This is a genomic window from Paractinoplanes maris (assembly GCF_023544465.1).
Classification (GTDB): domain Bacteria; phylum Actinomycetota; class Actinomycetes; order Mycobacteriales; family Micromonosporaceae; genus Actinoplanes; species Actinoplanes maris.
Genome location: NZ_JALPVL010000014.1, coordinates 1 through 115,343, shown reverse-complemented (window position 1 = coordinate 115,343; position 115,343 = coordinate 1). Strand labels below are relative to the sequence as shown.

The 115,343-nt window shown below is 72.6% G+C and carries 98 protein-coding genes (1 of these 98 running past the window's edge); 47 read left to right on the top strand and 51 right to left on the bottom strand.

Going from position 1 to position 115,343, the window contains the following annotated elements; all coding sequences use genetic code 11:
- Positions 1–1,685 carry the 3' portion of a Z1 domain-containing protein gene (locus tag NAG42_RS45190; protein ID WP_250036412.1) on the top strand. It extends 1,294 nt beyond the left edge of the window, so the window shows 1,685 of its 2,979 coding nt (coding positions 1,295–2,979); its start codon lies beyond the left edge, outside the window; the stop codon is at positions 1,683–1,685.
- Positions 1,686–1,703: 18 nt separating this feature from the next.
- Here the strand turns inward: NAG42_RS45190 and NAG42_RS35390 are convergent, their stop codons facing one another.
- Entirely contained in the window at positions 1,704–2,291 is a 588-nt protein-coding gene (locus tag NAG42_RS35390) for a dihydrofolate reductase family protein (RefSeq protein ID WP_250036411.1), read from the bottom strand.
- Positions 2,292–2,320: 29 nt separating this feature from the next.
- Positions 2,321–3,238 carry a hydroxymethylglutaryl-CoA lyase gene (locus NAG42_RS35385; protein ID WP_250036410.1) on the bottom strand — a complete coding sequence of 306 codons (918 nt, stop codon included), beginning with the start codon at positions 3,236–3,238 and terminating at the stop codon, positions 2,321–2,323.
- A 91-nt stretch (positions 3,239–3,329) separates the two neighbouring features.
- Between NAG42_RS35385 and NAG42_RS35380 the strand changes: the two genes are divergently transcribed.
- From NAG42_RS35380 to NAG42_RS35355, 6 genes are all read left to right on the top strand, one after another.
- Entirely contained in the window at positions 3,330–3,971 is a 642-nt protein-coding gene (locus tag NAG42_RS35380) for a GntR family transcriptional regulator (RefSeq protein ID WP_250036409.1), read from the top strand.
- Complete coding sequence (locus tag NAG42_RS35375) at positions 3,968–5,161, top strand: CaiB/BaiF CoA transferase family protein (RefSeq protein ID WP_250036408.1); 1,194 nt, start codon at positions 3,968–3,970, stop codon at positions 5,159–5,161. Before NAG42_RS35380 ends, NAG42_RS35375 begins: the two co-directional genes overlap by 4 nt.
- An 8-nt stretch (positions 5,162–5,169) precedes the next feature.
- A complete protein-coding gene (locus tag NAG42_RS35370) occupies positions 5,170–7,215 on the top strand; it encodes a hydantoinase/oxoprolinase family protein (RefSeq protein WP_250036407.1) in 2,046 nt (681 codons plus the stop codon).
- Position 7,216: 1 nt separating this feature from the next.
- On the top strand, positions 7,217–9,088 hold the full coding sequence (locus NAG42_RS35365) for a hydantoinase B/oxoprolinase family protein (RefSeq protein ID WP_250036406.1): 1,872 nt from the start codon (positions 7,217–7,219) through the stop codon (positions 9,086–9,088).
- Positions 9,085–9,702 carry an isochorismatase family protein gene (locus tag NAG42_RS35360; RefSeq protein ID WP_250036405.1) on the top strand — a complete coding sequence of 206 codons (618 nt, stop codon included), beginning with the start codon at positions 9,085–9,087 and terminating at the stop codon, positions 9,700–9,702. Before NAG42_RS35365 ends, NAG42_RS35360 begins: the two co-directional genes overlap by 4 nt.
- A 64-nt stretch (positions 9,703–9,766) precedes the next feature.
- Positions 9,767–10,165 carry a protein kinase family protein gene (locus NAG42_RS35355; protein WP_250036404.1) on the top strand — a complete coding sequence of 133 codons (399 nt, stop codon included), beginning with the start codon at positions 9,767–9,769 and terminating at the stop codon, positions 10,163–10,165.
- Between the two features lie 4 nt (positions 10,166–10,169).
- Here the strand turns inward: NAG42_RS35355 and NAG42_RS35350 are convergent, their stop codons facing one another.
- From NAG42_RS35350 to NAG42_RS35330, 5 genes are all read right to left on the bottom strand, one after another.
- Positions 10,170–10,796: a P-loop nucleotide/nucleoside kinase family protein gene (locus NAG42_RS35350; RefSeq protein ID WP_250036403.1), complete on the bottom strand. Its 627-nt coding sequence runs from the start codon at positions 10,794–10,796 to the stop codon at positions 10,170–10,172.
- 27 nt (positions 10,797–10,823) lie between these two features.
- Positions 10,824–11,840, bottom strand: coding sequence for a sensor histidine kinase (locus tag NAG42_RS35345; RefSeq protein WP_250036402.1), 1,017 nt, complete (start codon positions 11,838–11,840; stop codon positions 10,824–10,826).
- A complete protein-coding gene (locus NAG42_RS35340; RefSeq protein WP_250036401.1) occupies positions 11,833–12,516 on the bottom strand; it encodes a response regulator transcription factor in 684 nt (227 codons plus the stop codon). Before NAG42_RS35340 ends, NAG42_RS35345 begins: the two co-directional genes overlap by 8 nt.
- Positions 12,517–12,579: 63 nt before the next feature.
- Positions 12,580–13,917 carry a hypothetical protein gene (locus NAG42_RS35335; protein ID WP_250036400.1) on the bottom strand — a complete coding sequence of 446 codons (1,338 nt, stop codon included), beginning with the start codon at positions 13,915–13,917 and terminating at the stop codon, positions 12,580–12,582.
- Positions 13,914–14,957: an NAD-dependent epimerase/dehydratase family protein gene (locus NAG42_RS35330; RefSeq protein ID WP_250036399.1), complete on the bottom strand. Its 1,044-nt coding sequence runs from the start codon at positions 14,955–14,957 to the stop codon at positions 13,914–13,916. The genes NAG42_RS35335 and NAG42_RS35330 overlap by 4 nt, the downstream gene beginning before the upstream one ends.
- Positions 14,958–15,101: 144 nt before the next feature.
- Here NAG42_RS35330 and NAG42_RS35325 point away from each other — a divergent pair, with 144 nt between their 5' ends.
- The 4 genes from NAG42_RS35325 to NAG42_RS35310 are packed head-to-tail and all read left to right on the top strand — an operon-like array spanning position 15,102 to position 18,230.
- Positions 15,102–15,761, top strand: a complete 660-nt coding sequence (locus NAG42_RS35325; RefSeq protein WP_250036398.1) for a glycosyltransferase family 2 protein — start codon at positions 15,102–15,104, stop codon at positions 15,759–15,761.
- On the top strand, positions 15,758–16,393 hold the full coding sequence (locus NAG42_RS35320) for a TIGR04282 family arsenosugar biosynthesis glycosyltransferase (RefSeq protein ID WP_250036397.1): 636 nt from the start codon (positions 15,758–15,760) through the stop codon (positions 16,391–16,393). The genes NAG42_RS35325 and NAG42_RS35320 overlap by 4 nt, the downstream gene beginning before the upstream one ends.
- On the top strand, positions 16,390–17,034 hold the full coding sequence (locus NAG42_RS35315; protein ID WP_250036396.1) for a methyltransferase domain-containing protein: 645 nt from the start codon (positions 16,390–16,392) through the stop codon (positions 17,032–17,034). Before NAG42_RS35320 ends, NAG42_RS35315 begins: the two co-directional genes overlap by 4 nt.
- Positions 17,007–18,230 carry a molybdopterin-dependent oxidoreductase gene (locus NAG42_RS35310; RefSeq protein ID WP_250036395.1) on the top strand — a complete coding sequence of 408 codons (1,224 nt, stop codon included), beginning with the start codon at positions 17,007–17,009 and terminating at the stop codon, positions 18,228–18,230. The genes NAG42_RS35315 and NAG42_RS35310 overlap by 28 nt, the downstream gene beginning before the upstream one ends.
- A 333-nt stretch (positions 18,231–18,563) precedes the next feature.
- Here the strand turns inward: NAG42_RS35310 and NAG42_RS35305 are convergent, their stop codons facing one another.
- From NAG42_RS35305 to NAG42_RS35295, 3 genes are read right to left on the bottom strand one after another with little or no spacing between them, the layout of a single operon-like run.
- Positions 18,564–19,268: an SDR family oxidoreductase gene (locus NAG42_RS35305; protein WP_250036394.1), complete on the bottom strand. Its 705-nt coding sequence runs from the start codon at positions 19,266–19,268 to the stop codon at positions 18,564–18,566.
- A gap of 31 nt (positions 19,269–19,299) precedes the next feature.
- Positions 19,300–20,271 carry an RNA polymerase subunit sigma-70 gene (locus tag NAG42_RS35300; protein WP_250036393.1) on the bottom strand — a complete coding sequence of 324 codons (972 nt, stop codon included), beginning with the start codon at positions 20,269–20,271 and terminating at the stop codon, positions 19,300–19,302.
- A 46-nt stretch (positions 20,272–20,317) separates the two neighbouring features.
- Positions 20,318–22,384: a putative bifunctional diguanylate cyclase/phosphodiesterase gene (locus NAG42_RS35295; RefSeq protein ID WP_250036392.1), complete on the bottom strand. Its 2,067-nt coding sequence runs from the start codon at positions 22,382–22,384 to the stop codon at positions 20,318–20,320.
- Here NAG42_RS35295 and NAG42_RS35290 point away from each other — a divergent pair.
- Entirely contained in the window at positions 22,305–23,054 is a 750-nt protein-coding gene (locus NAG42_RS35290; protein WP_308201230.1) for an LLM class flavin-dependent oxidoreductase, read from the top strand. The two genes, NAG42_RS35295 and NAG42_RS35290, sit on opposite strands and share 80 nt — an antisense overlap.
- 21 nt (positions 23,055–23,075) lie before the next feature.
- Positions 23,076–24,104: an alpha/beta hydrolase gene (locus NAG42_RS35285; protein WP_250036390.1), complete on the top strand. Its 1,029-nt coding sequence runs from the start codon at positions 23,076–23,078 to the stop codon at positions 24,102–24,104.
- A gap of 9 nt (positions 24,105–24,113) precedes the next feature.
- Here NAG42_RS35285 and NAG42_RS45185 read toward each other — a convergent pair whose 3' ends face one another.
- Positions 24,114–24,503, bottom strand: coding sequence for a cupin domain-containing protein (locus tag NAG42_RS45185; protein WP_250036389.1), 390 nt, complete (start codon positions 24,501–24,503; stop codon positions 24,114–24,116).
- Between the two features lie 11 nt (positions 24,504–24,514).
- Positions 24,515–24,958, bottom strand: coding sequence for an Lrp/AsnC family transcriptional regulator (locus NAG42_RS35275; RefSeq protein WP_250036388.1), 444 nt, complete (start codon positions 24,956–24,958; stop codon positions 24,515–24,517).
- A gap of 141 nt (positions 24,959–25,099) precedes the next feature.
- Here NAG42_RS35275 and NAG42_RS35270 point away from each other — a divergent pair, with 141 nt between their 5' ends.
- The 10 genes from NAG42_RS35270 to NAG42_RS35225 all read left to right on the top strand — a co-directional run bounded on the left by NAG42_RS35270 (position 25,100) and on the right by NAG42_RS35225 (position 36,239).
- Complete coding sequence (locus NAG42_RS35270; RefSeq protein ID WP_438872494.1) at positions 25,100–25,981, top strand: tryptophan 2,3-dioxygenase; 882 nt, start codon at positions 25,100–25,102, stop codon at positions 25,979–25,981.
- Positions 25,981–27,231: a kynureninase gene (kynU, locus tag NAG42_RS35265; RefSeq protein WP_250036387.1), complete on the top strand. Its 1,251-nt coding sequence runs from the start codon at positions 25,981–25,983 to the stop codon at positions 27,229–27,231. The genes NAG42_RS35270 and kynU overlap by 1 nt, the downstream gene beginning before the upstream one ends.
- Positions 27,228–28,538 carry an FAD-dependent oxidoreductase gene (locus tag NAG42_RS35260; RefSeq protein WP_250036386.1) on the top strand — a complete coding sequence of 437 codons (1,311 nt, stop codon included), beginning with the start codon at positions 27,228–27,230 and terminating at the stop codon, positions 28,536–28,538. The genes kynU and NAG42_RS35260 overlap by 4 nt, the downstream gene beginning before the upstream one ends.
- Positions 28,535–30,037 carry a 2-hydroxymuconic semialdehyde dehydrogenase gene (locus NAG42_RS35255; protein WP_250036385.1) on the top strand — a complete coding sequence of 501 codons (1,503 nt, stop codon included), beginning with the start codon at positions 28,535–28,537 and terminating at the stop codon, positions 30,035–30,037. Before NAG42_RS35260 ends, NAG42_RS35255 begins: the two co-directional genes overlap by 4 nt.
- Positions 30,034–30,732 (top strand): 2-keto-4-pentenoate hydratase, encoded by a 699-nt coding sequence (locus tag NAG42_RS35250; RefSeq protein ID WP_250036384.1) that lies wholly within the window; start codon positions 30,034–30,036, stop codon positions 30,730–30,732. The genes NAG42_RS35255 and NAG42_RS35250 overlap by 4 nt, the downstream gene beginning before the upstream one ends.
- On the top strand, positions 30,729–31,163 hold the full coding sequence (locus tag NAG42_RS35245) for a RidA family protein (protein WP_250036383.1): 435 nt from the start codon (positions 30,729–30,731) through the stop codon (positions 31,161–31,163). Before NAG42_RS35250 ends, NAG42_RS35245 begins: the two co-directional genes overlap by 4 nt.
- Complete coding sequence (locus NAG42_RS35240; protein WP_250036382.1) at positions 31,160–31,675, top strand: 3-hydroxyanthranilate 3,4-dioxygenase; 516 nt, start codon at positions 31,160–31,162, stop codon at positions 31,673–31,675. The genes NAG42_RS35245 and NAG42_RS35240 overlap by 4 nt, the downstream gene beginning before the upstream one ends.
- A gap of 3 nt (positions 31,676–31,678) precedes the next feature.
- Positions 31,679–32,674, top strand: coding sequence for an amidohydrolase family protein (locus tag NAG42_RS35235; RefSeq protein ID WP_250036381.1), 996 nt, complete (start codon positions 31,679–31,681; stop codon positions 32,672–32,674).
- Positions 32,675–32,710: 36 nt separating this feature from the next.
- On the top strand, positions 32,711–35,785 hold the full coding sequence (locus NAG42_RS35230; RefSeq protein ID WP_250036380.1) for an ATP-binding protein: 3,075 nt from the start codon (positions 32,711–32,713) through the stop codon (positions 35,783–35,785).
- Positions 35,786–35,855: 70 nt separating this feature from the next.
- The gene (locus NAG42_RS35225; RefSeq protein WP_250036379.1) at positions 35,856–36,239 is read left to right on the top strand and encodes a response regulator transcription factor; all 384 of its coding nucleotides are present in this window, start codon (positions 35,856–35,858) and stop codon (positions 36,237–36,239) included.
- Positions 36,240–36,501: 262 nt separating this feature from the next.
- Here the strand turns inward: NAG42_RS35225 and NAG42_RS35220 are convergent, their stop codons facing one another.
- The gene (locus NAG42_RS35220; RefSeq protein WP_250036378.1) at positions 36,502–38,034 is read right to left on the bottom strand and encodes a tetratricopeptide repeat protein; all 1,533 of its coding nucleotides are present in this window, start codon (positions 38,032–38,034) and stop codon (positions 36,502–36,504) included.
- Between the two features lie 558 nt (positions 38,035–38,592).
- Positions 38,593–39,561, bottom strand: coding sequence for a helix-turn-helix domain-containing protein (locus NAG42_RS35215; RefSeq protein ID WP_250036377.1), 969 nt, complete (start codon positions 39,559–39,561; stop codon positions 38,593–38,595).
- An 86-nt stretch (positions 39,562–39,647) separates the two neighbouring features.
- Between NAG42_RS35215 and NAG42_RS35210 the strand changes: the two genes are divergently transcribed.
- On the top strand, positions 39,648–40,889 hold the full coding sequence (locus NAG42_RS35210; RefSeq protein WP_250036376.1) for a cellulose-binding domain-containing protein: 1,242 nt from the start codon (positions 39,648–39,650) through the stop codon (positions 40,887–40,889).
- A 375-nt stretch (positions 40,890–41,264) separates the two neighbouring features.
- On the opposite strand, the gene NAG42_RS35205 is transcribed toward NAG42_RS35210, so the two are convergent.
- Entirely contained in the window at positions 41,265–41,837 is a 573-nt protein-coding gene (locus tag NAG42_RS35205; protein WP_250036375.1) for a CGNR zinc finger domain-containing protein, read from the bottom strand.
- Positions 41,838–41,922: 85 nt separating this feature from the next.
- Here NAG42_RS35205 and NAG42_RS35200 point away from each other — a divergent pair, with 85 nt between their 5' ends.
- Complete coding sequence (locus NAG42_RS35200) at positions 41,923–42,723, top strand: pyridoxamine 5'-phosphate oxidase family protein (protein WP_250036374.1); 801 nt, start codon at positions 41,923–41,925, stop codon at positions 42,721–42,723.
- Here the strand turns inward: NAG42_RS35200 and NAG42_RS45410 are convergent.
- The 4 genes from NAG42_RS45410 to NAG42_RS35185 form a co-directional block, all read right to left on the bottom strand.
- Positions 42,710–43,180, bottom strand: a complete 471-nt coding sequence (locus tag NAG42_RS45410) for a pentapeptide repeat-containing protein (RefSeq protein ID WP_369077120.1) — start codon at positions 43,178–43,180, stop codon at positions 42,710–42,712. The two genes, NAG42_RS35200 and NAG42_RS45410, sit on opposite strands and share 14 nt — an antisense overlap.
- A gap of 164 nt (positions 43,181–43,344) precedes the next feature.
- Positions 43,345–48,579: a diguanylate cyclase gene (locus NAG42_RS35195; protein ID WP_250036373.1), complete on the bottom strand. Its 5,235-nt coding sequence runs from the start codon at positions 48,577–48,579 to the stop codon at positions 43,345–43,347.
- A 144-nt stretch (positions 48,580–48,723) separates the two neighbouring features.
- A complete protein-coding gene (locus NAG42_RS35190; protein WP_250036372.1) occupies positions 48,724–50,244 on the bottom strand; it encodes a hypothetical protein in 1,521 nt (506 codons plus the stop codon).
- A 1-nt stretch (position 50,245) separates the two neighbouring features.
- Positions 50,246–52,306 (bottom strand): hypothetical protein, encoded by a 2,061-nt coding sequence (locus tag NAG42_RS35185; protein WP_250036371.1) that lies wholly within the window; start codon positions 52,304–52,306, stop codon positions 50,246–50,248.
- 159 nt (positions 52,307–52,465) lie between these two features.
- Between NAG42_RS35185 and NAG42_RS35180 the strand changes: the two genes are divergently transcribed.
- The gene (locus NAG42_RS35180) at positions 52,466–52,666 is read left to right on the top strand and encodes a hypothetical protein (RefSeq protein ID WP_250036370.1); all 201 of its coding nucleotides are present in this window, start codon (positions 52,466–52,468) and stop codon (positions 52,664–52,666) included.
- A 4-nt stretch (positions 52,667–52,670) separates the two neighbouring features.
- Here NAG42_RS35180 and NAG42_RS35175 read toward each other — a convergent pair whose 3' ends face one another.
- Positions 52,671–54,626 carry an elongation factor G gene (locus NAG42_RS35175; protein WP_250036369.1) on the bottom strand — a complete coding sequence of 652 codons (1,956 nt, stop codon included), beginning with the start codon at positions 54,624–54,626 and terminating at the stop codon, positions 52,671–52,673.
- A gap of 211 nt (positions 54,627–54,837) precedes the next feature.
- Here NAG42_RS35175 and NAG42_RS35170 point away from each other — a divergent pair, with 211 nt between their 5' ends.
- Entirely contained in the window at positions 54,838–57,114 is a 2,277-nt protein-coding gene (locus NAG42_RS35170; RefSeq protein ID WP_250036368.1) for a M4 family metallopeptidase, read from the top strand.
- Between the two features lie 46 nt (positions 57,115–57,160).
- On the opposite strand, the gene NAG42_RS35165 is transcribed toward NAG42_RS35170, so the two are convergent.
- From NAG42_RS35165 to NAG42_RS35155, 3 genes are all read right to left on the bottom strand, one after another.
- Positions 57,161–58,372: an alpha/beta hydrolase gene (locus tag NAG42_RS35165; protein ID WP_250036367.1), complete on the bottom strand. Its 1,212-nt coding sequence runs from the start codon at positions 58,370–58,372 to the stop codon at positions 57,161–57,163.
- Positions 58,373–58,442: 70 nt separating this feature from the next.
- Entirely contained in the window at positions 58,443–58,730 is a 288-nt protein-coding gene (locus tag NAG42_RS35160) for a hypothetical protein (protein ID WP_250036366.1), read from the bottom strand.
- Positions 58,731–59,006: 276 nt separating this feature from the next.
- Positions 59,007–59,885, bottom strand: a complete 879-nt coding sequence (locus NAG42_RS35155; RefSeq protein WP_250036365.1) for an RpnC/YadD family protein — start codon at positions 59,883–59,885, stop codon at positions 59,007–59,009.
- Positions 59,886–60,068: 183 nt separating this feature from the next.
- Here NAG42_RS35155 and NAG42_RS35150 point away from each other — a divergent pair, with 183 nt between their 5' ends.
- The gene (locus tag NAG42_RS35150; protein ID WP_250036364.1) at positions 60,069–60,866 is read left to right on the top strand and encodes a class I SAM-dependent methyltransferase; all 798 of its coding nucleotides are present in this window, start codon (positions 60,069–60,071) and stop codon (positions 60,864–60,866) included.
- Between the two features lie 59 nt (positions 60,867–60,925).
- On the opposite strand, the gene NAG42_RS35145 is transcribed toward NAG42_RS35150, so the two are convergent.
- The 5 genes from NAG42_RS35145 to NAG42_RS35125 form a co-directional block, all read right to left on the bottom strand.
- Positions 60,926–62,455, bottom strand: coding sequence for a M4 family metallopeptidase (locus NAG42_RS35145; RefSeq protein WP_250036363.1), 1,530 nt, complete (start codon positions 62,453–62,455; stop codon positions 60,926–60,928).
- Between the two features lie 109 nt (positions 62,456–62,564).
- The gene (gene rph, locus NAG42_RS35140; RefSeq protein WP_250036362.1) at positions 62,565–65,096 is read right to left on the bottom strand and encodes a rifamycin-inactivating phosphotransferase; all 2,532 of its coding nucleotides are present in this window, start codon (positions 65,094–65,096) and stop codon (positions 62,565–62,567) included.
- Between the two features lie 87 nt (positions 65,097–65,183).
- On the bottom strand, positions 65,184–66,632 hold the full coding sequence (locus NAG42_RS35135) for a glycoside hydrolase family 76 protein (protein ID WP_250036361.1): 1,449 nt from the start codon (positions 66,630–66,632) through the stop codon (positions 65,184–65,186).
- A gap of 94 nt (positions 66,633–66,726) precedes the next feature.
- A complete protein-coding gene (locus NAG42_RS35130; protein ID WP_250036360.1) occupies positions 66,727–67,386 on the bottom strand; it encodes a response regulator transcription factor in 660 nt (219 codons plus the stop codon).
- Complete coding sequence (locus NAG42_RS35125) at positions 67,383–68,399, bottom strand: sensor histidine kinase (protein ID WP_250036359.1); 1,017 nt, start codon at positions 68,397–68,399, stop codon at positions 67,383–67,385. The genes NAG42_RS35130 and NAG42_RS35125 overlap by 4 nt, the downstream gene beginning before the upstream one ends.
- 85 nt (positions 68,400–68,484) lie before the next feature.
- On the opposite strand from NAG42_RS35125, the gene NAG42_RS35120 reads away from it, so the two are divergent.
- Genes NAG42_RS35120 through NAG42_RS35085 form a run of 8 tightly spaced genes read left to right on the top strand, consistent with a single transcriptional unit; the run spans position 68,485 to position 79,437 of the window.
- The gene (locus tag NAG42_RS35120; RefSeq protein WP_250036358.1) at positions 68,485–69,201 is read left to right on the top strand and encodes an ABC transporter ATP-binding protein; all 717 of its coding nucleotides are present in this window, start codon (positions 68,485–68,487) and stop codon (positions 69,199–69,201) included.
- On the top strand, positions 69,198–70,682 hold the full coding sequence (locus tag NAG42_RS35115; RefSeq protein ID WP_250036357.1) for a DUF1349 domain-containing protein: 1,485 nt from the start codon (positions 69,198–69,200) through the stop codon (positions 70,680–70,682). The genes NAG42_RS35120 and NAG42_RS35115 overlap by 4 nt, the downstream gene beginning before the upstream one ends.
- The gene (locus tag NAG42_RS35110) at positions 70,679–71,377 is read left to right on the top strand and encodes an ABC transporter permease subunit (RefSeq protein WP_250036356.1); all 699 of its coding nucleotides are present in this window, start codon (positions 70,679–70,681) and stop codon (positions 71,375–71,377) included. Before NAG42_RS35115 ends, NAG42_RS35110 begins: the two co-directional genes overlap by 4 nt.
- A gap of 30 nt (positions 71,378–71,407) precedes the next feature.
- Entirely contained in the window at positions 71,408–72,475 is a 1,068-nt protein-coding gene (locus NAG42_RS35105; RefSeq protein ID WP_250036355.1) for a hypothetical protein, read from the top strand.
- A 54-nt stretch (positions 72,476–72,529) separates the two neighbouring features.
- Entirely contained in the window at positions 72,530–73,735 is a 1,206-nt protein-coding gene (locus NAG42_RS35100; RefSeq protein WP_250036354.1) for a helix-turn-helix domain-containing protein, read from the top strand.
- A 34-nt stretch (positions 73,736–73,769) separates the two neighbouring features.
- Positions 73,770–74,552 carry an indole-3-glycerol phosphate synthase TrpC gene (gene trpC, locus NAG42_RS35095; RefSeq protein ID WP_250036742.1) on the top strand — a complete coding sequence of 261 codons (783 nt, stop codon included), beginning with the start codon at positions 73,770–73,772 and terminating at the stop codon, positions 74,550–74,552.
- A gap of 8 nt (positions 74,553–74,560) precedes the next feature.
- Positions 74,561–76,780: a glycoside hydrolase family 95 protein gene (locus tag NAG42_RS35090; RefSeq protein WP_250036353.1), complete on the top strand. Its 2,220-nt coding sequence runs from the start codon at positions 74,561–74,563 to the stop codon at positions 76,778–76,780.
- A complete protein-coding gene (locus NAG42_RS35085) occupies positions 76,777–79,437 on the top strand; it encodes a glycoside hydrolase family 2 TIM barrel-domain containing protein (RefSeq protein WP_250036352.1) in 2,661 nt (886 codons plus the stop codon). The genes NAG42_RS35090 and NAG42_RS35085 overlap by 4 nt, the downstream gene beginning before the upstream one ends.
- 279 nt (positions 79,438–79,716) lie before the next feature.
- Here NAG42_RS35085 and NAG42_RS35080 read toward each other — a convergent pair whose 3' ends face one another.
- From NAG42_RS35080 to NAG42_RS35065, 4 genes are all read right to left on the bottom strand, one after another.
- Positions 79,717–81,078 carry a cellulase family glycosylhydrolase gene (locus tag NAG42_RS35080; RefSeq protein WP_250036351.1) on the bottom strand — a complete coding sequence of 454 codons (1,362 nt, stop codon included), beginning with the start codon at positions 81,076–81,078 and terminating at the stop codon, positions 79,717–79,719.
- Between the two features lie 156 nt (positions 81,079–81,234).
- Entirely contained in the window at positions 81,235–81,525 is a 291-nt protein-coding gene (locus tag NAG42_RS35075) for a hypothetical protein (RefSeq protein WP_250036350.1), read from the bottom strand.
- Positions 81,526–81,659: 134 nt separating this feature from the next.
- Positions 81,660–82,274 (bottom strand): LytR C-terminal domain-containing protein, encoded by a 615-nt coding sequence (locus tag NAG42_RS35070; RefSeq protein WP_250036349.1) that lies wholly within the window; start codon positions 82,272–82,274, stop codon positions 81,660–81,662.
- Entirely contained in the window at positions 82,255–82,773 is a 519-nt protein-coding gene (locus NAG42_RS35065; protein ID WP_250036348.1) for an RNA polymerase sigma factor, read from the bottom strand. The genes NAG42_RS35070 and NAG42_RS35065 overlap by 20 nt, the downstream gene beginning before the upstream one ends.
- An 85-nt stretch (positions 82,774–82,858) precedes the next feature.
- On the opposite strand from NAG42_RS35065, the gene NAG42_RS35060 reads away from it, so the two are divergent.
- A complete protein-coding gene (locus NAG42_RS35060; RefSeq protein ID WP_250036347.1) occupies positions 82,859–83,356 on the top strand; it encodes a hypothetical protein in 498 nt (165 codons plus the stop codon).
- On the opposite strand, the gene NAG42_RS35055 is transcribed toward NAG42_RS35060, so the two are convergent.
- Positions 83,345–83,968, bottom strand: a complete 624-nt coding sequence (locus NAG42_RS35055) for a TIGR03086 family metal-binding protein (protein ID WP_250036346.1) — start codon at positions 83,966–83,968, stop codon at positions 83,345–83,347. The two genes, NAG42_RS35060 and NAG42_RS35055, sit on opposite strands and share 12 nt — an antisense overlap.
- A 54-nt stretch (positions 83,969–84,022) precedes the next feature.
- Between NAG42_RS35055 and NAG42_RS35050 the strand changes: the two genes are divergently transcribed.
- Together NAG42_RS35050 and NAG42_RS35045 are read left to right on the top strand one after the other, a co-directional pair.
- Entirely contained in the window at positions 84,023–84,457 is a 435-nt protein-coding gene (locus NAG42_RS35050; protein ID WP_250036345.1) for a MarR family winged helix-turn-helix transcriptional regulator, read from the top strand.
- A gap of 169 nt (positions 84,458–84,626) precedes the next feature.
- A complete protein-coding gene (locus NAG42_RS35045) occupies positions 84,627–86,906 on the top strand; it encodes a choice-of-anchor L domain-containing protein (RefSeq protein ID WP_250036344.1) in 2,280 nt (759 codons plus the stop codon).
- Positions 86,907–86,966: 60 nt separating this feature from the next.
- Here NAG42_RS35045 and NAG42_RS35040 read toward each other — a convergent pair whose 3' ends face one another.
- Positions 86,967–87,716: an SDR family oxidoreductase gene (locus NAG42_RS35040; RefSeq protein ID WP_250036343.1), complete on the bottom strand. Its 750-nt coding sequence runs from the start codon at positions 87,714–87,716 to the stop codon at positions 86,967–86,969.
- An 87-nt stretch (positions 87,717–87,803) separates the two neighbouring features.
- Here NAG42_RS35040 and NAG42_RS35035 point away from each other — a divergent pair, with 87 nt between their 5' ends.
- Positions 87,804–88,331 (top strand): TetR/AcrR family transcriptional regulator, encoded by a 528-nt coding sequence (locus NAG42_RS35035; protein WP_250036342.1) that lies wholly within the window; start codon positions 87,804–87,806, stop codon positions 88,329–88,331.
- Here NAG42_RS35035 and NAG42_RS35030 read toward each other — a convergent pair.
- The 5 genes from NAG42_RS35030 to NAG42_RS35010 are packed head-to-tail and all read right to left on the bottom strand — an operon-like array spanning position 88,309 to position 93,912.
- Complete coding sequence (locus tag NAG42_RS35030) at positions 88,309–88,635, bottom strand: DUF4387 domain-containing protein (protein WP_250036341.1); 327 nt, start codon at positions 88,633–88,635, stop codon at positions 88,309–88,311. The genes NAG42_RS35035 and NAG42_RS35030 overlap by 23 nt on opposite strands.
- Positions 88,628–89,983, bottom strand: a complete 1,356-nt coding sequence (locus NAG42_RS35025; protein ID WP_250036340.1) for an acyclic terpene utilization AtuA family protein — start codon at positions 89,981–89,983, stop codon at positions 88,628–88,630. The genes NAG42_RS35030 and NAG42_RS35025 overlap by 8 nt, the downstream gene beginning before the upstream one ends.
- 7 nt (positions 89,984–89,990) lie before the next feature.
- Positions 89,991–91,610, bottom strand: coding sequence for an FAD-binding dehydrogenase (locus NAG42_RS35020; RefSeq protein WP_250036339.1), 1,620 nt, complete (start codon positions 91,608–91,610; stop codon positions 89,991–89,993).
- Positions 91,607–92,650: an NAD(P)-dependent oxidoreductase gene (locus NAG42_RS35015; RefSeq protein ID WP_250036338.1), complete on the bottom strand. Its 1,044-nt coding sequence runs from the start codon at positions 92,648–92,650 to the stop codon at positions 91,607–91,609. Before NAG42_RS35015 ends, NAG42_RS35020 begins: the two co-directional genes overlap by 4 nt.
- 11 nt (positions 92,651–92,661) lie before the next feature.
- Positions 92,662–93,912: an MFS transporter gene (locus NAG42_RS35010; RefSeq protein ID WP_250036337.1), complete on the bottom strand. Its 1,251-nt coding sequence runs from the start codon at positions 93,910–93,912 to the stop codon at positions 92,662–92,664.
- 96 nt (positions 93,913–94,008) lie between these two features.
- Here NAG42_RS35010 and NAG42_RS35005 point away from each other — a divergent pair, with 96 nt between their 5' ends.
- Genes NAG42_RS35005 through NAG42_RS45180 form a run of 3 tightly spaced genes read left to right on the top strand, consistent with a single transcriptional unit; the run spans position 94,009 to position 97,336 of the window.
- The gene (locus NAG42_RS35005; protein WP_250036336.1) at positions 94,009–94,698 is read left to right on the top strand and encodes a GntR family transcriptional regulator; all 690 of its coding nucleotides are present in this window, start codon (positions 94,009–94,011) and stop codon (positions 94,696–94,698) included.
- The gene (locus NAG42_RS35000) at positions 94,695–95,798 is read left to right on the top strand and encodes a tartrate dehydrogenase (RefSeq protein WP_250036335.1); all 1,104 of its coding nucleotides are present in this window, start codon (positions 94,695–94,697) and stop codon (positions 95,796–95,798) included. Before NAG42_RS35005 ends, NAG42_RS35000 begins: the two co-directional genes overlap by 4 nt.
- 29 nt (positions 95,799–95,827) lie before the next feature.
- Entirely contained in the window at positions 95,828–97,336 is a 1,509-nt protein-coding gene (locus NAG42_RS45180; RefSeq protein ID WP_250036334.1) for a GGDEF domain-containing protein, read from the top strand.
- A 21-nt stretch (positions 97,337–97,357) separates the two neighbouring features.
- Here the strand turns inward: NAG42_RS45180 and NAG42_RS34990 are convergent, their stop codons facing one another.
- Positions 97,358–98,179, bottom strand: coding sequence for an alpha/beta fold hydrolase (locus NAG42_RS34990; RefSeq protein WP_250036333.1), 822 nt, complete (start codon positions 98,177–98,179; stop codon positions 97,358–97,360).
- 229 nt (positions 98,180–98,408) lie between these two features.
- Positions 98,409–99,683, bottom strand: a complete 1,275-nt coding sequence (locus NAG42_RS34985) for an MFS transporter (RefSeq protein WP_250036332.1) — start codon at positions 99,681–99,683, stop codon at positions 98,409–98,411.
- A 106-nt stretch (positions 99,684–99,789) separates the two neighbouring features.
- Between NAG42_RS34985 and NAG42_RS34980 the strand changes: the two genes are divergently transcribed.
- Positions 99,790–100,434 (top strand): GntR family transcriptional regulator, encoded by a 645-nt coding sequence (locus NAG42_RS34980; protein ID WP_250036331.1) that lies wholly within the window; start codon positions 99,790–99,792, stop codon positions 100,432–100,434.
- A 209-nt stretch (positions 100,435–100,643) separates the two neighbouring features.
- Here NAG42_RS34980 and NAG42_RS34975 read toward each other — a convergent pair whose 3' ends face one another.
- From NAG42_RS34975 to NAG42_RS34930, 10 genes are all read right to left on the bottom strand, one after another.
- The gene (locus tag NAG42_RS34975) at positions 100,644–100,943 is read right to left on the bottom strand and encodes a S1 domain-containing protein (protein WP_250036330.1); all 300 of its coding nucleotides are present in this window, start codon (positions 100,941–100,943) and stop codon (positions 100,644–100,646) included.
- A gap of 109 nt (positions 100,944–101,052) precedes the next feature.
- On the bottom strand, positions 101,053–103,623 hold the full coding sequence (locus NAG42_RS34970; protein ID WP_250036329.1) for an ATP-binding protein: 2,571 nt from the start codon (positions 103,621–103,623) through the stop codon (positions 101,053–101,055).
- A gap of 27 nt (positions 103,624–103,650) precedes the next feature.
- Positions 103,651–104,055: a response regulator gene (locus NAG42_RS34965; protein WP_250036328.1), complete on the bottom strand. Its 405-nt coding sequence runs from the start codon at positions 104,053–104,055 to the stop codon at positions 103,651–103,653.
- A 113-nt stretch (positions 104,056–104,168) separates the two neighbouring features.
- Complete coding sequence (gene dhaK, locus NAG42_RS34960; RefSeq protein ID WP_250036327.1) at positions 104,169–105,164, bottom strand: dihydroxyacetone kinase subunit DhaK; 996 nt, start codon at positions 105,162–105,164, stop codon at positions 104,169–104,171.
- Positions 105,161–105,775, bottom strand: coding sequence for a dihydroxyacetone kinase subunit DhaL (gene dhaL, locus NAG42_RS34955; RefSeq protein ID WP_250036326.1), 615 nt, complete (start codon positions 105,773–105,775; stop codon positions 105,161–105,163). Before dhaL ends, dhaK begins: the two co-directional genes overlap by 4 nt.
- Positions 105,772–106,536 (bottom strand): HAD-IA family hydrolase, encoded by a 765-nt coding sequence (locus tag NAG42_RS34950; RefSeq protein WP_250036325.1) that lies wholly within the window; start codon positions 106,534–106,536, stop codon positions 105,772–105,774. The genes dhaL and NAG42_RS34950 overlap by 4 nt, the downstream gene beginning before the upstream one ends.
- Positions 106,533–107,393, bottom strand: coding sequence for a class II fructose-bisphosphate aldolase (locus tag NAG42_RS34945; RefSeq protein WP_250036324.1), 861 nt, complete (start codon positions 107,391–107,393; stop codon positions 106,533–106,535). Before NAG42_RS34945 ends, NAG42_RS34950 begins: the two co-directional genes overlap by 4 nt.
- 27 nt (positions 107,394–107,420) lie before the next feature.
- Complete coding sequence (locus NAG42_RS34940; protein WP_250036323.1) at positions 107,421–108,416, bottom strand: LuxR C-terminal-related transcriptional regulator; 996 nt, start codon at positions 108,414–108,416, stop codon at positions 107,421–107,423.
- Positions 108,417–108,447: 31 nt separating this feature from the next.
- Positions 108,448–109,092 (bottom strand): hypothetical protein, encoded by a 645-nt coding sequence (locus NAG42_RS34935; protein WP_250036322.1) that lies wholly within the window; start codon positions 109,090–109,092, stop codon positions 108,448–108,450.
- A gap of 149 nt (positions 109,093–109,241) precedes the next feature.
- On the bottom strand, positions 109,242–110,138 hold the full coding sequence (locus tag NAG42_RS34930; RefSeq protein WP_250036321.1) for a LysR family transcriptional regulator: 897 nt from the start codon (positions 110,136–110,138) through the stop codon (positions 109,242–109,244).
- 82 nt (positions 110,139–110,220) lie between these two features.
- On the opposite strand from NAG42_RS34930, the gene NAG42_RS34925 reads away from it, so the two are divergent.
- From NAG42_RS34925 to NAG42_RS45175, 3 genes are read left to right on the top strand one after another with little or no spacing between them, the layout of a single operon-like run.
- Positions 110,221–111,036: an SDR family NAD(P)-dependent oxidoreductase gene (locus NAG42_RS34925; protein WP_250036320.1), complete on the top strand. Its 816-nt coding sequence runs from the start codon at positions 110,221–110,223 to the stop codon at positions 111,034–111,036.
- A gap of 48 nt (positions 111,037–111,084) precedes the next feature.
- Positions 111,085–112,749 carry a DEAD/DEAH box helicase gene (locus NAG42_RS34920; protein WP_250036319.1) on the top strand — a complete coding sequence of 555 codons (1,665 nt, stop codon included), beginning with the start codon at positions 111,085–111,087 and terminating at the stop codon, positions 112,747–112,749.
- A gap of 59 nt (positions 112,750–112,808) precedes the next feature.
- On the top strand, positions 112,809–115,139 hold the full coding sequence (locus NAG42_RS45175; protein ID WP_250036318.1) for a putative bifunctional diguanylate cyclase/phosphodiesterase: 2,331 nt from the start codon (positions 112,809–112,811) through the stop codon (positions 115,137–115,139).
- Positions 115,140–115,343 lie beyond the last annotated feature (204 nt).

Genomic DNA, 115,343 nt, shown 5'->3' with positions numbered 1-115,343 from the left:
CCGAGCCGGCCGATTACATGGGCGTCCGCCACTTCCACGACGTCGAGTGGAACAGCGAGGATCCCAAGGACGACCCGGCCACCTCCAACGAAGTGGCCTACATCCGGCGGGTCGGGCCGCCGCCGGAGACCGCGGACGACCTGCCTCAGCGCGAGGCCGAGATGCTCGCCGCTCTCGACTCCTTCGTGCTGGCCGGCGCGATCAAAGTCTTCCGCGAGCAGGCCGGGGCCGCGCATTACCGGCACCACACGATGCTGGTCCACGAGACCGTGCGCAACGACGACCACGAGGAGATGGCGGAACTCGTCCTCGACGTGTGGAAGAAGGCGGATTACACCTCCGCGGCCTCGCTGGCCCGGCTGGAAGCTTTGTGGGAGTCCGATTACCGGCCGGTCTGCCGGGCCCGATCCGGCGGCTACCCGGTGCCCGGGTCGTTCGACGACCTGATCGGACCGATGGGCGAGGCCTACCGGCGGATCCGCGAGGTCCGGAACCCGGTGCTGATCGTGAACAGTGACGAGGTCGCACAGCGGAATCAGCAGGAGCTCGACTTCGACCGCAACAAGGTCTGGCGGATCCTGATCGGCGGAGCCAAGCTGAGCCGCGGGTTCACGGTCGAGGGCCTGACCATCTCGTTCTACACCCGCCGGGCTCTCCAGGGCGACACGCTCATGCAGGCCGGCCGCTGGTTCGGGTTCCGGCCGGGCTACCGCGACCTCGTCCGCCTCTACATCCGGCGGGATCCGGCCGGCACCCCCAAGCGGGTCGATCTCTACGAGGCGTTCGAAGGCCTGATGCGCGACGAGATGGCCCTGCGCGAGAGCCTCGCCGAGTACGAGTCGGTCGCCGAGGACGGCAGCGCGTCGGCGCTCGAACCGTGGCAGGTGCCGCCGATCGTCAGTCAGCACCTGCCCTACCTGAGGCCGGCGGCCCGCACCAAGATGTTCAACGCCGTCATCCGGACGGTCGGGGAGTCGGGCAGCCTCAAGGACCGTTATGGCGTACCGGCCCAGGACGACGACGAAGGCAAGCGGACGAACTACGACCTCATCGTCCCGCTCCTCGCCCGGGCCGGTCGGGAGAACTCGGCGCACTTCGTGTCCAGCCGCGGCCCCAAGGTCGAGGGAACCTTCGAGGCCAAGGTGCTGCCGGTCGAGGCGGATGCTTTCGTGCGAATGCTCGAGCAGTTGCGCTGGAACGAGGGGTACCGGGAGGTCATCGATCCGGTCGTCCGGTTCTACCGCCGCCTGCTCAACCAGGGGCGGCTCAACCAGGCGGTTGTGGTGTGGCCTCAGCTCAAGAACATGGCGACCTACGACTTCCCCGGTCTGGGCCCGGCCCAGGCGATCAACAAGAAACGGCGTAGCGACCGGCCGGACACGTTTCCGGGCAGCGACCCCAAGCACCGCAATGCGCTCAATCGTCTGGCCGGCTCGAAGAGCGGCGTCGCCGATGTGACTGCCGACGCCTTGTGCCTTGAGCACGGCAAACCGGCCGGTCTGCTGGTCTATCTGACCCTGGACCGTGAAGATCCGCTCCCGGCCGGGTCGCCGGTGTCCAAACATGATGTGGTCCCGCTGCTGTCACTGGTCGCACCGGCCGACTCGACTCCGAACGGCCGCTCGACCATCGAGTGGACGGTCAAGGGCGCCCAGGGCGAAGCCACCGTCGACCTCACTCCCTGACCGCCGGCGCCGGTGCGGTCACTCGGTCGCGACCTTGCCCTCGATGTCGCCGGCCGGGGTGTAGATGACTCGGATGACGCCGGTCGGGAAGAGCTCGGTCGTGGTCACCTTCAGGTGGTACGGGGTGTCGCCCTCGTCGAAGAGGCGGCGGCCCTTGCGGGCGGCCACCGGGTGGACGTAGAGGCGTAGTTCGTCGACCAGGCCGGCGGCCAGCAGTTGCTGGACCACCGAGATCGAGCCGGGGACGAGGATGCCGTTGACGGCGGGGTCGGACTTGAGGGTGGTGGCGGCGTCGAGCAGGTCGCCGTCGATCACCTCGGAGTGGCGCCAGGTGAACCGCTGGGGGCGGCGGGAGGCGACCACCTTGCGGATGTCGCCGAGCTGCTTGGCGAACGGGGCGTCCTCGCCGCCGGCGGCCTCGCGCTCGGGCCAGGCGCCGGCGAAGCTGTCGTAGGTCTCCCGGCCGATCAGCAGGACGTCGGCGGTGTCGTAGTCCTCGGCCACCGCGCGGCCCATGTTCTCGTCGAAATACGGGAAGTGCCAGTCGGGGTCGATCTCGGCTACGCCGTCGGCCGCGATGAACAAGGTCGAGATGATTTTCGCCATGCCTTCCAGACCGGGGGCGGCGGGGAAACTCATCGGCCCCCGGAGACGGAATCCGGGAGGGAACCGGGAAAGAGGCCGGCCCGGGCCAGTTGACCCGGGGCCTGGTGGCCGAGCAGCTCACCCAGGCGGGCAGCCAGCGGCAGCAGCGGCTCGATGTCGACGCCGGTGTCGAAGCCGCTGCGGTGCAACAGATACAGCAGGTCCTCGGTGGCGATGTTGCCGGTCGCGTCGGGGGCGAAGGGGCAGCCGCCGATGCCACCCGCGCTGCTGTCCAGGGCCACCGGCGCCGAGCCCGCCAGCTCGGCCGCGGCCAGCGCGTTGGCGTAGCCGGTGTTGCGGGTGTTGTGGAAGTGCCAGCGCAACGGGATGCCGAGATCGGCCACCGCGTGCAGGGCCCGGACCTGGGCCGGCACACCCACGCCGATCGTGTCGGCCAGGGCCAGCTCGTCGGGTCCCGCCTCGGCGCACGCCTCGATCACCGAGCGGACCCGGGACACCGGAACCTCGCCCTCGAACGGGCAGCCGAACGCTGCCGCCACGGTCACCGTCGTCCGCAGCCCGGCCTCGCGGGCCCGGCCGGCGATGCGGGACCAGGCCGCGATCGCCCCGGCGGTGGGGACGCCCTGATTGCGCTCGCTGAACGTGTCGGTCGCGACGACCACCACGTTGACCTCGTCCAGGCCGGCGGCGATGGCGCGGTCGAGCCCGCGCTCGTTGAGCACCAGCCCGATCCACGACACCGCCCCGCGCGGCAGCCCGGCCGCGACCGACTCGGCGTCGGCCATCTGCGGCACCCGCCGGGGGTGGGCGAAGCTGACCGCCTCGATGCGGCGGACCCCGCTCGCCACGAGCGTGCCGATCAGGGCCAGCTTGTCCGGGGTGGACACCAGGGCGCTCTCGTTCTGGAGCCCGTCGCGCGGGGCGACCTCGACGATCGAGACCGTCATTGCATACAATCCGACGTTTTCATGGAGCCACTCTTGCGGAAACACGGGGATCATGGCAAGGATTGCATGCAATCAACGGCAAGGAGGCCCGGTGCGACCAGCGGCGGAACAGGCGGCGCAGTCCCTGCGCGACGAGATCCTCTCCGGGGTGATCCCGTCCGGCACCCGGCTCGGCGAGGCCGAGCTGGCCGGGCGGCTGTCGGTGAGCCGCACGCCGATCCGCGAGGCGTTGTCCCGGCTCGCCGCCGAGGGCCTGGTCGAGATCCAGCCGCACCGGGGGGCCCGGGTCGCCACCTGGTCGGCCGAGCAGTTGCGGGAGATCTTCGAGCTCCGGCTGCGGCTCGAGCCCTATGCCGTACGCCAGGCCGTGCCCAACCTCGATGTGGAGCAGATCGCCGAGCTGGACGAGCTGGCCACCACGATGCTGCGGGCCGGGAAGCCGGGGCGCCACCAGGATCTGACCGTGATCGTCGAGCTGAACCGGCGGTTCCACGGCCTGTTCATCGACGCCGCCGGCTCCCCGCCGCTGGCCCAGGCGCTGCGCGGCGTCACCCACGCGGCCGTGGTCACTCAGAACTTCCACGACTACGCGCCGGACGCGCTGCTGCGCAGCCTGCACCACCACGTCGAGATGGTGGCCGCGGTCCGGGCCGGCGCCGGGGAGTGGGCCGAGGCGATCATGCGAGCCCACCTCTACAACGCTCGCGCCACGATGATGGGGGGACGCTCATGACCGGGCCGCTGGGAGATCTGCGGGTGGTCGAGTTCGGGCAGCTCCTGGCCGGGCCGTTCTGCGGGCAGCTGCTGGGCGACTTCGGCGCCGAGGTGGTCAAGGTGGAGGACCCGGGGCGCGGCGACCCGATGCGCCAGTGGGGCCGGGAGAAACCGCACGGCAAATCGCTGTGGTGGCCGGTGGTGGCGCGGAACAAGAAGTCGGTCACGTGTGATCTGCGGACACCCGAGGGTCAGGCCCTGATCCGGCAGCTGATCGACACGGCCGACATCGTGGTCGAGAACTTCCGGCCGGGCACGCTGGAGCGCTGGGGCATGGCCCCCGAGACGCTGTGGCAGACCAATCCGGGCCTGATCATCACCCGGGTCACCGGTTACGGCCAGGACGGCCCCTATGCGAGCCGGGCCGGGTTCGGCTCGATCGGCGAGGCCATGGGCGGGATCCGGTACGTCATGGGGGAGCCCGGCGGGCCGCCGGTGCGCGCGGGCATCTCGCTCGGTGATTCGCTCGCGGCCACGTACGCCTGCCTGGGCACGCTGGTGGCGGTGCACGCCCGCACCAGCACCGGGCGCGGTCAGATCGTCGACTCGGCGATCTACGAGGCCGTGCTGGCGATGATGGAGTCGCTGCTGCCCGAGTGGGCGGTGGCCGGCTATCAGCGCGAGCGCACCGGAGCCACCCTGCCCAACGTGTCGCCCAGCAACGTCTATCCGACCGGCGACGGCGACCTGATCCTGATCGCCGCCAACCAGGACACCGTGTTCGGCCGCCTGGCCACCGCGATGGGCCGGCCCGGGCTGGCCCAGGACCCGCGCTACGCCACACATTCCGCCCGCGGCGCCGCGATGGCCGAGCTCGACGGGCTGATCGCCGAGTGGACCTCGACGCTCGGCGCCGAGGCTCTGCTGGCCGTCCTGCACGAGAACGGCGTGCCGGCCGGGCGGATCTTCCGGGCCCGCGACATGTTCGCCGACCCCCACTTCGCGGCCCGCCAGGCGATCGTCTCGGTGCCGCACCCCGACTTCGGCGAACTGCCGATGCAGAACGCGACCCCGAAGCTGTCGGCCACCCCCGGTTCCGTGCGGACCGCCGGACCGGCTCTGGGCGAGCACAACGACGAGGTGTACGGCGGCCTGCTGGGCCTGGACGAAACGGAGCGCGCGCGCTTGCGCACAGCCAAAATCATTTAAGGAGAGCGATGTCATATCGGCTCGGTGTGGATGTGGGCGGCACGTTCACCGACGTGCTGCTGGTCGACGAGGATTCCGGAATCACCTGGCGGGCCAAGACCGCCTCGACGCCGAGCGATCAGTCCGTGGGCGTCCTGAACGGCATCGACAAGGTGTGCGCCGAGGCCGGCATCGACCGGGCCGAGGTGGCGCACGTGCTGCACGGCACCACCGTCGCGACCAACGCCATCCTGGAGGGCAAGGGCGCGACCGTCGGCCTGGTCACCACCAAGGGCTTCCGGCAGGTGCTGCAGATCGCCCGCTCGTTCGTGCCCGGCGGCCTGGCCGGCTGGATCATCTGGCCCAAGCCGGAGCCGCTGGCCGCGCTGGAGAACACCGTCGAGGTGCCCGAGCGGGTGGCCACCGACGGCACCGTCGTCACCGAGCTCGACGAGGAGGCGACCCGCGTCGCCCTGCGTAAGCTGCGCGGCAACGGGGTCGAGGCGCTCGCCGTCTCGCTGATCAACGCGTTCGCCAACGACGCCCACGAGCGCCGGATCGCCGAGCTGGCGGCCGAGGAGCTCCCCGGCGTCGAGGTGTCGCTGTCCAGCGTCGTGCTGCCCGAGATGCGGGAGTACGAGCGCGCGCTGACCACGGTGGCCAACGGCTACGTCCAGCCGCAGGTGGCCCGGTACGTCACCAACCTGACGGCCCAGCTGGCCGCCGAGGGTGTGCCGGCCGAGCTGTCGATCCTGCGCAGCGACGGCGGTCTGTCGGCGGCCGGCGCGGCGATCGCGGCCCCGGTCACGATGCTGCTCTCCGGCCCGGCCGGCGGCGTGACCGGCGCGGTCTGGGTCGCCGAGCAGTCCGGGCACACCGAGCTGCTGACCTTCGACATGGGCGGCACCTCGACCGATGTCGCGCTCGTGCAGAACGCGCAGGCCCGGATCGGGCGCGAGACCAAGGTCGGCGACCTCACGGTCCGGGCTTCCGCGGTCGACGTCCGCACGGTCGGCGCCGGTGGTGGGTCGATCGCCCACGTTCCGCAGCTGACCCGGGCGCTGCGCGTGGGGCCGCAGTCGGCCGGGGCGGAGCCGGGCCCCGCCGCGTACGGGAAAGGGGGAACCGAGCCCACGGTGACCGACGCCAACGTGGTGCTCGGCTATCTGCCGTCCACACTGGCCGGTGGCGAGATCACCCTGGACCGCGAGGCGGCCCGCACGGCGGTGCAGGCGGTCGCGGACGCGATGGGGCTGGAGAGCGCCGAGGCGGCCGCGGCCGGGATCATCGACATCGTCAACGAGAACATGCTCGGCGGGCTGCGGCTGGTCAGCGTGCAGCAGGGGTTCGACCCGCGGGACTTCGCGCTCGTCGCGTTCGGCGGGGCCGGGCCGTTGCACGCCAACGCGCTCGGGAAGCTGACCGGGGCGTGGCCGGTGATCGTGCCGCCGTCGCCCGGGGTGCTGTGCGCGCTCGGCGACGCGACGACCTCGGCCCGCGACGAGTCCGCGCGGACCGTGCTGCGCAAGCTGGGCGACCTGCCGGCCACCGAGTTCGCGTCGGTCTTCGGTGAGCTGGCCGAGGCCGCGGGCCGCCGCCTGGTCGAGCAGGGTGTGCCGGCCGACCGGCAGACCATCACCTATTCGGCCGACGTCCGGTTCGTCGGGCAGGGCAACGAGCTGCCGATCGCCTTCGACCTGGCGGACGGGCCCAAGGGGCTGGCCGCGAAGTTCGACGCCGAGCACGAGCGCCTGTTCTCGTTCACCCTGCCGGTCGACCACGAGCTGGTGAACGCGCGGGCGACCGTCACCGGGGACCGGCCCCGGGTCGCGCCGATCCGGCTGGACGCCGCCGGCAGCGCGGATCCGGAAAGCTCCGGGCACACCCGCGTCTACGTCGACGGCGAGTTCGTGGAGGCCGCGTTGTTCGACCGGCTCGGGCTGCGGGCGGGCCACGTGGTCACCGGCCCGGCCATCGTCACCGAGATGGACTCGACGACCCTCGTTTTGCCCGGCCACATCGCCACCACCGACCCCAGCGGCAGCCTGCTCATCACCCCGGCCAAGGAGGCCTGAGATGGCGACCCTCGTGGAGACGGCCACCGGGCCGATCACCCGCACCGACGTCGACCCGATCACCCTCGACCTGGTCGAGAACGGCCTGCGCAACGCCCGCTACGAGATGGACGAGGTGCTCTTCCGCACGGCGTTGTCGCCCGGCATCCGGGAGCAGCACGACGAGTTCCCGCTCATCGCCGACCCGGACGGCAAGATGGTGGTGGGCCAGTTCGGGCTTTCCATCCCCGATTTCCTGGCCGGGTTCGAGGGGGACATCCGCGAGGGCGACGTCCTGCTCACCTCCGACCCCTACTCGTGCGGCGCCGCGATCAGCCACGCCAACGACTGGCTGGTCGTCCTCCCGATCTTCGTCGACGGCCGGGTCGTCGGCTGGTCGTCGATGTTCGGGCACATGTCCGACGTCGGCGGCAAGACGCCGTCCTCGATGCCGACCGACGCCCGGACGATCTTCGAGGAGGGTGTGGTCATCCCGCCCTTCAAGCTCTACGCCGGCGGCCAGATCAACGAGGACGCGCTGCGCATCATCCTCAACCAGGTGCGGGTGCCCGACTGGAACAGGGCCGACCTCAACGGACTGGTCGCGGCCTGCCGGACGGCCGCCCGCCGGGTGCGGGAGATGTGCGCCCGGTTCGGCGTCGAGACCTACCTCTCGGCCCTGGACGCCCTGCTGCAGCGCAACTACGACGCGATGAAGACGTTGCTGCAAGTGGTGTTCGAGGAGGGCCGGACCCTCTCGTTCACCGACTACATCTGTGACGACGGCGTCGGCTACGGGCCGTACGAGTTGAAGTTGTCCCTGACCCGCACCGGCGAGCGTGTGCACCTGGACTTCAGCGGCTCGTCACCGCAGGCCATCGGCCCGGTCAACTACTACCTGAACGAGAACCTGGCCCGGATGTTCTTCGGGATCTACATGATCACCGTGGCCGATCCGCAGATCCTCTGGAACGACGGCTTCTATCCGCTGGTCGACGTGACGATCCCGGACGGCTCGTACTGGAAGCCCAAGCACCCGGCCGCGCTCAACGCCCGCAACCACGGCATCGGCCGGGTCTTCGACCTCTTCGGTGGCCTGCTCGGGCAGACCAACCCGGCGCTGCTCAACGCGGCCGGCTTCTCGTCGTCGCCGCATTTCATGTATTCCGGGAACTACTCCGGCGGCGACCGCAAGGGGGAGTGGTTCCAGCTCTACTCGATCGGGTTCGGCGGCATCCCGGGACGGCCGCTGGGCGACGGCCCCGACGGGCACTCGTTGTGGCCGAGCTTCGTCAACATCCCGTGCGAGTTCCTCGAGTCGTACTACCCGCTGCGTATCGAGCAGTGGGAGACGGTGGCCGACACCGGCGGTGCGGGGCTGCACCGCGGCGGCAACGGCGTCGATGTGGCCTACCGGTTCCTCGAACCGGGCACGATCGCCATCCACGACGACCGGTGGCTGATGTACCCGTGGGGCGTCAACGGCGGCGCGCCCGGGGCCCGGGGCACGAAGTGGCTCGACCGGGCCGACGGCTCGCACGAGGTGCTGCCCAGCAAGTGTCACGACGTGCCGGTGCGCCCGGGCGACGTGCTGCACTTCGTCACCTGGGGCGGCGGCGGGTGGGGCGACCCGCTCGAGCGGGACCCCGGCCTGGTCGCCCTGGAGGTCCGGCGCGGACTGGTCACGGCTGAGGGCGCCCGGTCGTACGGTGTGGTGGTGACCGGCGACGACGGGGTCGACGAGCCGGCGACCGAGGAACTCCGCCGCTCGATGCGGGCGGCCCGGCCCGGCGAGCTGCCCGTGTTCGACATGGGCGGCTCGATGGAGGACATCCTGGCCCGGTGCGAGGAGGAGACCGGTCTGCCCGCTCCGCGCAAGCCGGTGTGGACGTGACGGTGACCCCGTTCGGCGGCGCCCTCGGCTGGGGGCGCCGCCCGGCTCTGCTCCTGATCGACATGATGCGGGCCTACTTCACCCCGGGCAGCCCGTTCGACCTGGGCTCCCGGCAGTCGCTGGCGGGGTGCGCGGCTCTGCTCGCGGCGGCCCGGTCGGCCGGCATCCCGGTGCTGCACACCCGCGTACGCTTCTCGCCCGACCTCAGCGACGGCGGCCTCTTCGTGCGGAAGGTGCCCGCCCTGGCCGCCCTGGTCGACGGGGCCGAGGTCGCCGAGTTCGTGCCCGAGCTGATGCCCGCCCCCGGCGAGGTCGTGGTCACGAAGCAGTACGCGTCGGCCTTCTTCGGCACCTCGCTGGCGGCCACCCTGACCGCCCGTGGCGTCGACACCACGATCATCGGCGGCGTCTCCACCTCGGGGTGCGTGCGGGCCAGCGCCACCGACGCGTTGCAGCACGGTTTCCGGCCGGTGGTGGCGGCCGATGCCTGCGGCGACCGCACTCCCGAGGTGCACGACGCCAACCTCTTCGACCTGGGCGCGAAGTATGCCGATGTGGTCACGGTGGACGAGGTGCTCACCCGGCTCGGCGGGTGGGGTGAGGATACCGGCTAGCCGGTAGTGCGGTTGGGTGCTCGCAGCCACGACACGAGGCCCGGCGGCGACAATGCTCAGTGGTATGAGAGCTGTCTTGGACGCCCCGGTCACCCACCGGCTGATCGACACGATCCGCGAGGACGGCCCGTTGCCGATCGGCCGGGTCCGCGCCATCGCCGTCCAGCTCCTCGACGCGCTGGAGGCCCTGCACGAGTCCGGCGCCGTCCACGGCAACGTCCACCCCGGCACGGTCGAGCTGCACGCCGACGGCCGCGCCACGTTCCCGGTCACCACGGCCGGCCGATCCAGCGTGGCAACGCCGGCCGGTGACCTGATCTCGCTCGGCGCGACGCTGTTCGCGGCCACCGGCGGCCGGCCCGGCCCGATGCGCCCGGTCATCGAAGCCCTGCTGACCGCGAGCCCCGGCGACAGCTGGCCCATCGCCCGGCTCCGGGCCGCGTTCACGGGCCCAGCAGCGTGACGGCTCAGTCAGCAGCCCGCAGTTCTCCCGAGTGACCGATCAGCTCCCCGTTCAAGCTCTGCGCGAGGGAGGGCCAGAACCGCTGAGCCCAGTCGAACCAGCTCTCCTCCCCGGGCGGCGGGGAGGGCGGAGGCGAACCGGAGAGCTCGTCCGCGCCGGGGATCTCGAACTGCTCCCGCCAGGGGTCGAGTTCCGCCTCGGCCATGGGAAAGGTCTGCTCCGGCGTATGTTTCCAGCGGTCCTGGATCCGGTTCCACTGCACGTCGCGTTCCACCGGCAGGTACACGATCTCGCAGGTGGCTCCGACCGAAGCGGCCATCCAGCGCAAGGCGGAGCGTTCGTCGCGCGACCAGAATCCGAAGTCGAGAACGACGTTGAGCCGCAGGCGCAGGGTGTCGATGGCCAGGGCGACGAGTCTCCCCTCCAACAGCCACCGTTTGCCGCCGGGCTCTTGATGACGGTCTTGCCGGCCGAAGAGGGTGAGCGCCCACTCATCGGGGGTCAGCCGCAGGGCTCCCCGCTCGGCCGCCAGCTTCCGGGCTCGAAAGGTCTTCCCCGACCCGGGCAGACCTACCATCAAGAACAGAGTCGGGCCATGATCCGCCCGCGTATCTCTCTCCGCCTCGTTCATGTGCTCCATGGTGCCCGGCAACGGGCTTCAGGAGCGGCTGGGCAGGCGGACGACGAAACGGCAGCCGGAGCCCGTGTTCCCGACGCCGACCTGGCCGCCGTGCGCCTCGACCAGACCGCGGACGATGGCCAGGCCCAGCCCGCCGCCCGCGGTGCCGGCCGGGGCCGGGCTGCGGGCCCGCTCGCCGCGGAAGGCCACGTCGAACACCCGTGGCAGATCGGCCTCCGGGATCCCGCCGCAGGTGTCGGTGACCGCCAGCCAGGCGTCCCGGTCGTCGTGGCCGGCCTCGATGTGCACCGTGCCGTCCGGTGGGGTGTAACGCACCGAGTTGACCAGCAGGTTGGTCACCACCCGGCCGAGCTCCGGCTCGCTGCCCAGCACGACCGGCCAGCCGGACTCGGCCGCGACCAGCTGGATCCGCCGGTGGGCGGCCAGCGGCGCGGTGGCGGCGATGGCCTCGGAGACGACGTCGCCCAGCGGGACCTGGGCCAGGGCCAGCCGCAGCGCCCCCGCGTTGATGCGGGACAGTTCGAACAGGTCGTCCACCAGGTGGGTCATCCGGTCGGTCTCGATCCGGATCCGGCGGTGGTAATCCGCGACAGCGGCCGGTTCGGCCACGATGCCGTCCTCGAGGGCCTCGGCCATGGCCCGCAGCCCGGCCAACGGGGTGCGCAGGTCATGCGAGACCCAGGCCACCAGTTCCCGGCGTCCCGCCTCCAGCTGCCGTTCCCGCTTGCGGGCCTGCGCCGACCACATGGCCGCGGCGGCCAGCCGGCGGCCGAACGTGATGCCGACGGCCAGGCTGACCACGGCCGCCGCGAGCACGGTGAGCACGACGACCTGCAGGTCGTGGGCGGACAGGAACATGGCCTCGGCGACCGTGACGACCCCGGCCACGACGGCGGCGACCGTGACGACGAGCAGGACCCCGACGTGGACGGCGATCGACCGCCCACCGAGCCGGCGCAGCACCAGCAGTCCGACCGCGCCGACCACGGCACCGGCGCACAACGCGTAGACCGCGATCAGCAGCAGGTCAGTCATGGCCGGGCTCGTAGCGGTAGCCGACTCCCCAGGCGGTGACGATCCGCCGGGGCGCCGCCGGGTCCTGTTCGATCTTTTCGCGCAGCCGCCGGACGTGCACGGTGACGGTCGACTGGTCGCCGAACTGCCAGCCCCACACCTGTTCCAGCAGCTCGGCCCGGGACCAGGCGCGGGCCGGGTGGCGCAGCAGGAAGACCAGCAGGTCGAACTCGCGGACGGTCAGCGCCAGCGGCCGGTCACCGATCCGGGCCACCCGGCGCCCGGTGTCGGCGGTGAGCTCGCCGTCGCGCAGCAGGGCGGTCCCGGTCGTGGGTGGGCTGCGGCGCAGCACCGAGCGGACCCGCAGCACGAGCTCGCGCGGGGAGAACGGCTTGGTGACGTAGTCGTCGGCGCCGACCTCCAGACCGACCACCCGGTCGGCCTCGTCACCGAGGGCGGTCAGCATCACCACCGGCAGCTCGGGCAGCCGGTGCCGCAGCCGCCGGCACACCTCGAGGCCGTCCAGGCCGGGCATCATCAGGTCGAGTACCACCAGGTCGGGCCGGTCCTCGGCGACGGCGGCGAGGGCGGCCAGGCCGTCGGCGGCGAGGCGGACGCGGCAGCCGTCCTGTTCGAGATAGCGGCGGACGACGTCGCTGACGGTCGGGTCGTCGTCGACGACGAGCACGTGGGGCACAGCACGACGCTACCCAGGCGGGAGCGGATCGCGACGGCCCGGGACCTTTCAAGGTTCTTACGGTCACCAGGTGGTCAGCAGCAGATGGTTGATCAGCAGAGCCACCACGGCCTGGACGGCCAGCCAGAACCGCCGGTCGGGCGCCGGGATCAGACCCGCGCCGGCCATCAGCCAGACGGCGAACGGCAGCCAGATCCGTTCCACCTCGGCCTTGCTGTAGCCGGACAGGTCGGCGGCCAGGACGGTCAGCAGGGCGGCGGCGGGCAGCAGCACCGCCGGGCCGAGCCCGATCGGTCGCCGGGCCGCCCGCCGCAGGACCACCGCGGCGGCCGGCCCGGCGCAGACGGCCAGCAGGGCCAGGTCGGCCCAGACCCAGTACGCGTACGGGCGGACGCTCGCGATGCCCTGGTAATAGCGGATCGAGACCAGGTGGTAGCCGTCGAGCCACCAGAAACCGGCGAGGGTGAACGCCCCCACGACGGCCGCGACCCCGATCGTGGCCACGCTGAGGGGCAGCCGGGGGATCGGGCGCACCCGGGCCGCGAGGAGCACCACGGCCGCGGCGGGCACGGCCAGCAGGACCAAGCCGTACGACAGATAGAGGCACCCGCCCAGCAGCAGACCCGCACCGGCCGCGGCCACCACCCGGCGGCCGGTCAGCGCGACCGCGAGCAGAGCCAGCCCGCTCGCGGCGATCCCGGCGAACAGGCCGTCGGCCGAGGCCCCGATCCACACCGCGCCGGGAAACAGCACCAGGAACGGAACCGTGGCGCGGGCCGCGGCCTCGTCGCCCAGCACCCGTACGGTCACCGGCACGGCCACCGCGCACAGGGCGCCGCCGGCGACGCAGACGATCGCGGCCCAGCCGCCGCCACCGAGCCCGATCCGGTCGAGACCGGCGAAGACCAGCAGGGCACCCGGCGGATGCCCGGCGACGTGGGTGGTCCAGGAGTCGGGCTGGAAGTCGACGATGCGGCCCGCGAAGCCGCGCAGCAGGGCCGGCACGCCGGTGACCTCGCCGACCTCGCTGAGGTATTCGTGGCTGGTGGTGAGCCGGCCGGCCAGGCCACGCTGCCAGCCGTCGATCAGGGCGAGGGCCAGGATCCAGGCCACCGACGCGGCGTAGGCCACGGCGAGCAACCGGCGCCACGACAGGGTGGTCGCGAGCCGCGGGCCGTGCCAGACCACCAGCACTCCGACGGCCAGCGCGGCCGGGGTGCCGGGTCCGGCGTGGGGCAGCCAGCGGCCGGTGAACGGGGCCGAACTGGCGTGCACCGGATGCCCGGCCAGATAGAGCGCCGCCCCCACCAGAACGGCGAGCACCACCAGCGCCACGGACGCACCGGCGGCGACCAGGTCGGCGCGGCGCCCGGTGACCGGCGCGGTGCGCGTGCCGGTCACCGGCGCAGGGCTGCGTGGGCGAACTCGGCCATCCCGGCGGCCAGTGCGGTCGAGGCCGTGAAGCCCAGCTCGGCGGCGGACCGCGCCGGTGAGGCGACGATGTGCCGCACGTCGCCCAGGCGGAACTCGCCGGTCACCACCGGGCGCGGACCGTCGACGGCGCCGGCCAGTTCGGCTGCCATCTCGCCGACGGTCGCCGCCCGGCCGGAGGCCACGTTGAACGGGCGGAAGCCGGTGACCTCGGCGTCGAGGGCGGCCACGTTGGCCCGGGCCACATCGGACACGTGCACGAAGTCGCGCCGCTGACCGCCGTCCTCGAAGACCCGCGGCGCCCGGCCCGCCTCGAGCGACGACCGGAAGATGGCCGCGACCCCGCTGTACGGCGTGTCCTTCGGCATCCCCGGCCCGTACACGTTGTGGTAGCGCAGCGCGGCCACCGAACCGCCGGTCTGCCGGGCCCAGGCCGCGCTCAGATGCTCCTGGGCCAGCTTGGTGGCGGCGTAGACGCTGCGCGGGTCGAGCCGGGCGTCCTCGTCGACCAGATCGGGCGTCAGCTCGCTCCCGCAGAGGGGGCAGGCCGGCTCGAACCGCCGGGACGCCAGGGCGGACACCTCGCGGGCGGCGGGCCGCACCGGACCGTCCTGCGGACAGGTGTAGGCACCCTCGCCGTAGACCACCATCGAGCTCGCCAGCACGAGCCGGTGCACCCCCTGCCGGGCCATCCCGGCCAGCAGCACCGCCGTCCCGAGGTCGTTGCAGCCGACGTAGTCCGGCAGGTCGTTCAGATCCACCCCCAGGCCGACCATCGCCGCCTGATGCACGACCACGTCGATTCCCTGGAGCATGCCGGCCACGGTGGACGAGTCGCGGACGTCGCCGCGCACCAGCGGGGCGCCGTGCACGTCGCGGGGGAGCGGGCCGCGGTGCGCGGCCGGATGGGCGGAGTCGAGCACCCGCACCTCGTGCCCGGCGTCGAGCAGGGCCGCGGTCACGTGGGTGCCGATGAAACCGGCGCCGCCGGTCACGAGTACGTGGGTCACGCGACCGACCGTAGAGGCGGCCGGCCCCCGTTCCCGGGTCACCGGGCAGGACGTCAGCGGTTCGTAAGAACTGCCGGCGACGTAAGGAGGCGGTAATGCGGATCCGGGGTTCCGGCCGGTTCTCCGCGGCTACCTTCGGCGTCCATGACCGACGTAGTGCTGCCCTGCCTCAACGAGGCGCCCGCCCTGCCCTGGCTGCTCGGGCGGCTGCCCGACGGCTACCGGGCGATCGTGGCCGACAACGGCTCCACCGACGGCACAGCCGAGGTGGCCCGCAGTCTCGGCGCCCGCGTCGTGAGCGTGCCCAGCCCCGGTTACGGCGCGGCCGTGCACGCCGGGATCGTCGCGTCCGACCCCGATGACGGCCTGGTCTGCGTGATGGACGCCGACGGCTCCTTCGACCCGGCCGAGCTGCCGCGGCTGGCCGGCCCGGTGCGGACCGGCCCGGCCCGGCTCTGTGTGGCCCGCCGCCGGCCGACCACCCGCCGGGCCTGGCCGCCGCACGCCCGGCTCGGCAACGCCCTGCTGGCCCACCGGCTGCGCCGCACCACGGGACTGGACGTGCACGACATCGGCCCGATGCGCGCGGCCCGCCGCGACGACCTGTTGTCGCTCGGCCTGCGCGACCGCCGTTTCGGCTACCCGCTCGAACTGCTCATCGCAGCCGCCCGCGCCGGCTGGACGGTGACCGAGGTCGACGTCGCCTACCAACCCCGCGCCGAGGGCACGAGATCGAAGGTCAGCGGCACGGTCCGCGGCACCGCCCGCGCCATCCGGGACATGAGCGCGGTGCTGGCCCGATGAGCGCACAGATCGTGGTGCTGGCCAAGACCCCCGTGCCGGGCCGGGTCAAGACACGGCTCTGTCCACCGTGCACCCCCGAGCAGGCGGCCCGGATCGCCGCGGCGGCGCTCGGCGACACCCTCGACGCGGTCGGCGCGACACCGGCCGCCGCGCGGATCCTGGCCGTGGAGGGCGGGCTGGCCGCGCCGGCCGGCTGGGGCCGGGTGACCCAGCGCGGCGGCCCGCTCGGGGAGCGGCTGGCGTACGCCTACGCCGACACCGCGGTGCCCGGCCGGGCCAGCCTGCTGATCGGCATGGACACCCCGCAGGCAGGCCCCGCTCTGCTGGCCCGCGCGCTCGAGTGGCTCGCCGCGGACGACGTCGACGCCGTGCTCGGCCCGGCCGCGGACGGCGGCTGGTGGGCGCTGGGCCTGCGCGATCCCGCCCACGCCCAGGTCCTCCGCGACGTTCCGATGTCGACGCCCGCCACCGGTGCGCTGACCCGGGCCGCGCTCACCGCTCGCGGTCTGCGCATCGCGACCCTGCCCGTGCTCACCGATGTCGACACGATGACCGACGCGCACGCGGTCGCCGCGCTGTGCCCCCGCGGCAGCCGGTTCGCCGCCGCTGTCCCCGCCCTGGCCGTCGCATGACCGCGCTGGCCGTCTTCGACGCCGCCCTGACCCGCGCCGCGGCCGGATCGCCGGGCACCCTCACCGTCCGCCACGACAGCGGCGCCGAGCACGAGACCGACCCCGCTTCCTGGTGCCGCAGCCGGCTACCGGGCGACCGCGGCCTGCTCGACCGGTGCGCCGGGCCGACCCTCGACGTCGGCTGCGGCCCGGGCCGGCTCACCCACGCCCTCAACCGGCGCGGGCATCCGGCGCTGGGCATCGACATCAGCGCCGCCGCTGTCCGCCTGGCCCGGGCCCGCGGCGCCACCGCCCTGCGCCGCGACGTCTTCGGCGACCTGCCCGGGCACGGCCGGTGGCTGCACGTGCTGCTGGCCGACGGCAACATCGGCATCGGCGGCGACCCGGTGCGGCTGCTGCGCCGCTGCCGGGAGCTGCTCGCCCCGGACGGCCGGCTGCACGTCGAACTGGCCCGCCCGGGCACCCCCAGCTGGTCCGGCGCGGCCCGGCTGGCCGCCGACCGGGGCCCGGCCGGCGAGCCGTTCCGGTGGGCCGTGCTGGCCGCCGACCACCTGCCCGGCCCGGTTGCCGCGAGCAGTCTGCGGATCGTGAGCACCTGGACGGAGGCCGGCCGATGGTTCGCGACGCTGAGCCCGGCGTGATCCGGCGCGCACACGCGTGGATGAGCCGGCCGCTGCCGCCCCCGCCCGCGGTCCTGCGTCAGGGACCGTTCCGCCGGGGGGCCTTCGACACCCGCGGTCGTTCCCCCCGGCTGACCAGCCTGCTCGGGATCGCGCTGGGCGTCGCCTTCACGATCTGCTTCGCGACCGGCCTGATCAGCCATCTCATCCAGCACCCGCCGTTCTGGTTCGGCTGGCCGTCCCGGCCGGTCGGCCTCTATCGGGTCACCCAGGGCGTGCATGTGGCGACCGGCTTGGCGTCGGTGCCGCTGCTGGGCGCGAAGCTGTGGTCGGTCTATCCGCGTCTGTTCGCCTGGCCTCCCGTACGCGACCCGGCGAACGCGATCGAGCGGGCGAGCATCGCCGTGCTTGTCGCCGCCGCCCTGTTCCAGGTGATCAGCGGCGTCCTCAACGTCGCCCGCTGGTACACGCCGATGCCGTTCTTCTTCACCGCCGGCCATTACTGGGCGGCCTGGCTGGCCATCGGGGCCCTGCTGACCCACCTCGGCGTCAAGCTCCCGATCGTCCGGACGGCCCTGAGCCGGCGTACCCCGGACCACAGCGCGGCGGGGACGCTCAGCCGGCGCGGCCTGCTGGGCACCGTCGGCGTCGCGGCCGGGCTGATCACCGTGGCCACCGCCGGCCAGACCGTGGCCCCGCTCGGCCCGGTCTCCGTCCTGGCGCCGCGCCGGCCCGGGAGCGGACCGCAGGACCTGCCGGTCAACAAGACCGCCGGCGGGGCGGGGGTCCGTGACGCCATCCTCGACCCGGCCTATCGGCTGACCGTGGTCGGCCCGGCCCGCACCCAGACCCTGAGCCTGACCGATCTGGCCGGGCTGGCGCAGCACACCGTCGTCCTGCCGATCAGCTGCGTCGAAGGGTGGAGCGCGGTCGGCACCTGGACCGGTGTCCGGCTGCGCGATCTGGTGGCCCTGGCCGGCGCGGACCCGGACGACGCCGAGGCCTACGTCGAGTCGCTCGAGGCCCGCGGCCGCTACCGGACCACGACGGTGCCGCCGCCGCACATCCGTGACCCGTTCACGCTGCTGGCGCTGCGGCTCGGGGGCGAACCGCTGCATCCCGACCACGGCTACCCGGCCCGGCTCATCGCCCCCAACCGCCCCGGCGTGCTGCAGACCAAGTGGGTCGGCCGGATCACCGTGCGGAGCGCGTCGTGAGGGCCGTCCTGATCGCCGCCGGGGCGCTGGTGATGGCGTTCGCGGTGACCGGCGCGCTCACCGACCCCGACTTCAAGGGCGGCGCCCTGGTGTTCCTCGTCGGGGTGCTGGTCGCCCACGACGCCGTCCTGCTGCCGCTGACCATCGGGGCCGGCGCGCTGATCGGCCGCTTCGTCCCGCTGCGATCGCGCCCCCTGGTCCGCTCGGCGGCTCTGATCAGCCTGGCCGTCACGGTCGTCGCCCTCCCGCTGGTGCTGGGCCCCGGCACGGACTACGGCCGGGGCCTGCTCGAGGTCTACGGCGTCGTCTGGGCCGGGACCGGCGTGGTCCTGGTCATCCGGCGTGTTCGCGAAGGCCGTCGCCGTCGAGGAGATACGCGCCCGCGATCGCCGCTGCCGGATCCGCCACCAGCGCGATCACCTGGGCCCCCACCGACTCCGGGGCCGGCGCCCCGCTCACCCGCGCCCGGAACTCCTCCGCGGTGATGCCGGACGCCTGTGCGTACGCCCGGATGGCCGTCTCGCCGACGGTGGTGTGCGGCGTGATGCCGGGCAGCACGGTGGTCATGGTGATGCCCCGATCGCGACCCTGCGCCGCCGCGTAGCTCGTCATCAGCCGTACGGTGGCTTTGGCCCCCGCATAGCCGCCGCTCAGCGGCGAACCGCGCAGCTCGGCCGCGCTGCCGAAGACGACCACCCGCGAGCCCGGGTCGAGCGGCAGCTTGAGCGCCGCCCGCAGCCAGACGAAGGCGATCCGCACGTCGGCCTGCCAGTTGGCCGAAAAGGTCTCCCAGTTGTGCTCGGTCAGCGGCCGCATCGCCGGGGCCACCCCCGCCGTGACGATCAGCAGATCGGGTCGTGCCGCGGCGAGCACCTTCCCGGCGAACTCCTCGTCCGTGGCGTCGCCCTGTTCACCGTCGGCGCCGGCCAGATCGCGGGCGACGACGGTCACCCGCGCCCCGGCGTCGCGGGCGGCCCGGGCCACGCCGAATCCGAGGCCCCGGCTGCCGCCGACGACCACTGCCGATCGTCCTGTCATCGCTGTCACGGTTCCTCCTGAGGTTGTCGTGTCAGCGGGCAGACCCCGGTGGCCGGGCCGAATCACCGGCCGCGGCGAAACTCGGCAGCAGGTCCGGGTCCAGATAGATGTGGATGTGCCGGATCCCGTCGCCGGCCACGTCGAGGATCTGCAGGGCGTGCGCCGCGAACTCGCCGTCCGGCTCGCGGACATACATCGCGTAGGTCGGCTGCCCGTTGGCCCGGAGCGGAGCCTCCACCATGGCGAAGCGGCCCGGTTCGCGCAGCACGTGGGTGCCCAGGAAGCCGAGGACGGCGTCGCGGCCGGCGAACCAGGTCGCGTGCGGCGGCATCTCGAGGGTGACGTCCTCGCGCAGGACGGCGGCCAGCGCACCGACGTCGGCCGCCTGGAAGGCGTCCACGTACCGGTGCAGGCGGGCCCGCAGTTCGGCGCCACCGGGCTCGCTCATGGTCCGGGGGTCGGGCGCGCGGCGGGCGATCCGGTCGCGGGCCCGCCGCAGGGCGCTGTTGACCGCGATCGTGGTCGTGCCGAGCACCGTGGCGACCTCGTCGGCCGGCAGGTCGGCCACGTCGCGCAGAAGCAGCACGGCCCGCTGGGAGGCCGGCAGATGCTGCAGGGCCGCGACGAACGCCAGCCGCACGTCCTGCCGGGTGCCGGCCTCGTCGGCCGGGTCGACCGGCAGCGGCCCCAGCCACCGGGTCCGCGCGGGCGCCGCCCGAGCCGGAAGGGCCCAGTCCTGTTCGGGGCCGCCCAGACCGGACGGCAGCGCCCGCCGGCCGCGTTGCTCGATCAGGCGCAGGCAGACGTTGGTCGCGATCTGATGCAGCCAGGTCCGGGCCGACGCCCGCCCCTCGAAGCGCTCGAACCCGCGCCAGGCCCGCAGGAACGTCTCCTGCACCGCGTCCTCGGCGTCGGCCGACGACCCGAGCATCCGGTAGCAGTGCGCCAGAATCTCCCGCCGGAGCGGTCCGGTCGCCGCCGTGAACCCTGCCTCGTCCGCCACGCGCGCACCCCCTTGTGATCCTATGGATCCGCGGGGCCGCCGGAACTCACCGGTCGGCGCGGGCCGGGATCGGGGCGAGGGACGCGCTGAGCTGATCGGCCGGCATCGGGCGGGCGAAGTGGTAACCCTGCGCCCGCCGATAGCCCATGTCGGTCAGCAACCCGGCCTGCCCGGCCGTCTCCACCCCCTCGGCCACCGCCTCCACCCCCATGGCCTGGGCCAGCTGCAGGACGGCGCGGGCGATCGCGTCCCGCCCCGGCTCGGGGACGAACGAGCGGTCGAGCTTGATCTGGTCGACCGGGCAGTCGACCAGCAGGCTCAGCGTCGACGCGCCGGTGCCGAAGTCGTCGAGCGCGACCCGCACGCCCAGCTCGCGCACGGCCGCGAGGTTGGCCTGGGTGGCCCCGCCGCCGAGCGCGGTCGACTCGGTGATCTCCACGGTCAGGCACCCGGCGGGCAGTCCGGCGGCGGTCAGGGCGCCGCCCACCTCGGCGGCGAACCCGGGATCCAGAAGCTGGTGCGGGGACGCGTTCACCGACACCGTGCGGGGCGCGTCCGCACCCAGCTCGGCCCGCCACGCCGCGGCCTGCCGGACCGCCGCCCGCAGCACCCACCGGCCCAGCGGAACGATCAGCCCGGTCTCCTCGGCCGTCCCGATGAACTCGCCCGGGGCGAGCAGGCCCCGATCGGGGTGCTGCCACCGGATCAGCGCCTCGGCGCCGGCCACCTGTCCGCCGGGCAGGCTGACCACCGGCTGGAAGTGCAACACGAACTGGTGCTCGGCCACGGCCCGGCGCAGCTCGGTCTGGCGGCGGCTGCGCTCAGCCGCGCGCGACTCCATGCCTTGCACGTAGCGCTGGTGGCCGCCCTCGCCACGCGCCTTGGCCTCGTACATGGCGATGTCGGCGTGCCGCAGCAGGTCGGCCGGGTCGTCGCCGGCCATGCCCTCGGCCACCCCGAAGCTGGCCCGGACGCTGAGTAGCTGCCCGTCCGCCTCGATCGGGATCAGCAGCGCCTCGGCGATCCGGCGCAGCGCCCGGTCGACGTGCTCACGGCCCAGATCCTCGAACAGGACGGCGAACTCGTCGCCGCCGAGCCGGGCCACCATGTCGGCCGGCCGCACACTCATCCGCATCCGCTCGGCCACCGCCACGAGCAGCTCGTCGCCGACGTGGTGGCCCAGGGTGTCGTTCACGGTCTTGAAGTCGTCCAGGTCGATCAGCACCACGCTGAACCGGTGGTCCGGGCGCGGGTCCCCGGCGACCCGCGTGACGCGCTCGGTGAACAGCGTCCGGTTGGCCAGCCCGGTGAGCGCGTCGTGAGTGGCGTCGTGGCTGAGCCGGTCCTGGACCGTGCGCGTCTCGGTGATGTCCCGGCTGTTGGTCACCACGCCGCCCACACTGGGCTCGTGCAGGAAGTTGGCCCCGGTCGTCTCGAACCACCGCCACGAGCCGTCGGCGTGCCGATAACGGGCGTGCATGGTCACCGACGCTCCGGGAGCCCCGAGGATGCGCTGGAAGTCCCGGCGTACGGCGGGCAGGTCATCGGGGTGGGCCAGGCGCAGGATGTCCTGGCCGATGAGGTCGTCCGGGTCGAGACCGAGCACCCGGGTGACGGCGGAGCTGACGTAGCGGACGGTGGCGTCGGCCCCGGCGATCATGACGACGTCGGTGGAGTTCTGGACGAGCAGCCGGAAGCGGTCGACGAGCCGGTCGTTCTCCCGCAGCGCGAGCAGCTGCCGGGCGACCACCATGGCCGCCATGACCAGGGCGCCGGCCGCGATCACCGGGGCATCGCCCGCTCGCGTGAAGACCGTGGCGACCAGCAGGACTCCCACCGCGGCGACCGCGGCGTACGGGTAGAGGGTGTACCCACGCCGACGGCCCGCCGTCCCGGTCCGCCCGGCGCTCCGTTTCATGACCAGCCCGATGGCGGCCACGCCGCCGGCCAGGCAGCTGATCGTCGCCGCGGACTGGCCGAGCGAGGCCGTCCCGGCCTGGGCCGGCACGACGACCAGGTGCCAGGCGAACAGCGTGCCGGCCGCCAGCACCGTGCTGACGTCCAGGGCCGCGGTCACGCGCAGGAGTTGGCTGTCCCACGGCTTTTCCGGCATCGCCTACCTCGAGGTTCGCAGCTGTCATGACTTTCATCGGCGGCGGGGGAGCCGACTTGAGCGGCCCACCGGTTCTGACCGACCGAGTGAGCCGGGCACCACACTCCGGTCCGAGCAGCAGCGCCCCGAAGTGCCGCTGCTGCTCGGCGCCTGGGGCCCGCGGGGCGCGGCGCTGGCCGGCCGGATCGCCGGCGAGATCAAGGTGGGCGGCAGCGCGAACCCGGACATGGTGCCGGTGATGCGCGAACGCCTGCTGGTGGGCGCTTCCCGGATCGGGCGGGACGTGGCGGAGATCGGCGTCGTGCTCGGCGCGGTGACCGTGGTCGACACCGACGGCGAGGCGGCCCGGGCCAGGGCGCGCACCGAAGTGGCCATGTATCTGGCCGTGGTGGCCGAGCTCGATCCCACCGTCGCACTGCCCGACGGGCTGGTGGCCGAGGTCGGCCGGTTGGTCGACGCCGGCCGTGACGAGGAAGCCGGCACGCTGATCCCCGACGATGTGCTGGACCGGTTCGCCTTCTCCGGCACGCCGGAGCAGGTCGCGCGTCAGGCCCAGTCGCTGATCGACGCCGGTGTGCGGCGGGTCGAGTTCGGCACCCCGCACGGGCTCACCGATGATCGTGGTGTCGAGCTGCTCGGCACCGAAGTCCTGCCCCTGTTGTCCCGGTAGCCCCGTTAGGAGCGCACCCCGATGGACGTCCTGCTCGTTCTCGGCCCCGACCTGGTCGCCGACCGCGGCCTGCTCACCTCCCTCGCCGGCAGCACGGCCTGGGAGCTCGACGCCGGCCTGACCGTGGTGTCGTCGGTGACCGCCGCGGAACTGGCCGCGCACGACGGCCCGGCCGTGGTGGTGCCGGCCGACCCGGCGCTGATGGCCGCCGCCGGAGCCAACACCGTCTTCTACGACCTCACCGTGGCTGCCGATCCGGTATCACCGCAACACCTGCACGGCCGGGGGGTGTGGGGCCTGGCCTGGGCGATCAAGCATGCCGTGCACCGGCTGCGCGAGCCCGCCACCCGGGTCGCCTACGGCGAGCACCCGGAGCAGCGGGCCGATGAACGGATCCCGACCGGCGCACCGGCCGCCCCCGCCGGGGCGCCGGTCGGGATTCTCCTGCACGGTGGGTTCTGGCGCTCGATCTGGGCCGCCGACCTGATGGACGCGCTCGCCATCGACCTGACCGCGCGCGGCTGGACCAGCTGGAACCTCGAATACCGGCGTCCCGACCGGAACGGCTGGGCGGCCACCACGGCCGATCTGGCGGCCGGGGTCGCCGCGGCCCGCGAACGTCACCCGGGCGCGCCGATCGTGCTGTTCGGCCACTCGGCCGGCGGTCAGCTCGCCCTGCGCCTGGCCGCCGACGACCCGGACCTCGCGCTGGCCGTGTCCCTGGCCGGCGTGCTCGACCTCGGCGAGGGCCAGCGGCGGTTCCTGGGCGAGGGCGCGATCACGACCGCCCTCGGCGGGACACCGGACGAGGTGCCGGACGTCTACGCCGCGAGCGACCCGATGGCCCGGCTGCCGCTCGCCTCGCCGGCGCTGCTGGTGCAGGGCAGCGGCGACAGCCTCGACCTGGTCGACATCAACCGGCGGTTCGCCGCCGCCTCCGGGGTGCCACTGCTGGAGCAGGCGGGTGACCACTTCGACGTCATCGCGCCGGGCTCACCGATCTGGGCGGCCACCATGGCAGAGGTGGACCGGGTTATTTCACGTACGTGAACAGGTCCCTCAAGACAGCCGGGGGGTGACCACCGAGACCACGGTGGTCACCTGCTCGGTGTCGTTGTACATGCTGTGCGGCACCGAGGAGCGCAGGTGCACGCTGTCGCCCGGGCACAGCCGGTGCTCGACCCCGTCGACCTCGTAGAGCAGCTCACCCGAGATCACGTACGCGAATTCCTCGCCGGCGTGACCGTACGCCGTCTCCCACCGCCCGCCCGGCGCGATGTGCACCACCATGGGCTCGAGCACCAGACCGGCGCCACGGTCGGACAGCATGCGATAGGTCTGCTGGCCCGACACGTATTGCACAGCCGCGTTCTCGCCCCGGGTCAGCGTGAAGTGCCGGGGCATCGGCACCACGACCGGATCGGCCGGGGTGTCGAAGAAGTCGGCCACCGATGTCCTACCTAGAAGTCGGGTGGCGGCGCGATCGGCTGCCAGGTCAGCGGAGTGGACAGAATCATCGTGCTGGACGGCGCACCGTACCCACCCAACCGGTCGATGACCTCCTCGAACGCCTCCATCGAGGTGGTCGCGACCTTGAGCACCGAACACGTGTCGCCGGTCACCCGGTTGATCTCCAGCACCTCGGGCCAGGCAGGCACCTTGTCGTCGCGCAGCACGCAGGTCGGGCCGTAACACGACATCCGGATCAGCGCGAGCACCACCCGCCCGGTCCGGGCCAGGTCGACGTGGGCGTGATAGCCCGTGATCACCCCGGTCTCCTCCAGCCGGCGTACCCGTTCGGCCACAGCCGGCGGCGAGAGGTGCACCCGCCGCGAGAGCTCGCTGTAGGACAGGCGCGCGTCGTCCTGCAACTCGCGCAGCAGCGCCCAGTCCATCGCGTCCATCCGGCCACCTTCCGATCGTTAAGCGGTTCCGCAAATCTAGCCGCCGATCACCGGTTGCCGGAGGTCAGCGCCGTTGATCCGGCATTCCGACCGAGGCCCTCGCAGAGAAATCATGGACCGGTCAAGGGCGAGGAGAAGTCAGTGGAAACCGTGAATGCCGCGGCCGTGCGGCCGACCAACGCCGCGGAGCGTGACGAGCGTCGATCCCGCAACAACGGCGCACCCACCCTGGAGTTCGGGCATCGGGTGCCCTACGACGCCTACGTGCACGCCAGCACGCTGCACACGTTGCAGCGCACGCTCAGCGGCGACCCCGGCGAGATGTCGTTCCTCGTGGTCAGCCAGATCATGGAGCTGTACTTCAACCTGATCCGCCACGAGCTCGAGCTGGCCCGCGAGCACCTGCGCTCCGACCAGATCTGGCCGGCGCTGGCCCCGTTGAAGCGGACCGCGCTGCACCTTGAGGGCCTGAACGCGGCCTGGCAGACCCTGCGCTGGATGACCCCGGCCGATTTCAACAAGTTCCGCGACCTGCTGGGCGAGGGCTCGGGCTTCCAGTCGGCCATGTATCGCCAGGTCGAGTTCCTGCTCGGGCTGCGCACCCGGTCGCTGATCCGCCCGTTCAAGGGCACCCCGGAACACGACGAGCTGACCGCGGCCCTGCACCGGCCTAGTCTGTGGGACGAGGTGATCGCGCTGCTCGCCCGGCAGGGCCACGACCTCAAGCCCGAGCTGCTGGACCGCGACGTGGCCGACGAGCACCAGGCCGACCCGTCGGTCTCCGACGCGTGGGTGCGCATCTATCGTGATCCCGGCCCGGACAACCACCTCAGGCTGCTGGGCGAGGCGCTGACCGAGGTCGCCGACCGGTTCGGCGACTGGCGCTATCTGCACCTCAAGGCGGTGCAGCGGACAATGGGGGCCAAGAGCGGCTCGGGCGGGTCGAACGGCTTGACCTTCCTGCAGCGCAGCATGGCCCGGCCGGTCTTCCCGGAGCTGTGGACCTCGCGGACGGAGATGTGATGGAGCGCGATCAGCAGGATCCGGGTCACCGGCACCTGTTCCATGTCCCGCCGGCCGAGGGCGGTGACCACCCGGAGGTGGCGTATTTCGCCGGCAACTCGCTCGGCCTGCAGCCCCGGGCGACCCGGGTCGAGCTGAACGAGGACCTCGACGACTGGGCCCGGCTCGGCGTCGAGGGGCATCTGGACGCGGCCCGGCCCTGGCTGCCCTACCACGAGCTGCTCACCCAGCCCGCGGCCCGGCTGGTCGGCGCCCTGCCCTCCGAGGTCGTGGTGATGAACTCGCTCACCGTCGACCTGCACCTGCTGATGGTGTCGTTCTACCGCCCGGCCGGCGACCGCACCCGGATCGTCATCGAGGACGCGGCGTTCCCCTCCGACAGCTACGCCGTCCGCAGCCAGGCCCGGTTCCACGGCCTCGACCCCGGCACCGCGGTCGTCCGGCTGCGGCCGCGCGACGGCGAGGACACGCTGCGCACCGAGGACGTCGTGGCGTTCCTCGACAAGGAGGGCGACACGGTGGCGCTGCTGATGCTGGGCGGCGTCAACTACCTCACCGGTGAGGTGATGGACATGCCGGCCATCACGGCGGCGGGCAGGAAAGCCGGCGCTGTCGTCGGCTGGGATCTCGCGCACGCCGCGGGCAACGTTCCGCTCAGCCTGCACGAGTGGGGCGCCGACTTCGCCGCCTGGTGCTCGTACAAATACCTGAACTCGGGGCCGGGTGCCCTGGCCGGGGTGTTCGTCCACGAGCGCCACCACGGATCCCCGCTGCCCAGATTCGAGGGCTGGTGGAGCACCGAGGCGGCCACCCGCTTCGAGATGACCCCCGAGTCGCGGCCGCCGCGCAGCGCCGACGCCTGGCAGGTCTCCAACCCGCCGATCCTCGCGATGGGCCCGGTCCGCACGTCGCTGCGCATCTTCGACGAGGTCGGGATGCCCGCGCTGCGCGAGCGCAGCCTGCGCCTGACCACCTATCTGCGCGAGCTGCTGGACGAGGTGGTGGCCACCCGGCCGCTGTCGGTCATCACGCCGCGGGAGCCCGAGCGGCACGGCTGTCAGCTCTCGGTCCGGCTGCACGAGGGCAACGCGGGCGCGCTGACCAAGCGGCTGCGCTTCGAGTACGGCGTGATCGCCGACGCGCGTCAGCCGGATGTCGTGCGGTTCGCGCCGGTGCCGCTGTATTCGACCTATCAGGACTGCCGGCGGGCCGCCGAGGCGCTGGCCGCCTGTGTTGAGGAGACCAAGTGACACACATCGCGGTCGTCGGCGCCGGGCTCTGCGGCAGCCTGCTCGCCTGCTACCTGGGCCGCCGGGGCTACACCGTCGACGTCTACGAGCGCCGCCCCGACCCGCGGGTCACCGGGGCCGAGCGCGGGCGCTCGATCAACCTGGCCCTCTCCGAGCGCGGCCTCGACGCGCTGCGCCGGATCGGTCTCGACGAGCAGGTGCTCAAGGACGCGCTCCCGATGCGGGGCCGGATGGTGCACCCGCTGGGCGGCGGGACGAACTTCCAGCCGTACAGCATCTCGGGCGACCGGGCGATCAACTCGATCGGCCGCGGCACGCTCAACGACGCGCTGCTCGACGCGGCGGGCGAGACCGACGGCGTCACCCTCCACTTCGACCACCCGCTCACCTCGCTCGACCCCGAGACCGGCACGCTCGGCTTCGCCGACGGCAGTCAGGCCAAGGCCGATGTCGTGCTGGGGGCCGACGGCGCCGGCTCGGCGACGCGCGGGCTGCTGATGGCGTACGCCGGGGAGAGCTTCACCGAGACGGTCAGCTTCCTCGACTACGGCTACAAGGAGCTGACCATCCCGGCCCGCGACGGCGAATACGCCCTCGACCCGGGCGCGCTGCACATCTGGCCGCGCGGCACCTCGATGATGATCGCGCTGCCCAACCCGGACCGCTCGTTCACCGGCACGCTGTTCTGGCCCAACGCGGGCACCGGCAGCTTCGCCTCGCTGGGCAGCCCGGCCGCGGTCGAGCGGCACTTCCGCGACCAGTACCCCGACCTGCTCGAGCTGATCCCCGACCTGGCCGACGACTACCGGCACAACCCGGTCGGCCTGCTCGGCACCGTCAAGTGCGCGCCCTGGCAGATGCTGGGCCGGGTGGCGCTGATCGGCGACGCCGCGCACGCCATCGTCCCGTTCTACGGCCAGGGCGCCAACGCCTCCTTCGAGGACGTGGTCGAGCTCGACCGCTGTCTGGACGCGACCGGCGACGACTGGGCGGCCGCGCTCCCGGCCTACGAGGCCGGTCGCCGCGAGAACTCGGAGGCGATCGCCGAGATGGCTCTGGCCAACTTCGTCGAGATGCGCGACAAGGTGGCCGACCCGCTCTTCAAGCTGGGCAAGACCGTCGAGCACACCCTGGAACGGCTGCTGCCCGGCAAGTACGTCTCGCGCTACGAGCTGGTGTCGTTCTCGACCACGCCGTACGCCGACGTCCGGCGCCGGGTCCGGCGGCAGCACCAGGTGGCCGGGGCCGTCGCCGGAGCGCTGGCGGCCCTGGTGGCGGCCGCGCTGATCCGTAAGGTGGTGCGATGAACTGGGACCCGACGCTGGTCACCGGCCGACCGGCCGGCGATCCGCCGCTGCTGCGTAACTTCGTCGCCGGCGAGTTCCGCCCGGCCACCTCGACGTTCGCCAAGGCCTCACCGGTCACCGGTGAGACGGTCTTCTCGGTCACCGAGTCCGACCGGTCCACGGTGGACGACGCGGTCGCCGCCGCCCGGGCCGCGGTGCGCGGGCCATGGGGCCGCACGACCGAGCAGGAGCGGGCCGTGGTGCTGCGCCGCGTGGCCGACGAGCTCGAGCGCCGCTTCGAGGATCTGGTCACCGCCGAGGTGGCCGACACCGGCAAGACCCTGACCCAGGCCCGCACGCTCGACATCCCGCGCGGCGCGGCCAACTTCCGGGCGTTCGCCGACGTGGTCGCCGCGACCGGCACCGAGTCGTTCACCACGGCCACCGCCGGCGGCGGGCGGGCGTTGAACTACGCGGTCCGCAAGCCGATGGGCGTCGTCGCCATCATCGTGCCGTGGAACCTGCCCCTGCTGCTGCTGACCTGGAAGGTCGCGCCCGCCCTGGCCTGTGGCAACGCGGTCGTGGTCAAGCCCAGCGAGGAGACCCCGGCCTCGGCCACCGTGCTGGCCGAGGTGATGGCCGCGGCCGGCGTGCCCGAGGGTGTCTTCAACCTCGTGCACGGTCACGGCCCGGACGCCGCCGGGGAGTGGCTCACCACCCACCCCGGCGTCGACGCGATCACCTTCACCGGCGAGTCGGCCACCGGCTCGGCCATCATGCGCAACGCCGCCCCCGGCGTGAAGCCGGTGTCGTTCGAGCTCGGCGGCAAGAACGCCGGCCTGATCTTCGCCGACGCCGACCTGGACGCCGCGGTGGCCGGTAGCGTCCGGTCCAGCTTCACCAACGGCGGCCAGGTCTGCCTCTGCACCGAGCGGCTCTACGTGCAGCGGACGGTCTTCGACGAGTTCGCCGAGCGGCTCGCCGCCCGGGCCCGCGAGCTGACCTACGGCTGGCCGTCCGACGAGACCACCGGCACCATGCCGCTGATCTCCAAGGCGCACCGCGACAAGGTGCTCGGCTACTACGACCTGGCCCGGTCCGAGGGCGCGACCGTGCTGGCCGGCGGGGGAGTGCCGCACTTCGGCGACGAGCGCGACGGCGGCTCCTACATCGAGCCGACCGTGATCACCGGGCTCGGCCAGGACGCCCGGACCGTACGGGAAGAGGTCTTCGGACCGATCTGCCACCTCGCGCCGTTCGACGACGAGGAGGAGGCCTTCGCCCTGGCCAACGACAGCGCCTACGGTCTGGCCGGGACGGTCTGGACCCGGGATGTGGGCCGGGCGCTGCGGGCCGGGGCCCGGCTCGACGTCGGCCTGGTCTGGGTGAACACCTGGTTCCTGCGCGATCTGCGCACCCCGTTCGGCGGCATGCGCGCCTCCGGCGTGGGCCGCGAGGGTGGCCGCCACTCGCTCGACTTCTACTCCGAATACACCAACGTCTGCGTGGACATGTCATGACGCCGCTCGCCCTCGCCCTCGACAACGCCCTCACCACCGCCACCGAGCTTCCCGGCGGTGGGCACGAGATCGCCGACCCCTACGCGGTGCAGCGTGAGCTGGTCGGACTGCGGCTGGCCCGCGGCGAGACGATCGCCGGGATCAAGCTGGGGCTGACCAGCAAGGCCAAGATGCGGCAGATGGGGGTCGACTCGGTCATCTGGGGCCGGCTGACCGACGCCATGCGCATCGAGGACGGCGGGGTGCTCGACCTCGGGCCGCGCATCCACCCCAAGGTCGAGCCCGAGGTGGCCTTCCTGGTGCGCGACGGCGCGATCGCGGCGGTCGCCCCGGCGCTCGAGGTCATCGACTCGCGCTGGCTCGACTTCAAGTTCACGCTCGACGAGGTGATCGCCGACAACACCTCGGCCGCCGCATTCGTGGTCGGCGCCTGGCAACCGGTGCCCCCGTCGATCGATGCCCTCGAGGTGCGCCTGCTCCTCGACGACCAGGTGGTCGAGAGCGGCTCCACCGCGGCGATCCTGGGCGACCCGCGGGAGGCTTTCGCCGAGGCCCGGCGGCTGGCCGGTGCGCTCGAGGACGACTGGATCGTGCTGGCCGGGGCGGCCACGGCGGCCGTGCCGGTGGGAGCCGGTCAAACCGTACGGGTGGAAGTGGAAAGCCTGGGCGCGGCCTCGCTGCGGGCCTCCTCGTGACCGGGAAGCTGGTCGCCGGCAAGGCCACCCCGCGGGGCGCCTTCCCGCACGTCAAGGTGGCCAACGGTTTCGCCTTCGTCAGCGGCACCAGCAGCCGGCGGCCGGACAACACCATCGCCGGTGCCGTGGTCGACGCGATGGGCACCACCTCGCTCGACATCGCCGAGCAGACCCGGGCCGTGATCGAGAACATCGCCGACATCCTGGCGTCGGTCGGGGCGTCGCTCGACGATGTCGTGCAGCTGACCACCTACCTGGTCAACATGAACGACTTCGGTGGCTACAACGCCGTCTACGCGCAGTTCTTCGACTCGTCGGGGCCGTCGCGGACCACGGTCGCGGTGCACCAGCTGCCGCACCCGCACCTGCTCATCGAGATCCAAGCCGTCGCTGTTCTGCCTGTTCCGCCGTCGTCCAAGGAGGCGTCATGACCGACCCGATCAACTTCCCGGGCTGGATCGAGGACAACAAGCACCTGCTCAAGCCGCCGGTCGGCAACAAGCAGATGTTCCCCACCGGCAGCGACTTCATCGTCATGGTGGTCGGCGGCCCCAACTCGCGCACCGACTTCCACGTCGACCCCTACGAGGAGTTCTTCTATCAGGTCAAGGGCAACATGCACGTCAAGACCATGACGCCCGAGGGGCCGAAGGACGTGCACATCCGCGAGGGCGAGATGTGGGTGCTGCCGGGCAACACGCCGCACTCCCCGCAGCGTCCCGAGCCCGGCTCGATCGGCCTGGTCGTCGAGCGGATCCGCGAGGAGGGCACGCTGGAGAAGTTCCAGTGGTATTGCGGCAACTGCGACGCGGTCGTGCACGAGGTCGAGCTTCAGGTGCGCGACATCGTGGAGGACCTGCCACCGGTGTTCACCGCGTTCTACGAGGACGAGAAGGCGCGTACGTGCGCCAACTGCGGCACCCTGCACCCCGGGAAGGGCTGACGGTTGTCCGGCGTCGTCGACGTCCACACGCATGTCGTGCCGAAGGGCTGGCCGGATCTGGAGGTCGCCTGCGGCGGCACCGGCTGGCCCTGGCTCAAGGTCGAGTCGGAGCGCGAAGCGATCATCATGATCCGCGACACCGAGTTCCGCCGGGTCGACTCGTCCTGCTGGGATCCGGCCGTGCGCCTGGCCGACATGGACGCCGACGACGTGGAGCGGCAGGTCGTCTCGCCGACGCCGGTGTTCTTCGGCTACGACCGCACCCCCGCCCAGGCCGCCGCGCTGTCCCGCATCTTCAACGACCTGACCCTGTCGGTGACGGGCAGCGACCCGCGGTTCATCCCGTTCTGCCAGGTGCCCCTGCAGGACCCCGAAGCGGCCTGCGCCGAGCTGGATCGTTCCATGGCCGCCGGGCATGTCGGGGTCGAGATCGGCAACCACGTCGGCGACCAGGACCTCGACTCGGCCGGCGTCGTCGAGTTCCTCCAGCACTGCGCCGCCGTGGGGGCCCCGGTCTTCGTGCACCCGTGGGACATGCCGGAGGGCCCGCGCCTGGACCGCTGGATGGCCCGCTGGCTGACCGGCATGCCCGCCGAGACCCACCTGTCGGCGCTGGCCCTCATCCTGGGCGGCGTGCTCGACCGGGTGCCGTCCTCGCTGCGCCTGTGCTTCGCGCACGGCGGCGGCAGCTTTCCCTACTGGCTGGGCCGGGCCGACAACGCCTGGCACCGGCGGGGTGACCTCGTCCGGGGCCGCTCCACCCGGCCGCCCAGCGACTACGCGGACCGGTTCTACGTCGACTCGGTGGTCTTCAGCGAGCCGGCCCTGCGCCTGCTGGTCGACACCATGGGTGAGGAGCGGGTGGTGGTCGGCAGCGACTACCCGTACCCGTTGGGCGAGCGCCCGGCCGGCCACGTCGTCCGCACCGCCTCGTTCCTCACGCCGGCCCAGCGGCAGAAGGTGCTCAGCACCAACGCGACCCGGTTCCTGTTCGGCTGACCTCAGCAAATCGGCTCGGGCGCCGATCAGAGGGTCATGAACCCGCGCACGTCCCTGGTGCGCACGCTGTGTTTCGCCGTCGTCTTCCTGGCCGCGACCTATGCCGGGCGGCTGACGGTGATGGACGCGACCAACCTGAGCCTGGTCTGGCCCGCGGCCGGGGTCTCCGCGGTGTGGTTCCTGGTGCAGTGGCGCTCCCGGTGGCGGACCTTCGACGCGGCGGCCCTGTCGCTGATCACCTTGGTGGTCAACACGGCCACCGGCACCTCGGTGTCGTTGGCGGCCTGGTTCGTGGTGGCCAACCTGGTGCAGGCCGGGCTGTTCGCCTTCCTGGTGCGCCGGTGGCTGTCCCACCTCCGGACGGCCGGCGGTCAGGAGCTGCTCAGCCGGACGCATGAGTTCTGGCGCCTGCTGGCGGCCGCGGTGCTGAGCACCGGCGGCGGCGCGCTGGTCGGGCCGACCGGGGTGTGGGCGGTCAACGGCACGTACTCCTGGCCGGCGACCGCCGTCTGGATGACCCGCAACACCGTCAGCATCCTGATGATCAGCTCGGTCTGGTTGACCTGTGGCCACCTGTGGCGCACCCGGGCGACGCTGCGGTCGCGGTGGACGGCCGCACCCGGGCGGCGGCGCCTCGAATACGTCGCCGTCTTCGCGCTGTCGGCCGTGGCCTACTGCGCCGTCTTCGGCATCAACCACCACCTGCCGCTGGCCTTCTCCATCATCGGCATGACCGTCTGGGCCGGCTCCCGGCTCGACACCACCGTCGTCGTCCTGCACGGCTTGGCATTCGGCACAGCCGTCGTGCTTTTCACGCTCAACGGCTCCGGTGTGTTCGCCGACATCGGGTCCCATCCCGTACGGGCCCTGGTCGCGCAGGCCTTCGTCGGCATGATCGCCGTGGTCGGGCTGAGCCTGGCGCTCGGCCGCGACGAACGGGCCGCCCTGGTCACCGAGATGCGCGCCGAGCGGGCGGCCACGGCCGAACAGGCCAAGCTGATGACGGCCATCGTCAACTCGATGGTCGAAGGGCTCACCGTCGTCGACGAGCAGGGCCGGCTGCTGCTGCGCAACCCGGCGGTCCGCCGGCTGCTGGGCGGAGTCGTCAGCTCCACCGAGCACATGGCCAAGCCGGATTACTACGGCCTGCTGCACCCGGACGGGACGCCGGTCGCCCCCGAGGAGATGCCCCACCGCCGGGCGCTGGCCGGCACCGACGTCCGCGGCATGGACATCCTGGTGCGCAACCCCGGCCTGCCCCAGGGCCGGTTGCTGAGCGTCAGCTCGGCCGCGGTGCCGGGAAGTCTGAACGGGTCCCGCTGCGCCGTCACCGTCTTCCACGACGTCACCGCCGAGCGCCGGCACCGCGACGAGCTGGCCGCCTTCGCCGGGGTCGTCGCCCACGACCTGCTCAACCCGCTGACCACCGTCGAGGGCTGGACCGCGTGGCTGACCGACCTGCTCGACGAGGACGACCCGGCCGACGAGGCCCAGACCCGCGACGGGCTGATGCGGGTCGGCCGCGCCGCCCGGCGGATGCGCGGCATGATCGACGACCTGCTCGGCTACACCACCGCCCGCGACGCCGCGCTCACCCCGACCCTGATCGACCTGGCCGAGCTGGTCGACGACATCGCGATCGCGCGGGTCGACCAGGCCCGCAGCGCCGCCACCCCGGTGCCGTCGTTCGACATCGGCGAGCTGCCCAGCGCGTACGCCGATCCGGTGCTCGTCCGGCAGCTGATGGAGAATCTGATCAGCAACGCGATCAAGTACACCGGCGCCGGGGTTGCCCCGCAGCTGCGCATCCGCGCCCAGCACGCCGACCACCGCGTCACCGTGACGATCGACGACAACGGCATCGGCATCCCCGACGGCCAGCAGGAGAGCATCTTCGAGAGCTTCCACCGCGCGCACCGCGCGGCCGGCTACAGCGGCACCGGGCTCGGTCTGGGCATCTGCAAGCGCATCGTGGAGCGCCACGGGGGCACCATCTCGGCCGCGGCCGGGCCGGACGGTCACGGCTCCCGGTTCACCTTCACCCTGCCGGCCGACGCCACCAGCGTGCCGCCGCCCGAGGACACCCCCACCGCGAGCACCCCATCGTCCGGCCCGCCGCGGGTCATCGCCGAGCCGGCCGAGGAGCCCGGCCTCCTCCCGGCGGCCGGCTTCGAGCACGCCGCGCATCTGGTGCTCGACTATCTGCACGAGCAGATGCCGCTGGCCTTCTGGGCGGTCACCCGGGTCGAGAACGGCCGGCAGACCTACCTCTACCTGGACTCGGACAACGGCTACGGCCTGCACCAGGGCGCGAGCCACCCCTGGGAGGACAGCTTCTGCGTCCACATGGCGGCCGGTCAGGCGCCCACCGTGGCACTGGACGCCCAGGCCGTGCCCGCGTACGCCAACGCCGGCGTCAACCAGCTGGTCGAGATCGGGACGTACGCCGGAGCGCCCATCACCGAGTCCGACGGCTCGCTCTTCGGCGCGATCTGCGGCCTGGACCCCGACATCCGGGTCAACGACCCCCGCCTGGCCGACGCCGAACCCCTGCTCGCGCTGCTGGGCCGGCTGCTCACCGCCGCCCTGGCCACCGACCGCGTGCAGGACCTGGCCACCGACGCCCTGCTGCGCGACCAGCTCGGCGCCGACACCGACCCGCTCACCGGCCTGCCCGGCCAGCGCGGCTGGCACCGCATCCTCGAACGGGCCCAGGCCCGCTTCGAACGGCTGGCCGACCCGACCGTGGTCGCCCTGATCGACCTCGACGGTCTCGGGACGACCAACGACACCCGGGGACGGTCCACCGGTGACGCGTACCTGAAAGCCACGGCGACCGTTGCCCGCCGGGCCATCCGCGACACCGATTTCATCGCCCGCATCGGCGGCGACGAGTTCGGTCTCGTCCTCACCCGCTGCACGCCGTCCGGGGCCCAGGCCGTCATGAGGCGCATCAAGACCGAGCTCGAGCTGGCCAAGGTGGCCGTCACCGTCGGGTGGGCCGCGGCCGACCCGACGGAGGGCCTCGCGGCCGCGGTCGACCGGGCCGGCGCCGCGCTGCGGACCACGAAGAACCAGAAACGCTCCCAATTGCTCTCGTCCCGCTACTGAGAAGGCCTCGCCCGGCTGCCCAGCCCGGCCGATAGGTCGGAGCACCAGCCCCCTCCCTCAGGAGCACCCCATGACCCCGATGCCGTCCACCGTGCTGATCGCCGAGGACGACGAGGACGTCCGCGAGCTCGTGGCGCAGCGGCTCGCCGCGGCCGGCTACCAGACAGTCACCGTCGACAACGGCAACGCCGCGCTGACCGCGGCCAACCTCCAACGGCCCGACCTCATCGTGCTCGACATCGACATGCCGGGGCTCGACGGCCTGACGGTGTGCCAGCAGCTCCAAGGACTCTCGCGGACGTCGAACATCCCCGTCCTCATCCTGAGCGCGCGATCCCGGGACCTCGACCGGACCCACGGCCGGGCCATGGGCGCCAGCGAATACCTGGCCAAGCCGTTCGACTCGGCCGACCTCGTCGAGCGGGTGGGGCAGCTGCTGGCCGGCGCCCACTGACGATCGCGGTCGGCAGCGGCCCGCCTCCAGGAAGAGAACAGCCCCCTCGCTGGTCTTCCTGACCCCCGTTCCCGCGGGCCGCTGCCACCGCCACCCCGGGTGATGTCCACGCTCGCGCATCGGTCCCGGCGAGGCCAGGACATTGGGCGGACATTGAGGCGCGATCTGAACGCCTCGAGTCCGTCTCCGGCACACGCCTCGAGTCCGTTCCCGGCACACGCCTCGAGTCCGTCTCCGGCACGCGCCTTGCGTCCGGGCGGACTCAAGCGAGCGCGTCGGCCGTGCGGGCGGCCGCCGGCGACTGCACGCGGCGGTAGATCGCCAGGGCTTCGCGCAGATGCCGCCGGCCGTTGTCGTCGCGGCCCTCGCGGCGCAGGCAGTGGCCGAGGCCCTCCAGGGCGCGCGCCTCGTGGCGAGGTGCCCCGATGCGCCGGGCCAGCTCCAGCGCGGCGGTGAACTCCTCGTGCGCGGCGGCGGCCGCACCCTGCTCGAACAGCAGCCGGCCGAGGTCGATCAGGACGTCGGCCGCACCGTCCGGATCGCCCATGCCCCGGAACAGGTCGAGGGCCTCGGTCAGCTCGGCGCCGTCCCGGGCCAGGACGCCGCGCAGGTGCAGGACATTGGCGCGGCCGGACCGATCGTCGTACTGCCGGCACAGCTCGTGGGCCCGCGCCGTGGTCCGCGCCGCGGCCGCGTGGTCACCCGCCTCGTACTGGATCCAGGCCAGGCTGACCAGCGTGTTGACCTCCCCGTGGCGGCTGCCCACCTGGACGAAGAGCGCATGGGCGGCCCGGGCCGCCTCGGCGCCGGCCGCCTGGTCGCCGATGGCCCGCCGGACGATGGCCAGCGTGTCGAGGGCGTTGGCCTCGACGATCCGGTCGTCGGCCTGCCGGCTCAGCGCCCGCGACTCCTCGGCCGAGGCGAGCGCGGCCCGGCAGTCCCCGGTGGCGAACTGGACATCGGCCAGGATCATCAAAGCGGTGCCCTGACCGGGCAGTCCGGGCAGTTGCCGGTGCAGCGCCACGGCCCGCCGGGCGGCGCCGGCCGCGGCCGGGTAGTCCCCGACGACGCTGTGCACCCGGGCCAGCAGCTCCAGGGCACAAGCCTGGCCGTACGGGTCGCCGGCCCGCCCGCAGAGGGCGAGCGACTGCTCGGCGGTGGCGATTGCGGCCGGGAAGTCGTCGGCCATGTAATGGTTGCGGGCCAAGGCGTCCAGGGCCCGGCCCTCGCCCCGCCGGTCACCGGCCTGGCGGTAGCGGTCGAGCGCCTCCCGGACGGTGCCGGTCGCGGCCGGGTCCGACGACATGCGCTGGATGTGGGCGAGGTTCATCGACGCCTGCGCGTAGGCCGAACCGTCGCCGGACAGGCCGGCCACCGTCCGGGCGATCCGGTGCAGCCGGACGGCGAGGTTGTACGGCCCCCGGATGCGCAAGTGATGCTGCATGGCGGCGGGGATGCCGACGGCGGCCCGATGCCGGCGGGCGGCGGCCCGGGCGACGGCCGCGGCCAGGTTGCTCTGCTCGGCGGCGAACCAGTCGGCGGCCCGCCGGGGATCGCCGACCTCGGGTGGGGGAGCGGAGGGAGTGCCACCGGTGTAACCGGCGCCCTGCACCGCGGCGGCCGCGTCGGCGACTGCCAGGTAGTGGTCGAGCAGCCGGTCGAGGGCGGCCTCGCGCTCGGGCTCGGGGTCGGCGGCCGCCCGGTGGCGGGCGTGGGTGGCGATCAGGTCGTGGAAGCGGTAGCGGCCGGGTCGTGGTTCGGTGAGCAGGTTGTGCTCGAGGAGGCCCTCCAGCATTTCGCGGGCGGGTCGTCTTTCGAGCGGTTCGTCGGGGGTCGCTCCGTTGCCGGCCGGTCCGTTGCCGGCCGGTCCGTTGCCGGCCGGTCCGTTGCCGGCCGGTCGATTGCTGGCCGGTCGATTGCCGGCCGGTCCGCTGTCGGCCGGTCCGCTCTCGGCTGGTCCATTGTCAGCCGGTTCATTGCCAGCCGGTCCACCGTCGGCCGGTCCATTGTCAGCCGGTCCATTGCCAGCCGGTCTGGTGTCGGCCGCTCTGGTGTCGGTCGGTTTGGCGGCGGTTGATCTGCTGGTGGCCGTTCTGTTGCTGGTCGGTTCGTTGGCGGATGATTCGCTCGCGGCCGGTTCGTTGGTGGCCGGTCTTTCGTCGGCTGCTTTGCTGGCGGCCGCTTTGGTGTCGGCCGGGGTGTCGTCGTTCAGGGCCGCCGCGGCTGGAGCGTCGAAATCTGGGCCGGGGTGCAGGGCCAGACGGCGGAACAGGCGTTGCTGGCCGGGGGACAGGTCCTGGTACGACAGGTCGAAGGCCGCGGACACGGCGAGATCGCCGCCGGCCAGGGTGACCTAGTCACGGGCCTCGGACAGGTCGTCGGCCAGGTCGGTGACGCTCCACGCCGGATGCAGGTGGAGCCGGGCCGCGGTCAGCGCGATGGCCAGTGGCAGGTGGCTGCACAGCTCGGTGATCCGGGCGATCGCGGCCGGGTCGCCGCCCGCCCGCCGGCCGGCGCGGTGGACGAACAGGCGCGCCGCGTCCTCCGGGGGCAGGGTGTCCAGCGACAGCAACGCGACGCCGGGCAGGGTGACCAGCCGGCGCCGGCTGGTGATCAGCACCAGGCAGCCCGGCGTGCCCGGCAGCAGGGGCGCCACGTGATCCGGATCGGCGGCGTCGTCGAGCAGGAGCAGCATCCGCCGGCCGGCCAGGCGTTCGCGCCACAGCCCGGCCAGGGCGTCGAGACCGGTCGGGATCGCGGCGGCGGCCACCCCGTCGGCCTGCAGCAGCGTGGCCAGGGCGGTGGCCGGGTCGACGACCGGCCGGCCCGGGGCGTGGGCCCGGAGCTCGACGAAGCGCTGCCCGTCCGGGAAGCGGCCGGCCAGGCGGTGCGCGAGATGCACGGCGAACGCGGTCTTACCCACCCCGGCCATGCCGTCGATCGCGTAGATCGGGGAGGTCGGCAGGGCTTGGGCCGACGGGGCGCGTACCGCGTCGAGCAGGTCGCGCAGCTCCCGGTGCCGTCCGACGAACCCGGCCACGTCGGCCGGGAGGGTGCGTTCGGCCCGGGGTGGCGGTTCGAGGCCGGTGGACGCGTCGGTGGCCTGGTCGAGGGCGCCGGCCGCGCCGATGAAGGTGTCGCGATCGGACCCGCTCAGCTCGAACGCGTCGGCCAGCAGCCGCACCGACGCGGGGCGCGGGGCCTGGACGTCACCCGACTCCAGGCGCCGGATCGAGCGCTCACTCAAACCGGTGATCTCGGCCAGTTCCTGCTGGGTCAACGACAGCCGGCGCCGGTGCCGCGTGACGAGGTGGCCGAACACGTTTGTCAATATAGCTTCCCGGCGCCACCGCTCTCACTTACAGTCATCGATATATGGGAGCGCTCCCAAAGAATGAGGAGGCAGCCGTGCGAGGTCGAATCTTCGCTGTCGTGATGGCAGCGTTGCTGGTGGCGACGGGATCGGTGGTGTTACGGGCGCCGGCCGCGTCGGCCGCGCCGGCGTGCACGGTTGGCTGGACGGCCAATCAGTGGTCCACCGGCTTCACCGCCGAGGTCCAGGTCACCAACGGCGGGGCGCCGGTCACCTCGTGGTCGCTGTCCTGGACGTTCGCCGGCGACCAGCGCGTCACCGGCGGCTGGAACGCCGCGGTCAGTCAGGCCGGAAACGTCGTGACCGCGGCCTCCCTCGGCTGGAACGGCACGCTGGCAACAGGTGCCGCCGCCCGCTTCGGCTTCCAGGCGACGTACTCGGGCACCAACACCGCGCCCACCGCCTTCACCTTCAACGGCGTCTCCTGCAGTGGCGACACACCGACCCCCACCACACCGGCGCCGACCCCCACCACGCCCACGCCGACTCCCACCACACCGACGCCGACTCCCACCACACCGACGCCGACCCCCACCACACCGACGCCGACCCCCACCACGCCCACGCCGACTCCGACTGGTCCCCAGGCGGGTTGCGTGCCCACGGCGATCTGCGACAGCTTCGAGAATCAGGCGGGCAGTGTCCCGGCCGGCAACTGGGCCATCACCTACCCCGACTGCTCCGGGGCCGGCACAGCCGCCGTCGACCGCTCGGTCGCGCACAGCGGCGCAGTGTCGCTACGTGTCAACGGGGCCGCCGGCTACTGCAATCACGTCTTCGTGCGCAACACCCAGATTCTCGGCACCGCGGGCACGGCCTGGTACGTCCGCTTCTGGGTCCGCCACACCACCGCCCTGCCACCCGCGCACGTCACCGCCGTAGCCATGCAGGACTCGGCCGACGGAAACCGCGACCTGCGATTCGGCGGCCAGAACGGCGCCCTGCAATTCAACCGGGCTTCCGACGACGCCACCCTGCCCGAGCAGAGCCCAGCCGGCGTGGCCCTCTCATCCCCCCTTCCGATCAACACCTGGAACTGCGTCGAATACAAGGTCGACGGCCGAACCGGAACGATCGAGACGTGGCTCAACGGCACCTCGATCCCCGGTCTCCTGGAGGACGGCACCCCCACCCACGACATCGACAGCCAGTGGCTCAACCGCACATGGCGCCCGGCCCTGACCGACCTCCGCCTAGGCTGGGAAAGCTACGGCGAAGGCGCCGACACCCTCTGGTACGACGACGTAGCAGTAGGCAGCACCCGCAACGGCTGCTAAGACCAACCAACCGTCAGTTGGCGCGTGGTCGGCCCCCGGGGACACGCGATCCGGGCCGCCCACGCCGCCAACACTTCCCTCATCGCCCACCGTGTCCCGTTGTCCGTATGTCCGACGCCGCCCACGCCCCCGGGCCCAGCCCGTTCGGGCCGCTCAGCCCGTTCGGGCCGCTCAGCCCGTTCGGGCCGCTCAGCCCGTTCGGGCCGCTCAGCCCGTTCGGGCCGCTCAGCCCGTTCGGGCCGTGCAGTCCGTTCGGGCCGTGCAGTCCGTTCGGGCCGCTCTGCCTGTCCGTGCCTCTCGGCCCGTGCGCGGTACCCAGCCTGTGCGCGCCGCTCGGCCCGTGGGCGTGCCCAACCCGCCCGGGGCGTCCGGCTCTCAGGCGGGTGAGCGGTGGCGTTGGTAGTGGCGTGCCGCTCGGGCTCGGTTGCCGCAGCCTGTGCTGCACCACTCCCGGCGGTTGCGGGGCTTGACGAAATAGAGCACGCACCCTGGAGCGAGACAAGCTCGCAGGTCATCCCGTTGCTCACCGGTCAGCAGGTCGATCATCTGCGCCGCGAGAAGGCCTTCGAGGGCGGCGAACGACACCGCCCGCGTCCGGGTGACCCGTCGGGCCGGCCACTCCAGCTCGGTCCAGGCCGGGGCTGCGGCAGCGGCTTCGTTGACCGTAGCGACCGCCCAGCTGAGGGCGGTCCCGTCGACGGCGATGTCGCGCGGGTCGCTGGTCTGCTCGGCGGCCAACCGGCGCATCGCGTCGCGCAAGGTGCGTAACCGCTTGGCCGACCGTGACGCGCCCGAGGCGGCGGCCGGCAGCTCCAGCACCCCCGCCCTCGCACCGATCGCCGCGACCCAGGCTCCGAACTCGTCGGTCAGAGCGTCGTGGATCCCGTCGCGGTCGGCCCAGACGGTGTTCATCAACTCGATCGGCAACGGTTCGCCCATCAGCAGCATGCGGCCGAGACTAGCACTTCTAACGGATAGCCGACTCATCATCCGTTGACAGACCGCGTACTGTGTCTAATGGAAAGGGGTAGCGATGAACGTTAGAACTGGATTCCACGAGGGCGAGCTTGCCGTGCAGGAGCGCGCCGGCGTTCGTGAGGACGCGCGCCGCCTTGTTCGCATGCTCGATCCGGCCGCGCTCACGGCGGGCATCGCGGGCTTCCTTGCCCAGCGCACGTTCGCCGTGATGACCGGCCGTGATGGCGACGGCACCCTGTGGACCACCCCGATCACCGGCGAGCCCGGCTTCCTGCGAGCCGTCGGCCCGACCACCCTCCACGCCGGCCAGCCGGACGCCGGGAGCCCCTTGCGCGACCTGCCCCCGGACCAGCCGGTCGGGCTGATCACGGTCGACTTCGCCCGTCGCCGCCGCATCCGGCTCAACGGGACCCTCACCGACGCCGACGAAACCGGCCTGACAATCGCGGTCGAGCAGGCCTACGGCAACTGCCCGCAATACATCCGCCCTCGCCCCGTCGACGGCCCACTGCCGATCAAGCCGAGCGAGCGCCGTCACGTCCTCACCACCGACGACGTGGCCCAGATCCGCGGCGCCGACACGTTCTTCCTGGGCACCACCCACCCCGAGCGCGGCAACGACGCCTCCCACCGCGGCGGTCCGGCCGGGTTCGTCCGAGTGCTCGACGACCACACCCTCGAATGGCCCGACTTCCCCGGCAACAACATGTTCAACAGCCTCGGCAACATCGCCGTGGACCCCACCACCGCTTTGCTCTTCGTCGACTTCCCCACCGGCCGCGTCCTGCACCTGACCGGCCGCTCCGATCTGGCCATCACCGGCGACGACCGTACGGTCCGCTTCACCATCTCCTGATCACCGAGCCGCCACCCCCCGCCGTATGCTGCCGGTCTCTGGGCCGGGGCTTGATGAGTCCTTTTCCGCTGAAGGATGGCGGGCGCGGCGGTTTGATGTTGGGGCTTGTCCGCTGCGGCTCTCGCGCGGATCGTGCGCGTCCCCACATGGCCGGTGTCGCTGAGCCGCGTGTGCTGTCAGCACCGAAACCGGCAGCCGAGAGCCGGGCAGCCGAGAGCCGGGCAGCCGAGAGTCGGGCTGCGGAGAGTCGGGCTGCGGAGAGTCGGGCTGCGGAGAGCCGGGCTGCGGAGAGCCGGGCAGCGGAGAGCCGGGCAGCGGAGAGCCGGGCAGCGGAGAGCCGGGCAGCGGAGAGCCGGGCAGCGGAGAGCCGGGCAGCGGAGAGCCGGGCAGCGGAGAGCCGGGCAGCGGAGAGCCGGGCAGCCGAGGGCCGGGCAGCAGACGGCCGAGAATCAGGCAACTGGATGCCGTGAATCAGAGGTCTTCGGCGATGAAGGCCGGCGCCGCTTGCCAGGCGTCGTCGAGCACCTCCACGACCGGTTCGCCAAGGTGGGGCGGTCGAAGCCAATGGGATCAAGCAGGCACTCAACGCCGCAACAGCGAGACCTGCGGCATGTCCGCCCGTCAGCCGGAGTAGGCGACTATCCGGTCGCGGCCGGTTTGTTTGGCCTCGTAGAGGGCTCGGTCGGCCTGGGTGAGCAGGTGGCCCAGATCGTGGTCGTCGCGGCCCGAGCAGGCGACGCCGACGCTGATGGTGACGGGCAGGAGGCCGGCCGCGGTCGGGATGGGGTCGCCGGAGACGGCCAGGTGCAGGCGGGCGGCCAGTTCGGTGGCGGGGGTCGCGGGTTGCGGCGAGAGGACGGCGAACTCCTCGCCGCCGTAGCGGCCCAGCACGTCGCGGACGCCCACGACGCTGTGCAGGCGGGCGGCGACGGTGTGGATGACCTCGTCGCCGACCGGGTGGCCGTAGGTGTCGTTGATCTTCTTGAAGTGGTCGATGTCGATCATGATGGCGGCCACGGGTTCGCGGTGGCGGCGGCTGAGGTGCAGTTGGTGGTCGGCCTCGGCGAAGAAGTGGTTGCGGTTGTTGAGGCCGGTCAGCCCGTCCACAGTGGCCATCCGGCGCACCTGGCTGAACAGGCGCGCGTTCTCGTACGCGGTCGTGCCCTGCCCGGCGATGGCCGCCGCGACCTCGGACTGCGCCTCGGTGATGACCGCCTCGCACCCGGCCAGCAGGACGCCGAACTGCTCGTCGTGCTGCACCACGGGGATCGCCCACCAGTGCCGCGGCGAGCCGAGGAGCTCGTCGAACGCGGGCGCCGCCGGCCCGGTGCGGGGACCGGTCAGGTCTAGCAGCTCGGGCGGTACGGAATGCAGGTGGCGCCCGACCGGTGCGGCGGCGCCGTGCGCGGCCGTGACCACCAGCTGCCCCTCGGCCGACGCGGTCAGCAGGACCGCGGCACCGGCTTCCAACGTACGGGAAAGGATGCTCAGCAGGCGGCGCATCACCTCGTCGGGATCCAGCGAGGAGCTCTGGTCGGCCATCGCCGCGCGCAGCGTCTCGGCCACGTCCCGCTGCCGGCGGGCGGCCTGCACCGCGACCTCGAGCTGGGCCGCCCGGGCCGTCTCCAGCGACACCGCGATGTGGTTGGTGATGGCCTTGAGGATGGCCACGTCGTCACCGGTGAACACACCCTTGGCGACCCGGCTGTCGAGGTAGACGACGCCGCGCAGGTGGCCGTCGAACTGCAGCGGCGCGATCAGGATGCTGCGTAGCCCGTGGGCCTGCATGCTGTGTGAGCCGAGCGCCTCGCCCTCCTCGCTGCCGGTCACTACGATCGGCTCGCCGGTCTGCCGTACCCGTTCGACCAGCGTCGCGCTGTAGCCGGTGAGCTCGCGGACGTCGTGGCCCTCGCCGTCGCGGCCCACGAGCGGCACCAGCTGGTCGTGGTTGAGCAGGAAGAGGAAGGCCCGTTCGGCGCCCAGGATGCGCAGGGTCTCGTCGAGGGCGACCCGGGCCAGCAGACCCGGTTCGAGCAGGGTGGCCGAGGCCAGGCTGACCTGTTGCAGCGCCTCCAGGCGGCGCCGGAACAGATCGGTCGGGCGGCCGGCCGACGCGACCGGCACGGGGCTGGCCGGTTCGGGCCGGCTCACCGCGAACTCGTGCTCGACCCAGCCCACCCGCTGCGGCCACCGCTGGTCGGTCGCGATGGTGAGGGCGGCGTGTGCCTGCAGCGCGGCCGGCCCGGGCTGGTTGAGCGCGGTCAGCGCCCGGCTGCGGACCCGCGCCGCCTCGTACGCGATCAGCGGCGCGTCGAGCGGTAGCATCTCCACCTCGACCTCGGCGAGCAGGCGCACCGCGGCCAGCGGCCGGCCGTCGAGCAGCTCGAACTCGGCGCCGGCGACCCGGTGGAACCCGCGCAGAGCCTTGTCGGTCGCCTTCTCGCCCAGCCGGTCGACCGCCGCCCGCGCGGCCGCCCGCAGGGTGTCCCGTTCGCCCGGAGCTCCCCGGCGCCAGCGGGCGAGCCGGCCCAGCGCCTCGAAGACGAAGATGACCCGCTGCTCCGGGACCATCGAACCGGGCTTCAGGCCGAGCGCGGCGAACTCGGCCGTGAGCTGCTCGAACGGCTCGCCCAGCTGGTCGGTCTCGAACAGGGCGACCATCCGGGCGCCGTACAGGTTGATCAGCTGCATCGGGTTGTCCGGGTAGTCACGGACGAAACGGCGCAGCACCTCGATGTGCTCGCTCGCCTCCTCGGGCCGGCCGAGCTGCGCGGCGATGATGGCCGCCACCGCGCGGACCGCGGCCCCCTCGGCCTCGGCGCCCGGACCGAGCCGGGCGCTGCTGCGCCGCAGCCAGGCCTCGGCGTCCGCGGTGCGCCCGCGCTTGTAGTACTGCATGCAGACGCCGCCCACGCCGGTCAGGTAGTCGCCCAGCGCGAGCCAGCGCTCGTGCTCGATCAGCACCCGGCCCCAGATCTGCCCGTCCTCGTCGCGCCCGCCCAGGTGGTTGCCCACGCCGCGTTTCCACTCGACGTAGGCGATGAGCTCCGGGTCGCCCATCTCGGCGGCGACCGCGGCCGCCCGGTCGTAGAGCCGGTCGGCGAACTTGGGCCGGCCGCCCACGTCGGCGATCACGCCCAGACCGGCCATGTGCTGGGCGTACTCGCGGCCCGGGCCGAGCCGGTTGATCGGGTGGAGGGCGCGCAGGCTCATCACCGCCCGCATGACCCGGTGCATCCGCATCGAGAGCGAATAGGTGGCGGTGTCGTAGAGGACCGCCTGCAGCCGGTACTGCTCGCGGCGGCGACCGTCGGCGGTGCCGAAGCCCAGCCCGGTGCGGCCGATGATCAGTCCCAGCAGCACCGACCAGAGCGTCGTCACGGCCAGCCCGGCCCGGCTCCGCGGCAGGGGCCGGCCCAGCTCGGACAGCCCCCGGCGGACCGCGTCGAACGCCCGGTCCGGGTTCCAGGCGCTGTTGTGGACCAGCGCCACCAGGGCCCGGATCTCGGCCCGGCGCAGCTTGTCCGGTTCACCGCGCAGGGCCTGGTCGAGGTGCCGCAATGCCTCGGCGAACCGGCCCGTACGCGCGCAGCTCGCCCCCAGCGCGACGAAGAACCCCGGCTGCGGGGTCAGCCCGGCCGCCTCGGCCGCCCGGCCCGCGACCTCGAGGAACTGGCGGGCCTCGGCCGGCGCGTGCTCGGCCAGCGCCAGCCGGCCCGCCGCGTAGCCGCTCAGATAGACCCGCTCGGGTTTGCGGCCCGGCTCACCCCGCGCGTAGTGCCGGGCGGTGGCATAGACGAAGCGGGGATCGTTGAGGGCCGTGCCGTCGAGCACCTCGGCGATGCGCTGGTGCAGCCGGCGCACCGTGGCCTCGTCGAGCCCGTCGAGCAGGGCCTCGCGGATCCGGTCGTGCAGGAAGCGGTAGCCGTCCGGCCCGGCGGCGGTCACCAGACGCCGCGACTCGGCCTCGGTGAGCAGGCCCCGGACCCGGCGCGGGTCGCTGTCGCAGACCGCGGCCACCAGGTCGACCGGGAACCAGCGCCCGGCCGCGGCCCCGGCGATCAGCAGGTGGCGGCTCTCCACGCCGAGGCCGTCGATGCGCTGCATCACCAGGTCGGTCGCGTCGCCGGTCACGTCGATGCGGTCGAGCCCGGCCAGGTCGAGCCGCCACTCACCCCACGACGGCGACACCAGCCCGGCGTCGAGCACGGCCCGGACGTATTCGCCCACCGTGAACGGGTTGCCGCCGGCCCGGGCGGCCAGCTCGCGGACCTGCTCGGCGGGCAGCTGCACGGCGCCCAGGTGCTCGTCGACCAGCTGGGCCACCGCACCCGGGTCGAGCGGGCCGAGGGTGATCCGGGTGTCGAGAGTGGTGTCCAGGTCGGCGCCGAAGCGGTCCAGCGCCGCCGCGTCATCGGCACCGTCCCGGCCGGTCGCGATGACCAGCAGGGGAGTGGCGGTCAGCCGGCTGGTCAGCTGTTGCAGCACCCGGCGGGTCGGGCCGTCGAGCCACTGCACGTCGTCGAGGTGCACCACGGCACCCTGGAACTCGTCGGCCAGCCCGATCAGGAAGGCCGCCACCGCGTGGACGAACTGCTCGTGCCGATTCTGCTCGTCGATCTCGGGCATCTGCACCAGATCGGCCAGCAGCGGGGACAGGGTGCGCAGCAGCGGTCCGCCACGCCCGGCGGCCCGGCGCAGCCGCTGCACGGCGTGGTCGCGCTCGGACCGGGGCAGCCGTTCCACAGTGCGCAGATGGCGCTCGACGGCTCCGCGCAGCGGCGCCAGCGGCACCGGGTCGTCGGGCACGCATTTGCCGTACAGGACCAGGTCACCGTCCACCTTGACGGCGTTGGTCAGTTCCCGTACGAGACGGGTCTTGCCCGCCCCGGCCGGTCCCTCCACGATGGCCGCCCCGCCGGTGCCGGAACGGGCCCGCAGCCAGCGGTTGGCCAGGGTGATCACTTCCTGGTCGCGGCCGACCAGCAGGGCCGCGCCACCGGGCTGGATGCCGCGCCGGTCGGTCGCCACCGGGAAGGCGGCGCCCGGCTGCTCGGCCAGCCGGCGCAGATCGCTCAGCAGGCTGTCGCCGCTCTGATAGCGGTCGTCGGGATCCTTGGCCATCAGCGTGGCGATGACCGCGGCCAGGGTGGCCGACAGGTCGGGGCGCCGGATCCGGGCGTCCGGGATGGGCGCGGTGGCGTGCGACCGGATGAGCTCACCCACGTCCTGCGCCTGGTAGGGCAATTCGCCGGTGACGCACTCGTAGAGCAGCACCCCGAGCGAGTAGAGATCGGAGCGGCCGTCGACCGGGCGCTTGAGCATGCCGGTCTGCTCCGGGGCGCTGTAGGACAGGGTCCCGGCGACGCTGCCGTCCTGCTCCCCGCCGCGGGCGGCCAGTCCGAAATCGATCAGCCGGGCGGTGCCGGTCGTCTCGATGATGACGTTGTCTGGCTTGATGTCGCGATGCACCAGGCCGCCGCGGTGCGCCGCGGCCAGCGGCGCCACCAGGTCGATGGCCAGCCGGACGGTCGTGCCCTCGTCGAGCGGCCCCCGGCGCAGCGCCTGGGACAGCGGGGAGCCGTCGACGAACTCGAGAACCAGGTAGGGCCCTTGCACCGACTCGCCGACCTCGAAGATGCGCGGCAGCAGCGGATGGCCGACGCAGCCGAGGAGCGCGGCCTCACGCCGGACGGCGGCGAGCGTGTTGCGATCCGAGGTGGACAGCACCTTCAACGCATACTCGCCGCCCCGGCGACGGACCCGGTAGACGACCGTCCCGGCGCCACGGCCGAGCTCCGAGATCACCTCGAATTCGGAGAGTGACCCCGGCGCCGTGCCAAAGATCGCGGTCAACGTGTCCTTCCCGTCCCGGCGAGCTATCCGGACGGTACGCCTCGGCCCGGGCACGCACCAGCGTGGGCAGCGGATCGGTCCACGCGGATCCCCCGGCCGGGCAGTTCCCCGATCCGGTGCGTGCGGAGCGTCACGAAGCCACCACTAGGCGGAGATCCCGGCATAGGTCAGCCAGCGCTCGCGGGGCGACAGCCGGAGCCGGACCTTGCTCGGGTCGACCCGGCCCAGCGCCGGCAGCCGCTCCCGGATCCGCAGCTGGGCCGCCTCGGTGGCGTCGGTCAGCAAACGCTGCACCGCCGCGTGGTCGCGGTGGTCCTGCGAGAGCATGACGATGAGCTTGGCCCGCCCGCGGACCACGTCGCCCCGGCACAGCCGCGACTGGGCGTAGGCGATCTCGCAGCGGCGCGTGTGCGGTTGCAGCGCCGACTGCACCTCGGCCAGCAGTGCGGGCGTGTCGACCGTACGGTGGGGAAGTTGCCACCACAGCCAGATCGGGTAGGGCACCCGGCCGGTGAAGGTGGCGCCGGTCTGGCGGCTCGACGGTGGGTAGGTGCAGCGCATCGCCGGGCTCACTGCCACCTTCCAGTCGGCGATCAGGCTCTCGTCCGGCTGGTCGGCCACGGCGAGCCGGTGCCCGGCGCTCGCGCTCAACCTCGGCAGCGCGTCCAGCCAGCCGCCCGACCACTGCGGGTACGTCTCGGCGATGTCGGCCGTGACCGGCAGCACCAGATTGATGAAGGTCGTCTTGCGCATGCTGGAGATCGACGCGGCCAGCACCCCGATCCCGCGGGCTCGCAGCGCCGCCACCGCCGCCGTCGTCGTTCCGGTCCGGGACGGGCCGATCACGCTCGCGATGAGCGCCCTCTTCGGCGTCAGCACCGGCGCGTCCGGGAAGAGGGCGGCCCGGGTCTGGCGGTACCGCTCGCGGTCGAAGCCCCGGATCGTGAACCAGTCACCCCGTACGCGGTTGAAGCGCTGGTCGTTGAGCTTGAGACCGAAGCCGTACTCCTCGGCCAGCGCGGCCAGCTCGGTCTCGAAGTCCAGCCGCGTCCCGGACATCTGCGGATCGACCCCGATCGAGAACCGCAGGCAGGGCCCGATGGCGTCGCGCAGCCTCTCGTTGGAGCCGTCGCCCCGCTCGGCCTTGATGCTCAGCGGGACCGGGGCGACCGGGGTGTGCAGGTGCAGCACCGGGGCGTCGCGCTCGGCGGCCAGCCCGGTCAGCTTCTCGATGATCAGCGCCTGCATGAGCGCTTCCCGATAGGTCGGCGACCAGTGGGCCGTGCCCAGCGTGATGAGCACCTCGACCTTGCGGGTCGACTGGTTGAGGAAGCCCGGGTTGGGCACGGCGTGGCCGAAGTAGGAGTACGTGTCGTCCGGGCCGGCCTCCTCGGCCGGGCCGAGCTGCACCCGGCCGCTGAACGCCGACATCGCCGACGGCCAGGTCGACGTCGACACCGCCAGACCGGCCGCGCTGAAGTGGCAGAAGTCGGTCGGCCAGCCGTTCGGGTCCTCCTTGTCGGGGTCGATGACCGGCATCGGCAGGGAGCCGTTGGCCGGCCCGTGGGTCAGCGTGAACTGCACCGAGGAGAAGTGGGTGCCGGCCGCCTCGGCCGCTATCCGGGCCAGTTCGGACGACTTGGTGGAGTTCACCGGTGACGTCACCTCACACCTCGCCGCGGGCGTCGAAGAAGTCGTCGGGCTCGACGGTGGGTTTGGCCCGGCGCACGTCGCGGAGCCAGCGGGGCACCTTGGCCGACCGGGGCACCGAGCTGCCGCGGTGGATGCGCCGGGCGTAGAACTCGCACACGCAGCAGATCAGGATGACGATCAGCACGGCCAGCGCCAGCTGGAAGAGCCGGGTCATCTCGTGGTCCGACCGCACCGTGCCGACCACGATGGCCAGCGCGGTGGTCACCACGACCGAGGCGGCGGCCAGCGTCCGCTGGAACTTGTGGAGCTGGCCCAGCACCGATTTGGTGCTCGGCAGGTCGAGCCGGGCCAGCAGCAGGCCGGGCACCAGCAGGAGCACCGCGACGACGGCGTCGGCCTGCTCGGGGACGAAGTTGTCGGGGATCGCGGGCGAGTAGAGCCAGGCGATCCCGCCCGACAACAGCGTCCCGATGCCCAGCACGACCAGGGCCAGCCCGGCCACCATCCGGGTGATGCTCTCGATCAGGGCCGGCGCCTCGTCGGCCAGCGCCATGAAGGCGAAGACCCGCACCGGCTCGGTGGACTGCGGGCTGAGCTCGACCGAGGGCCGCCGCCAGTGCGCGTGCGCGCCGTGCTCGCGCGGGTCGTTGTCGGTGGTGACGTCGCGGCCGGCCTGGACCGTCCGCAACCCGGCGGCGATGTTGCGCAGGCCCGGACCGGCCAATCCGCTCCGGGCCAGATGTTGCAGGCCGTCGGCGGCGTAGTGCGCGCAGAACGCGGCCAGCACGTCGAGCGAGCAGTTGCCGGCTGAGAGCGCCGTGAGGACCTCGTCGGCGGTCAGCCGGGGCGGCGGGGGAGCCGAGCCGGGACCGACCGGGATGGGCAGGCGGGCCAGGTAGTCCTCGTAGCCGGCCAGGTCGACCAGCCGGCGGCGGCCCAGCTCGGCGAGCCGCGACGCGATGCTCTGCAGCTCGAGCTCGAGCAGCTTGTGGTGGCTGCCGAGCCGGTCGGCCCGCCGGGCCACCGACTCCAGGTCCTCGGCCAGCACCTCGACGAACTCGTCGTCGACGTCGCTGGACATCACGAACCGGCGGACGCTGATCTCCTGCCGCACCTCCAGGGTCAGGTGGTAGGCCTTCACCGAGCGCGGGATCTCGGTCTCGTACTCCACGACGAACTCGCGGTTGACCGGCAGTACGTTCTTGGCCAGCGACTGCAGCGGTGCCGGGCGGTGCTGGGCCGGCAGCAGCGGCGCGTCCCAGGTCAGGAACCGTCGCGGGCGGTCCAGCCCGAGCTGCGCGACGAGGATGTACTGCCGGATGGCCAGCTGCAGGAGCCGGGCGAACGGCACGAGCAACTGATCGCCGCGCCCGGCTGGGAAGAGCGCGTCCAGACCGGCTTGCGCGAGATCGCGTACGGGATGGGAGGCGGCCAGCCGGGCGGCGTGATCAAGAGGGGTGTGCAGCCGTTGACCGGCCGGCGCCCCAACCATGATCAGCTCAGTGATGGCCGCCTCGAGCAGCCAGCGCGACCGCTGGTGGGTGTGCCGCAGCTGATGGATCGGGCTGTCCGGCACCGAGACGTCGTCGTGCGCGTTGATCAGCATGAACAGCAGCTTGACGAAGGCCGCTGCGGTGACCCGGTTGGCGTCGCGGTGCGACAGCCGCGGCACGACCTCGCCGTTCGAGTCGCGGATGACCACCGGGGCCAGGTCCCGGCGGCTGTAGCGGGACACCGGCACCCACAGCGACGCGGTGGCCCCCGGCACCGGCTGGCCCGGCACGATCAGCGTGTCCCGGAGCCGTCCCGAGATCTCCTCGAGGTCGACGTCGACGCTGATGGTCCGGCTCATGTGCCCGCGGTCCATCAACGTCAGATGCTCCGAGAGCCGCGGCAGGTGGTCGAGCCGGAACGACAGGTCCATCAGGGCCAGCCCCAGGGCCGCGTCCCGGCTGGGAAACGTGAGCGGCGCGGTGGGAACCGGCAGCGCCCGGACCATCGTGCGCAGGTGGTCCAGCGGCCCGTCCACCGATCGCCCGGCAACCGTGGAACGCCCCCGGACGTTGACAGTCATGCGGTCATCCTTCCCGCAACCATCCGGACGACGGTTGATATGTCGCCATGACGACTCGGCTCGGCGACCGCGCGGCCCCGTTGGTCAGCGACCTCCGGCCCGGCGCTGGAGACGCTGGCCGGCCGCGGCGCCGACCCGCTCGCCGCTTACGAGAAATGGATGCGGCCGCTGGTCGACGACGTCCAGAAGCTGCCCGGCTTCGAGCTCTTCGCCTATCCCCGGACGCGGCTCGGCCTGGCCGTGCGGGGCCTGGCCGACAAGGCGATGACCTCGGCATTGCTCGCGCCGCTGACGGCCAAGCTCACCCAGGTCGCCCGCACCGACCAGGACCTTCCGGAGATCCGGACGCCGGCGGCGTGACGCGCTAGCGGGGTACGGCGCGGAACCACTCCTCGCGGTCGGCGGGGTCGGGGCCGCGGCGGGGGAGGGTCGGTGGGGCCTCGCCCGTGACCGGGGCGTAGTGGTCGAAGTGGGTGGTCAGGACGGCTTCGCCGCCGGTCAGATCGGGCAGGGCGGCGACCACCAGCGGGATCCGGGCCGAGGGCAGGGTGCCGCTCACCTCCAGGTATCCGCCGGCCGCGGCGGTGTCGTCGATGACCGCGCCGGCCCGGCCCAGCAGGGCTGTCACGGTGTCGAAACTCTGGTGCGGGAGGTTGACGTCGAAGCGTTCGAACGGCTGGCAGACCCGGGTGCCGGCCCGGTGCAGGGCCGCGGCCACCACGACCTGGGCCAGGTGGCGGAAATCGGCGGCCACGCTCGAGATCGACTTGTCGAACCTCTGGTGCGGCCGGCTCTGCCGCGGCCAGTACTGCGACGACGTCATGGTGACCGTGCCGTCGGTGACCGGCCAGCCGTTCCGGCCGTGGCGCAGGGCGGTGCGCACGCCTTCCTCCGTCGCCGCGACGAACGCCGGGGGCAGCCGGCCCGGTTCGACGCCGGGGCGGAACTCGATGCCGTGCCCGACCCGGGCGGCCTCGATGCGGAGCCCGACCCCGGCCAGGTACGGATTGCCGCGTTCCTTGATCCGGTCCTCGGCGGCCCCGGTGCCGGCGACCCTCTCGATGCAGGCCGTCAACGTGCCCGAGAACTTCACCCGTACGCCGTAACGGTCCTCCAGAAGGGCGGCGATCACCTCCTTCTGCACCTCGCCGTGCAACCGGATCACCGCCTCGCCCTGCTGCTCGTCGAGCCGCAGGTCGACCAGCGGGTCCTCGTCGGCCAGCTGGGTCAGACCGGCGAACATGGCCAGGCGCTGTTCCGGGCGCACCGGTTCGACCAGCGCCTGCCGGGTCGGCGGCGGGAACCGGTAGAGGTCACGCCGCGGCGGGTCGCCGACGTGCTGACCGATCCGGGCCGGCACCCCGCGGATCGCCGCGATCTGACCGGCCGACGCCGACGGGCGCACCAGGACGCCGCCGGGTTCGCTGACCGCGATCTCGGTGATCGTCTGCGGCCGGCCCCCGGCGAGCTGCACCTTGTCGCGTACCCGAAGCTGCCCGGACCACAGACGCAGCCAGGCCCGTCGTCCGTGCCCGTCACGGTCGACGGCGAAGACCGTGCCCGTCGGCGGGCCGTCCCGGTCGTCGCTGCGCGGCAACAGGTCGGCCAGGAGGCGCCGCAACTGCGGCACGCCGGCCCCGGTGATCGCCGAGCCGCAGGCCACCGGGGTGAGCTCGACGCGGCGGACCGCCCGCCGCAGGGCGCGCCGGACATCGCGGACGCGAAGCGGCTCGTCCTTCAGCCACCGCGCCGCCACCGCGTCGTCGACCTCGGCCACCGCCTCGACGACGCGTTCGGTGTCCAGGCCGACCGGTCGCACCCGGGCAGCCCGCCCGCCCTGCCCGGTGACCTCGGTGAGCACGACCGGGCGTACGCCGAGCCGCTCGCGCAGCTGGGTGACCACCCGGTCGACATCGGCGCCGCGGCGGTCGACCTTGTTGAGGAAGAACATCGTCGGCACGCCGATCCGGCGCAGCGCGCGCCAGATCGCCACGGTCTGCGGTTGCACGCCCTCCACGCCGGACACCACCAGAACGGCGGCGTCGAGCACGGCCAGCGACCGCTCGACCTCGGCGATGAAGTCGGGGTGGCCGGGCGTGTCGAGCAGGTTGACGGTGAGGTCACCGAGGCGGAGCGACGTGACGGCGGCCCGGATGGTGATGCCGCGCTGCCGCTCCAGCTCCATCGAGTCGGTGCGGGTGGTGCCGGCATCCACGCTGCCGGGTGACGCGACCGCTCCCGCCTCGTAGAGCAGGCGTTCGGTCAGGCTGGTCTTGCCGGCGTCAACATGGGCGACGATTCCGAGGTTGAGCAATGCCAAAGCAGGTCTCCACGGTAGGACGAACAAAGGTCCGGAGCGTGGAAGCTGCTCGCATTGGTGACTCCTCGTGGTCGACAGCAGGACGTTCTCACCCTGGCACGGCCGGCCGGGACACGCCACCGATTTCCGCCGACGGGCGGCGCCCGGGACCACACGCATCGAGGAAGTCCGCTATGTTGCCCGTCGATCGACTACGGGGGACGGGGAACACGTGGCTGGACGACGCGTACTGGCCGGCTTGGTGGGCACCATGCTCGCCGCCGGCGCCGCGATAACGACGACGAGCGGGCCGGCGGTGGCCGCCCCGGCCTCGCCCGACCGCGCGGCGGTGCGGGGCGGCCCGGACGAGCAGTACTCGGTGCGCGACGTGGTGGTGGATCGGGACGGCACCCGGCATGTCCGGTACGACCGCAAGTACCGGGGCCTGGAGGTGCTCGGCGGGGACTTCGTCGTGCACTCGGCGGCCGGTGGCCGGGTCATCGGCACCACGGTGGCCCAGGACCAGGTCATCAAGGTCCCGGCCAAGCCCGCCGCCTCGGAGAAGAAGGTGGCCGCCGACTTCCAGGGCAAGCGGACGCTCGTCGTCGACGCGGCTGCCGGGCGGCCGGTGCTGGCCTGGCGCATCGCCGGCCCGGGCGTCGAGTACATCGTGGACGCGACGACCGGCGCCCTGCGGCGCCAGGTCGACGACCTCCGGACGGCCGGGGCCGCCGGCACCGGTCACGGCCTGCTCGCGGGCGACGTGGCGCTCACCACCACCCAGCGCCCGGACGGTCGCTTCGAGCTGGTCGATGAGGACCGGGGGAACTCCGAGACCCGCAACGGCGAGAACCTCAACGGCCCCGCGCGCGAGCAGACGACCGCCTTCGTCGACGCCGACAACACCTGGGGCGACGGCACGATCGCCGACCCGGCCACGCTCGCCGTCGACGTCCAGCATGGTGTGCGGCAGACGTGGGATTACTTCCTCGAGACGTACGGCCGGAACGGCATCGCCGACGACGGCCGGGGTGCCCTGGCGGTGGTGCACGACCGCTCGGCCGACGGGAACGCCAGCTGGAGCGACTCGTGCTTCTGCCTGCGGTTCGGCGCCGGTGACTCCTTCAGCAAGGCGCTGACCTCGCAGGACATCGTGGCCCACGAGTGGGCGCACGGGGTCACCGGCGCGACCGCCGACCTCGAGTACTGGGGGCAGTCGGGCGCGCTCAACGAGTCGGCCAGTGACATCTTCGGCACGCTGGTCGAGTTCGCCGCGGCCAACCCGGCCGACCCGCCCGACTATCTCGTCGGCGAGCTGACCGACTTCGGCGGTGAGGGCCTGCCGTTGCGCTACCTGGACGACCCGGCCCGCGACGGCGAGTCGATCGGGTGCTGGGACGGTGACGTACGGGACGTGCACTACCTCTCGGGCGTGCCCAACAAGTTCTTCTACACGCTGGCCGAGGGCAGCGCGAAATCCGAGTGGGGCGAGTCGAAGCCGTGCGAGGGCGCGGCTCCGGTGACCGGCATCGGGCGCGACAAGGCCGGGGCGATCTGGTACCACGCGCTCACCCGCTACATGGTGTCCACCACCGACTTCGCCGAGGCGCGCGACGCGACCCTGCGCAGTGCCACCGACCTGTACGGCAAGACCAGTTCCGAGTACGCCGCGGTGGCCGCCGCCTGGACCGCCGTGCACGTCGAGTCGAAACCGCCGGCCGCGCAGTACCCGGTCATCGCCGAGATCGAGAATCGAGTCGACCGGGCCGGTGAGCCCGTCCGCCTGCAGGTCGAGGCGTCCGACCCGAACGAGGAGCCGCTGACCTTCACCGCCGAAGGCCTGCCCCAGGGCCTCACCATGAGCGGGAGCGGCCTGATCACGGGGACGCCGGTCGAGGACAAGCGGGTGGTCACGAGCATCAAGGTGGCGGACCCGGGCGGACTCTGGGACTCGACCGTCTTCATCTGGGACATCCAGGCCCCGCCGGTCATCACCGGCCCCGGGCCGCAGAAGCACCGGGCCGGCGACTCCGTGCTGCTGAGTCTGGAGGCCACGGACGTCGACCTGGTCACGTGGACGGTGACCGGGCTGCCGGACGGGCTGACCGCCAACGACTACGGCCGGATCACCGGCACGCCCACTCGGGAGGGCACGTACGAGGTCACCGCCACCGCCACCGACCGGGACGGTGCCGCCTCGTCGGTGGTCTTCGCCTGGACGATCACCGAGGCGCCGCCCGCGGCTCCGGTGCCCTACCTGCTCGCGTTCTGGTCGGACGCCGACGTGGTGGTCTACTGGTCCTCGCCGACCAGTGACTACGACTCGATCAAGGGCTACGAGCTGACGATCTCACCGGGCGGCCCGACGGTCCTGGTCGAGGACGGTTACACCCAGTCCACGACGATCCCGGATCTCGACCCGGCCCAGGTCTACACCGCCTCGGTCGTGGTGGTCTACCGCGACGGCCGCCGCAGCGCCCCCACAACCGCTGACGTCTGGGCGGAATAGCGGAAGCGGCCGCCCCCCTCCGGGCGGCCGCTCCCTGACCGGTTGGTCAGCGGCGGGCCTTGAGCCAGCTCTGGATGTCGGCGATGACCTGCTTGTCTGGCTGGCCGAACACCGGGGTGAACTTCGGGGTGATGTTCATGGTGTGGGCCATGCCCGGGTAGATGACGATCTTGTGGTCCTTGTTGCCGGCCTTGGCCACGGCGGCGTCGGCCACCAGCGCGGCGCGAGCCGGCGTCTGCAGGTCGTTCTCGCCGTTGAGCAGCAGCGTCGGGCCGGCGAACTTGGGCAGCGCCTGCGACACGGTCGGGAAGCGCGCGATGTCGTTGGCGTAGTCGATCACCGGCTGGTCGAGGTCGGGCAGGTTCGGGTAGTCGTCGATGTGGGTGACCTCGCGCAGCACGGCGCCGGCCTCGGTGTCGATGGCGATCTGGCCGTCGCGGTCGGTGTCGGTGCTGGGCTTGACCTTCTTGCCGTCGAGCAGCACCGAGCGGAACTGGTCGGCCACCTCCCGGGGCTGCCCGACCAGGCCGTCGGTGGCCTCGGCGGCGGTCAGCCGGCCGTCGGCGTTCACGTCGAACTCGTCGTGCATCTGCAGCAGCAGCCGGCCGAAGATCTGCAGCGTCAGCAGCTGCTTGATGGGCAGGCCGACCACACCCATCTCGACCACGCCGGCCGGCGTCGGGATACCGAACTTCTGGGGCTCGGCGGCGAGGTTGGCGGCCACGTTGGTGCCCTCGCTGTGCCCCAGCAGGAAGATCTTCGACGGGTCCACCCGGGAGGACTTCGCGGCGAACCGCACCACCGAGGCGGCGTCGAGCTGGATCTGGCGGTACGGGTTCTTCGGGTTCAGCTGGGCCGGGTCGGTCGTCTCGACCGGGCCGATGCCGGTCACGCCGCGCTTGTTGAAGCGCAGGGTGGCGAAGTTCTCGCGGCTCACGGCCTGGGCCAGCGGCACGAAGGTCGAGCCCTGGCCCTCCGGCAATGTCTGGTTCATGTCGTTGTGGCCGCTGCCGTGCAGAAAGATGACGAGCGGCAGGCGGCCCTTCGAGCCGGTGGGGTAGGTGAGCTCGGCGCCGGTGACCCAGCCCTTCCCGAAGTCGATCCGAACCTGCTCGCGGGTGACGCCGGCCCACCCGGACGGCTGACCGGCGGCGGGGCGCTCCGTGACGCCGGCGTTGGCCACTCCGGCACCCGCTGCGAGGACCCCGGCAGCGGTGAGGCCGATCGTCAGTTTGCGGAAGTTCTTCGTCGTCGTCATGCCGGAAACGCTATTTTCCGCAGCCACCGAGATCGATCCGGCCAGCTACCCGATCGAGGTATAGCCTGCTCTACCGGACCGATAGGCGGGCGGCTCCTACCCGCGCCAGGCGCGCCCCTCCGGAACGCAGCTCGGCCAAGGTCGTACCGGCGACGATGCGAGCGATGTTCCCGTCGTGGTCGCTTTCGGCGAGTCGCCGGGCCAGGTCGTCCAGGTCAGCGAGTTCGCCGTACTGCGCCCGCAGAAGCGCGCGCATCCCGTCGAGGCGGCCCTGTTCCAGGCCTTGCTCCAGTCCTTGTTCCCGGTTTCGGCGGGCAATCTCGCGGCCCGCCTCGGTTTGCTCGAGAACGTCGTTCATGCCACTCCTTCGCAGGGCTTCGAGAAGCCGGACCCAGGAGTGACCCTCCCGCCACCGTCGCCCACGGCAATCTGCTGTCGAGACGTTTGAGTAGTTCACGCTGGATGCGGGGCGGCGGGAACGGGCTGACGAATGATGGCCGTATCCCGCTGCAGTGACGACCGGGCGGCTCCTGAACCGCGATCGTGTCGGTCGTCGCAGAACGCGATGCTGGCGGTCTAGGCGCCCACGCCGCCTTCCGAGCGAACGGGCGTTCTCGGCGGTCCGGCGTCCCGTTCAGTCGTAGGAGCGCAGCTCGACCAAGGTCACACCGGCGACGATGCGGGCGATGTTCCCGTCGTGGTCGCTGTCGGCCAGTCGCCGGGCGAGGTCGTCCAGGTCGGCGAGATCGCCATATCGCGCCCGCAGGAGAGCCCGCATCCCGTCGACGCGGCCTTGCTCCAGGCCTTGCTCCCGGTTTCGGCGGGCGATCTCGCGGCCGGACTCGGTTTGTTCGAGGACGTCGTTCATGCCTCTCCTTCGTAGTGCTTCGAGTACTTGGACCGCGAGTGACCCTCCGACGAGCATACCGAGCTCGATCTGGACCAGTTGTTCCTCGAGGGCGCCGGTCGCGGCGATCCGATCGGCGACGCGTTCGGCGAGGTCGCCCGGTGGTTTCTGGGTCCATAGGGCGAGTGGTGCCAGGGGGCTGGCGAGCAGGGTGCTGGGGTCGAGGTCGTCGGGTACGTTGACCGATCGGTAGTCGAGCCGGGCTTGGTCGCGTTCGAAGCGGCCGGGGAATCCGCCGCCCAGGGGCCAGAGCACGACCTGGTGAATGCGGTGTTGTGCGCGGCGGTATTTGAGTGCGAGGGCGGCCCAGTAGGCCACCATGCGTTCTTGGAAGTCCTCGGTGCGCTGGACTTGGACTTCGAGGTGGTAGATATCGGCCGGCATGTCGTCGTGGTGGACGAGGAAGACTTTGTCGCGTTGGCGGCTGCGTTGGCGTGGTTGTTCGGTGGGGCCGTCGAGGATCACGGTTTGGCCGTCGAGTCGTGCGCCGCACAGCAGGTGCAGGGCGTCGCGGGGGTGGGCCTCGAGGAGTGCTTTGTACAGGCCGTCGAAGTCGCGGGTCGGCGTAGGCGGCGGCACGGCATCGGCGGCCACGCTGTCGGTCATGGTTCCTCCTCTGCGCCGACCATCGGCACGACGCACAGCATGGCGTGCGTATGACTAGTAGTTAAGAGACTGGATGTCGTCCGCCTAGATTCGCCGTGTTGGGTGCGGCGATGAGGGCCGGCAGGGAGGAGCGGCGACCGTAAACCGTTCGCCTGCGGCGCCGGGGCGTCGGAGGATGCCGGGATGAGCGAGCCGACGACCGAGATCGTCACCTACTACGAGGACAGGTATTCCGAGGCGGAGCGGCTGGACCGGCGCCCGCAGGCCCGGCTGGAGCGGATCCGCACCCTGGAGCTGCTCCGCGACCTGCTTCCGGCCGGACCGGCCCGGGTGCTCGACGTCGGCGGCGGGCCCGGCGCGTACGCCCGTGAGTTGATGGCCGACGGCCACCGGGTGCGGCTGATCGATCTCGTACCCGCGCATGTCGCTCAAGCCCGGGCCGGGACACCGGCGATCGACGCGGCCGTCGGTGATGCCCGGGATCTGGCCGAGCCGGACGCCGCCTGGGACGCGACCCTGCTGCTCGGTCCCGTTTATCACCTGCAGGAGCGGGCCGACCGGGTGCGGGCGATCCGGGAGGCGATCCGGGTGACCCGTCCAGGTGGTCCGGTCGCCGTCGCGGCGATCTCGCGGTTCGCCGGGCCGATCGACTTCGCGGCCACCGCCCGGTTCGACGACCGAATGCTCGCCGAATCGCGCCGGCTGGTGACCGATGGCAACAACATCGTCGGTGGCGGCTTCACCCACGCCTACTTCCACCGGGTGCCCGAGCTTCTCGACGAGTGTGCGGAGGCCGGGCTGGCCGGCGTGACGCTGCACGGCGTCGAGGGGCCCGCCTGGCCCGCGGCCGAGGCCGCCGTCCACGGTCCCGCCGCGGAGGTCGTCTTCGACGCCGCCCTGCAGCTGGCCCGGCTCTACAGCACCGAACGGGATCTGGCCGCCGTGAGCTGCCATCTGCTCGTCACCGGAACCGCCCGCTGAACAGAGCTCGGCCCGGCGCGTCGGGGGACACGCCGGGCCGAGCCGGTCTCACCGATCGATCAGCAGGTGGGCTCGCCGGACTGGGCCGGCAGGCTGACCGCGTTCCAGGCGGCCTTGACCGCGTTGAACTGGGTGCAGCTGCCCGGGTTGAGGTTCTTGGCGGCCTGCAGCGTCCACACGCGGTACTTGGCGTAGGAGGAGCTGGAGGTCTTGAGCAGCATCGCGTTGTACATGATCTTCATGGCGGCCTGGATGCCGACGCCGGTCACCGTGCTGCCGTTGCAGGTCGAGCTGGCCGGCTGGCCGTTGCCGCCGCTGCCCTGGGCCAGCAGGTAGAACCAGTGGTTGCCGGGACCGGCGGCCGAGTGCACCTCGGAGCCGGGGGTGCTGCTCGAGTAGCAGTTGGCGTCGCCGGCCAGCGACGGGTTGTACATGTACCGGATCGGGCCGCTGCCGACCAGGTTCACTTCCTCGCCGACCTGGTAGTCGAACGGGTCGCTGGCGTTGGCGGCGTACGCCTCGGTGGCCGCGCCGATGGTGTCGGCCACGAACTCCTGGGTGCCGCCCTTCGAGATGCCGCCCGGGGTCTTGTCGTCGATGCCGTGGCCCAGCTCGTGGCCGACCACGTCGAGCGACGAGATCCACCGGCCCGCGGTGTTCTTGCCGATCTGGATCTGGGTGCCGTCGTAGTACGCGTTCTGCTGGTTGAGCCCGACCCGGATCGGCCACGCGCCGCCCGAGCCGTTCTGCCCGTTGCGGCCCAGCCACGCCGTGAGCATCGCCTTCTGCTTCTGCGCCACATAGAGCGCGTCCACGCAGCCGGTCTCCTTGCTGGTGCCGTTGCCGTTGCCCCACACGTTGTCGGGGCCGCTGAAGGTCACCCGGGTCGAGGCGTCCTGGCAGCTCAGGTTGGTGATCGACGGGTCCTTGAGGGAATACGTCGAGCCGGACTGGGTGGTGTTGAGCGAGACCGTGCCGTTGATCCAGCCGGTGCCCGTGCCGGTGGCCTCGGTGACGTGCTCCTCGGTGGCCAGCACGGCCCCGGTGGAAGCGTCCACGTCGACGGTCAGGCGGCTGACGCCCTCGGCGCCGGTGCCGTTGACCGTGGTCTCGTAGGCCAGCTTGGCCGCCGCGCCGTCGGTCGCGACGACGACCAGCCGGGTCGCCTCGACCCCGGTCACCGTCGTGAGCTGACCCCTGGCGGTCGCGATGGCCGCGCTCTCGGTCACCTTGGCCACGGTGGAGACCTCGCCGACCGGGCTGCTCTGCGCGACCGACGTGTACCGGGTCTGGCCGGCGTCGTCGGTGACCACCACGAAGTCGCCGCCCTTGACCGGGAGGCCCTTGTAGGTGCGGTCGTAGGCCGCGTAGGTCAGCCCGTGCGACTTGTAGACCTGGCGCCGCTGGAACGTGTCGTGCTTGCTCGCCCGCAGAACGGACGGGCGGGCCTGGACCGCGGCGTCGGCCGCCGCGACGGCGTCCACCGACGGGGTCGGCGGCTTCGCGGCGGCCGGGCCGGTCACCGCGACCAGCGCCGACGCGGCCGCGGTGCCCGCGGCCAGCGCGATGACTAGGGGGGTTCGCACCATTTCGCGTACTCCTTTCCCGCCCAACGGGGGGTAGCGGGCGGGCTCGATCTCCGGCGCGCGGCGGATGGCCGGCGCCGACTGAGACACGAGTGACGCTATATATAACGGTCTATGTCGCGATAGAGGGAAAACCCTCGTCGGTGAGGATCTCGACGTACCCGTCGGTGCCGTGCACGCGGATCCGTTGCCCGTCGCGGATCAGCGTGGTCGCCCGCTCCACGCCGACGACCGCGGGCAGGCCGTACTCCCGGGCGATCACCGCGCCGTGGGTCATCAACCCGCCGACCTCGGTCACCAGCCCGGCGATCGTGACGAACACCGGCGTCCAGCTGGGATCGGTGTAGGCGGTGACCAGGATGTCGCCCGGCTCGAGCTCGGCGGTGGCCAGGTCGCGCAGCACCCGGGCCCGGCCCTCGACGGTGCCGCTGGAGACCGGCAGTCCGGCCAGCGCGCCGGCCGGCAGGTCCGCGTGCCCGTAGCCGGCGGTGAGCACCTCGCCGTCCGAGGTGAACACCCGGGGCGGGGTGAGTGCGAGGTACGACGCGTACGCCTCCTTGCGCTCGCCGATCCGCTCCCGCGCGCGGCCGGCGTCACCGAGCTCGTCGAAGCTCAGGAAGAAGATGTCCTCCCGATCGTCGATCAGGCCGGCCGCCACCATCCGGCCGGCCTCGGCCGTCAGGGCCCGCTTGTAGACCAGATAGCGGCTGATCATGTGGTACTTCGGGTACTCCCGGTACCCGCTGAACGTGCGGACGCGGTCGATCATCGCCGCGGTCTCGGCTGCCTGCTCGGGCTTCAGGCGCGCCAGCAGGTCGGCCCGCTTGGCCTCGGCCTGCCGCCGGCCCTGCTCGAAGAGCCGCTCGTGGGCGCCGGGCTCGAAGTTGCGGACGTTGCCGAGGATGAGCGGGACCAGCGCGGTGGGCTGCTCGCTCCACCGGGGCCGGGTGATGTCGATCTCGCCGACGCACCGCATCCCGTACCGGTCGAGGAAGGCCCGGATGGCGTCCCGGGCCTCCTGGCCGCCGGGCAGCGCGGCGAGCTCGTCCAGGAAGTCGTCGTCCTCGACCCGGTGCAGGAAGGCGACCACCTCGGGGTGCGGCCGGATCACGTCGGCCACGTCGAGCAGGGCCAGGCCCATCTCCGAGGTGACGTTGTGCGGGACGGACTGGGCGAGGGTGTCGGCCACGTTCCGCTCGCCCAGCCACTCGAGCATGTGGTCGTTGAGCCACCGGCTGGCCTCCATCCCGGCCATGATCGCCTGCAGGCTGCGCGGGTCGGACTGCATGGCCCGCCGCAGTTCCGGGACGTCGGCCCGGATGAAGTCGAGCAGAGCCGATCCGGACAGCCCGCCGATGGCCTGCTCGGTGGCCGCCAGGGCCCGCTCGAACTGCTCGATCAGCTCGGTGACGACGGCCGGGTCGGCGGCCGGCAGGGTGGGGCTGCTGCCCGGTGGCACCCAGGCCGGCCGGTCGCTGTCCGGGGGTGGAGGCAGGAAGCCCTCCCGCTCGACGGCCGTCCGCAGAGCGCCGCCGATCAGCGGATCCGACCGGCCGAGGGCGTCGATCAGGTTCTCCCGGCTGCCCGGCGCGGCCAGCATCGGGGTGACGTCGACGAACAGCCGCCCGCCGGCCACGGCCATCGGGCGCGGGGTGGTCATCTGCCAGAACGAGATCCCCAGCGGCTTCATCGGGTCGGTCATCATCTGCTGGTGACCGACCGAGACGTACACGTGGTTCTGGGCGTCATCAGTGCCCGGCACCGGGAAGAGCGTGGTGATCGGCCGGCTCTGCACGATCTGGAACCCGTCACCGGTCCGGCACCACTCGATGTCCTGCGGGCGCCCGAAGTGGGCCTCGATCCGCTGGCCCAGCCCGACCAGCTCCAGCACCTCGGCGTCGGTCAGCGCCGCCTGCTCCCGGCGGTCCGGCTCGATCGCCCGTTCCCCGGTGCCGCCCGCGTCCAGCGGCTCGACGGCGAGCCGTTTGACGGCGACGGCCCGGCTGATGATCGCGCCGTCGCGCACGCGGTAGACGTCCGGATTGACCAGGCCCGAGACCAGCGCCTCGCCGAGCCCGAAGCCGGCGTCGACCGAGGAGACCGTACGGTCGGAAGTGACCGGGTCGGCGGTGAACAGGATGCCCGACGCCCGCGGGAACACCATCTGCTGCACGACGACGGCCATGCGCACCTGGCGGTGGTCGATGCCGTGCCGCAGGCGGTAGCTGATCGCCCGGTCGGTGAACAGCGAGGCCCAGCAGAGCCGGATGTGCTCCAGCACCGCCTCGGGTCCCACCACGTTCAGGTACGAGTCGTGCTGGCCGGCGAACGAGGCGGCCGGCAGGTCCTCGGCGGTGGCGCTGGACCGCACGGCATACCCGCCGGGCCCCACCCGGCGGGTGATCTCGGCGGCCAGCTCGTCCGGCACGGAAGCCTCGCGGACGGCCCGGCGCAGCTCCGCCCCGGCCGGCAACCGATCGAGCACGTCGATGATCTGCTCGAAGGCCACGGTCGTCACGCAGAACCCGGGCGGCACCCGCACCCCGTCGATGCGGGTCAGCTCGCCCAGGTTGGCGCCCTTGCCGCCGGCCAGGGCGACCTGGTCCGGGCGGATGTCGGTCAGGTCCAGAACGTAACGCGTCACAGCTCAGAATCTCCCTCGGTGGCGTCGACCGGGGAGATTGTCCGGCAAATCAGGGGGCTTGCCGCAAGACGGGCACTCCGCTATACGTTAAAGAGGGGCCACGTTGAGCAGGTCGAGCGCGGCGTGCTGACACGCGTGAGCGCTCGGCACGAAGGGTCCGGCCCAGTGGATGCCGTATTCGTCGAGGCTGTTCCGATCGCGGGTGAAGGCCGAATTGGCCTGCCGTTGCAAGTAGCCGCCATAGACCCCGCCGAGCGCCTGGTTGAGCACACCGAGGCCGCGCGCGTAGGCGCCCTTCCATGACGGCTGGTCACCCTGGCAGCTCTCGCCCTCGCCGGGCTCGCGCAGGATGCCGCCCGAGTTCAGCGCGGCGTGGGTGGTGGAGGCATCGCCGATCCGGCGGGCCACGGTCAGCGCGTTGGCGTCCCCGGTGGCCCGGTTCAGCTGCACCAGGGCGTTCATCAGGACGCCGGAGTTGTAGGTGAGCGGCCCGCTGGTGCCGCGGCAGGTGTCCAGGCTGATCCGGTCGATCACCAGGTTGTTCGAGCTGATCATGCCCGTGCCCTCGAACCAGGTCCACCCGGCGCGGGCCCGGTTGCGATAGAGCGTGTCGCCCGGCACCCGCTGAGCCAGCTCGGCGTTGAGCTGGATGTAGAGGCTGTTGGCGATGGCCACCTTGGACGTGCGGTCGGTCCGCCACCAGACCCCGCCGCCGCAGGTGGTGTCCCAGTAGGCGTGCATGTGGTCGGCGCCGGCCCGCGCGGTGGCCAGATAGCGGCTGTCGCCGGTCAGGTCGTACGCGGCGAGCCAGGCCAGTCCCCACCAGCCGGTGTCGTCCAGGTATTCGTTGCGGAACTGCCCCTGACGGCTGGCGACCTGCTTGTCGTACGTGTTGGCGATCGCGTACTGATAGCTGGCCATCCCCGAGACCCGGATGTTGCCGATCAGCGCGGTCAGCGCGTTGGCGCTGGTCCACCAGGCATTGCCGTCGAACAGCCCGGTGGACTGGTCGTAGCGCATCATCAGCGCGGTGGCGGCCGCGGTGCCCCGGCCGGCCGCGTTCCAGGTGCTGCGGGCCCACCCGGTGCAGGCGATCTCGGGCCGGTCGCCGGCTTTGCCGCAGGCGCGCAGGGCGCCGACGCCCCGCTGCACCCAGTCGTCGACGTTGGCCATCGTCGTGCGGGTGGCGCCGGCTCCGGCCGGCACGGCGGTGCTGCCCAGCCGGCTGCCGGCGGCCCAGGTGCGGCCGCCGTCGAAGGACCGGTCCAGCCAGACCTCGTCACCGGCCCGGCCGCCCGCGAGCGAGGCCCAGCCCATCGAATCGGCGTCGTCCACGTGCAGCGTGACGGTGCGCCCGTAGAGCGTGCTGCTCACCGGTGTGCGATCCGCACCGGCCAGGGCGGCGTCGCGCCCGTCGCAGTAGCGGTTGCAGACGACGACGGCGGCGGCGGCCGGCGCGGCCGAAGCCGGCAGCGGCCCGGCGACCGCGGCGACGGCCGTCCCGATGGCCGCGATCTGGTTCCAGCGCACCGGCATGACCCACCTCCGCAATGGTCGTCGCAGCATTGTCACCGGATGTATTTATTTAGGTCAATGTATTCGGGGGCCGATGCGCCTGCCCGAACGCCGCTCACCCGGCCAGGCGGTAGCCGACGCCGGGCAGGGTGACGATGGCGGGCGGTTCGCCGAGTTTGCGGCGCAGGCGGCCGACGGTGACCGTGACCGTGTTGGTGAACGGGTCGGCGTTCTCGTCCCACACCTGTTCCAGCAGGGCCTCGCTGCTCAGGTAGCCCGGCGCCGCCCGCATCAGCGCCTCCAGCACCGCGAGCTCCTTCACCGACAGCGGCACCGGCACGCCCGAGCGGGTGGCCGTCCGGCGGACCGGGTCGAGCTCGAGGTCCCCGGCCCGCAGGGTGCGGGGCGTCGCCGCGGGCCGTCGCCGGGCCAGTGAGCGCACCCGCAGCACCAGCTCCGGGAAGTGGAACGGCTTGGCCAGGTAGTCGTCGGCGCCCAGCGTCAGGCCGCGCACCCGGTCGTCGGCCGAGCCGGCCGCGGTCAGCATGAGCACCATCGCCCGCTCGGCCCGGCCGGTGATCATCTCGCACAGGGTGTCGCCGCTCAGGCCGGGCAGGTCGCGGTCGAGCACCACCACGTCGTACGTGTTCACGTCGAGCTTGGCCGCGGCGGTCAGCCCGTCGAGCGCCACGTCGACCGCCATCCCCTGGTCGCGCAGCCCCTCGGCGACCACCTCGGCCAGCGCGGCCGCGTCCTCCACGACCAGGACCCTCACGGCTGCAGCCGGATCTCGACGCGCAGGCCGCCCGCGGGTCGCGCCCGCAGGCCGAGCGAGCCGCCGTGCGCCGACGCCACCGCCGAGGCGATGGCCAGGCCCAGCCCGGTGCCCGAGCCGCCGGTGCGGGAGATGCCGAGCCGCCGGAACGGGCGCCCGAGCATGGCCACCTGGCCCGGGTCGAGGACCGGGCCGTCGTTCTCGACGACGACCGTGCCGGGCGCGAGGCTCACCCGCATCCAGCCGCCGGGCTCGTTGTGCCGGACGGCGTTGTCGACCACGTTGGACACCATCCGGGCCAGCAGCACCGGGTTTCCGACGGTCACGAAGTCGTCGCCCTCGACCGGGACGCCGGCCGGGATCAGCGACCGCATCGACAGCGGGGTGCGGCCGTCGAGCGCGCCGTGCTGGGCGCGGGCCAGCACGAGCAGTCCTTCCAGCAGGGTCTCGAGCTGGTCGAGCTCGGTGCGGATCCGCCCGCCCAGCCGGACCACCTCGGCCGGTGGCGCCGCCTTGGCCTCGGCCACGTCGACCGCGGCCCGCATGGTGGCCAGCGGCGTGCGCAGCTCGTGCGAGGCGTCGGCCACGAACCGGCGCTGGGCCGCGAACGACTCCTCGAGCCGGCCGAGCAGGTCGTCGATGGTGTCGGCGAGATCCTTGACCTCGTCGGCCGGTCCGGTCACGGCCAGCCGGGAGTGCAGGTTGTCGGCGGTGATCCGCCGGGTGGCCGCCGTGATCGTGCGCAGCGGCCGCAGCACCCGGTCCGCCGCGGCCCGGCCCAGCAGCAGCGACAGCACCAGCATGACGAGCACGGCGACCAGGACGCCGACCAGGAGCTGCCGGGTGTGGGCGGCCGCGGCGGCGTCGATCTGCTCGGCCGCCGCCGGTCCGAGCGGCTCACCGGCAGGCCGGGTCGACCGCACCCCGAACGCGGCCACGATGGCCAGCAGCCCGGCCCCGGACAGCAGGAAGAGCACGCCGTAGAGGAGGGTGAAACGCAGCCGGACGCCCATCCGCACAGCATGCCTGCCCGGAGGTGACAGCGGTATGACAGCCTTCGTCGCGCCCGGGTTAGGTCCGCCGCCGTAGACATCCGGCATGACCACCATCGAAGTGAACGGATTACGCAAACGGTTCGGCTCGTCGGCCGCGCTGGACGGGATGACCTTCGTCGTCCGGCCGGGCCACGTCACCGGTTTTGTCGGCCCCAACGGCGCCGGGAAGTCGACCACGCTGCGGATGATCGTCGGGCTGGACCGGCCGGACGCGGGCACCGCGACGATCGGCGGCCGCCGCTACGCCGAGCTGCCGTGCCCGATGCGGCACGCCGGGGCGCTGCTCGACCCGCACGCGCTGCACCCGGCTCGCAGCGGCCGTGACCACCTGCGGTGGCTGGCCCGCTCGCAGGACCTGCCGGACACCCGGGTCGACGCGGTGCTGGCGCTGGCCGGCCTGACCGCGGCCGGGCGGCGGACGGCGGGCGGATACTCACTCGGCATGCGGCAACGGCTCGGGGTGGCCGCCGCGCTGCTCGGCGACCCACCGGTGCTGCTGCTCGACGAGCCGTTCAACGGGCTCGACCCGGCCGGCATCGTCTGGATGCGCGGCCTGCTGCGCGATCTGGCCGCCGACGGCCGGTCGGTGCTGGTCTCCAGCCACCTGATGAGCGAACTGCAGGACATGGCGGGGCACGTGGTGGTGGCCGGGCACGGCCGGGTCGTCGCCGACGCCGGGGTGGACGAGCTGATCGGCGCGTACACCTCGCTGGAAGCGGCCTATCTGGAGCTCACGGCGGGCGTCGGGGGCATCCGGTGATCTGGCGGGCCGAATGGCTGAAGTTCCGCACCGTCCGGGGCTGGATGTTCGGCGCCGCGGCGGCCGTGCTGATCGTGGTGGCGCTGGGCGTGCTGGCCGCGACCAGCGTGACGATGTCGTGCATGGACGGCACCCACGAGGTCGACTGCCCGGCCCCGCCGACCGACTCGGCCGGTCGGTCGGTGGCCGACAAGTTCACCTTTGTGCACCGGGCCCTCGACGGCGACGGGTCGATCACCGCCCGGGTGGGCGGCCTCGACGGCACGATCACCTACCCGCCGCCGGATCACGACGAGATCGTGCGCGGGGTGGTGCCGTGGGCCAAGGCCGGCCTGATGGTCAAGGACGGCACTGAGCCCGGGGCCGACTACGCGGCGGTGATGGTGACCGGGTCGCACGGCGTCCGCATGCAGTCCGGCTTCACCCGCGACCGGGCGGCGGTGCCGGGGCGCGAGGCCTGGCTGCGCCTCACCCGGCAGGGCGACGAGATCACCGGTGACGTCTCGGCCGACGGCGCCGCCTGGCAGCGGATCGAGACCGTACGCCTCGACGGCCTGCCCGCCACCGTGCAGATCGGCCTCTTCGTCACCTCACCCAACGGGATGACGGTCGAGGAGAACCCGCAGGGCGGCCACGCCGTCGCCGCCCGGTGGACGCAGGCGACGGCCCAGTTCTCCCAGGTCAGCCCGGCCGGTGGGTGGACGGAGTCGCTGGTCGGCTACTCCGATTACCGCACGACGTGGGAACAGGCCCATCCGCCGGGCCACACCGAGACCGGCGGCGTGATCACGGTGGCCGGAGCGGGCGAGATCGGAATCGACAGTGAGAACGGTTTGGCCGTGGAGCGGGTGCTGACCGGAGTCTTCGCCGGGCTGCTGCCGCTGATCGTGGTGGCCGTGCTGTGCGGGACGGCCGAGTTCCGGCACAGGATGATCCGCACGACGCTGGCCGCCATGCCCCGCCCGGTGCGGGTGTCCGTGGCCAAGGCCGGGGTGGTCGGCGTGGTGTCGCTGCTGGCCGGTCTGGTGGCGGTCGCGGTGACGCTGCCGGTGGCGTCGCGGATGCTGCGGGCCAACGCCGTGGTGGTGCTGGCCGTGTCGTGGCCGACCATGCTGCGGATCGCGCTCGGGACGGCGTTGCTGCTGTCGCTGGCCGGCGTCCTCGCGTACGGGGTGGGCGCCTTGCTGCGACGGGCCGTGCCCGCGGTCGTCGCCGTGACCGCGCTGCTGCTCGCGCCGCCGATCCTGGCCGTCACATCGGTCCTGCCGCCGGACGTGGGCACCTGGCTGCTGCGCCTGACGCCGGGGGCCGCGTTCGCGATCCAGCAGAGCGTCGCCGCGTATCCGCAGCTGTCCCGGCCCCAGACGGTGGCCGACGGCTATTTCCCGCTGCCGCCCTGGGCCGGCCTGGCCGTGCTGGCGCTGTGGGCGCTGGCCGCCGTCGCCGCGGCCACCTGGCGGCTGCGGCGGAGTCCGGCGTGAGGGCGGCCTGGCGGGCCGAGTGGGCCAAGCTGCTCACCGGCCGGGCCGCGCCGGCCGTGCCGCTCGGGCTCGCGGTGCTGCTCACCGCGGGCGGGGTGGCGCTGGGCCGCGATTCGGTCGATCCGGTGCAGTTGCGCCTGCTCGGCGTCCGCCTCGGGCAGGCCGCCGTGGCCGCGGCCGGCGTGCAGCTCCTGGCCGGCGAGTACGGCAGTGGCCTGATCCGGACGAGCCTGCTCGCCGTCCCGCGCCGCCTCGACCTGCTGGCCGCCAAGGCCGCTCTGCTCACCGCGTTCGTGGCGCCGGCGGCCGGGCTCGCCGTCGGGGTCGCGGTGATCGGCCTGCCGCCCGGGGGAGCCCTGGCCCGGGCGGCGGTGGCGTCGGTGGTGTACCTGATCCTCGTCGGCCTGCTCGGTCTCGGCGTGGCCGCGGTCGTCCGCAACTCGGCGACGGCCGTGGGCATCGTCCTGGCCCTGCTCTACCTGATGCCGATGGTGCTGCGCATGCTGCCCGACCCGGACTGGCAACGGGTGCTCTACCGGCTGACCCCGGCCACGGCGGTGCAGGCCCTGACGACCTCGACGGCCGGCCCGGTCGCGTTGCCGCTGAGCCCGGCGGCCGCGCTGGGCGTGGTCGCTGCCTGGGCGGCGGGTGCGCTGGCCCTGGGCGCGTTCGTGCTGCACCGCCGCGACGCGTAGAGCCGGGGATCTTGTGCGAAGCTGCGCGGTGTGAGTACCGGTGCGGCCGTGGTCTTCGCCGCTGTCGTCGCGGCGCGATTTCTGCTGCCGCTGGCCATCCCGTTCTTCCCGTTGCCGGCGATCGTCGCCTGCCTGGTCCTCGACGGGGTGGATCAGACGATCTTCCAGGCCTTCGGCCACGACCCGCCCGGCTACCAGGCCTACGACAAGGCGATGGACGTGTTCTACCTGGCCATCGCCTACCTGTCGACGCTGCGCAACTGGACCAGTGAGCCGGCCTTCCGGATCGCCCGGTTCCTGTTCTTCTACCGGCTGGTGGGTGCGCTGCTGTTCGAGCTCACCCACCAGCGGTGGCTGCTGCTCGTGTTCCCCAACGTCTTCGAGTACTTCTTCATCGCGTACGAGACGATCCGTGCCCGGTGGTCGCCGGTCACCTTCCTGATCGGCTGGTGGCTGAGCGTGGCCGGGCTGATCTGGGTGGTCGTCAAGCTGCCGCAGGAGTGGTGGCTGCATGTCGCCCAGCTCGACGTCACCGACGAACTGGCTGAGCACCGGTGGGTCATCGGCCTGCTCGTCGTCGTGGCGGCCGGGCTCGCGGTGGTGTTCCAGCGGGCCGTCCGGCCCCGGTTGCGCCCGGCCGACTGGGACTGGCGGATCCGCCCCGAGCCGCTGCCCGAGGCGATCGACGAGGCCCACGAGCAGAGTGCGTGGCGGACCCGCAACGACGCGGTGTGGTCGAGGAACACCCTCGAGAAGGTGGTGCTGCTCGCCCTGATCTGCTGCATCTTCGGCCGGATGCTGCCCGGCTTCACCGGTACGGAGACCGAGCTCGTCATCGGTGTCGGCGTCACCGTCGTGCTGAACACGGCGATCACCCTGGCCGTCGCCCGGCGCAGCTGGACCGTCCGTTCGACCGCGCTCGCCTTCGCCCTGCGGCTGCTGGTGATGGTCGTGCTGGCCGCCGTGGCCAACGGGATTCTCGGCGGGCGGTTGGACGGCTACGACACGCTGTTCTTCCTGACCATGATCGCGCTGATCACCACGCTGCACGACCGGTGGCGCCCGGTTCACGAGTACCGCCGGGTGGCCCCGGCGTGAGCCGGCGGTACAACCATGTACCACCGCCGCGGCGGGCGGCGTTACGGTCGGCCCATGAAGCCACGACCCAGTGCCGACCCCGGCATCGGCGGCCGGATCCGGGTGCGTCGCCTGACGCGCGGGTGGAGCATCCGCTTCGCGGCCAGCCGGGCCGGGGTGTCGCACGCCACCTGGAGCCGGATCGAACGGGGGATCCAGGCGGCCGACAACCGGTTCACCCTCGCGGGCATCGCCGAGGCGCTCGAATGCTCGCCGGCCGAGCTCGCCGGCTCGCCCGTGCCCGCGGCCGACCCGGAGGTGCTGGCCGCGCTGGTGGGCGCGGACGCCGTACGCCGGGCTCTGATCGACGGTGACCTGAGCGAGCCGGCCGAGGGGCTGGCGCCGCCGCTGGGCGACCTCGAGCGCACGGCCGACCTGGCCGAGTCGCTGCTGCACGCCTGCGACTACGCGGCGGTGACCCGGATCCTGCCCGGCCTGCTGCACGACCTGCACATCGAGACGGCCGGGCCGCACGCCGCCCGGGCGCTGCGCCTGCTGTGCGCGGCCACCTCCACCGCCTCGTCCGTGCTGCGCAGCCTCGGTCTGCTGGCCGACGCCTGGCTGGCCGGGGAGCGCTGCCAGCAGGCGGCCGACGCTTGCGGCGATCCGGTCCTGCAGGGCTACGCGGCCTACACGCGGGCCAGCGCGGCCACCACGGCCGGCTCCTACCAGCGCGGTCTCACGCTGGCCGAGCGGGCGGCCGACGAGTTGCAGCGGCACGTCGCCCGGCCCGGGGCGGCCGAGGTGCTCGGCTGTCTGCAGCTGGTGTGCGCGCTGGCCAGCCAGGGCAGCCGCCGCCTCGACGAGAGCCGGGCCTGGTCGGACGAGGCGGCCGGGCTGGCCCGGCGCACCGGCGAGACGACCACGAAAGGGTTGTTCTTCGGCCCGACCAACGTCGACCTCTGGCGGATCAGCATCGAGGTCGAGGAGGGTGATCCCGGCCGCGCGGTCGAGATCGCCCGGCGCACCCGGCTCGCGGCCGTGCCGGTCGGCATCCGCCAGGTCTACTACTACGCCGACACGGCGCGGGCACTGGCCATGCTGCGCAACCGCGACCGCGAGGCCGTCCGCCTGCTGCTCAACGCCGAGCGCATCGCGCCGCAGCACGTGCACGGGTCGGCCGACGTCCGGGAGACGGTGCGGACCCTGCTCGAACGCTCCCGGCACCAGGCCGGCGGCAGCGAGCTGCGCGGCCTCAGCGCCCGGCTGCTCGATCGGTGAGCCTTCCCGCCTAGGGTGCTCAGTCGTGAGCAATGTGCTGGAGGAGATCCTGGCCGGCGTCCGCGCGGACGTGGCCGGGCGGGAGGCTCGGACGAGCCTCGACGAGATGGTGTCCCGGGCCGGGGCGGCGGTTCCGGCCCTCGACGCGTACGGGGCACTGGCCGGCCCCGGCGTGTCGGTGATCGCCGAGGTCAAGCGGCGGTCACCGTCCAAGGGCGACCTCGCGCCGATCGCCGATCCGGCCGCGCTGGCCGCCGGTTACGAGGCCGGCGGGGCGGCCTGGATCAGCGTGCTGACCGAGGAGCGGCGGTTCGGCGGGTCGCTGGCCGACCTGATGGCGGTGCGGCAGGCGGTCGGCATCCCGGTGCTGCGCAAGGACTTCCTGTACGGCGAATATCAGGCCTATGAGGCCCGGGCCGACGGCGCCGACGTGGCTCTGCTGATCGTCGCCGCCCTCGACCAGCCCACGCTGACCCGGCTGCGGGTCCTGCTCGAGGACGAGCTGGGCATGACCGCGCTGGTCGAGGTGCACAACGAGGAGGAGGTGAGCCGGGCGGCCGATGCCGGCGCCCGGGTGATCGGCGTGAATGCCCGCGACCTGCGCACGCTCCAGGTCGACCGGGGCACGTTCGAGCGCCTGGCCCCGCTGCTGCCCGGCCCCGCGCTCAAGGTGGCCGAGTCGGGGGTGCGCGGCCCGGACGACCTGATCCGCTACGCGGCCGCCGGTGCCGACGCCGTCCTGGTCGGCGAGGGCCTGGTCACCCACCGGAGCCCCCGTGACGCCGTGGCCGCGCTGGTCGAGACCGGCCGCCGCTGAGGGCCGGGGTGGGAGAAAGGATCCTCTGGGCGCCCGGCCCGGCCCGGGAGTGGCTGGAGGCGTTCCCGCTCGGTAACGGGCGGCTCGGTGCGATGGTGCACGGCACCCCGGGGCGCGAGCACGTGCAGTTCAACGACGGCACGGCCTGGTCCGGCAGCCCCGGGAGCGAGAGCCGCACCAGCGGGATCGACCCCGATAGGGCGGCCGCGGCCCTGACCGCCGCGCGGGCCGCGCTGGATCGCGGCGACCCGGCCGAGGCCGACCGGCGGCTGGCCGGGGTGCAGGGCGGGTGGTCGCAGGCCTACCTGCCGTTCGCCGATCTGCACGTGTCGGTGACCACCGGTGGCACCGAGGTCGAGGACTACCGGCGCGAGCTGGATCTCGGCACGGCGACGCATCGGGTGTCCTACCGGCTCGGCCGGGTCGCGGTGCGGTGGACGACCTTCGTCTCGCACGCCGACGGCGTTCTCGTGCTCGTGCTCGAGGCCGAGCGCCCGGTCGAGGTCGCGTGGTCGCTGACGTCGCCGCTGCGGGTGCACGGCGGTGGGGACGGCTGGCTGACCGTGCGGCTGCCGAGCGACATGCCTCCACCCCATGAGCCGGACCTCGAACCGGTGTGGGGCGAGCCCGCGCTGCGCGGTGCCGTGGTCGTGCGGGCGGCGGTGCGCGACGGGCGGCGGCTGGAGCTGGTGCTGGCCACCGCGACCTCGTTCGACGAGCCGGCCGCCCACCGGGAAGCCGCGGGGCGCGCCGACCGGGCGGCGGCGATCGGGGTGGCCGCGCTGACCGAACGGCACGAGAAGGCGTACGGCGAAAGGTTTTCCCGCACGACACTGGTGCTCGGTGAAGGCGGGGGGACCGGTGACCGGCCGACGGCCGACCGGATCGGCACTGACCCCGCGCTGGCCGCGTTGCTGTTCACCTACGGGCGCTATCTCGCGATCTGCTCGTCCGCGCCGGGCGGACTGCCGTCGACGTTGCAGGGACTCTGGAACGCCGAGCTGCGGCCGCCGTGGAGCTCCAACTACACGATCAACATCAACACGCAGATGAACTACTGGGCGGCCGAGACCGCGGATCTTCCGGAGACGCTGGATCCGCTGGTCGACCTGCTGGCAAAGCTGGCTGACAAGGGACGGGCCACCGCGCGGACCGTCTACGGCGCCCGCGGCTGGGTGGCGCACCACAATACCGACGCCTGGGCCTTCACCGCCCCGGTCGGGCGCGGGCGGGCGGATCCGGCGTGGGCGTTCTGGCCGATGGGCGGCGTCTGGCTGACCTGGCTGCTACGCGAGCGTTCGCGCTTCGGGGGTGACCTCGACCGGCGCGTGCTGCCGATCCTGCGCGGGGCCGCCGAGTTCTGCCTCGACTGGCTGCGCCGGGGCCCGGACGGCACGCTCGGCACGTCGCCGTCGACGTCCCCGGAGAATCACTATCTCTCGGCCGAGGGCCGCCCGGTGGCCGCCGGTGTCTCGTCGACAATGGACCTCGCGCTGATCGCCGGGCTGTTCGACGCGTACGCCGAGCTCGCCCCGGACGGCGATCCGGTGCGGGCCGAGATCCGGTCGGTCCGCCCGGCGATCCCGGCCCCGGCGGCCGCGCCGGACGGGCTGATCCCGGAGTGGCCCGGCAACCCGCCGCAGGCCGAGCCGGGCCACCGCCACCTCAGCCACCTGGTGTTCGCCTATCCCGGGGACACCCCGGACGACCCCGGGCTGCGGGCCGCCGTCGCCCGCAGCCTGGACGACCGCGGCGACGAGACAACCGGCTGGTCGTTGGCCTGGAAGCTCGCGCTGCGGGCCCGGCTGCGGCAGCCGGACCGGGTGTCGCGGCTGCTGGAGCTGGTGCTGCGCCCGGCGACGGCGGATCGGGCCGGGCTCTACCCCAACCTGTTCTCGGCCCACCCGCCCTTCCAGCTCGACGGCAACCTGGGATATGTGGCCGCGGTCGCCGAGATGCTCGTGCAGAGCCACTCCGGCATGATCGAGTTGCTGCCCGCCGTACCGGGGCAGTGGCCCGACGGCCGGGCGACCGGTCTGATCGCCCGGCCGGGGGTCGCGGTCGACGTGGCCTGGACGACCATCGACGGCCGGGTGCGGGCGACCGAGGTGGCCTTGCGGGCACGCCGGCCCGCGGGACGCACCACGGTCACCGTCGTGCTGGCCGGCCGGCGGACGACCGTGGACCTGTCCTCGGGCGAGCGGGTTTCCCTGAAAGGGTGGCTGTGACAGCGCTTCACGAGATCATCGAACCGCCCGTCGGCGCGCTGGCGCCCCGGGCCCGGCTGCGCAGCACCGCGGGCAGCCTGTCGCTGGACGGGAGATGGCGTTTCGCGTGGTCGCCCACGGCCGAGACCGGCCGGGACCCGGCCGACCCGGGCATCGACTGGGACGAGCTGCCGGTGCCGGGCAACTGGCAGATGCACGGGTACGGCCAACCGGCGTACACCAATGTCCGCTACCCGTTCCCGATCGATCCGCCGCACGTGCCGGCCGAGAACCCGACCGGCGAATACCGGCGGATCGTGCGGCGCCCGGCCGACTGGCGTGGCGGCCGGGTGCTGCTGCGCTTCGACGGGGTCGACTCGTGGTTCCAGGTGTGGGTGAACGGCGCCCCGGTGGGGCGGTCGTCGGGCAGCCGGCTGACCGTCGAGTTCGACGTCACCGCGTTCCTCACCGGCGGGGACGACGTGCTGGCGGTCCGGGTGCACCAGTGGAGTTTCGCCAGCTACGTCGAGGATCAGGACCAGTGGTGGCTGTCCGGCATCTTCCGGTCGGTCGCCCTGCTGCACCGTCCCGACGGCGGCCTCGACGACCTGTGGGTGGTCGCCGGCGGGGACGGCTCGCTGGAGGTGTCGGCGCCCGTACCCGTCCGGTGGGAGCTCGACGGCGCGAGCCTGGCCGACGTGCAGCCGTGGTCGGCCGAGAAGCCCGCGCTGTACCGGCTCCTGGTGCGCACCGAGGCCGAGACGGTCGCCCTCGACATCGGTTTCCGGACCGTACGGGTGGACGGCGACCGCCTGCTGCTGAACGACGCCCCGCTGGTCTTCCGCGGCGTCAACCGGCACGACATCGACGCCCGCACCGGCCGGGCCGTCTCCCGCGCCCGGATGGAACACGACGTCCAGCTGATGAAGCAACACAACATCAACGCGGTCCGGACGAGCCACTACCCACCCGATCCCTATCTCCTCGAACTGTGCGACCGCCGCGGCCTCTACGTGATCGAGGAGTGCGACCTGGAGACGCACGGCTTCATCGAGACCGCCTGGCGGGGCAACCCGTCCGACGACCCGGCCTGGGCCGGTGTTTATGCCGACCGGATGCGGCGCATGGTCGAGCGGGACAAGAACGCGTCCAGCGTCGTGCTGTGGTCGCTCGGCAACGAGGCCGGCTGGGGCCGCAACCTCGCGGCCAACGCCGCCTGGACCGCGGAGCGCGACCCGACCCGGCCGATCCACTACGAGGGCGACGCCGAGTGCGAGAGCGTCGGCGTCTACAGCCGGATGTACCCCACCTACGACAAGCTCGCGGCCATCGGGCGGCACGAGGAGCCCGCGCTGGCCGACCCGGCCCGCGACGCCCGCCGGCGCGGCCTTCCCATGATCATGTGCGAGTACGGGCACGCCATGGGCAACGGTCCGGGCGGGCTGGCCGACTACGAGGCCGTCGTCGACGCACACCCGCGGCTGGCCGGCGGCTTCATCTGGGAGTGGGCCGACCACGGGCTGCTGCGCGACGGCGCCTACCGCTACGGCGGCGACTTCGGCGAGACGATCCACGACGGGTCGTTCGTCATCGACGGCCTGGTCTTCCCCGACCGCACCCCGTCGCCCGGTCTGCTCGAGCTCGCGGCGGTGATCACCCCGGTGCGGCTGCGCTTCGACGGCGACGACCTGGTCATCGAGAACCGGTGGAGCTTCACCACGACCGAGCATGTGGTCTTCGACTCCTCCGACGGCGTTCTCGACGTGCCGGCGATCGCGCCGCTCTCGTCGCTGCGCCTGCCGCTGGCCGCCACCGAGGTCAGCGCCGCGGTGGACGGCCGCGTGCTGGCCCGCGCCCACCGGCCCCGGGAAGCACCGCCGGCGGCGGTTCGCCCGGCCGGTCGTCCCGTGCGGCCCGGGAACCTCGGCCCGTTCCCGATCGCCTCGCTCACCCTGGACACCTGGCGGGCCCCGACCGAGAACGACCGCTTCCCCGGCTGGGACGGCACAGTGTCGATGGAGCAGCAGTGGCGGGCCGCCGGACTCGACCGGCTCCTCGCGAGAACGGTCGAGGAACGCGACGACGGCAGCCGGGTCCGCTACCTCCCGGCCGGGCTCGACAGCGGCTTCGAGGTCGATTACCGCTGGTCGGCGCACGGCCCGGCGACCCGGCTCGAGGTCGGCATCGAGCGCCTGGGGGAGTGGCGGCTGCCGCTGCCCCGGCTCGGGATCGTGCTCGCGCTGCCCACTCCCGACCCGGGCGCGGTGGTGTTCGACTGGTCCGGCCTGGGGCCCGGGGAGAGCTACCCCGATTCGCGCGCGGCGGTCCGGCCCGGCCGGCACCGGATGACCGTCCTCGAAGCCCAGACGCCGTACGTCGTGCCGCAGGAGAACGGCAACCGATCCGAAGTCGACCGGGTGAGCCTGTCCACGCCCGACGGCACGCTGCGCATCGACGGCGACCACCCGTTCGACGTCGCGGTGCGCCCCTGGTCGACCGCGCAGCTGGAACGGGCCCGCCACACCGGCGAACTGGTGCCCGAGGGCCTGCTCTGGGTGCACCTGGCGGTCGGCGTGACCGGGCTCGGCTCGGCCAGTTGCGGACCCGCCGTACGCCCGTCGGCCCGCTACCGCACCGCCCGGGCCGACCTGGCTTTCACCTTCACGCCCGAGCCCTGAACGCCGCCGGATCTGCCCTTCGTTCGGCAGCCGGCCGCCCAGCTGCTCGGCCGGCCCGACGTGCTGCTGCTGGACGAGCCGACCAACAACCTCGACCTGGTCGACGTCGGCCCGGCTGGAGAGCGCCCACACGGCGTACGAGGGAGCTTTGTGGTTGTCAGCCACGACGAGCGGTTCCTGTCCGGGATCGAGGTCGACCGCCGGCTCCGGCAGGCGGCGGTCGCTTCGGCTGACATCCCGGTCAGGACCCGCGGGTGCGGAGTCCTGACCGGGGCGGGGTCAGGCGGAGGTGCAGCTGACGGTGGGGGTGGTGTTGGTTCCCGCGTACGAGGCGGTGAAGCCGAACGACGTGCCGGCGCCCGCGGCGAGGCTGCCGTTGTAGGACATGTTGCGGGCCGTGACAGCGCTGCCGGAGCTCGTCACCGTCGCGTTCCAGGTGTTGGTGAGCTGCTGGCTGCCGGGCCAGGTCCAGGTGACGGTCCAGCCGCGGATCGCCGCCGAGCCGGCCGTGACGGTCACCGCGCCCTGGAAGCCGCTGCCCCAGGAGCCCGTCACCGCGTACGTCGCCGTGCAGCCACCGCTCGCGGGCGGGGGAGTGGTCGGCGGCGGCGTGGTCGGCGGGGGTGTGGTGGCGGGCGGGGGTGTGGTCGGCGTCGTCGGCGTCGTCCCGCCGTAGATGGTGGCCTCACGGGCGGTCGCCTTGATGCCGTTGGCGCCGTTGAAGAGCCGGTCGCCCCACGAGGTCAGCTGGGCCGGGTTGAAGCCGGTGACCATGTCGAGGTATTCGACACCGCCGCCGTTGCCGCTCCACGACCAGCCCAGATAGCCGATGCCGCGGGCCTGCGCGGTGGCCAGGATGGTGTCCTCGTCGGGGTTGCCGTCGGAGTGGTTGTGGCCGAACTCGCCGATCACCAGCGGCAGGCCGGCGGTCTGGAACCGTCCGACGTAGTCGGTGATCTCAGCCGCGGTGTCGAAGACGCCGTACATGTGGATGCTGAAGATTGTGTTGCGCTGGGGGTCGGACGCGAAAACGGAGGCGGCGTTGTCGCGCATGATGAACTGCCAGTCCTGGCCCCAGTTGGGCGCGTCCACCATCAGCGCGTGGGCGAACCCGGCCGCGCGCAGCCGGCTGATCGCGCTCTTGGTGTCGGCCGTCCAGCCGGCGGCGTTGGTGTTGCCGTACGGCTCGTTGCCGATGTTCAGGATGACGTAGTTCTCCTGGCCGTCCAGCGCGCTCTTGATGCCGATCCAGTAATCGGCCGCGCGGGCCAGGGTGGTGGCCGCCGCGTCCTCGCCGTACCCGGTGGTGTCGTGCGCTTCCAGTACGCAGATCAGGCGCAGCCGCTTGCACTCGGCGATCACCCGGGCCACGTCGGTGGCGTCGTTGCGGGTCCAGCGGTCGCCCGTGCTCAGCACCACGCGGACGGTGTTGGCTCCCTGGGCCTTGATGTCGGCCAGCGACGAGAACCGGTCGGGGTACCAGGTGTGCGCGTGGTTGACGCCACGCATGACGAACGGGTTGCCGTTGGCCTCGAGGATCCGGGTGCCGCTGACCTTGATGCCGGCCGCGGCGGCGGCCGGTTGCGCGGTGGCGGCCAGGCCCAGCCCGGCCGCGACGGCCACGGCGGCGAGCCCACTCATCCATCTTCTTCGTTTGATCACTGTCCACCTCCGTTGATTGGGAGCGCTCCCAGACACAGATTGCGGAAATGTGACAGCGTTGTCAACCATTCGGAAACTTCGATGTCGTGGCGGTGTCCCCACGGGTGCGGCAACACCCGTGGGGACATCCTCGAGTCAACGCCGGAAGCGCGCGGGCATCCACTGGCGGGTCTGAGCCGCCTTGGCCTGGGCGGCCCGGCGGCGTAGCACCAGGACGGCGATCACGCCGCCGGCCAGCGCCAGGACACCGGCGGTGGGCGCCGGCTTCTGCCGGACGGTGCTGCCCGCCCCGCGTACTCGCGACGCGCCCGCGGTGAGCGCCTGGCGGATGCGGGGGCGGGGAGTCTCGGGCGAGCGGGGGTCACCCGGCTCCTGAAGGTCGGTGCCGGGAAAGTCCGTGCGGGTGCTGGTCTTCTCGATGCTCATGGCGCTCCTCGGTGTCGAGCCGGCCGCGGCCCGGGGAGGAACCGCGGCGGTGCTGCCCGTTGCCTGCCCCGCACCGCTGATCGGTTAACCGGGAACCCGATTCATTCACCCCGGCGCCGTCTCGTACGTCAGTGTCAGCGGCCCCGGCACTGCGGAGGCGGCGACGGCTCGCCCCCGGCGGCGAGAGCCTGGTTGACCTCGGTGGCGGTGGCCAGCCGGTCGAAGGCCGGGCCCAGTGTCACGTCGATGGTGCCGTCGGTCCGTCCCGGTTCGAACATCAGGGCGGCGCCGGGCAGGTAGGCCCGGACCAGGGCTGCGGCGCCCACCGCCGCGGGCCCGTAGCGCACAGTGGCCGAGCCGGTGATCGGTGCCTCGGTCGGCCCGCCGGCGAGGGTCAGCACGGTGAAGCTGAGTCCCCGCAGTTGCCCGGCCGTCGAGCCGGTCACTCCGGCCGGGGCCCCGCCGTCGAACACCCGGAGGCGGACCTGCTCGGGCCCGCCCGGCAGGCTCAGGTCACAGGTCAGGGCGGGGCGGTCGGCGGCCGGGCCGGGCAGCACCGGAGCGTTCTGCTGCGGCCAGGCGAGGGTCGCGGTGACGCCGGCCGCGGTCGCCACGGCGGCGACCGTCCCGACCGTGGCGGTCACCCGGCGGCGGCGGCCCCGGGCGCGAACCGCCGCGGCCGGCAGCACGTCGAGGTCGCGGACGTCGGTCTCCAGTTGCCGGAGGCGGTCAGCGAGAGGAAGTGGCATCGGTGATCTCCTGATCGTTGTCGCCGAGCAGCCCGGCGAGGGTGGTCCGGGCCCGGGAGAGCTGCACCTTGACGGTGCCGGCGGGAACGCCGGTGGCGGCCGAGATGTCGTTGACCGGCATGTCGAGCAGGTAGTGCAGGGCGACCACCTGCCGTTGGGCCTGGGGCAGGCGCTGCAACGCGTCCACGATGGCGACCCGGTCGGGCGACGGGCCGGCGGTGGCCTCGGACCGCGGTCCGAGCCGGGCCAGCGCGGTCACCCGGCGCCGCAGGCCCCGCCACCGGTTGGCCATCAGCCGCCAGGCGACGGTGCGGACCCAGGCCTCCGGATCGTCGTAGCCGGCGACCCGGGGCCAGTGCTGCCAGGCTCGCGCGAAGGCCTCCTGGGCCAGGTCCTGCGCCTCGGCCCGGTCACCGCAGGCGGCGTAGAGGTAGAGCACAACCCGCCGGACCGTAGCGATGTAGAAGGCGTCGAAGTCGCCACTGTCACGGCCCGCCATGGTCCCCCGTCTTCCCCTGAGTGCATCTCACACTGAAGAACACACCGCAGTGGGGCATCCGGTTACATGCTTTACCGTGGGCCCGGTGAAAGTACTCCACGTGACCACCGGGACCGGCCAGTCCGTGACGATGCGGTTCGCCGACGGCCACGTGGCGGTGCACGAGGTGTCGCCGGCCCGGCCGCGGGCCGTCCGGGCCTGCGCCGGTGGGCTGCTGATCGGCTTCGGGCTGGCCGCGGTCGCCGTCAACGCCGGTGATCGCGGCATCACCGGGCTCGATGTCGCCCTGTGGATCGCCGTCGCGCTGACGGTGGTGGCGGCGGTGGGCGGCGCGATCTGGTGGTTCCTCATCGAGCGGAGCGACCGCCGGCGTCCGCCCGAGGTGATCACGGCGTCGTCGGTCGTCAACGCCCGCAGCACGGCCGACGTGACCGTCACCCTGGAGCTGGCCGACGGCAGCGAGCGGTCCTACTCGGCCGTCGGGCACGCCGGCACGCTGCTCTCGACCGGCTTCAGCCGGCTGCTCGCCGTTGCCGGAGAAGCCGGCGCCGGCCCGGTTGCGGATCCTCGCTCAACGATCTGAGCGGGCCCGGTCGTCGCTGACGCCGGGCCAGGTCGGGGAGCGGCCGAGGAGGGCGAGGATCCGGTCGAGCGGGTCGTTTCCCGCGTACGGCTGCCGGGCCGCGAACGCCGCACCGGGGGCCGACCGGGACTCGTCGTCGGGCACCATCTCGGCCACCGGCAGTGCCGCGCTCAGCACGTCGTCCGGCAGGGTCCACGCCGCGCCCAGCGCCCGGGCGACGTCCCAGCCGTGCGCCACGTAGTCGACCAGGTGGAAGCCGATGGCCAGCCGGCCCGGGACGGTGCCGATGCCGGCCAGCGCGAACTCGCGGTCGAGCACGTCCTCGGGCCCGAAGGCGGCGATCACCTCGTCGGCCGCCGCCCGATAGGCGCCGACGGGATCCGGCGCGAGCGGGTCCTCCCGCCACGGCTCGGGGCCGGCGCCGTGGCCGGAGGCGGCCGCGGCGAACCCCCGGTGCTGGGCTGTCAGATGAGCGAGCAGCTCCCGCAGATTCCAGCCCGCGCACGGTGTCGGCCGCTCGAGGTCGGCGCCGGACACACTCCGCACCAGGCTGATCGTCGCCCGGACCGTCGTCGCGTCCGCCGCCCGCACATCCATCGTTTCGATAAGCATGCGCTTACCATCCGCTTGAGCTTACGATCTGTCAACCGGTGTAATTTCAGCCTGGTGACCGGCGAAGCGGACGACCGTCCCGACCTCGCGGCGATGCTGGTGCGGCTGGGCCGCCGGATGGTCGCCGTCGAGCAGCCGATCCTGACCTCCCACGACATCTCCATGTGGGGCTACGCCGTCCTGACCGCGCTGCGCGACGAGCCGATGCGCACCCAGTCGGCGCTGGCCCGCTCGATCGGGGCCGACAAGACCCGCCTGATCGCCGTCCTCGACGAGCTGCAGCAGCGCGACCTCATCGAGCGGGAGCCCGACCCCGCCGACCGCCGCGTCCACCTGCTGCGCCTGACCCCCGCCGGCCGCACCCTGCACAGCGAGGCCCAGTCGGCGATCCGCTCAGCCGAGGCAACCGTGCTCGACCAGCTCCCCCCACCCGACCGTGACACCTTCCTCCGCGCCCTCCAGGCGCTGGCCGCCGGCACCACCCGATGAGCCGGCCGCCGACCACGACCGCTTCGCCGGATCGAGGTCTCCCGGGCGTCTGACGGCCGGTCCCGGCCCGCCCGTACGGCGTAATCCGCACGGTTGAAGCTGTTCGGCCGAGATTGACTTCCGACTGGTCGAACGGCTTTCGAGGCGCCGGCTGTCCCGGGAAAAGTACTTGGCGCCCAGCGGGGTGCCCGCCACGGTCACCCTGGCCGGCAAGTCACGGCTGGTCGCGACCAAGCCGCCGGAGGGCACATCCACCACGGTCGTCCTCGCGCCGCCCGCCGGCCTGTACACCGTTCAGGCCCGCACGCTGATCTTCAACGGCGTGCGCTATGTCGGACGGGCCTCGGCGCCGCTGGTGGCGACCCGGTCCGGCACGAAGTCCACGGTGACGGTCTCCTACTCCGCCGACGGCGCGGCCCGCGACCTGCGCGCCACCACGATGACGGCCACCGGGGTGAGCCTGGCCTGGAAAGCGCCGGCCGGGTCGAGGTTCGTGCTCCGCCGCACGACCGGACGGACCCCGGCCGGCCTGACGTCGCTGGGCACCGGCGTGCCGGTCAAGGGCACCACCGCGGTCGACTCCGGGCTGAAGGCCGGCCGGCAATACACGTACTCGCTCTTCACCAGCCTCAGAGGCCGGTGGTACGGGCCGTTGACGGTGACCGCGGGCCCGGCCTCGGCCACCGATGCGGCCAAGTACGTCGCGAATCCCGCCACGCTGCTCGCCCAGCCCGCTGACCTGGTTTCCGCGGCACCGACCGGGTCCGGAGTCCGCGCGGTCCTGCAGAGCGGCGTGGCCGCACCGGTGATCGGTGCCGCGGTGGTGCTGCCGGTCTCGCCACCCCTGCCCGGCGGCTTTCTGGGTGTCGTGACGGCCGTCTCGGCTGACGGGCGGACCCTGTCTTTGCGGGCCGGGTCGCTGATCGATGCCTTCGACCACTACGAGCTCGCCGTCACCGAGTTCAGCGCGGCGGCCGACGGGGAGGCGACCCCTACCCCGGCTCCGGCGCCGAAGGCCAAGGCGGCCGCGGCGACCAAGGCACTGTCCGCGACCTGCGAGGGTGGGAGCGCGGGCGACCAGGTCACCTTCTCGCCGGACCTGAAACTCGGCGGTCACTTCGCCACCAAGGTCGACAAGTACTCGTTCCTCGGCGCCGACGTGCCCACCGGAGCATCGGTGGACATGGGACTGAGCGTCACGCTGAACGGCCCGGCGACCGTGAAGGTGAGCGGCAACCGGAAGTGCAAGGTGGGGCTGCCGACCATCTTCAAGCCGATCTCGGTGTCGCCGGTGCCGCTGTCGGTGTCGTTCTCGGCGAGCGCGGAGATCAACGCAGGGGGCTCGATGGAGGTGAGCAACGTGGGTCTGTCCGCGGTCGCCGGCTTCGAGATCAAGGGCTCGATGTCGGTCAAGAACGGGCCGTCGTTCACCGGCAAGCGCGTCCTGGAGGCTTCCCCGCTGACTCCACAGGTCACCGCGAACGGCACCATCGGGCTCAAAGCCGGCGGTGAGCTGATCGTCGGCCCCGGCGCCGGCACCAAGGAAGCCGGCGTGATCGCCGGCATCGGCGGCGGCCTCTATCCGGTGGACGCGACCTTCGGCCCGGTTTTCAATCCCACGGACTCCCGCTACAACGCCTGCCTGGAAGCCAAGGTGGCGATGAGCGCCGGCCTCTATCTGACGGTCAAGGCGTTCCTCGACAAGTGGAGCTTCAGCGAGAAGGTCACCCTGGATGCCCTGCAGGGATCCCAGCCGTACGCCGGGTCGCCGCACTACCTGCCGAAGGACTGCAAGGCCATGGCGCCCGAACCCGGCGGCCCCAAGGACTCGCTGTTGGGTGACGGTGTGGACAAGGTCGAGGACACCACAGCCGGCGGCACGGAGCAGTGGGGTCACGTCGACGGCTTCGTGCCCGGGAAGAAGACCTGGGTGCTGAGCACCGGCCGGATGGCCGACGCGCTGGGCGACCCGGCGAAGTTCGCGAGCAGCAACCTCGGCCGCGAGGGCGACGCGGAGCTGACCGCGTTCGCCGGTCACCCCACGTTCGACGCCGCGTCGTATCAGGTCAAGCTCGTCCCGCAGGGGAGCACGTTGCACGTGCGCTACGTCTTCGCCAGCGAGGAGTATCCGGAGTACGTCAACAGCTCCTACAACGACGTCATGGCCGTACGGGTCGACGGCAAGAACTGCGCCCTGGTGCCCGGCACGACCCGGCCGGTCTCCGTCAACACCATCAACGCGGGGGAGAACACGGCCTACTACGTCGACAACTCGGACGGTGCGGCCGGCTACGCCACCAGCATGGATGGTCTGACCAAGCCGTTGACCTGCTCGGTGCCGGTCACCCCAGGCCAGGAGGTGACTGTGCAGATCGCCGTGGCCGACTCGGCCGACTACGTCTACGACAGTGCCATCGCCCTGGTCGACGGCGGCATCTGGGCCGACTGAGAACTCCGTCGCATCACCAGCCGGAGCCGCCCGGGCGAGACGTCCGGGCGGCTCCGGCCGTCAGCCCTGCACGGTGGGGCGGATGGTGAGGGCACCGATCTCGACGTCGTCCGGCTGGTCGATGGCGAAGCACACCGCCCGGGCCACCGCGGCCGGGTCCAGGCCGAACTCGCGCATCCCGAGCTGGATCCGCTCGCGGGCGGATGGTTCCATGCCGTCGGCCAGCTCGGTGCGGACGAAGCCCGGCGAGATCTCGGTGGTGCGGACGACGCCGTCGGTCGACTCGGTCCGCAGGCCCTCCATGATGGTGCGGGCCGCGTTCTTGGTGGCGGCGTAGACCGCCATCGTCGGCACGATCGTGAGGCCGGCGGTCGACACCGTGGTGATCACGTGCCCGCGTCCCTGGTCGCGGAAGACCGGCAGGACGGCGGCGATGCCGTTGAGCAGGCCGCGGACGTTGACGTCGATCATCGCCGACCAGTCGTCCCCGGCCGGTTGGTCGAGGCGGCCGAGCCGGGCCACCCCGGCGTTGCTGACGAGGACGTCCAGCCGGCCGAACTCGCTGACCGCCCGGTCGACGAGGTGCCGGACGTCGCCGGCGGCCGTCACGTCGGTCGGTACCGCGATCGCCCGGCCCCCGGCCTCGCGGATCGACGCGGCCAGGGCGTCGATGCGCTCGGAGCGGCGCGCGGCCAGCACGACCGCCGCCCCGCGCCCGGCGAGCATGGTGGCCGCCTCGCGCCCGATGCCGCTGCTGGCGCCGGTGACGACCACCGTCTTGCCGCTGATGAGATCCGTACGGGTCGGCATCCGACCTCCCGATCGAGTAAGTTGACACGTGTCCGCTTAGCCGAGACTAACCGGACACGTGTCCACTTACAAGGGGAGGTCGGTGCGATGCCACGGGCGGACGCGGTCAGCAACCGGGCGCGCATCGTCGAGGTCGCCCGTGACCTGCTGAATTCGACGTCGGAGCTGCCGATGAACGCGGTCGCCAAGGCGGCCGGCGTCGGGCAGGGCACCCTCTATCGCAACTTCGCGACCCGCGAGGCGCTGCTGGCCGAGGTCTACCGGGCCGACGTCGACCAGCTGGTCGCCTCCGCTCCTCAGCTGCTGGCCGAGCACGACGCGGCCACGGCGTTCCGTCGCTGGCTGGACAACGTCGCCGACTACGCGCGGGTCAAACGCGGGGTCCTGGCCGCACTCGAGCCCGGCCCGGGGCACGCGCTCGCCGCCGGCCATTCCGGGCCGATCGGCGAGGTCATCGAGGTCCTGCTGGCCGCGGGCCGGGCCGAGGGGTCGATCCGCGCCGACGTCAGCGCTCAGGACGTGCTTCTCCTGCTCGGTTTCCTCTCCCGCGAGGAAGCGGCCGAGCCCGCCCACCACCTGCTCGACCTGATCTTCAACGGTCTGCGGACGCGGTAGGGACAGGCAGCAGGGCCAGCGGGACGTGATGCTGGCCGGCGTGGATGTCGCGGTCCCGCAGGCTGCCCTGCGAGACGGGGCGGGGGAACGAGACCTTGACGACGTTGAGCGCCGGGAGGCGGAAGATCTGGACCGTGGCCGGGTCGACGCCGTAGAGCCGGGCGATGACCGGCGCGTCGACGAAGGCGACCGCCTCGTATCCGGCGGTGTCGCGCATGAACAACTCCATCGTCACCCAGAACGGGCCGGCGTTCTTGGACCGCACCTCCAGGGCGAGGTCCGCGATCGTGGGGGTCTCAGGCATCTGCGGCCTCCGGCAGGTGGATGCGGAACAGGCTGGTGGGGGAGTCGACGTCGATGACGTGGTTGAGCACGAACTCGTAGACGGCGCCGCGCTCGGTCTCGGCCGGTGAGGTGGCGAAGGCCAGGCTGGGCAGGTAGTTCATGTCCGGCGTGGGCAGGTGCAGCAGCAGCGGGTTGGCCACCTTGGCCACGGCCGTCGCGGTCGGCTGGTCGGCCGCGTGCACGAGGAGCATGACACCGACCTCACGCGGTGGCCGCCGGTCGGGCTCGATCCCGTCGAGGATCGCGTCGTAGCCGTAGAGGCGCAGATCGATCGCGTAGTCGCCGTCGCCCAGGCCCAGCGTGCGGGTGACCCACTCGCCGATCGTCTTGCGCAGCAGCGCGGCCCAGGTGTCGATCTGGCCGAGGATGTGCGGGTCGCGGATCGCGGTGAACGACATCGTCTCGTACCCGGTGATCCGCGCCCCCTCGAGCTTGATGGTGTGCTGCCCGGCCGGCTCGAAGCGGGACCCCTCGACCCGCACGACGCGGTCGTCCACCGCCCGGTAGGTCGCGCCGGACACCACGATGGTGCCGGCCGGCTCGCGCATCGAGAACGGGTTCACCGTCTCGTAGAGCATGTGCGCCGCCACCGACGTGGGTGTGCAGGCGTTCTCGGGGTCGAGCGGCTCGATCGTGAACCCGGTGGCGTCGATGGTGGCCAGCACCCCGCCGGCACGCGGGTTGGTCGTGCACTGCCCGCCGCACTCGACGATCTTGGCCGCGTGCCAGACCGGACCGGCCGGGAACCCCCGCATCAACGGGACCGCGGCCGCGATGGCCGTGTCGGTGGCCCGCCCGGCCAGCACCACGTCGGCCCCGCCCTCGAGGGCCGCCACGATCGGCTCGTGGCCCATCATGCCGACGATGTGCGTGCAACTCTCCAAAGTGGCCGGATCGAGCTCGCCGGCCGGTGGCAGCGGGTGGATCCGGTCCGGCGCCAGGGAAGCGGCCTGCTGCTCGCTGTAGATCGTGGCGATCCGCAGACTCAGCCCCTCCTCGGCCAGGATCTGGTGGGCCATCCCGGCGACCCAGTCGACTCCGGAGTCGGTGCCGCTCGTGCCGCATGAGCCGACGATGAGGGGGATGCCGGCGCTCGCCGCCGCGCGCAGCAGGAGCCGCAGATCCCGGGTCACGGCCGCGGCGGCGGTCTTGGCCGTTCCCGAGCCCAGGTAGTGGGGGCCGGAGTCGGTCGACCCGCCGTCCACGGCGATGACGTCGGCGCCCAGGGCGAGGCCGCGGGTGATGGTCTCGGGTGGGAAGCCCGCGCCGAGCATGCCGGTCGGCGCGAGAACGCGTACGTCAGTCATGGTTTCCTCATTTCGTCAGTGATGCCAGGGCGCGGCCGGCCTGGCGGCCCGAGAACAGGCAGCCACCCAGGAAGGTGCCTTCGAGGGCGCGGTAGCCGTGCATGCCACCACCGCCGAATCCGGCCGCCTCGCCCGCGGCGTACAGCCCGGGAACGGGTTCCCCGGCCGGGGAGAGCACGCGTCCGTCGAGATCGGTGTGCAGCCCGCCCAGTGACTTGCGGGTGAGCACGTGTAGCCGTACGGCGATCAGGGGACCGGCCGAGCGGTCGAGCAACCGGTGCGGCGTCGCGGTGCGCATCAGCCGATCGCCCCGGTAGTTGCGGCCGTTGCGGATCGCCGCCATCTGCTGGTCCTTGCCGAAGTTGTTGGCCAGCTCCCGGTCGCGGTCCTCGACCGTGCGCCGGATCCCGGCCGGGTCGAGCAGCGGCGACGGGGTGAGCGCGTTCATGCCCGTCACCAGCTCGTCCAGGGAGTCGGCGACGACGAAGTCCGCGCCGTTGCGTTTGAACGCCTCCACCGGTGCGGGCGCGCCGGACCGCAGGCGGCCGAGCACCTGGCGCACGCTGCGGCCGGTCAGGTCGGGGTTCTGCTCCGAGCCCGAGAGCGCGAACTCCTTCTCGATGATGCGCTGGGTGAGCACGAACCAGCTGTGGTCGTATCCGGTCGTGCGCAGGTGCGCGAGCGTGCCGAGGGTGTCGAAACCGGGGTAGAGCGGCACCGGCAGGCGGCGGCCGCGCGCGTCGAGCCACAGCGACGACGGTCCGGGCAGGATGCGGATGCCGTGCCGCTGCCAGATCGGATCCCAGTTCTGGATGCCTTCGACGTAGTGCCACATCCGGTCCGGATTGATGACCGCGCCGCCCGCCTCGGTCGTGATGCCGATCATCCGTCCGTCCACATGGGACGGCACGCCGCTGATCAGGTGTTCGGGCGGCTTCCCGAGACGGGCGGGCCAGTTCCGGCGTACGAGGTCATGGTCGCCCCCGATGCCGCCGGAGGTCACGACGACCGCCTGCGCCGTGAACGCGAAGTCCCCGATCGCGGTGCGCGAGCTGGCCTGGCCGCGGGCGGCCTCGCTGGGCTCCAGCACCCGGCCGGCCACCCCGGTCACCACGCCGCCGCTGGTCGTCAGCGCGTCGACCCGGTGGCGGTGCCGGATCGTGACCCGGTCGCTGCTCAGCACGTCGGCGATGAAGGGCTCCAGCACGCCCGGGCCGGTGCCCCAGGTGAGGTGGAAGCGCGGCACCGAGTTGTTGGCCCGCTCGGCCCAGCCCACGATGGGGAACAGCTTGATGCCCTTCTCGCGCAGCCACGCGCGCTTCCCGCCGGCCGCCCAGCCGACGTACGCCTCGGCCCAGCGCCGCGGCCACGCGTCCTCGGGGCGGTCGAAGCCGGCGTTGCCCAGCCAGTCCCGCCAGGCCAGCTCGGGCGAGTCGCGGATGCCCATCCGGCGCTGCTCGGGCGAGTCGACCAGGAACAACCCGCCGAACGACCAGAACGCCTGACCGCCCAGGCTCTGCTCGGGCTCCTGGTCGAGCAGGACGACCGAGCGCCCGGCGGCGGCCAGCTCGGCGGTGGCGACGAGCCCGGCCAGACCGGCCCCGACCACGATGACATCGGCGTTCACGCGCTCTCCTCGAGGCGATACGGCTGTGCGCCAGGGCCGGTTGCGGCGGCCTGATGCGGCCGCGTGGCAGGGCCGGTTGCGGCGGCGTGATGCGGCTGCGTGGCAGGGCCGGCTGCCACGTGATACGGCTGCGCGGAAGCGTCCGCTGCCACGGAATGGTCCGGCCGGCCGGACAGGGCGGCGACCAGCTCGCGCGCTCCCCGGAGGCCGGCGTCGCGCCGAGCCTCGGTGGTCTGGCCGGCCATGTGCGAGAAGACGGTGATGCCGTCGACCCCGCGCAGCACGCTGTCGGACGGCAGCGGCTCGACATCCACGACGTCCAGCGCCGCCCCCGCGATCTGCCCCGCCCGGACCGCCGCGGCCAGCGCCGACGTGTCGACGATCGCCCCGCGGGCGGTGTTGATGAGGTGGGCTGTCGGCTTCATCCGCGCCAGCGCAGCCGCGTCGATCAAGTGCCGGGTCCGGTCGGTGAGCGCCGTATGGATCGACAGGAAGTCGGACTCGCGGAGCAGGTCGTCGAACGACTCCTGGATGACCGTCATGCCGAACGCCTGGGCCAGCGGCCGGACGCGTTGCGCCACCGCGCCCCGGCCGATGATGCCGAGCGTCTTGCCGCGCAGCTCGAAGCCGTCGCGCCGGGGCCAGCCGCCGGCCGCGACCCCGGTGGCCAGCCCGACCAGATTCCGGGCCTGCACGAGGAGGAGCCCGATCGTGTACTCGGCGACCGCGTTGGCGTTGACCCCCGGCAGGTTGCTGACGCCGATGCCCAGCCGGTTCGCCGCGGCCACGTCGACCGAGTCGTAACCCACGCCGGTACGCACGATCGCGCGCAACGAGCCGGCCCGCGCCAGCACCGAGGCGGTCATCGGCTCGTTGGCGATCAGCGCCCCCTGCGCCCCGTCCAGCGCGGCGACCAGGTCTGCTTCCGAACGCTTGCCCCGCAGCGGATCGTGCCGGGTGGTGAAGCCGAGGCCGGTGAGGTAGGTGTCCACCTCGTCGCCCGGCCGCAGGTAGTCGGTGGTGATCAGAATGGTCGGCAAAGGGGGCCTCTTCACTTCAGGATCGGGGTCTCGGCTCGGCTCTGGAGCCGGCCGAGGCGGACGACGACGAGGATGGCCAGCACGGCCAGGACGGCGATGTCGAACAGCATCGTTCTCCAGCCGGCCAGGTCGACCACGCCGCCGACCAGCGCCGGGCCGCCGAAGCCGCCCAGATACCAGGTCACCGCGTACAGGCCGGTGTAGGTGCCGAGCACCCGGCTCGACGGGGCCAGGTTCCACAGCACGACCGCGGCGTTGATCAGGAAGGCGGCCGCGCCGACCGCCGCCACACAGAACACGACGACCGTGGCGGTGGCGGTCTGCACCACCGAGCCGGCGGCCATCGCCGCCGCGAAGACGGCCATGCCGGCAGCCATGGTCCTGAGCCGGCCGAAGCGCTCGGCCAGCAGCGCGACCGGGTAGGCGGCGATCACGTAGGCGATGCCGCTGGGCAGGGTGAGCCCGCCCGCCTCGCCCCGGGTCAGGCCGAGCGCCTCCATCCCGTACGGGGTGATGAGCGACCGCGACGCGAACCAGGCCCCGCCGAAGAGCATCACGGTGAGCAGCAGGAGCAGGCGGCGCCGGTCGGGATCGGTGACCAACTCGGTGATCACCTGCCGGAACGGCACCCGGGCCGCACCCGGCCCGGCGGTCGCGTCCTCGGCCAGGGCCTCCTGATAGGCCGGCGAGCGGCTGTCACGCACCTTCACGACGATGACCGCGGTGACGATGAGCAGGATCGCGGCCGGAATGGCGAACGACGCGCGGGGGTGGTCGTCGACCACGAGCAGGCTGATCAGTGAGGCCACGATGATGGTCAGCGCCGCCGCGATCTTGACCACCGCGTTGGCCCGGCTGCGGCGCCCGGGCGCGATGAAGTCCGGGACCAGCGACTCGGCCAGCGGGCGCATGGTGTTGGCGACCAGCGCGTAGCCGACCATCACGGCGATCAGCATCGCCGCCGACGTGGTCCAGGGCAGGAACACGAACAGCAGCGCCGCCAGGGGCATGCCGACCGCGAGATAGGGGATTCGCCGGCCCCACCGGGTGCGGGTGTTGTCGGACCGGTGGCCGATCCAGGGCTGGATGAAGATGCCCAGCAGGTTGTCCATGCCCATCAGCGCGCCGACCAGCGCCGCGCTGGTGACGTGCTCCCGCAGCAGGACCGGCACCTGGTTGTCGTAGAAGTTCCAGGTCGACTCCTGCGCGAACAGCGTCAGAGCGATGAAGAAGGTGATCTTCCGGTTTTTCATTTCGGCCATGTCGCCTCCATGTGTCCGGCGTCACGCTATTTTGCTGTAGCAAAACTGTCAACAGTTGCAAATTGAGTTAGCCACAGCATACGGTAAGGTGCCGTCATGAACGCTGCCGAGACGCTGGCCGACCAGGCGTACCGTCATGTCCGCACCGCCATCGCCACCGGCGAGCTCGCGCCGGGGCAGAAGGTGACCGAGCGCGGCATGGCCGAGCGGCTCGCGATCAGTCCCACCCCCGTCCGTGAGGCGCTGCGCCGGCTCGAGCTCGACGGGCTCATCGAGCGGATCGGACCGCGGACGGTGCTGGTCGCGGCCATCCGCGACGCGGCCATCGACGACCTGGCCGAGGTCGAGGTCGGGCTGCGCGGACTGGTCGCCCGCTTCGCCGCCCGGCACGCCACCCCGGGCCAGCTCGACGCCCTCGACGCCATCCTCGACCGGGCCGACGACCTGCTGATTCTCCTCAAGGAGCGGCGCCGGCAGGATCAGCCGACCGAGCGGCACCTGACCGACCTTCTCGACACGATGCAGGAGTTCAACGACACCGTCAGCGCCTGCGCACACAACCCGGTGCTGGTCCGCATGCTGGAGCAGAGCCGCGTCTTCAGCCGCCCCCGCCGCCGCGAGCTCCTGCTGCGCCGGGTGGCCAAGGACGATACGTTCGGCCTGGAGCGCTACACCAGCCACCGCGCCCTGATCCGCGCCCTGCGGGCCGGTGACTCCACAGCCGCCGAGCGGATCGCGCTCGACGACGCCCAGGGCGGACTCGCCGCACTGAGGGAGGCACCGTGACCACCCACCGCATCGCCGTGATCCCCGGCGACGGCATCGGCCAGGAGGTCGTACCGGCCGGGCTCGAAGCCCTGGAAGCGACCGCCGGGAGATTCGGCATCCAGCTGGCGTTCGACAGTTTCGACTTCGCCAGCGCGAGCTACTGGCAGCGGCACGGCACGATGCTGCCGCCCGATTGGGAGGAGACCCTGCGGGCGTACGACGCCATCTACTTCGGCGCGGTCGGCTGGCCCGAGGTGGTGCCCGACCACGTGTCGCTGTGGGGCAGCCTGCTGCAGTTCCGGCGCACCTTCGAACAGTACGTCAACCTGCGCCCCTGCCGGCTGATGCCCGGCGTGCGGGGCCCGCTGGCCGGCCGGGAGCCCGGCGACATCGACTTCGTGGTCGTCCGCGAGAACACCGAGGGCGAGTACTCCAGCATCGGTGGCCGGATCTTCGAGGGCACCGAGCGCGAGACGGTGATGCAGGAGACGGTGATGACGCGGGTCGGCATCGACCGGGTGCTGCGTTTCGCGTACGAGCAGGCGGCCCGCCGCCCGGCCCACCACCTGACCTCGGCCACCAAGAGCAACGGCATCTCGATCACCATGCCCTACTGGGACGAGCGGGTCGCGGCCATGGCTTCGCAGTTCCCCGGCGTACGCGTCGACAAGTTCCACATCGACGCGCTGGCCGCCCTGTTCGTGCTGCACCCCGACCGCTTCGACGTGGTGGTGGCCAGCAACCTGTTCGGCGACATCCTCTCCGACCTCGGCCCCGCCTGCACCGGCACCCTGGGCATCGCCCCCAGCGCCAACATCAACCCGGAACGTGAGCACCCCAGCCTCTTCGAGCCGGTCCACGGCTCCGCCCCCGACATCGCCGGCCAGGGCATAGCCAACCCGATCGGCCAGATCTGGTGCGGCTCGATGATGCTCGAGCACCTGGGCCATCCCGAGGCCGCCGCCCACCTGCTCGGCGCCATCGAGGACGTGCTGGCACGCGGTCCGGCCGAGGCGCCCCTGACCCCCGACCTGCACGGCAAGGGCACCACGGCCGAGCTGGGCCGGGCGATCGCCGAGCGGGCGGCTCACGAGCCGCCGCGACCTGCCGATGGGTAAGGCGGCGACGCGATCAGGGAGGACCGCAGGTGGGGCACTCCGTGCTGGACCGCGACGGCGGACGGCAGCCGGTCGACGCGGCGGTCTTCCGCGCCGCTGAACCGGACGAGGGGGCAGCGCTCGACATCGGGCGGCAGTCCCGGCTGACCCGTGTCTGGCGGGGCTGGCTCGTCGCGGCCGTGTCGTTCTGTGCCGGTCAGTTGGTCACCGACCCGGCCGGCACCGCGGGCGGCCTGCTGGCCACGGCCATGCCGGTGCTGTTCGGCGCCGGCATCGTGACCGGGGTGGTGCTGAACCGGCCACGACCGCGGTGGCCGTGGTTCCTGCTGGCCTCGGTCGGCCTGATCATGGTGGTCGGCTTCGGCCTCTGGTCCACCGGTGCCCACACGGCCGCGTTCGCGATGTTCCTGGCCGTCTACCCGGTGGAGGCGCTGGCCCTGCTCCTGATCGTCCGGGGAACCTCCTGGCGGCAGGACCGCGCGGGACTGCTCGACACGGCGATGATCAGCGTGGGGCTCGCGCTGGCCTGCTGGTTGCTGGTGATCACCCCGCTGTTGCGGCTCGACCGGGACCTGCCCGGCGACGCGCTCTCGGCGCTCTTCCCGTTCGGCGACGTCCTGCTGCTCGGTGTGCTGATCCGCTTCTTCACCTCCCGGGGCCTGCGCAACACGGCGTTCTGGCAGATCTGCGTCTCGTTGCTGCTGCAGACCGTGTCGCACCTGGCCACCCTGCTGCCGTTGATCTTCGCCGTCGACCCACCCCGGCATCTGGGCTTCCTCACCTCGCTGTCCGGGTTCCTGATGGCCGGCGCGGCCCTGCATCCGTCGATGCGCGTCCTCACCGGCCGGCCGCTGCGCCCGGTGGCGGACATGTCCCCGGGCCGGGTGCTGCTGGTGAACGTGGCCTGCATGGGCGCACCGGGCCTGCTCATCGCCCAGGGCCTCCTGCAGGACGGGCAGGTCGACTGGCTGGCCGCCGGGGTCGGCTGCATCGTCCTGTTCGCCCTGCTCGCGATGCGCATGGTGGATCTGGTCGGCGAGGTGCAGGACAAGGCCCGCCAGCTCAGCGCCGTGGCCCACATCGACGCGCTCACCACGCTGCCCAACCGGCGGGCCTGGGATGTCGAGCTGTCCCGCCGGATCGCCGCCGCCCGCCGCCACGGCACCCCGGTCGTCGTGGCCATCCTCGACCTCGATCACTTCAAGCGGTACAACGACGAGCACGGTCACCAGGGCGGCGACGAGCTGCTGACCGCCGCCGCGGTGGCCTGGCGGGCCGAGTTGCGCCCCGAGGACCTGCTGGCCCGCTATGGCGGTGAGGAGTTCGGCGCGATCTTCGACCACTCCCGGCTGGCCGACGCCGACCGCATCATCGAGCGGCTGCAGGCGGTCACCCCACTCGGTCAGACGTTCTCGGCCGGCGCCGCCCAGTGGAACGGGAGCGAGTCGGCCGAGGACCTGCTGGCCCGGGCCGACGCGGCGCTCTACGCGGCCAAGCGGGCCGGCCGCAACCGCCTGTACATGGCCAGCACGCGCTGACGGCCGCCCGCCGCCGCGGTGTCAGCTGGTGATGAAGCCGAGCAGGTCCTTGTTGAACTCCTGCTCGTGGGCGCCGGTGAGGCCGTGCGGAGCGCCGGGGTAGATCTTGAGTGTCGAGTTGGCGACGATCTTCGAGGACTTCAGCGCCGACGCCTGGATCGGCACGATCTGGTCGTCGTCACCGTGCAGGATCAGCGTCGGTACGTCGATCTTCTTGAGGTCTTCCGTGAGGTCCGTCTCGGAGAACGCCTTGACGCAGTCGTAGGCGCTCTTGATGCCGACCGACATGGACATCAGCCAGAACGCGTCATGGGCCCCTTGACTCACTGTCGACCCCGGCCGGTTGGCTCCGTAGAACGGAAAGGCCAGATCGCGGTAGTACTGCGACCGGTCCGCGAGCACGGACTCGCGGATCTCGTTGAACGGCTCGATCGGTAGCCCTTCCGGGTTGGCCGGGGTCTTGAGCATCAGCGGCGGGATGGCGCCGAGCAGAACCATCTTGGCCACCCGGGAGGTGCCGTGACGTCCGACGTAGCGGGTGACCTCGCCCCCGCCGGTGGAATGCCCGACCAGGATGATGTCGTGCAGGTCGAGGTGCTCGATGACGGCGGCCAGGTCGTCGGCGTAGTGGTCGAGGTCGTTGCCCTCCCACGGCTGGCTCGAGCGTCCACCACCGCGACGGTCGTGAGCGATGGCCCGGAACCCGTGGCTCGCCACGAAATTCGCGGAGCCGTCCCAGGCGTCCGCGGTGAGGGGCCAGCCGTGGCTGAAGACGACGGGTTGCCCGCTGCCCCAGTCCTTGAAGAAGATCTCGGTTCCGTCCGGTGTCGTGACTGTCGGCATGTGTTGGCCTTTCTGGCGGGTGAGGGCTCCTCGGTGAACGGGTCTGTTCCGAAGCTCCCAGACCTCACGGTCGCGGGACAGGCGGGCTGACCCGAACACCGCAGCGGTTCACCGGAAGAAAAGGCGGGCTGTCCCGCGAGAGGAATCCGGCGCACTCGATGGTTCCCGCTCGCCGGCCCGGCGAGCCCTGCCTCAGCCGTCGGTGATCAGCGGCGGTCGGGAGTCGCCGCTACGCGACAGGCCCGCGGCTGCTTCCCGCCCCGGCTGTCGCCACCGGGGACGGCCGGGTGGTGCGCTGCCAGACCAGCACGGGGATCAGCAGCACGGCGAGCAGGCCACCGGCCAGTGACAGGGTGGCGAAGCCGGCGGCGTCGCTGATGACGCCGGACGCCGCGCCGCCGCCCGCGCCGGCCAGCGCGATGAGGACGTCGACCGTGCCCTGGGTCTTCGCCCGGGTCGCCGGCTCGGTCGAGTCGACGATGTAGGCAGTGCCGCTGATCAGGCCGAAGTTCCAGCCCAGGCCGAGCAGGACCAGCGCGAGCGTCAGGCCGGCCAGCGAGTCACCGGGGGAGACGGCCGCGACGACCCCGGCCGTGAGCAGGGTGCCGGCCGCGGTCACGGCCATCGGCATGCTGCCGAGACGGTCGACCAGGCGCCCGGTCAGCAGCGAGGGCAGGAACATGGCGGCGATGTGCATGCTGATCACGAAGCCGACCTGGCCCAGCCCGTGCTGGTGGTGCCGCATGTGGACCGGGGTCATCGTCATGATCGCGACCATGGCCACCTGGGTCAGCACCATGACGGTGGCGCCGACGGCGACGCCGGGACTGACCCGGCCGCGGGCTGGGGCCGGGTCGCTCGGGGCCGCGGCGCGGGCCAGGCGCAGAGAGACCAGGTAGGGGTCGGGCCGGAGGAAGACGAACAGGACCAGCCCGGCCACCGCGAAGGCGACCGCGGCCAGCAGGAACGGGCCGGCCAGGGCGGGAATGCCGAGCGAGGTGGCCAGCTCACCCAGCAGGTTCACCGACAGTGGCCCGGCGACCGCCCCGGCGGTGGTGGAGACCAGGGCGATCGACACCGCGGTGGCGCGGCGGCCGGGCGGGGCCAGGTCGGTGCCGGCGTAGCGGGCCTGCAGATTGGTGGCGGTGCCGGCGCCGTAGACGAACAGCGACAGGAACAGCAGCGCCGGGCGGTCGGCGACGGCCGCCGTCACGATGCCGGCCGCGCCGACCGAGCCGGCGGCGAAACCGGCGGCCAGCCCGCCCCGCCGGCCGGTGCGCTGGGTGAGGCGCCCGACGGTGAACGCGGCCAGCGCCGACCCCAGGGTGAACAGGGCGGCCGGCAATCCGGCCAGGCTGTCGTTGCCCAGCATGTCCTGAGCCAGCAGACCCCCGACGGTGACCCCGGCGGCCAGGCCGGCCCCACCGAAGACCTGCGACACGACGACCACGACCAGGGAACGGCGGTAGAGAGCGTGCCGGTCCTCGTCAGTGAGCGCATCCATGGGGTTACTCCTGATGGTCGGCGGCGTGGCAACTCGTACCCTACTTGTATCCCAGTTGGATGTCAGTAGGATTATCGGCGTTCCCGACCGTCCCTGGAGGCACCTTGTGAGCGTCGCGCAGAAGTCCAGCGCCGCCGACCGCGCCCACGCGCACATCCGGGCCGCCATCATGCGGGGCGAGCTGACGCCGGGCCGCATGCTCAGTGAGAACGAGCTGGCCGCGACCCTGTCGATGAGCCGGACCCCGGTGCGGGCCGCGCTCACCCGCCTGCAGGACGAGGGCTGGGTGACCATCTATGCCCAGCGCGGTGCCCTGGTGCGGGAGCTGACCGCCGACGAGGTGCGCGAATCGGCCGAGACCCGGCAGGCCCTGGAGTCCGCGGGCATCCGGCTGGCCGGGCCGGCTCAGCGCGAGGGGCTGGCCGCGCGCCTGGCCGACAACCTGGACCAGCAGGAGCAGGCACTGCTGGGGGGCGACGTGCCCGGGTTCGCCGTGCTCGCCATGCGGTTCCACCGAGCCTTCGTCGAGCTCTCGGCCAACAGCATGATGCTGTCCATCTACGACCGGTTGCAGGACCGGCAGTACCTGTCGATCCTGCGCAGCGCCGACCGCATCTCCAGCGATCCGCGGCAGACCATCGCCGAGCACCGGATCCTGCTCGGGCACGCCCAGCGGGGCGACTGGACGGCCTTCGCCACCGCGCTCGACGAGCACCAGGCGCGCAACCACGGTCACGGCGCCACCTGGTGAGGCTCTGACCGGGCGGGTCCCGGCCGTCCGTCGTCCGGGGTGGCTGCCTGGGCGCCGACCCGGCCGCCACCCGCGACGGCTCCCAGACGCGGGTCGACGACCTCGGTGCCGAAACGGCCGGGGCCGCCCTGTCCCAGCAGACCGGCTCGGCCACCGACGTCGGACCGGCGTGGCAGCTGGCCGACAACGGATGCGGAGTCCACAGACGTTCACCGTGGGAGGAGGCGGAGCCTGACTTGGTGGTTGTGTGCGGCGTGTTCGATCACTGTGCCTTGGACGGCGGTTCCGACTGCAGGCAGCGTCGCGTCGCGCGGCATCGAGGTCAGCTCGGCCAAGCCCATGGCGCCGGGAGCTTCGTTGATGCGCACAAACACTCCGAAGCGCCGGCGGCCGATCACTTCACCGGTCACCCTGCTGCCGATGGGCAGCGTGCTCAGGGTGTCCGGCCAGCATTGGGCAGCCCGCTCGGCAAGGCGATCGCCGTGGGCCGGCCATGAGTAGTCGTTCACCCGCTCAGTATGGACATGATGTCCGCGACCGGGCGGCTGCGAGGCAGTGTGCGGCGTGCGGCGGACCTTCATCGATGAGGCTGACGACCACCGGCGAATCCGGCAGGCGTCAGCCACCACCGCGCTGGCAGGCTGACAGATGGGTCCGGGCCTGCTCGGCCTCGGGGACACCCAGGTCCTCGTAGAGGGTCAGGGCCTGCTTGTAGTGGACGCGGGCCGCGCCCACCTCGCCCAGCGCGAGGTGGGCGTGGCCCAGGCCGGTGGCCGCGCGGGCCTGCTGGTAGCGGTTCTCGATGCCGGCCGCGATCGCGTAAGCGTCCGTGTGGTGGGTGAGGGCGTCGGAGTGCCGGCCGGCCCGGTGTGCCACCTCGCCCAGGCCGTTGAGCGAGAAGGACTGGCCCTCCTGGCTGCCGATCTCGCGGAAGAGGGCCAGGGACTCCTCGAAGTGACCGGCGGCCTCGTCGAGCTCGCCCAGGTGGGTGTGCAGCATGCCGAGGCTGTCGAGCGCGCTGCCCTCGCCCAGGCGGTTGTGCAGCCGGCGGCGCAGGATCAGTGCCTGCTGGAGGTGCGCGCCGGCCGGTTCGTACTGCCCGGCCTGCATCTCGATGTTGGCCAGCACGTCGAGGGCGTAACCCTCGCCGTGCTCGTGCCCGACCCGGCGGGCCTGGGTCAGGGCCTGCAGGCCGGCGTCCATGGCCTCCTCGGAGCGGCCCAGCCGGCCCAGGGCGATCGCCAGGCTGCCCAGGGCGTTGGTCACGTTGGTCTCGTCGCCGACCGCCCGATAGCAGGCCAGGGACTCGCGGAGCAGGTCGGCCGACGCCGCGAAGCGACTGGCCCGCTCCTCGATGGCGGCCAGGCTGAACAGTGCCCGGCCCTGGCTGCGGGTGTCACCGATCCGGCGCCACCCGTCCAGCGCCCGCCGCAGGTGGTCGCCGGCCAGGTCGTACTGCTCGGCGTACAGATACGAGATGCCGAGGTTGGTCAGGGCGGCGAACTGGCCCGCCAGGTCCTCGCGGCCGAGGGCGGCGCGGTGGGCGCTCGTGTACGCGGTGAGCGCCTCGCTGTGGTGGCCCCGGCCGATGAGGTAGCGGAACAGGACGCCGGACAGCCGGGTCGTGTGGGTGGGCCAGCCGTCGGTGGCGGTGTGCACGGCGACGGCCACCAGCGTGTGGCGTTCGGTGTCGAGCCAGGCGACCGCGCTGCCCGGGGCGGTCAGCTCCGGGGCCGGGGTGCCGGCCGGGCCGATCGCCGGGTGCAGGTGGGCCTCGGCCGGGTGCAGGGCGTTGATCGCGGCGGCGGCGGTGGCCAGGTAGTGGTCGAAGAGCCGGGTGAGGGCGGCGCGGCGTGCGGCGGGCGGGTCGATGTCGTGCGCGCGGGCCTGGGCGAAGGTCCGGACCAGGTCGTGGAACGTGTAGCGGCCCGGTGCGGTCTCCTGCAGCAGGTGGTCGCGGCCCAGATCGCCGAGCGCCGCGGCCGCCGCGGACAGGTCGGTGCCGGCCAGGGCGGCCGCGGCGTACGAGTCGAGATCCTGCCCCGGGTGCAGCGCGGCCAGCCGCAGCAGCCGCTGCCGATCGGCGGAGAGGTGCTGGTACGACAGCGTGAGCGCGAGTTCCACCCCGGAGTCGAGACGCCGGTCGGCGTGCCGCTCGTCGAGCCGGTCGGCGTGGTCGGTGAGCGTCCAGCCCGGGGCGGCCCGGATGTGGCCGGCGATCAGGCTGAGGGCCAGCGGCAGGTGGCCGCAGCGCCGGGCGATCCGGACGAGGGCCTGGGGATCGGCGCCCGCGGGCACCTCGGGCAGGGCACCGGCCAGGAAGGCGACCGCCTCGTCGGCGGTGAACACGTCGACTGCGATCCGGTCCGTCGACGGGAGCTCGTCGAGGCTGCGCCGGCTGGTGATCAGGGTGAGGCAGCCGGGTCCGCCGGCCAGCAAGGGGCGCACCTGCTCGGCGTTCGCCGCGTTGTCGAGGACCACCAGGGCGCGCACGCCGGCCAGCCGGTCGCGGTAGGCCGCGGTCCGGGCGGCCAGGCCGTGCGGAACCTGGTGGCCGGGCAGGCCGAGCAGCCGGAGGAAGCCGTCGAGGACGGCGGCCGGGTCGGCCGGGGGCTGGGCCGGATCGGGGTGGAACCCGCGCAGGTTGACGAACAGCACCTGGTCGAACGAGTGGTCCCGGAGCAGCCGGTGCCCGGCGTGGACGGCCAGCTGCGTCTTGCCGACGCCGGCCATGCCCTCGATGGCGGTGATGACGACGGCTCCGGCGGCCCGGCGGACGGCCTGGGCGATCTGGTCCTCGCGCCCGGTGAAGCCGATCAGATCCTGCGGAAGCTTGTCCTGCACCCGAGCCTGGGAGACCGCCTCGGTCCCACCGGCGATCACCCGCAGGGCCTGACGCCACCGCGTCACGTATTCGGGGTCCGGGCAGAGCACCCCGACCACCGCGAGGACGAGGTCGGTGTTCAGCCGCCGCCGGCCGGGCTGGAAGCAGTTGGCCACCGTCGACTTGATCGTCAGGTCCCCGGCCGGCCGCCCGTCGGCGGTCCAGGCCGCGTTCACCTCGTTCTTGATCTTCTCGTACGAGGGGTCACCCGCCCACACCTTGAGCCGGCGCAGCCGCTCGACCAGGTCGTCGACGTCACCGGCCCCGGCCGGATCGGGAAGCGTGGCGGGCTGCGGCGCGGACATGGACGAGACCCTATCGCTGCCGCCGGCCTACCCCGGCGCGGCGCGGCGGGCGAGCAGGGTGCGCAGGAGGCCGGCCAGCGTATCCGGGCTGACCGGCTTCTCCAGGTACGGCGCGTCCGGCGGCACCAGACCCGAACCGAGGGCGATGTAGCGCGGGATGCCGGTGACGAACACGGTGGTGATGCCGGGGAACTCCGCGGCCACCCGCCGGGCGAGCCCACCGGTGAGGTCACCGGGCAGCGAGAGGTCGGCGAGCATCGCGTCGATGGCGCCGGCGTGCTCGCGGCACGTCGCCATCGCGGTCTCGGAGTCCAGGGCGGTCAGGACCCGGAACCCGCGCTTCTTCAGCGTGTGGGTGAGCATCTCCTGAAAGTCCGGATCGTCGTCCACCACCAGCACCAGGGGCGAGGAAGGACCGGCCGTCGTCGACATGTGCTTTCCCTCCGTCGCCGTCCACGCTAGTGAGAGTCCGGCGCCGTTGGGCGGTTTTCGGAGTTTTCGTCCCGTTCATCGGTCCCGCGTCAGCCGGCGACGTCCAGCGGCGATCAGAAGATGCGGACGGCGGCCTCGGCGGGGGCTTTCAGCAGGCGCTCGATCTCGTCGTCCAGGCGGACCAGCGTCAGCGAGGCGCCGGCCATGTCGAGCGAGGTGCAGTATTCGTTGACGTAGCTCCGGCCGACGGTGATGCCGCGGTCGGCCAGGCGCTGGTGGGCCCGGCGGAAGAGGATGTAGAGCTCGCTGATCGGGGTGCCGCCGAGGCCGTTGATCATGAGCGCCACCCGGTCGCCGTTGGTGTAGGGCAGGTCGGTGACCACCGCTTCCAGCAGGTCGTCGACGATCGCGTCGGCGTCCTTGAGGGTGCGGCGCTCGCGGCCCGGTTCGCCGTGGATGCCGACGCCGAACTCCATCTCGTCGGCGCCCAGCTCGAACAGCGGGGAGCCCTTGGCCGGTGGCGTGCAGGCGGTGAGCGCGACCCCCATCGTCCGGGTGACGTCGTTGACCTTCTTCCCGATCCGGATCACCTCGTCGAGCTCGGCGCCCTGCTCGGACGCGGCCCCCACGGCCTTGATGACGAAGAAGTTGCCGGCCACGCCGCGCCGGCCCACGGTGTACGTCGAGTCCTGCACCGCGACGTCGTCGTTGATGGTCAGGATCTCGGCCCGGACGCCGTCGGCCTCGGCCATCTCCTTGCCCATGTCGAACGCCATGCGGTCGCCGGTGTAGTTGTTGACCAGCAGCAGCACGCCCTTGGGGGAGGACAGCAGCTTCGCCGTCTCGTAGACGTAGTCCATCGGCGGGGCGGCGAACACGTCACCGGGGCAGGCCGCGTCGAGCATGCCCTTGCCCACCGCCATCACGTGGGCCGGCTCGTGCCCGGAGCCGGACCCCTGCACGATGGACACCTTGTTCTCGTCCGGCGCGTCCGACCGCATGATCAGGTTGTAGGCGGGGACGTAGCGCAGGGTGCCGGGGTTGGCCAGGGCGACGCCCTCGAGCATCTCGGCCACGTAGTTCTTGGGGTCGTTGACGAACTTCTTCACGATGCGTCTCCTTGCTTCGGCCAGGTCTCGTTGATCCGTTCGACAAGCACCGCCACCGCCATGGCCCCGGCGTCGACCGAGCCGCGGCTGCGCTCGCCCGTGTACGCCGCCCGGCCGCGCTTGGCGACCATCTCCGCGGTGGCGTCGGCCGCCTCGCGCGCCGCGACGGCCGCCGCCGCAAGACCCCCGGAGGCCAGCGCGTCGGTCATCGGCACGAGCGCGTCCAGCAGCGTCTTGTCCCCGACATCGGACTGCCCGCGCGCCTTGATGCCCTCGATCGCCGCCCGCAGCATGGCGACCACCCGCTCGCCGTCGAGGTCGGTGGCGTCGCCGGCCGCGGTGCCGGCCCGCAGGAACGCCGTGCCCCAGATCGGACCGGACGTGCCCCCGATACGGGAGGTGATCACCAGGCCGCTCTTCTTGAGGAACGTGCCCGGGCTGGAACGATCCAGGTCGGCCCAGCCTTCCAGCAGCTTCTCGAAGCCCCGGGCCAGCGAGTAGCCGAAGTCGCCGTCGCCGACCACCGAGTCGAGGTCGCCGAAGTACTTCTCGTTCTCGATGGCCGTCTCGGCGATGGTCCGGACGACGAACTCGGTCTGTCGCATCGTCATGTGGGCTCTCCCAAGCAGGCGCGCAGGTCGTCGAGCGTCAGGTAGGCACCGGGACGCACCCCGGCCCGGTCGGCCAGCACCTCGATCGGCGGGCGGCCGTCGTCGCCCAGCTCCGAGACGACCAGGGCGGCCTCGCCGAAGTCCTCGTCGCGGGTGTAGCCGTTGACCGTGACCAGGCACTTCAGCCCGGCCCGAGTGGCGGCGAGCAGCCCGTTGCGGGAGTCCTCGACGACCAGCGTGGCCGCCGGGTCGAGCCCCAACTCCGCCACGGTGAGCTGGTAGATCGCCGGGTCGGGCTTCTTGGCCGGCACCACGTCACCGGCGAAGACCGGGATCCCGGCGGCGGCCTCGCCCGCGGCACCGGCCAGCACCGCGCGGACGGACTCCTCGGCCGAGGTCGACGCGACCGCGACCGTCCACCCGGCCGCCAGCGCGTCGCGGATGATCCGGGAGACGCCCGGCCTGGTCGGGACCTGCCCGGCCGCCACCAGCTGCTGGAACGCCGCCGTCTTGGCCCGGTGCCAGGTCACAAGTTTTTCGGTACGGTCCCCGGGGCCGGCCGCCGCGGCGAAGGCGGGATCGTCGAACAGGCTCGCCATCCGCTCCTTGCCGCCGCCGATCCGCAGCTTCTCGCCGTACTCCTGCTCGGTCCAGCGCACCGGCAACCCGAACCGCTCGAAGGTGGCGTTGAACGCGGGCAGGTGGCCGTACCGCTCGGTGTCGGCCAGCACCCCGTCGCAGTCGAAGATCAGCGCGGTCACCAGGCCCGCCCCGATCCGCCGAACAGCCGGATGTGCCGCCGGGCCATCTCGAGCACCGCCGTCCGCTGATGCCGGAACAGCGACGGCGGATCCCACTTGTCGCGCTCGGCCGTCTCCCGCAGGAAGTCCAGCCCGGACTTCATGAACGTCTCCTTGAGCGCGGTCGAGATGTTCACCTTGGCGCAGCCGCGGGCGATCAGGTCGCTGAACTGCTCGTCGGACAATCCGGTGCCGCCGTGCAGGGCCATCGGGATGCCGGTGGCGGTCACCAGATCGCTGATCCGCTGCGCGTTCAGCACCGGGGCCTGCTTGTACTGTCCGTGCGCGTTGCCGATGGCCGGCGCGAAACAGTCGACACCGGTCCGCCGGATGAAGTCGACCGCCACCTCGAGGCTCCGCACGGCCGGCGCGTCGTCCGAGCCGAGATCGTCCTCGACGCCCTGGATGCCCTCGATCTCGCCCTCGACGTGGGCGCCGGCCCGGCGGGCCTCGGCCACCACCTCGGTCGTCTGCCGCAGGTTCTCGGCCACGTCGAGCTCGTGCGCGTCGAACAGCACGGAGTTCCACCCGCCGGCCAGGCAGTCGGAGATCACCCTCCGGTCGGGACAGTGGTCGAGATGCAGGGTGACCGGCACCTCGGCGTCGGCGACCAGTGCCTCGACGATGCCGTGCAGCTGCCCCCGGCCGTACTGTTTGACGGTCTTGACCGAGGTCTGCAGGATGACCGGCGCGCGCTCCTCGGCGGCGGCCGCGACGACGGCCTCGATGGTGAGGTCGTTGATGATGTTGATGGCGGCCACCCCGTACCGCTCGGCGAGCGCGCGGTCGAGGATGTCCTTCAGGGCGACGATGGGCACGAGGCTCAGTCAAGCCGGGGCCGCCGATCATCGGTATGGGGGAATCCACCCGTTGTCGAGCGCGACCACCACGGCCGCCGTGCGCCGGGTCGTCCCGGTCTTGCGCAGCACCGCGGCGACGTGCTTCTCGATCGTCTTGGGCGACACGACCAGGCGCGCGGCGATCTCGCGGTCGGTCAGGCCCTCCCGCAGCAGGGCCAGCACCTCGGCCTCGCGCGGCGAGAAGGGCGGAGGTTCCATCGCGTACGGGAGCTCGGCGCGCACCAGGACGCCCCAGCCCGGGACCTCCTCGACCGTGACACCGTCGCGCCGGAACGTCTCGTCCGGACGGAGACCACCCTCCTGCTGCACGAGCAGCCGCAGGCCGTCGTCGCGATAGACCACGGCGACCCGCTGCTGCGCACCGTCGACGGCCGCCCGGGCCGCGGCGGTGACCAGCTCGGTGGCGAGGCGGGCCACCGCGGGGGAGACCGGCCGGACGGCGCCGGCCTCGGTGACCGTGGCCGGGATCTGCCGGGCGATCAGCGCCCCGAGCGACGGATCGTGCCGTCCCGACAGGACGATCGCGGCCGCCGCGGTCTGGGTCAGCGCCTCCAGGTCGTCCACCGCGCCGGCCGGGAAGTCGTCGGTGGTCGGTGCGAAGACGACGTTCACCGCGATCACATCACCGCGCCACCAGATCGGCACGGCCACGGCGGCGCCCCGGCGGGCCGGATCGGTGCCGGCCAGGTGCCCGGCCCGCAGCCGTCCGTAGTCCGGGATGACCACCGGCCGGCGCCGGTCGAACGCCTTGCCGGTGGCGCCCTCGTCGAGCGGGAACCGCTGCCCGAGCCGGCAGTGCGCGCCGATCTCGGCCGCCTTCACATAGTGCCCGCGAGCTGCGTCGACCAGCGAGATGCTGCCCGCGGCCGACCCGGTGAGCCGCCCGCTGTGCCGCAGCAGCCGGCGCAGCACGGGCGCCAGCCGCAGATCGCCGTACACGTCGGCGATCGCCGCATCGAGCCGGAAACCCTGCCCAGGCATACCTCGAAACTAGGCGCGCCGGGCGCCCGGATCAATCCTTGAAGATGCCGGTGACCGGGAGGTCGCAGGCGCGCTGGGCCGCGCGGGCGTGGCTGTTGATCGAACCGGCCAGCGTCAGCAGCTCGGCCATCCCGCCGCCGGCCGCGATCTGTTCCACCGAACCGGTCCCGTTGGCCGACAGCACATCGACGAGCTGGTCGGCGTCGTCGGCCAGACCGTCGACGGCCGCGCTGAGGTCGCCGTCGAGGACCAGCATGCGACTGTAGCCGCGCATCTCGTCGGCACCCTGGCGGACCTGCTCGAACTGGCCCGCCGTGGGTGCCTCGGAACCGGCCGACCCGGTCAGCGTGGAATCACCCTCCAACGCCGAGCACACCTCGTGCCTGGCGAACGCGTTGACCCCGGCCGTGCCCGCGCCGAGCAGCCCCACCACGGCGATCGCGCCGATGACCAGCGCCTTGCGCGGGCCGCCCCGCTTGCGCGCGGCGGGCGCGTTCGGCTGGTACTGCACCATCCACGGAGGCGGCGGGGGCGGCGCTCCGGCCCCGCCGGCCTGCGGCGGGTGGGCCGGTGCTCCCGGCCCGCTGTAGTACGCCGGCGGTGCCGGGGGTTGAGCCGGCGGGGCGGGGTAGGTCGGCTGGGATCCCCACGCCTGCGGGCCATGCTCGGGTTGCATGCGGACGCGCCTCTCTCACGGCTCACCACGGTCGGCCGTTCCCATCGGCCGCTCGCACCCGTGCTTGAGAAGATCTCACCCGATCGCACCCGGGATCTCGACGGTCTGCACCGAGGCGGCTGCGAACGGCATTTGCGGACGCGGGGCCGTCAAGCCGTGGCCTCGCGGATCAGTGCGGAGCGGACCGCCCGGGCCGGGCCGGTGAGGGTGCCGACCCGCGCGAGCAGCAACTGGCGGCCCGTCCACTGGGGATCGTCGACCTCGACGCAGACGACACCGTCGGGCAGCGCGCCCGCGGCCAGGCTCGGCACGGTCGTGACCCCGAGCCCGGCGGCGACGAAGCCGAGCCGGGTCGACCAGTCGGCGAGCTCGGCCGTCACCCGGGGACTGGGCAGCGTCGGCCAGGCGCCGAACTGCGGCTCGCCCCGCGCCCCGCGCCCGGCTATCCACTCCTCGCCGGCCAGGTCGGCCACCGCGACCCGGCCCGTCCGGGCGAGCCGGTGCTGCTTGCCCACGGCCAGCAGGAGCGGGCCGGACGGCAGCCGCTCGGCCTCGATGCCGGTCAGGTCCCAGTCGGGCAGGCCCTCGCCGGACGACAGGAGCGCCAGGTCGAGGCGGCCCGCGCGCAGCCGCCGGATCTGCACGTTGGTCGAGGACTCGAGGAAGTCGATCCTGATCGACGGGTGGTCGGCGCGGAGCCGGGCGATCGTGCGCGGGACAAGCCGCATGGCCGTGGTGGGGAACCCGCCGAGCGCGACCCGGCCACCGACCGGCGCGGCCAGGTCGGCCAGTTCGCGCTGGGCGGCGTCGAGCTGATCCAGGACGGCGGCAGCCCGGGCGGCCAGGCGGTGGCCGGCCTCGGTCGGCTCGACCCCGCGCGGGCCGCGGCGCAGCAGCCGCACGCCGGCCGCGGACTCCAGCGAGGCGATCTGCTTGGAGAGCGCGGACTGGGTGAAGCCGAGCCGCTCGGACGCGGCGGTGAGCGAGCCGGTCTCGAGGACCGCCCGCAGCGCCCGCAGCAGCTGGGGATGAACGTCCAGGCTCATCCCGCCACTATGCCAGCACGGAATACCTGCCCTGACGATCATTCGCTGGTGGCATGCCGGCCGCACGCGCAGACTCGATCGCATGAGCAAAATCTGGTTCATCACCGGCACCTCCAGCGGCTTCGGCCGGCTCTGGGCGCGGGCCGCCCTCGACCGCGGCGATCGGGTGGTCGCCACCGCCCGCGACACCACGTCGCTGGACGACCTCGTCGAGCGCTTCGGAGAGGCCGTGCTGCCGCTGGAGCTCGACGTCACCGATCGGGAAGAGGTCTTCGCGGCCGTCGAGAACGCCGTGCGGCGCTTCGGGCGCCTCGACGTCGTCGTCAACAGCGCCGGCTACGGCCACACCGGCATGGTCGAGGAGGTCACCGAGCGCGAGCTGCGGCAGCAGATGGAGACCAACTTCTTCGGTGCGGTCTGGGTGACCCAGGCCGTCCTGCCCGTCCTGCGCCGCCAGGGCGCCGGTCACCTGCTCCAGGTGACCAGCGAGGGCGGCGTCCGCGCCTACCCCGGCTTCGGCGCCTATCACGCCTCGAAGTGGGCGGTCGAAGGTCTCACGGAGGCCCTCACCCAGGAGATCGAGGGCTTCGGCGTGCACGTCACCCTGGTCGAGCCCGGCCCGTTCGCCACCGGCTTCGCGTCGCGGGGTCTGCGGACCAGCGCCGAGCTGCCCGACTACGCCGGGACCCGCGAGGCCACGGCGCCGGCCTTCCGGGTCGGCGACCCGGCCGCCACCGGGCCGGCGATCCTCGCGCTGGTCGATGCCGCCGACCCGCCGCGCCGGCTGATCCTCGGCGATGTCCTGGCCGAGATCGAGACGATCTACGAGGATCGCCTGCACACCTGGCGTGACTGGCAGGCGGTGTCGCTGGCGGCGTTCGGGACGCCGGCCGGCTGAGCGAGGCCGCGCGAGGGGCTCCGGCGTGCGGCTCGTATCCTTCTTGCCATGGAAGACGCCATGGACGAAGACCTGGTCGAGTCCGAGGCAGGCTTCGCGGGATTGGGGCTTCGACCGGAGCTGCTGCGCGCGCTCGTCAGCCTCGGCTACGAGGAGCCCACGCCGATCCAGCGCGAGGCCATCCCCCCGGTGCTGGCCGGCCACGACCTGGTGGGCCAGGCGGCCACCGGCACCGGCAAGACGGCGGCCTTCGCGCTGCCCATCCTGCAGTCGCTGACCGCCGACCGCACGGGCGGCCCGCAGGCGCTGGCCCTGGTGCCGACCCGCGAGCTGGCCGAGCAGGTCTCCCAGGCGGTCCACCGCTACGGGCGTGACCTGGGCGTGCGGGTGCTGCCGGTCTACGGCGGACAGCCGATCGGGCGGCAGCTGCAGGCGCTGCAGCGGGGTGTGCAGGTCGTGGTCGGCACGCCCGGCCGCGTTCTCGACCACATCAGCCGCGGCACGCTGCACCTCGGCGACGTGCGCACGGTGGTGCTCGACGAGGCCGACGAGATGCTCGACATGGGCTTCGCCGAGGACATCGAGGCGATCCTGGCCGAGACGCCGGCCGAGCGGCAGACCGTGCTCTTCTCGGCGACCATGCCGCCGCGGATCGACGCCATCGCCCGCCGGCACCTGCGCGATCCCGTGCGCATCCAGATGGGCCGCGAGGTCGCGTCCGCCGGCGAGCTGCCGCTGGTGCGCCAGAGCGCGTATGTGGTGGCCCGCGCCCACAAGGCGGCTGCCCTGGGCCGCATCCTCGACGTCGAGGCGCCCGCGGCGGCGATCGTCTTCTGCCGGACGCGCGAGGAGGTCGACTCGGTCACCGAGGCGCTCAACGGTCGTGGTTACCGGGCCGAGGCCCTGCACGGCGGCATGAGCCAGGACCAGCGTGACCGGGTGATGGGCCGGCTGCGCGGCGGCAGCACCGAGTTGCTGGTGGCCACCGACGTGGCCGCCCGCGGCCTCGACGTCGAACAGCTCACCCACGTGATCAACTTCAACGTCCCGTCCGCGCCGGAGGCATATGTCCACCGCATCGGCCGGGTCGGCCGGGCCGGGCGCGAGGGCGTCGCGATCACCCTGGTCGAGCCGCGCGAGCAGCGCATGCTCAAGGCGATCGAACGACTGACCGGCCGCCGCATCCCGATCGAGCGCCTGCCCACGGTGACCGACCTGCGGGCCCGGCGGCTCGAGCTGACCCGGGCCGCCCTGCACGCGGCTCTGGAGGACGACGACCTGCAGCGCTTCCGCGTGGTCATCGACTCGCTGACCGACGAGGCCGACCTCGAGAACGTCGCCCTGGCCGCGGTCAAGCTGCTGCACGAGGCGGCCGGCGGCGACGTCGACGAGCAGGAGATCCCGTCCCCGGCCCCGGCCCGCAGCGACCGGGAGCCCCGCGGCGACCGCCGGTCGCGGCCCTCCGACGCCGGCGTGACCCGCCTGTTCGTCGGCATCGGCCGCCGGGCCGGGCTGCGCCCGCAGGACCTGGTGGGCGCGATCGCCGGCGAGGCCGGCCTGCCCGCCCGCGACATCGGCGCGATCCAGATCACCGAGCGGTTCTCGTTGGTCGAGGTGCCGGACTCGGCGGCCGAGCGGGTCATCAAGGCGCTCTCCCAGGCCACCATCCGCGGCCGACGCGCCACCGTGCGCCGCGAGCGTTCCAACCGCTGAGCCGTCGATGCCTGTCCGTTCGGGGCACACGGGACGGCCCAGCATGTAACGGTAATGCTGTGGGGAACGAGTTGGCGCAGCCACCCGGCGGGCGGGCGGTGGGGTTGCTCTGGGCGGGTGTGGCCGTCGCCGTCCTCCTCGTCCCGTTCGCCTTCGTGGTGTCCACGCTCGGCGGGCTGGCCACGCTCATGCTCGGGAGCGCGGCCCTGGCCCTGGCCGCGATCGCCACCGGGGTGCGGCTGCACCGGCCGCCGTTCCCGCGGGCCTGGTGGCTGATCTTCACCTCGGTCGGGCTGGCCCTGGCCGGCAACGTCATCGTCTCGGTGCTCCTGCCGACGTCGATGGCCGGCAGCCCGGTCGCCATCAACATCGTCTACGGCATCACGTACCCGATCCTCTGTGCCGGTGTCGCTCTGCTGCCCAACCACCGGCGGCCCGGAGCAGCGGTGCTCGGCCTGACCGAGAGCGCGATCATCACGTGCGGCGTCGCGGTCGTCTGGTGGATGGCGTTCGTCGACCCGACCCTCATCGACACCGGGCTCATCCACAGTCAGGCGTACCTGTTGGTGGAGCCGTTCCTGGATCTGGTGCTGTTCGGCTTCGGGGTCCGCCTGCTGCTGCTCAGCGACTCCCGCTCGGTGTCCTACTGGCTGGTCTCCGGCTCGTGCGTGGCCCGGCTGGTGGCCGACACGGCCTACCTGACCGTCGGCAGCAGCGCCGGCTTCCCGACCACGCTGAGCATCGTCGGGTGGGTGGTCGGCAACGGCCTGCTCGCGGTGGCCGCCCTGCACCCGTCGATGAAACGGTCCGTCCCGCTGCCGGCCAACCAGGCCAGCCTGGGGCGGCACGGCGCGACCCGGGTCTACGTCGGCACCGTGGTGGCCACGCCGGTGCTCACCGGCCTCTTCCTGCTCCGGGAGGGCTTGACGGGCACGCTGAGCAGCCTCGACGTGGTGGTCCCGATGGTGGCCACCGCCTTCACCTCGGCCCTGGTCATCCAGCGCATGCGCCAGCTCAACCGGATCGCCGCCCAGCGGGCCGCCGACCTCGAGAAGGCGCTGCACAGCGAGGCGGAACTGCAGCGGGAACTGGTGTTCCGCTCCGCGCACGACGTCCTGACCGGCCTGCCCCGGCGTTCCGTGCTGCACGACCGGCTGACCGAGGCCCTGGACGCGGGCCGGCCGGGCGCGCTGGTGCTGCTCGATCTGGACGGCTTCAAGGACGTCAACGACCGGTTCGGGCACACCGTCGGCGACGACCTGCTGGTCGAGGTGTCGGCGCGGCTGCGCGATCTGCTCGGCGCCCATCTGGTGACCCGCATGCACAGCGACGAGTTCGCCGTGCTGCTCGAGGGGGCCACCCTGACCGACGCCTGGGCCACCACCGAGCGGGTGCTCCTGGCGATGCGGCGCCCGTTGCCGGTCCACGACCACGAGCTGTTCGCCACGGTCAGCATCGGCCTGCGCGAGCTGGACGTGAGCCTGCCCGCGGCGGATCTCCTGCGGGACGCGTACGTCGCCCTGCACGCGGCCAAGGAGGCCGGGCGCAACCAGTTCGTGCTCTTCGACCAGGAGCTGCGCGAGAAGCGGCTGGAGGCGACGCGGACCGTCGAACGGCTGCGCGAGGCGATCACCCGCGACGAGTTCCTGGTCTACTTCCAGCCGCTCATCCGGCTGGCCGACGAGCGGATCACCGGCGTCGAGGCGCTGATCCGGTGGCAGCCGGCCGGGGAGAAGATGGTGCCGCCGGACCGGTTCATCGGCGTCTCCGAGGACAGCGGCCTGATCGTGCCGATCGGGGCCTGGATCCTGCGCGAGTCGTGCCGGGTGGTGGCCGGCTGGCATCGCCGGCACGGGACGGTGGTCTCGGTCAACGTGTCCCCGCGGCAGCTGCGCGAGCCCGATTTCGGCCCGATGGTGCTGGACGCGCTGCGCTCCTCGGGGCTGCCTCCGCAGGCCCTGATCCTGGAGATCACCGAGGGCGTCCTGGTCAACTCGGGCACGGTCACCGAGCAGGCGATCAGCCACCTGAGCATGTTGCGCTCGCACGGCGTCCGGGTGGCGGTCGACGACTTCGGCACCGGCTACTCGTCGCTGGCCTACCTCCGCGACCTCCCGATCGACCACATCAAGATCGACCGGTCCTTCATGCCGACCGGCGACACCGCCGACCCGGCCGCCCGCACCCTGGTCAAGGCCATCATCGACCTGGCCGCCGGCCTGCGCCTGAGCACCATCGCCGAGGGCGTCGAGACCGCCGACCAGGTGGCGCTGCTGCGCGAGCTGGGCTGCGAGCGGGGCCAGGGCTTCTACTTCTCGCGCCCGGTCCCCGAGCCGGACGCGGCGCGCCTGATCGAGCAGTCCGCGGCCTCGGCCGGCGTACACAGCTAAGGCGTGTTTCAGAAGTGGAGCCGGGCTGCGGCGTGGCCCAGACCCCGCCGCTCGAGCCCACTTCCGAAACACGCCTTAGAGAGTGTTGGGTTACCTGGTGACTACTCCGGGTCTTGGTTGAGTTCGTCTTGAAGACGTCGGGCCGCTTCGGTTTCGATGGGGCCTTGCGGTTCGATGTCTTCGCCGGCCAGGCGGGCGGCCATC

Coding starts and splice junctions, on each gene's coding strand:
- NAG42_RS35390 (WP_250036411.1), bottom strand. CDS start 2,291: ATGGCGAAAATCATCTCGACCTTGTTCATCGCGGCCGACGGCGTAGCC.
- NAG42_RS35385 (WP_250036410.1), bottom strand. CDS start 3,238: ATGACGGTCTCGATCGTCGAGGTCGCCCCGCGCGACGGGCTCCAGAAC.
- NAG42_RS35375 (WP_250036408.1), top strand. CDS start 3,968: ATGACCGGGCCGCTGGGAGATCTGCGGGTGGTCGAGTTCGGGCAGCTC.
- NAG42_RS35370 (WP_250036407.1), top strand. CDS start 5,170: ATGTCATATCGGCTCGGTGTGGATGTGGGCGGCACGTTCACCGACGTG.
- NAG42_RS35365 (WP_250036406.1), top strand. CDS start 7,217: ATGGCGACCCTCGTGGAGACGGCCACCGGGCCGATCACCCGCACCGAC.
- NAG42_RS35355 (WP_250036404.1), top strand. CDS start 9,767: ATGAGAGCTGTCTTGGACGCCCCGGTCACCCACCGGCTGATCGACACG.
- NAG42_RS35350 (WP_250036403.1), bottom strand. CDS start 10,796: ATGAACGAGGCGGAGAGAGATACGCGGGCGGATCATGGCCCGACTCTG.
- NAG42_RS35345 (WP_250036402.1), bottom strand. CDS start 11,840: ATGACTGACCTGCTGCTGATCGCGGTCTACGCGTTGTGCGCCGGTGCC.
- NAG42_RS35325 (WP_250036398.1), top strand. CDS start 15,102: ATGACCGACGTAGTGCTGCCCTGCCTCAACGAGGCGCCCGCCCTGCCC.
- NAG42_RS35320 (WP_250036397.1), top strand. CDS start 15,758: ATGAGCGCACAGATCGTGGTGCTGGCCAAGACCCCCGTGCCGGGCCGG.
- NAG42_RS35315 (WP_250036396.1), top strand. CDS start 16,390: ATGACCGCGCTGGCCGTCTTCGACGCCGCCCTGACCCGCGCCGCGGCC.
- NAG42_RS35310 (WP_250036395.1), top strand. CDS start 17,007: ATGGTTCGCGACGCTGAGCCCGGCGTGATCCGGCGCGCACACGCGTGG.
- NAG42_RS35305 (WP_250036394.1), bottom strand. CDS start 19,268: ATGACAGGACGATCGGCAGTGGTCGTCGGCGGCAGCCGGGGCCTCGGA.
- NAG42_RS35295 (WP_250036392.1), bottom strand. CDS start 22,384: ATGCCGGAAAAGCCGTGGGACAGCCAACTCCTGCGCGTGACCGCGGCC.
- NAG42_RS35285 (WP_250036390.1), top strand. CDS start 23,076: ATGGACGTCCTGCTCGTTCTCGGCCCCGACCTGGTCGCCGACCGCGGC.
- NAG42_RS35275 (WP_250036388.1), bottom strand. CDS start 24,958: ATGGACGCGATGGACTGGGCGCTGCTGCGCGAGTTGCAGGACGACGCG.
- kynU (WP_250036387.1), top strand. CDS start 25,981: ATGGAGCGCGATCAGCAGGATCCGGGTCACCGGCACCTGTTCCATGTC.
- NAG42_RS35255 (WP_250036385.1), top strand. CDS start 28,535: ATGAACTGGGACCCGACGCTGGTCACCGGCCGACCGGCCGGCGATCCG.
- NAG42_RS35250 (WP_250036384.1), top strand. CDS start 30,034: ATGACGCCGCTCGCCCTCGCCCTCGACAACGCCCTCACCACCGCCACC.
- NAG42_RS35240 (WP_250036382.1), top strand. CDS start 31,160: ATGACCGACCCGATCAACTTCCCGGGCTGGATCGAGGACAACAAGCAC.
- NAG42_RS35230 (WP_250036380.1), top strand. CDS start 32,711: ATGAACCCGCGCACGTCCCTGGTGCGCACGCTGTGTTTCGCCGTCGTC.
- NAG42_RS35225 (WP_250036379.1), top strand. CDS start 35,856: ATGACCCCGATGCCGTCCACCGTGCTGATCGCCGAGGACGACGAGGAC.
- NAG42_RS35220 (WP_250036378.1), bottom strand. CDS start 38,034: ATGCTGGAGGGCCTCCTCGAGCACAACCTGCTCACCGAACCACGACCC.
- NAG42_RS35205 (WP_250036375.1), bottom strand. CDS start 41,837: ATGCTGCTGATGGGCGAACCGTTGCCGATCGAGTTGATGAACACCGTC.
- NAG42_RS35200 (WP_250036374.1), top strand. CDS start 41,923: ATGAACGTTAGAACTGGATTCCACGAGGGCGAGCTTGCCGTGCAGGAG.
- NAG42_RS35185 (WP_250036371.1), bottom strand. CDS start 52,306: ATGACTGTCAACGTCCGGGGGCGTTCCACGGTTGCCGGGCGATCGGTG.
- NAG42_RS35180 (WP_250036370.1), top strand. CDS start 52,466: ATGCGGCCGCTGGTCGACGACGTCCAGAAGCTGCCCGGCTTCGAGCTC.
- NAG42_RS35165 (WP_250036367.1), bottom strand. CDS start 58,372: ATGACGACGACGAAGAACTTCCGCAAACTGACGATCGGCCTCACCGCT.
- NAG42_RS35160 (WP_250036366.1), bottom strand. CDS start 58,730: ATGAACGACGTTCTCGAGCAAACCGAGGCGGGCCGCGAGATTGCCCGC.
- NAG42_RS35155 (WP_250036365.1), bottom strand. CDS start 59,885: ATGACCGACAGCGTGGCCGCCGATGCCGTGCCGCCGCCTACGCCGACC.
- NAG42_RS35150 (WP_250036364.1), top strand. CDS start 60,069: ATGAGCGAGCCGACGACCGAGATCGTCACCTACTACGAGGACAGGTAT.
- NAG42_RS35145 (WP_250036363.1), bottom strand. CDS start 62,455: ATGGTGCGAACCCCCCTAGTCATCGCGCTGGCCGCGGGCACCGCGGCC.
- NAG42_RS35135 (WP_250036361.1), bottom strand. CDS start 66,632: ATGCCGGTGCGCTGGAACCAGATCGCGGCCATCGGGACGGCCGTCGCC.
- NAG42_RS35125 (WP_250036359.1), bottom strand. CDS start 68,399: ATGGGCGTCCGGCTGCGTTTCACCCTCCTCTACGGCGTGCTCTTCCTG.
- NAG42_RS35120 (WP_250036358.1), top strand. CDS start 68,485: ATGACCACCATCGAAGTGAACGGATTACGCAAACGGTTCGGCTCGTCG.
- NAG42_RS35100 (WP_250036354.1), top strand. CDS start 72,530: ATGAAGCCACGACCCAGTGCCGACCCCGGCATCGGCGGCCGGATCCGG.
- NAG42_RS35080 (WP_250036351.1), bottom strand. CDS start 81,078: ATGAGTGGGCTCGCCGCCGTGGCCGTCGCGGCCGGGCTGGGCCTGGCC.
- NAG42_RS35075 (WP_250036350.1), bottom strand. CDS start 81,525: ATGAGCATCGAGAAGACCAGCACCCGCACGGACTTTCCCGGCACCGAC.
- NAG42_RS35070 (WP_250036349.1), bottom strand. CDS start 82,274: ATGCCACTTCCTCTCGCTGACCGCCTCCGGCAACTGGAGACCGACGTC.
- NAG42_RS35065 (WP_250036348.1), bottom strand. CDS start 82,773: ATGGCGGGCCGTGACAGTGGCGACTTCGACGCCTTCTACATCGCTACG.
- NAG42_RS35055 (WP_250036346.1), bottom strand. CDS start 83,968: ATGCTTATCGAAACGATGGATGTGCGGGCGGCGGACGCGACGACGGTC.
- NAG42_RS35040 (WP_250036343.1), bottom strand. CDS start 87,716: ATGCCGACCCGTACGGATCTCATCAGCGGCAAGACGGTGGTCGTCACC.
- NAG42_RS35035 (WP_250036342.1), top strand. CDS start 87,804: ATGCCACGGGCGGACGCGGTCAGCAACCGGGCGCGCATCGTCGAGGTC.
- NAG42_RS35030 (WP_250036341.1), bottom strand. CDS start 88,635: ATGCCTGAGACCCCCACGATCGCGGACCTCGCCCTGGAGGTGCGGTCC.
- NAG42_RS35025 (WP_250036340.1), bottom strand. CDS start 89,983: ATGACTGACGTACGCGTTCTCGCGCCGACCGGCATGCTCGGCGCGGGC.
- NAG42_RS35010 (WP_250036337.1), bottom strand. CDS start 93,912: ATGGCCGAAATGAAAAACCGGAAGATCACCTTCTTCATCGCTCTGACG.
- NAG42_RS35005 (WP_250036336.1), top strand. CDS start 94,009: ATGAACGCTGCCGAGACGCTGGCCGACCAGGCGTACCGTCATGTCCGC.
- NAG42_RS34990 (WP_250036333.1), bottom strand. CDS start 98,179: ATGCCGACAGTCACGACACCGGACGGAACCGAGATCTTCTTCAAGGAC.
- NAG42_RS34985 (WP_250036332.1), bottom strand. CDS start 99,683: ATGGATGCGCTCACTGACGAGGACCGGCACGCTCTCTACCGCCGTTCC.
- NAG42_RS34970 (WP_250036329.1), bottom strand. CDS start 103,623: ATGTCCGCGCCGCAGCCCGCCACGCTTCCCGATCCGGCCGGGGCCGGT.
- NAG42_RS34965 (WP_250036328.1), bottom strand. CDS start 104,055: ATGTCGACGACGGCCGGTCCTTCCTCGCCCCTGGTGCTGGTGGTGGAC.
- dhaL (WP_250036326.1), bottom strand. CDS start 105,775: ATGACGATGCGACAGACCGAGTTCGTCGTCCGGACCATCGCCGAGACG.
- NAG42_RS34940 (WP_250036323.1), bottom strand. CDS start 108,416: ATGCCTGGGCAGGGTTTCCGGCTCGATGCGGCGATCGCCGACGTGTAC.
- NAG42_RS34935 (WP_250036322.1), bottom strand. CDS start 109,092: ATGCAACCCGAGCATGGCCCGCAGGCGTGGGGATCCCAGCCGACCTAC.
- NAG42_RS34930 (WP_250036321.1), bottom strand. CDS start 110,138: ATGAGCCTGGACGTTCATCCCCAGCTGCTGCGGGCGCTGCGGGCGGTC.
- NAG42_RS34925 (WP_250036320.1), top strand. CDS start 110,221: ATGAGCAAAATCTGGTTCATCACCGGCACCTCCAGCGGCTTCGGCCGG.
- NAG42_RS34920 (WP_250036319.1), top strand. CDS start 111,085: ATGGAAGACGCCATGGACGAAGACCTGGTCGAGTCCGAGGCAGGCTTC.